This is a genomic window from Gardnerella sp. KA00127 (genome assembly GCF_049244125.1).
In the GTDB taxonomy this organism is placed as follows: Bacteria; Actinomycetota; Actinomycetes; order Actinomycetales; family Bifidobacteriaceae; genus Bifidobacterium; species Bifidobacterium swidsinskii.
The window spans coordinates 173,015-288,357 of record NZ_CP058377.1 but is presented as its reverse complement, the minus strand read 5'-3'; the positions used below and the strand labels follow the sequence as shown (position 1 = coordinate 288,357).

Here is a 115,343-nt window from a genome sequence, read left to right as displayed (position 1 = left end):
GATTGCGCCGGCATCAGTTGGGTCGGCTTCGTTCGCATCGTCAGCATCAGTAGTTTCATCAGCATCGCTAGTTTCGCCAGTTTCGTTAGAAGTATCAGCAGCACCGTCAGCAGCAGCTGCACCATCAGCTACATCAGCTTCAACATCAGCAGATTCCTCAGCCACATCAGCTTCAACGGACTCGCTAGAAGCAGCAACTTCATTATTCACAGCTGATTCGTTTGCTTCGTCAGCATCATGAGAAGCAAAAGCCTCATCAGCTTCACTTGCTTCTTCGAAATTGAATTCATCAGTCATCTTGCATACACCTTCAAAATTTCAACTCAGCCAATTTCAACTCAGCCGAACAGCCACATTACGGACTTACCCAAACCGAAGTCCATGCAGGTGACGAAAGCCATCAAAAATACAACAAATATGAAAACTGCAGACGACCAAGCAAACAACTCTTTGCCATGAGGTGCAATAACCTTGCGCGTCTCGTCAATAGTTTGCTTAACGAACATGCCAATACGCACGAACAAGTTATGCTTTACTGCTTTCTTAGTACTGCGTGCCTGCGCCATGCTTGAATCCTTCGTGTAAAAACTTGAACAAAAAACTGGCAGGGACGGCGGGACTCGAACCCACAACCTACGGTTTTGGAGACCGTTGCGCTACCAATTGCGCCACATCCCTAAGGTGAACTCGCTCATCATACCCCAAAAGGAACGAAATAGCAAACCGCCAGATAGACATACTATCTCATGGGCATGATTTCGTTATATCGTCGCACAAAAAGCGAGTGTCGCATTGTGCAACGGCAAGCAAGTTCTTATTTTGCAATACATACTTGCTTAAGCTTCAACCCACTTCTTCATGCGACGCATGCCCTCAGCAAGCTGGTCGTCAGCAAGAGCGCAAGAGAATCGCAAATAGCCAGGAGCACCAAAAGCTTCTCCCGGAACCGCAGCAACATGCGCTTCGTCAAGCAACATTTCAGCAAATCGAGAAGAAGTATGCGGCAGTTCGCGCTTCTCGCCAAGCGGACGCTCAAGCAACGCCTCAATGTTAGCAAACGCATAAAAAGCGCCGTGAGGAAGAGGGCAAGTAACGCCGTCAATATTGTTCAACGCTTCCACAATTGCTTTGCGTCTAGCATCAAAAGCCTCACGCATAGTGGCGACCACATCCAGCGAACCGCCGACTGCAGCAATTGCTGCGCGCTGTGAAATATTAGAAACATTAGAAGTCATATGGCTTTGAAGCTTAATTGCAGCTTTAGCAACATCTTCCGGCGCCACCATCCAGCCAACACGCCAGCCAGGCATTGCGTAAGTTTTAGCAACACCATTCAAAATCAGCAGCTGCTCGCGAATTTCCGGCACCTCGACGCCAATATACGAAGTCGAAATGCCGTCGTAATGCAAGTGCTCGTAAATCTCATCAGAAATAACCCAAATATGGTGTTTTACAGCCCACTCGCCGATTGCGCGAATAGTTTGCGCGCTCCAAATAGCACCTGTAGGATTCGAAGGCGAAGTTACGATAATTGCGCGCGTGCGTGAAGTGCGAGCGGACTCAATTGTCTCAACATCTGGCTCAAAACCGCGATCTGCACCTGCCAAAACCGGCACAGGCACGCCGCCTGCAAGCTTTACTGCTTCCGGATAACTCGTCCAATACGGAGCTGGAATAATAACTTCGTCGCCATCATTTAAAAGAATTTGGCAAGCTTCGTACACAGCTTGCTTTCCGCCGTTTGTAACTACGACTTGATTTGAGGAAACTTCGTATCCGGAATCTCGCTGCACTTTACGAGCAATTGCTTCTCTAAGCTCAGATAAACCTGCAGTAGCAGTATAACGATAGTTGCGCGGATCTTTACACGCTTGTGTTGCAGCATCAACAATGTAAGAAGGAGTAGGAAAATCTGGCTCTCCTGCACCAAAGCTTACGACGTCAATTCCGTCAGCTTTCATAGCTTTTGCCTTGCCGTCTACTGCCAAAGTTGCGCTCGGAGCGACTCGGTTAATACGCTCGCTTAATACGCGCCAATTTTCTGAGGATGAAGTTTCTGCAATATTCTCTGCCATGATTTACAGTGTAACCTTAAGCCGCGAAACGGGCGAAACAAGCGAAACTGTCGAAAACACCAAACCAACCGATGAAATCGACAAAACACAAGCCGCTAGCAATTACACAAGCACGAGATTATCGCGATGAACCACCGGATGCGCATACTGACGGCCGAGTGATTCTTCAAGCTCATCGCTCGTACGCCCCATAATCTCCGGAATTTCCTCCGCGTCAAAAGCCACTAAACCCTTAGCCAAATGGTTACCCTGCTCATCGTCAATCCACACAGGATCCGTCGCCGAAAACTCGCCGCGCACACCAACAATACCAGCCGCAAGAAGGCTCGCACGTCCGCCGCGCACAGCTTTAGCAGCACCAGAATCAACCACCAAAGTTCCGTGCGGATTAGACGCAAACCCAATCCAAAGTCGCCTAGAAGAATCGCGCGTATGCACCGGCGCAAACACAGTGCCAACAGCATCTCCAGCCAGTGCCGGACCAGCATTTCCAGCGCAAGTAAGCACGGTTGGAATACCCGAAACTGCCGCCACATGCGCGGCTTCCAGCTTCGTCACCATACCCCCAGTACCTACACCCGAAACGCTTGCGCCAACTTTCACTTCTTCTAAAGCACGCGTCACATCTGGCACAAAGCTCACTCGTTTTGCGCCAGGTTCGCTAGGCGGCGCAGTATAAAGCGAATCCACATCTGTAAGCAGCACAAGCGCTTCTGCACGCACAATATTCGCAACTAATGCTGCAAGTCTGTCGTTGTCACCGAATCGAATTTCGTTGCTAGAAAGCGCATCATTTTCGTTTACGATTGGAATTACGCCAAGTTCAAGAAGCCGCAGCATTGTGCGCTGAGCGTTACGGTAGCGAGACGGCGAAATAGTAACGTCCGCAGTAAGAAGCATTTGCCCGACTCTGAAACCAAATTGCGAAAATGCTGCTTCGTATTGAGCCATAAGCAATCCTTGACCAACTGAAGCTGTTGCCTGCTGAGTTGGCACATCTTTAGGACGCTCATTAAAGCCGAGCAAACCAAATCCAGCTGCAATTGCACCAGAAGACACAAGCACAATGCGAGCACCTTGCATTTGCGCGTGACTTATTGCAGTCACAAGAGCGCGCAACTTTTGCACATCCAGCTGCCCAGACGCGCTCGTAAGTGAGCTTGAGCCAACTTTTACAACGATTGTGCGCGCCTCACGAATTGAACACCGAACCCCATCTTCGGTAAGCTCAATTTCTGGATTATTCATAAGATTCCCCTTGACCTTGATTTTTCTAGTTTTTCTGCTCTTCTCCACGACCAAACAAACTATTTTCATCATGGCGATCGTCATCCACAGAAGGATCCGCCCAGTGACCCGACTTTCGCTCAGCCATCATCGCGTCTCGAACTGCGCTCTTTGCATCCATCATGCTGTGATAATCTCGTCTACGCTCAGCATTCGTGCGCCTTGCTCCGCGAGGATCGTTCGCTTCGATTCGCAAATCCTTGCCACGCGCACCCAAGTTAGCGCCGTCCAATCCTTCTGCACCGGCAGCGATACTTGGATCCCAGTCGAAGCAAACCATATGATTCCCAGTGCCAATACGAATTTCGTCTCCTGGACGCGCGCCCTTCTTGCGCAATTCATCCTCAACGCCAAGCTTTGCCAAGCGATCCGCCAAATAACCAACGGCTTCGTCGTTGTCGAAATTCGTTTGTATAACCCAGCGCTCAGGTTTTGCGCCAGTAACAGTGAACCAAAAATCACCATTTCTGTCTTCCTCGCGCTTAATTTCAAAGTCTGCACTATTTCCACGTCCATCATCGCGGCGACGACGCAAAGCTGAAGTCTGCTGCTCAAGAGGCTGGATGACAACACGCTCTTCTTCTCGTGCTGCTTCCTCGGCAGCGAGCTTCTCGCGCATCTTTTCAACCAATCGTCCAAGCGCAAAACCGAGCTCTTTCAAGCCTTCGTGAGACGCGGTAGAAATCTCAAATACAGTCAATCCCATTTTCTCAAATTCACCGCGTACAAAATCAGCCAATTCTTTAGCTTCAGGCACATCGACTTTATTTAGCACAATAATGCGCGGACGCTCTGGAATTGGGATTGCACCCAACGGAAGCTCAAGCTTATCAGCGTATTGCGCAAGCTCATGCTCAAGAGCGTGGTAATCGCTAATTGGATCGCGATTTGGCTCCAGCGTTGCGCAATCGATTACATGCGCAATAATTTCTGTGCGCTCAATATGACGCAAAAACTCAAGACCTAAGCCTTTTCCTTCGGAAGCTCCTGGAATTAAGCCTGGAACGTCTGCAATTGTGTAGCGATAGTTGCCGAAGCTTACAACACCTAGGTTTGGCACCAAAGTAGTAAACGGATAGTCAGCAATTTTCGGCTTAGCTGCACTAATTGAAGCAACTAAGCTTGATTTTCCTGCAGAAGGGAATCCAACTAAAGCTACGTCTGCGATAGACTTGAGTTCCAAAATTACATCGCGTTCTTCGCCAGGCTCGCCTAAAAGCGCGAATCCTGGGGCACGACGAGTTTTGTTTGCGAGTGCTGCGTTGCCAAGACCGCCGGCACCCCCCTGCGCCACAACGAATTTGTCTCCAACATGTTGCAAATCCGCCAAAACTTCGCCAGGTCGCTTTTGAGAGCCTGCGACACCGCGTGCTGTAAAAACAACAGTTCCAACAGGCACCGGAAGCACTAAGTCTGCACCTTTTGAACCGTCTTTAGTGTCACCTAAGCCCATCGTACCGTTTTCTGCAGTGCGGTGAGGCATGAAGCGGTAGTCAAGTAAGCTGTTTGCGTTACGATCAGCTACAAAAATAACGGAACCACCGTCACCGCCATTACCGCCATTTGGACCCGCTAATGGCTTGTACTTTTCGCGACGAACTCCGGCAGATCCGTTTCCACCATCTCCGCCTTTTACATGCACTGTTACGCGGTCTACAAAATCACTCATACTGCTACCTTACTCGAAGATAAACACTTAAATTCTCGGGAACATGCGAGAACAAAAAAGCCGCACCGAACGGGGGTGCGGCTTAAACGTTTTATTGTCGACTTATTGTCGAATCTGTTTAGGCTTAGCTAAGATTCAGGCGGTAACAACGTCAACAACCTTGCGGTCGCGACGAATACCGAACTTCACATTGCCGTCCACCAAAGCGTACAGCGTGTGATCCTTGCCCAAAGCAACGTTCTGACCTGCGTGGAACTTAGTGCCGCGCTGACGAACGATAATGTTGCCAGCCACTACAGCTTCACCGCCAAACTTCTTAACACCAAGATATTGCGCTTGTGAGTCGCGACCGTTGCGCGAGCTAGACGCACCCTTCTTATGTGCCATCTCACTGTCCTTTCAGGTTTATAACACCGTCAATCAGGCGATGGCCGTGATCTTGACGAGAGTCAACTTCTGACGATGACCCTTGCGACGAGCCACACCAGTCTTGTTCTTATACTTCATAATGCTAATCTTTGGACCTTTGGCTTCGTCGTTCAAGACTTCTGCCTTCACCGTGATCTTAGCAAGATCCTTGGCACTCAAGGTTACCTTAGCACCGTCAACAACGAGCGCGACCGGGAATTCCACGGTATCGCCCTTCTTTGCATCGAGACGGTTCACGAGAATGGCGTCGCCAACCTCGACCTTCTCTTGATGGCCACCGGCCTTCACAATCGCGTACATAATTCGTTCCTTAGCTCAATTGAAAGCTTACTTTTGCCTTGCGCACAGCAAAACACGCGCGGCAAGACACCGACTATCAAAAATACACCTACCCATGTACTAACGTCAAGTCGCTAGATTCATGAGTCAATGCAGACAATATTCAATATTGTACTCAAGGCATATACTTAGTCACTATTCAGAGGCTCAATCATCACTTTCTGTAGTTTCTTGCATAATTTCCTGCGTATTATCTTGCGCAGTTTCCTGCATAGTTTCTTGCGTAGGTTGCTCCGCAGTATACTCAGCAATCTCTTGCGTAGTATCCTCTAAATTATTTTCAACTAATTCTTCAGAAGTTTTATCCACTTCACTAGTTTCCGCGGTTTCGCCAGCATCCACAACTTCGCTAGTTTCATCCGCCTTAGAAGATACAGACTCTTCATCAGAATTCAAAAAATTGCTATACTGCGTTTCTTCTTCAGATTTATGAGCTGCGTCAGTAATTACAGACGCGGCAGCTATACGCGCTAACTTAGCTCTCACTTCCGCACTAGAACCCTGCTGCTTAACAGGCGCAGGCTGTTCCGTTGCGCTTCCGTGACCATACTTGTTTGTTTTAACAAAAGGATCTCCGCCCTTAAGCGCGTAAGGATCTGCATATTCCGAAGAAACAGTAGGCTCATCGTGCAAAATAAACCCACGTCCCTTGCACGTTGGACACTCTTCAGAGAACGCTTCAACTAAGCCTTGACCAACGCGTTTACGCGTCATTTGCACAAGACCAAGAGACGTAACTTCAGCAACTTGATGCTTCGTGCGATCCCTAGCCAAGCATTCCAAAAGCCTACGCAAAACTAAATCGCGGTTCGCTGGCATAACCATATCGACATAATCGATCATGACCATGCCACCAATATCGCGCAAACGAAGCTGGCGCGCAATCTCTTCAGAAGCCTCCAAATTACAACGAGTAACCGTTTCTTCCAAAGACTTACCACGCCCAATAAATCGTCCAGTATTCACATCGATCGTAGTCATTGCTTCCGTACGGTCAATCACGATAGAGCCACCAGCCGGCAAATAAACCTGACGCTCCATACCCTTACGAAGTTGACTATCAATCTGCCACTTATCGAAAACGTCCTTGCCTTCATGCTCAGCAGGATCCCAATATTCAACCTTGCTGCGCAAATCTGGAGCCATCATCTCAAGATATTCATCAATTCGCTGACGCACTCCCTCGCCTTCAACAATAAGCTTTTGGAAGTCATCGTTGAAAATATCGCGCACAACACGAATTGCCACATCAGGCTCACCCTGTAACAGCTTAGGGCGCTTTCCATGCAAGTATTCTTCGCGCTTAGCTTCAATGCGCTCCCACTGCTTAACAAGCGAATCTAAATCTTTTTCAATCGACTCCTCGCTTGCGCCGTCAGCAGCAGTACGAATAATAACGCCCATATCTTTTGGTGCAATCTTCGACACAATAGCACGCAAACGCGAGCGCTCTCGATCCGAAAGCTTGCGACTCACACCGGTCATGCCGCCAGATGGCACAAGCACTAAGAAACGCCCTGCAAGAGTTACTTGCGAAGTCAATCGAGCACCCTTATGCCCAATTGGATCCTTAGTAACCTGCACAAGCACAGGATCACCAGACTTAAACGCAAGCTCAATCCTACGAGGCTGACCTTCAAGACGAGCCATATCCCAATTAACTTCGCCTGCATAAAGCACGCCATTCCTGGCTTGACCAATATCTACGAATGCCGCTTCCATGCTTGGAAGCACGTTTTGAATGCGCCCAAGATAAATATTTCCAACAGTAGCAACTTCTTGAATATCAGAAACATAATGTTCTACAAGAATATTGTCTTCAATAACGGAAATTTGCGTGTGGCGATCGCGCTCACGAACAACCATTAATCGTTCAACATTTTCGCGACGAGCAAGGAAATCTTGCTCCATAAGAAGGTTCTGACGGCTACGCTCACGTCTATTATCTCTACGTCGTTGGCGCTTTGCCTCAAGTCGCGTAGAGCCTTCAATATCCGTAATTTCGTCTATATACTGCTGCTTGCGCGAGCGGCGAGAAGTTAAGTCATCCTCGTTCGCATTAGTGTAGTCGGATGACTCTTCCTGAGAAGACGCGGAATTTGCGTCATCGGAGGATTTAGAACGGCGGCGACGACGGCGACGCGTATAAAGAGTTTCTTCCTCATCTTGCTCACGAAGTTCTTCTGGATCTGGAATTAAATCGCGATCTTCTTGAGAAACTTCATCTATTCTTGCGCGTTTTGTGCGAGAATTCGCGTCATCGTCAAGATCGTTAGAAATATCGATGTCAAAATCGCGACTTTCGTTGCGACTTTCATTTCGATCAGTGCGAGAGCTACGACGGCGACGACGGCGACGCGTAATCATTATTTCATCGTCATCGTTGCCATTATTTGCATTATAATCGTCGTTTATACCTCTGTTCTCGCCTTCGTCACTGCTATTGCGGCTATCTCTGTTATCTCTGCTATTGCTACCGCCTCTGCTGTCTACTGCACCATTTTCATTTCGAACGTCATCATCATTAGAAATGTTATTCGACATATTGCGACGATTAGAACGCCTATTTGAAGTATTTTCCGCAGATAAAATATCGCTAACATCAAGAGTTTCATCGATGCGCGTATCAATGGGAGCATAAACAATATTGTCGTATGCAAGATCCTCTTCAATTTGCTCAACTTCAGCTGCAGCACGTCGCTCAACAGCATTCAATCTGCGAGAACGGCGAGAACGCTGGCTTTTGCGAGTTTTTTCATCGCGATCATCTTGCGAATCCTGAAAATTCTTAGCGTACTCAGAATCTTGAGAATACATAGAATGACTTGTTTCACGCGATGTTTCACGACTATTCCCTCTGCCACTATCACGCTTTATTTCGCTTGAATTCTCACGTCTTTCAGAACGTGACTTGCGTTCGCTACTATCACGGCTATCATGACTATCGCGACTATCACGGCTATCGCGGCCGTTGCGGCTGTTGCGCCTTCCGCGAGAAATATCACGTAAATCATCACGCAAATCATCATTCAAGACATCACGCGAGTTGTCACGCAAGTCATTACGAGAACTGCTGCTTTCTTCACTACGATTGTTCACTACCTTAGGAAGAACTGGCTCCTGGAATAGGAGCGAAGTTATCGGGCGCGATTTAACAACATGCGGCTCAGAATCCTTCGTACTAGAATCCTCAACTTTTAGTTCCATTGCTTCTCCAGCCGCACCGGCACCACGAGTAACTCGTCGACCGCGACGGCGACGCGTAACGCCAGAGCTTTGCTGCAAAGTATCGCCGGCAGCTATATTACTTTTCGCAAAATCTGTAGATTGCATTATTCCGGACATTTCCGCAGAAGTAGCGGTTTTAGACACAGTTCTACTATTTTCAGCTTCAAATTCATTGAAGCGTTCTCTTATTATTCTGGGCACTATGCTCCTCACGAGACGCTGCATCGTCTCGCATCCCTGGCTTTAAGTTGAGCACGCACGTGCGCGAGCCACCCCAAAGCTCTTTACAAAGTCTAGCTGCGCGACAGCGGACGCCAGCCTCGGAAAACGCTCACGAGGGGATCGACGCCATCGATTGCCTGGCGGCTTGCAGTGCCACCGCTCTCTAGTATGCCATATTGCCGAGTCAAATATATGACTCGTTGAATATTAAAATTTGCATCGCTGTTTTAAGCCAATTAGCAGTTACTAAAAATTCCAATAATTTCAAACTCATCCATAACGCACATAAAAGTTGCGTATCTCTCCTATAGTTACAACATAGGTTCGCACGCATGCAATTTGCGTGCAATTAACGAATTTTGGAGGCAAGAAATGGGCTTAATCAGCGCAATGCAAGGCTTTTGCGTAATTGGCATTGTTATTGCTGCAGGCTACGTTACTGCTCGCATGCGCGTTGGCGGTTCACAGGCTCAAATGGTCCTAAATCGCGTAAGTTTTTTCGTTTCCAGCCCTTGCTTAATGTTTGCAATACTTTCTAAAGAGCCTATTTTTGAGATTTTTCACTCTTCGATTTTTGTTGCATTCTTTTCTGCAATGATTGTTGGAGTTGCGTTCGTGCTGCTTAATCGCTTTTGCTTCCATCTTCCTGCAGCCGACTGCACTATAGGTGCTCTCAATTCTCTTTATTTAAATTCAAACAATATTGGCTTGCCGGTTGCGACTTATATTTTGGGAAATCCTGCGCTTGTTGCTCCGATTTTAGTTATGCAACAGGCTGTATTTACTCCTGTTGGTTTGACGGTTCTCGACATTACAACTACTGGAAAATGTTCGCTTAAACGCATCGCTCAGCAGCCTTTAAAACAGCCACTTTTAATTGGTTCGCTTGGTGGAATTATTATTTCTGCAATTTCCGCAAAAGTTGGCTACTTCCCTGTTCCTAATTTTCTTTACGATCCAATTAAGATGATTGGCGATTCTGCAGTTCCAATGATTTTAATGGCTTTTGGAATGTCGCTTTACGGAAGCAAACCTTTACGAAAAGATTCCAATCGCGCTGCTATTGCCACGGTTGCTGTGCTAAAAAATCTTATTATGCCTGCAATTGCATTTTTGCTAGCTTATTTTGTTATGGGTTTTCGCGGGGCAACTTTGTACGCGTGCGTTGTGCTGGCTGCGCTTCCAACCGGTCAAAACGTTTACAATTATGCTGCGCGCTACAACGTCGGCTTAAGTTTTGCGCGCGACGGCATACTGTTTTCTACTGTCACTAGCCCAATTTGCATAGCAGTAATCGCCGCTATTTTGGGGTGATTAATCCGCGCGCAATCGTAGAACTTTGTAATCACAACACTTTGTAATCATCTTGCTTTTTGAGCAAGAAGCAGTTTGCATGCTTCGCGCACAACGTCCCCAATCTTCACACCCTGCTTATCTGCAGAAGCCTTTAGAGCATCAGCATCTTCAGCAGATATACGAAAAGTTATAGGCAACATAGCTTCTTTGTAAAGAGGCGGTCTGCCGAGCGGCTTTTTAATACGCAAATTACCAGCTTTACCGTGATATTTGCCTTTTTCAGCATCACTTTCCCATTTATCAAGCATTTCATCAGTGACATCAACGCCACCTTCACCACGAAAATTAGCCATAATCACTCCTACCTATCTTCTACCAAAAATTTGTCTAATTTCTTCTTGACTAAATCCCATTTCAGCAAGAAACTTTTTAGTTGCAGGCACTACATGAAAAATAATCCATTCCCCATCTTCGCCCTTATATGCAATAAGTTCCGTAATAACTCCGCGAGAATCCCAAGCAAGTGAAAGCATCTGACTAGGCTCATATTCACCTTGCCTGGGAAGCTCGAAGATTCTCATTGTCAATAAAAGCGGAAAGAGCTCATATTCACCTTGCCTGGGAAGCTCTCTACAAGATGAGTTCCACATATTTATTACTTCAGTTTCGCTGAACCAAGGTCGTTTTCGAATAACTCTAGGATGCACTAAAACCTTCATAAATATTATCTCCCAACTCTCAATACTTTCGTATACGAAATATTATCACATTGTGCCAGAGATTATCAAAATATGGCTAATCGAACTAATAAAAGCATGCAAAAAGCCTAATGCAAATTGGCAAAAGTTGGAAGTCTGCTCTCAGATTCCGCAAAACTAACTCATACTTGGAAGTCTACTTCCAAATTGAAGCTACCTTTGCGCAGCTATCTTTGCACAGCTAACGAGTCGAGGCAAGAGAATCAAGACACGCGCGGAAACTGTACTGCACACGTACCAGAAGACGAGGTAAATATCAGCATTAAGTGCAGAATTAAAAAGTGATTAAACTCAACTTTTTAACACGGAATCCAAACTCTTTATTCCAGGATTATTCAAATTCTCAAGAGATAAAATCTGCGCTCGCGCCAAATTTCTAAGTTCCACCATTCGATCTTCCTGTGGTAAACCCTTAGAAATCAAAACAGCATTATAGCTTTCCATATTCGCCAATACCAGAAGTTCATTAATACTCGCCTCGTCTCGAATGTTTCCTTTTGACTTAGGATTTGCGTCTCTCCATTGCTTAGCAGTCTTATTAAACAATGCAACATTTAACAAATCTGCTTCATTTGCATACTTATACATCAACTGCTCAGAAGTCAAATCCTTCAACAAATATTCTTTAATAGCATCCGTATGAATCTTGTAATTAATCTTCGAAATCTCACGGTTCAAATTCCAATTCAACGAAAGCCTGGAACCCTCATCAGATTTAAGTCTTTGATAATCTTTGATAATATATAGTTCAAATTCTGCTGAGATCCAAGCCGCAAACTTAAATGCTATATCTTTATGAGCGTAAGTTCCGCCATTCTTACCAGATTTGGAAACTATGCCAATAGCATTTGTTGATTCTACCCATCTTTTAGAAGATAAAGTAAAAGCATTAGAACCAGCCTCATTCTTAAAGGAGTCGAATTCGACCCCTTTAAAATTAGGATTGTTAATACTCTCCCACAATCCCAAGAACTCAATAGTATTCTTCACTCTCAGCCAGTTTTTAACAACATCTTTAGGCTCTTCTTTGTTTTTATATCTCGCAATATCGGTTAAACTAACGTAATCATTCCTAAAATCTTCCGTATAAACCTGAATTGTAAAGCCTTTTGCTGTAATAATATCTTTTTTAATATTTGATGCATTAGACATAATTGCCCCGTAATATTTACGCAAATTTACGCAATTAGTTGCTTTATTTGATTTGTTTACTTTATTTCTATGCGCTTAACACAAAACCCATGAATCACAAGCAAAATTACAAAATCAAGCACAAGCCACAAAACATCTAACAACTAGCAGAAAACTAGCATGCACCAGCGCATAAGTAGTATTTTATAAGATTTCATAGATTAAAAGCAACGCAAACACGTAGATAAAATAAAAAAGTTAAGTCCCAAAACAATACTCTAAATAAAATTTCGCAAGTTGGAAGTCTACTTCCAAGTTTAGTGCAAAATGGCAAAAGTTGGAAGTCTACTTCCAAATTCCGCAAAACTAACTCATACTTAGAAGTCTACTTCCAAATTGAAGCTATCTTTGCGCACTTACCTTTGCGCAACTAGCGAATCGAGGCAAGAGAATCGAGACGAGCGCGGAACGACGGCCAATCAGTGCGCATTGCCGTAAGCAGCTTCAGCTTAGGCACGTCGTCAATCGGCACCCACTTAATTTCCATACTCTCGTCGTCGTGCGCGCAAGGATCCACACTATGCCCCGGCTTTTCAAACGCAAAAACCGTTGTATAACACCAATTTCCATGATCTTCGCGGTAAGCTCCAACAACTTCAATATCTCCCGAAGTGATATTTGCTTCCTCGAAAGACTCACGCAACGCGCCCTCAATCGCGCTTTCTCCGTCGGAAATTGCGCCACCAGGGATGCCCCAAGTGCCACCTTCAGCGCTCCAAAGAGCACGATGTTGCATCACAACGTGCGTCACGCGACCAGTTTCAGCATCTCGCCTAGCAAGCAGCACTCCAGCAGCTCCGTTATGACCCCAATGTCTGCGGCCACAATCGCAATGCACCCAGCCATCTCCCGGCTGATGCACATTTTCTTTAGGCACTTCCGTGGAAGTCGGATTATTCTTTTCGCCAGTTTCTTCCAAGCTTTCCTTATTCCACAAATCCGGCCAAGCGTATCCAAGCTCCGAAACCATTTGTCTCAGCAGCGGCAAGCTGATTCCAAGAACACCGTGAGGATCTCCATTAATGCTTTCAATAAAAGCTCCGCCAAAACCTTCTAGCGTAAAGGATCCTGCCACTTCCAGAGGCTCACCAGTTGCTACATACGCGCGAATTTCCGCGTCATTCATTTGCGCAAAAGTTACGCTTGCATGACTTGTTTTGCAAATAGTTTTGCCGGTTTTTGCGTCGATTAAGCAGTGACCAGTCCACAATTGTCCTGTTTTTCCGCTCATCTGCTTGATTCTCTCAAATGCCACTTCAGGAGTATGCGGCTTTCCGTAGCACTCACCATCGAGTAAGAACATGGAATCGCAGCCAACAATCAGCACACCGCTACAATCATGAGAAGATTTATTTGTATATGCAAAATCGTGAATATCGAAAGTTTTTGTAGGAACAGTAACGCCTGAAAAATCGCGAGTTTGCGCCGTATCTACGTTATGCGTTACGTCTGATTGCGAATCGCTTGCTAAAGCATTATCAGCAGATTCAGAAGATTCAGATCCCGCAGGTTCAGCTTCCAGCGGATACCCCACAACTAAATCGCCACTAGCCGAAGCAGCCGCATCCGCCACACACTTCCACGCATGGTACACAGCTTGAGCTTTTGCGCGAGCCAAAATAGAAACTCGCTGCTCAACGTTCAACTGCTCAACGCTCGTACCTCGCTCACTAGCGGCATCACGCAAAGCCGCCGGCTCATCCACTTCGCTTACGTGAATTACCGGAATCACGCCAGCTGCCGCCAAAACCGCTCTACGCGAAGGAGACTGCGAGGCCAAAATCAACGAAACTGTCATACCTTACCCTTCCCTTTTACAACTTCACATAGGTTATTCGCGAGTTATTGCAACGCCAGTAGAATCAACAGACACGTGCAAAACACGCCAGCCAGCACGCGAAAGCCACGGCTCAGCAATCGCGTCGATTTTTTGAACCGCACTCTTATTGTACTCAGCGTCTCCTGCATAAAATACAGCAACGCACGATCCTGCTCCCGAAATCGCTGCAGCAAAACCATGCTCGCGCAACGTTTCCACTAGCTTCCATGAATCTTTCATAAGATTTGCACGATACAGTTGATGAAGAGCATCTTGAGTTGCTGCAAAAAGTAGCGCATTTCGCGAAATATCAGATTTTACTGTGCCTAATTTACTTTCAGAATCGCTATTTAACTCACCAAAAGCAACCGGAAGCATTGCAGCTCGCGACACGTTAAATATTGCGTCACCATACGGCACTTTTGCTGGAAGCGCGCGTCTAGCAAGCTCTGTAGAAAGCTCGAAATCAGGAACGAATACCGACACAGAAATATCTTGCGAAACTTTGTATCGCACAGTATGAAAACCGGTAGAAAGCGGAGCTTCGCAATCTCCAGCCACGCGCACAGAACCTTTGCCTTCCCCAGCATCAAGCTTCCAGCTCATCGTCAAACCGCCAAAAACTGCAGGAGCAACATTGTCTGGATGACCTTCAATTGCGGCCGCGATTTCGAAAATTGCTTCGCGATTAAGCTCACCTTCGTGAGCAAAAGCCCAAGCAGCAGCAACAGCAGCAACAATCGCTTCTGCAGAAGAGCCCATACCGCGCGCTTGCGGAATCCGATTATGCGCTTCTAACGTAAATCGCAAGTTTGGCAGACCAAATATTTTGCAAGCTTTGCGAAAAGTCGCTACAACTAGATGCGTTTCATCTTTTGGAAGCGTATCCTCGCCTTCGCCGTGAATAATTACGCGCACGTTTCCAGCATAATCGAGCGAATCAAGCGAATTTTTAGAATGATTATCATCCAGAGTAAAAACTAAAGAATCCGCATAATCAAGCGCAATACCGGCTGTATCAAACCCAGAACCAAGGTTTGCGCTAGTCGCTGGCACGCGCACGGAAACACTGTTACACACTGGCTTCATACGATCACCTGCAGCTTTTCACTTTATAACGTGCAAAACTAGCGGCTTTCCGCACACAACGTCCAACTTCTGCAAATCCTCGCAAATAGCTTGAACCGCAGCTTCCGAACATTCGCGCACAAGCACGCGCACACTGCCAGGTCCACCAAGACCGCACTGTGGGCAATCCGAATCAGCTTCAGTTTGCGCATACTTAGCTTGGCACGCCGAAGCCAAACGTTCAGCTGCAACGCCATGATCTACAAAAACATCCATAACTTCGCTGCACAAAGCCAAAGAAGTATCTTCCATATTGCAACGAATCACAAAATCCGCTCTAGTCTGCTCGCTAGAAGCCGGCACATACTTGTTATACATTGGCACGCCAAAACCTGCGCATCCACGCACAAGATTTCGAGCAGCACTAACAACATCTCCAACAACAGCACTTGCAGTTGGAGCGCCGCCGGCACCGCGTCCGTAGAACATCAAATCATCTGCAGCCTGCGCCTTCACAAACACAGCATTAAAACTGCCATGAACCGATGCCAAAGGATGCTCCGCGCTAACAAGCGCTGGATACACACTAACGCTTACGCCGCCATCCGAGTTAGACTCACTGTCGCAATGCCTTTCAACTGCTGCAAGTAGCTTAATTACACGCTTTTCCGCGCTCGCTGCAGCAATATCTTCAGCAGTAATCGCGCTAATTCCTTCAACAGAAACATCGTCAATACTTACCGGCATTTGGAATGCGAGAGTCGCAAGAATCGCAGCTTTATTTGCAGCATCGAAACCTTCAACATCTCCGGTTGGATCAGCCTCAGCATAACCCTTTTCTTGAGCTGCGCGTAAAGCCGAGTCAAAATCAAGTCCGCGCACAGTCATTTCGTCAAGAATATAGTTGGTAGTTCCGTTTACGATTCCAAAAATTTGCGTAATTTCGTCGCCAATAAGTGACTCTCGAAGCGGTCGAACAATAGGAATCGCTCCTGCTACAGCCGCCTCAAAGTACAAATCAACTCCGTGACTTTCTGCACACTCGTATAATTCCGGACCAAACTTCGCAAGCAACGCTTTATTTGCGGTAACAACAGATTTTCTGTGGCATAGCGCACTTTTTACAAAAGTATGAGCCGGCTCAAGTCCGCCAATAAGCTCGATTACAATATCAACGTCTTCGCGAGTGCACAAAGAGGCAGTGTCTGTAGTTAGCAAATCACGCTTAATCCAAGAAGCGTCAACTTCTTCCGGATGCAAGCACGCAACTCCTGCAAGCTCAATATTTGCGCCAATTCGCTTCTTAAGCTCATTGAACTGTTCAACTATTAGTCGCGCTGTTTGAGACCCGACAGTTCCAGCCCCAAGTAGGCCTACGCGAATAGTTTTAGTCGACTGATTGCTTTGCATAACTTTCGCCTCCTTCGTTGATTTATTTTATATTTTATTTTTATGCGATTATTTTTTACTCGCTTTTACACAAATAACATTAGCAAATTAAGAAGTATTGAAATAATCAAAAATGCTATTACTCCAACAGTTCCGTACAATGCTTTGTTGCCAGCTTTATTCGGAAGTTCTTGCGGAGCATTGAAGAATACAAGATACTTGCGGCGGCGAACTAGCAAAACCACGCCTACTATAAGCATGGCAATCATAAACATCCCATAAATTCCAGCTAGAATAAAACCGGTTGGCAGTCTAGTTAATTCCTGACGAGACATCTTTTCTACGTTAATCATATTTCCGCTTGCATCAACCAGCTGCTTTTCCAACCACATTGCAACTATGCTTCCTTGGAAATTCACAATCATATGAAGAAATATGCTGTAGCTCAACTTGGACGTACGAATATAAATGTAGCCAAAAACAAGTCCAAGTCCAAATGCGTAGAAGAATTGGAAAATGTTCATATGGAAAAGCGCGAAAGCAAGTGCAGAAAATACAATAGCTCGCTTTTCTCCGTACGCGCGCAAACGAGAAAGCAGCTGTTTTCTAAAAAGCCATTCTTCCACAATTGGCGCAAGAATTACCACGAATATGAAGGTTTCCCACATATTTCCCGCTGCAATAGTGTCTGATACGCGATTTTCTGCTTTGCCACCGCTAAGAACTGTTGCTAGGAAAACGCCAACTATATTACCAATGTACATAATCGGTATGCACACAGCAAAGAATCCGCCAAATTGGCTAAATTTCATAGAGAATTGTCGGGTTTTTGCCGCAGGAACAGTGCGCATAATAAGCATTGCGATTGGCAAAGCGACTAAATACTGCGAAATATCCGACACAAGTAATGTGTTAAGAGAGTCGCTTAGCATGCTCTTAGGCACAAACTGTGAAGAAAGGACTCCAAGAACATAGGCAACAGCAATCCAAACTACGAGGAATACGCATAAAGACATGCCAATAGTTCCTTGACGTTTGCGCGCTAACAAATAAGTGTCGTCGCGCCATGAATTTTGCAAATCTTGCATACTTATTCCTTTTTATTGCTGCTTTTGCTGCTGATTTAATTGCTGCTTTTTGTTTCTGCTTTACAGTTGATTAAATTATTTCAAAACGCCTTCAATAAGCTTTGTGATTAAATCGCTGTAGCTTATTCCAGTTGCTTCCCAAGCTTTTGGATACATGGAGATTGGCGTAAATCCAGGCATCGTGTTGATTTCGTTAAGAATTACGCGACCATCTTTAGTTACAAAAGAATCTACGCGACTTAGTCCCCGTCCATCTGCCGCTTTGAACGCTGCAAGCGCCGTTTTGCGAACGCGCTCTAAAGTTTCCGCTGGCAAGTTTGCTGGAACTTCAACGTGCGAAGCTGCGGAATCCATGTATTTGCTGTCAAAATCGTAGAACTGGTCTTCACCAGCCTCGCGCTTGTCTAGCACAACTTCTCCAGGCCAGCTTGCTTTCGGTTCTTCGCCGTCGCGAGCTGCAAGAACCGCGCACTCAATTTCTCGAGCGTCAATTCCCTGCTCTACTAACACTCGCCAATCGTGCTCTGAAGCCTCAAAAATAGCTTCTGCTAAGGCTTTAGCATCGCGCGATTCAACTTTTGTAACTCCAAAGCTAGATCCTGCGCGGCTTGGCTTTACAAAAAGCGGATACTCGAGTTTTGCTGCTTCAACTTGAGCAAGAATTTCTTCTGCGTATGCATCAAAGCGATTTTCCGCGTCGCTTGCAAACTTGCGCGCATCAAGTGCAATTCCAGGAGCAACATCAATTCCGGCAGCTTTAAACAGTTGCTTTGCATAGTATTTATCCATGCACGCAGCCGAAGCCAACACTCCACAACCAACGTATGGAACTTGCATCATTTCTAGCAAGCCTTGCAAAGTGCCATCTTCACCGTTTGGACCGTGAAGAACTGGGAAAACTGCGTCAATATGACCCAAACTTGTAAGTGTACCGTCATTTTCGCGGGCTAAAAATCCGTCTGCGCCTTTGGCAGGGTCAAGCACAACATCGCGCGTTCCAGCGGTTTTTGTGATTACTGGCAACTCACCCTCTTCCATGTGGAAGTTACGAGGATCTTCACCACCAACAATCCATTCGCCTTGTTTTGTGATTGCGATCCGCACAATGTCAAAACGATTTTCGTCTACAGCACTGAGCACTCCAGCAGCGGATATGCAAGAAATCGAATGTTCGTCTGCCTTACCGCCATACAAGAACACTACACGCTTTTTCGTCATTTTTTTCCTTTATATATTTTGAATTATTCTAATTATTTTGGACTAGTTTTGATTATTTTCGCAAACGCTACTTACTCTTCGCAAACGTCGTCGTCGAAAAGCATTGCGAGCATTTCTTGGCAGGAGATTCCTTCTTCAAGCACGCGAGCCATTGCACTTGCGAGCGGAGTCGCAACACCCAAACGCTTGCCCATTGCAACTACTGCGCTTGTAGTTGGCACGCCTTCTGCAACACCATTGCTCACAGCTGTTGCTTCTTCAACGCTCATGCCTTTACCAAGATTTGACCCAAAAGTGTAATTTCGGCTTAGAGGAGATCCACAAGTTGCAACTAAATCACCAAAGCCAGCAAGACCTGCAAAAGTGCGCGAATCTGCGCCTTCTGCAACGCCCAATGCCGTCAATTCTGCCAAACCGCGCGTTTCAATCATAGCCGCCGTGTTTTCACCGTATCCCGCGCCTCGAGCCATGCCAACTGCGAGCGCAACCACGTTTTTAAGCGATCCGCACATTTCTACACCGATTACGTCTGTTGACACAAATGCTTTAAAGTAGCTGTTTGAGCATGCTTTTGCAACTACTTCTGCCTGAGACTTTTCTGCGCAAGCAACTACTGCTGCAGCCGGGTGGCGAGATGCAACTTCCTTGCTCAAGTTTGGTCCAGAAAGTGCAGCAAAACGGTTACGCGGCAAGTTCAATGCTTCGCACACGACTTCATCCATGCGCTTTCCGGTTGTGCGCTCAATGCCTTTCATAAGCGAAACAACAATCGCATTTTGCGGAATCAGCCCCACAAATTCTGCTAACGCAACGCGAGCAAACTGTGCCGCAATAGCCACAACTACAATATCCGCATTCGCAACAGCCTCCGCTCGATCCCCAGTTGCAGTCATGTTTTCTGGAAGTTTTTCTACGCTAGGCAGACGCACGCCATTATGATGATGATCGCGAATTCCTTCAACAATTTCCGGCTCTATTGCCCACATTGTCACTTGATTTCCTGCATCCGCAAGTACTTGTCCAAACGCAGTTCCCCAAGCACCAGCACCCAACACCGTAACGTTCATGTTTTACGTCCTGCCTTTCGGTTGTGAGTTTTATAAGCTACTGTATAGCTATTTATTTGTAATCACACTATTACATAATTCTACACATGCCGCTTTACGGGATTTATAAAAGATACTTTATTTTATTCTTCTGTATATTTTTTATTCTTCCGTAACGCGTTTCATCTGCCTGTAATCGAAGTATCCTGCAGGAGATTTTTCTCCACGAATTTCTTCCATAATCTGCGTCATACGCACACGCACGCGACGAGCCAACTCTTCAGCAGATTCAAGAGGAGGTAGCTCTCCCCAATTTTCGCTTCCCTGCAGCAAGTCGGAATAATCGAGTTGGGTATCGTAGCACATTACAACATTTTTCTTTGGCCACGGCCACCAGTGGTTAATGCTTGCCGCGCCCCATGTAACCGCGCAAAATAGCGGAATCTGATGTCCGAGTCTACGCGATGCTTCGAGAGCGATTATTCCAACTCCGGGCTTCATGCTCATCGGCCATTTTTTAGGATCGCGCGTAACTGTTCCTTCAGGCCATACACTTAAAGGTCTGCCATTGGTGAGGATTTTAATAGATTCTTCTTCTATTTCTCGCGCTTTTCCGCTTCTGCGAGGAACCGACTGCATGCCTACAAGCTGAAACCATTTGCCTAAGATTGGCCAGTGAGCGAGTTCCGCTTTTGCCATGTAGCGCGGACGACGACCTTGGTGGAATAGTGCAGTCATAGGTATGAAAACGTCAAACATCGTCACATGCGTGCAAGCTGTAATAAACACGCCTTCTTCTGGCACGTTTTCCAATCCCCACGCGCGTACTTTGCAGCGCGAACGCAATACGCGCGACGTTCCTTCTAACAATCTTTCAGCAGCCTTAGGATTTTGCGCGTCAATTTCTGCCTGATTTGGCTTACGTTTTCCTGTTGGATAGTAATACGTTGGATCAACTAAATTGTGTTTACTTGCTAAAAGCTTTACTTGCTCATCACTGAGTGGTTTTACTGCACTTCTTGGCGAAGGTTTTCCTTTTGATACCATACGTCTATTGTGCCGCACGCTATAAACCTACGCTACGACCCACTTTTGCAATCAACCCATGTTTAGGAGAGCACACCCAAGCGAGCACGAATAAAGCGGTTGCTACGAGCACAATTGTTCCGCCTGTTGCTGTATCAAAGCTCCACGAAATATACATTCCAACAATCGAAGAAACGCACCCAATAACAGGAGCTAAAATCATCATTCTTGGCAGCCTATCCGTAAGCAGTCGCGCAGTTGCAGCAGGAGTCACAAGCAGAGCAAGCACAAGCACGTTTCCAATAATTTGCACGGAAACAACTACAGCGATAGCCACTAACACGTACAACATTCCATCTAACCATGCAACTGGCAATCCCATTGCGCGCGAAGTTTCTCGATCCATCGATACGCACACAAGCTCTTTGTGGAACATGCATAATATAGCCAAAATAATCAAACCAGTAAAAGCAACAACAGCAATATCTGAATCAGGAATACCTGTAATCGAGCCAAACAAGAAGGATTCCAAAGAGCCGGCGTAGCCAGATGCTTTAGAAATAATCACAATTCCAAGAGCGAAAGCAGATACGAAAAATACGCCAATAAATGAGTCTTCGCGAAGCCTGCGATTTTGGCTAAAAATAGATACGATTAGCGCAGTTGCAACTCCTGCGAGTGCTCCTCCAAATAGCAGATTTCCTTGCAATACGAAGGCTATAGCAAGTCCTGGGAATACTGAGTGAGCTACAGCATCTCCAATAAACGCCATTCCTCTAAGTACTACGTAGCATCCAACTACACCGCAAATTACGCTAGAAAGGCACGCTACAATAAGCGCTTTTAGCAAAAACCAAAGGTCTGGATTTGTTAAATCTTGTATAAATTCTATTGGAGATAACATTACTCTTTCACCACACTTTCCTTACCAATTACGCGCTCAACTGCTTTAATAAGCGGATTTTGCGGAGCTACGTGGAAGGTTCGTACCCACTGTTCTGTTTGCAAATGTTGCGGCTCATCGTCGCCCACAATAGTGCCATCAAATAGCATTATTCTCGAGCATGAGTTAATTGAACCAATAATATCGTGCGAGCTCATGAGAATTGCTTCACCAGAAGCAGACAATTTTAAGAACAAATCGGTAAGCAGCTCCTGAGTAGGCATATCAAGTCCAGTAAACGGTTCGTCTAGCAAAAGTAAACGCGGCTCTCCAGCCAATGCTCGCGCAACAAGAACGCGTTGCCGCTGACCTCCAGAAAGTTCACCAATCGTGCGATCTTGGAAATCAGCCATTCCTGTGCGTTCAAGCGAGTTTAATGCGATCTCGTAATCTTCTTTTTTAGCGCGACGAACGTAACCAATATGACGAATCCTACCCATCATCACTACATCTAAAACAGAAAGTGGGAAATCCCACGCAATATCGTGACGTTGAGGCACGTATCCAACGTAAGATACGCGAGAATTAAGTTTCGCACCTTCCATATGAGGAGCACGCACTTCGAGTTTTCCAGTATGCGGAATCAAACCCATAATTGCACGAAATAGCGTTGTTTTACCGGCACCGTTTGCGCCAAGTAATCCCACGAATTCGCCACTATTAATGGTAAAAGAAACATCTTTTACAACAGCGCGATTCCCGTACGAAATATTCAAATTTTGTGCGCAAATTACTGCATTTTCTTCCATATTTATTACCTTTAACACTTTCACTTCAAACATTTCGCTAAAGAATCCGCGTTAGCTCGCATCATATCCGCGTAAGTTCGCACATTCGCGTCGAAAGCGTCACCATAAATTGGACAAACTTTCACATGTGCTTCAGACGCAAGCTCTTTAAGCACAGACGAGCGAGAAATCAAATTCGGCTCCAAAAACACTGCAGGGATTTCCAAGTCGCGTAAAATTTGCGAAAGTCTGCGCCTATCTTGCACGCTCGGTTCGCTTGAAGGATTGATTGTTACAAATCCCGCAATATTTACGCCATAAGCTTTACCTAAGTATGCAAAAGCGTCATGCGTTGTAACCAAGTTGCGACGCTCTTTTGGAATTGACGCAACTTTTTTACGCATATAAGCGTCTACGTCGAGAAGTTTATTAATATATCGATCCGCATTTGCGCGATATTTGCGAGCATTTTTAGGATCGACTTCGCACAAGCGGTCAGCTATTGTGCGCACATAAGCAATTCCGTTTTTCACTGACTGCCATAAATGCGGATCAATATCTCCATGAACATGTTTTCCAAGAACAGCTTGAGGAAGTTGATAAATTTTCTGCCTTGCAAATCCAAGGAATCTATAGCCTTGTTCAGCTGGAATTTCTTTTAAAGCATTAGTCGGCACTTCTACTACTACGTCTCGCGGCTCATAGTATACGCGCTTTGGCGCAACTGACCGCTTTTCTTGCAAAGTGTCAACTCTGTACAAAAATCCGCGTTTAGCTAAATCGTAAGCCAAATCTGCATGGCCTTGATTCAAAACTACGCTAGCTCCACGCTTTTTCGCTAATTTCTGCGCGTTAATGCCAACAGCAAAACGCATAGTTGCGTTTCCTAAACTTGCAACTCTTTCGTTTTGAGCATTGAGCATATCTGCATGAAAGTCGAGAGTGTATTCTCCTGGCTTACTAAAAGCCCAACTTAAATGCGTGTGCGCGTCCGCAGGCAAATCTACATGATCTTCATCGTTAATTCCGTTTGCTGAATTAACGTAAGTTTCTACACTTCCAAAAGTGCCAGTAAGGTAAGCGAAAAGCGAACCAGGACCAGTTACTTTAGTTGCAGTCAAGCGGATCCTGTCCGAACGCTTCATGTTGTATGCTTTTGGCTTTATTACAGTAGCGCGTCCTTCTTTCGTTACAGTGGAAGGCGCGTTTGATTGCGAAGATTGAGAAACCTGAGAAGACTGCGACTTATCAGGTTTCTCTTGAGATTTTTGTTGCTCTTTAGCATCTTTAGCTTCCTCAACCGTCTGCGAAGTTTGGCGTTCTGTAGCAAGACCAAGCCAAATAGTGTCCAACGACACATCTTCGACCATTGGAATAATATCCGCCGCATGTTTCACGCTTTCTTCAGCAAGTTGCACATTTGGCACGCCTTTTCGCAAATTTGCGTCTAAAGCAGTAATAACACCATGCTCCTCAAGCATCATGTAATTACTAAAAGCCACATCCGCATACACAACGTCTCGAATTGAACGCAATCGTGGCTCGTAAGAGTGCGGATCTGCATTATCAGGTACGATTGAACTCACATTTGCAGCATCCCCTGCTACATTCGCCACCATATCACGCAAAACGCCTGTAGTTGTAACTACATTAATGCGACCATCGCGATGTCCTGCACGATTCCCGTTAACACTACCACAAGCAGAAAGCGGCAAAATAAGCGCGACGACTGCAATTGCACCAATCGAAGAAAACAAAGTTTGCTTTACTCTTCTGGGCCTATGAATCACCCTCACACACTCCTACTACTAATAGCGCAACAGCCAGTTGAAGTTAATAAGTCCGCGATTGTAGAGATACCAAATCCCTGCACCCAAAACGCCAAGCACAGCAATAATTCCACCAGCAAGAAGCGAATAAGCAAGTAAAGGATTTCGCTTAAATAATCCTGTTACACCTTTTGCTTCAGACTTCGCAACATCGTCATTATCGTTCAATTTCTGTCGGTACAAACTTTTAGCGAGCCTCTTGTTACTAATTTTTGAAACAAGACCTTTATGCTTTTTAGCTTTTCTTGGCAATTGTTTTCCAGAGTGTGAATTGTTCAATCCTAAACCAAAAGGATTTCCGCCAAAACGAGACAAATTAGCAGGTTTTGGTGGATTATAAGGTACAAAAGGATCACCTTTTCTGCCTCGTGGATCCTTTTTTACATTATCTTCGCGGCCGCCAGCATACCCCATTGGCGTTTCTTGTGGATCAACACCAACAGCAACATGAATATTGCGAGTTACTGTAGAATTTCCGTCAGAAGCTTGGAATTGCAATGTGTAATATCCCGGTTCGTCGAAATCCCAATTCGCATGAGCATGCGTATTTGCAGGTATCGTATAATCTGTTGCTCCTTGAGTGGAGAAAATCTCTTGATCTCCAACGCCCAAGCCGCCGAACATCCAAACGCGTACGTTTCCAGGACCTTCAACTCCCGTTAGGCTCAATTGAGTTGGCTTATGCGGATTCATAGACTGATTATTCCAACCCATCCATGGCACACCATCAATTTGTGTTTGCGGTATACGATACACGCCCTTAGTTTTACCAGCATCACCAACTGCGAATACAACTGTGTCTGTGTCTCTAAAGACGTGGCTTCCTGTCACATCTTCTTGCACAGCCATATCAACTTTATTCGAATCGCCAGTATATACAGCGATATCAACGTGACCGTGGTCTATAACAAGCTTGTCGCCCTTGATGTCTTTGAACTTTGTCACAGCAGATTGCTGACTTTGAGAAACTTGCTTTCCGCTTTTAGCGTTATGTTCCCCATGAATAAGACCACCATTATTACTTCCAAAAAGTCCTTTATTACTTCCAAGAAGTCCTTGTTGTTGCATTTTTGCTCCAGACCATGGAGTCACATACACAGTGTTGTTGTTACCGTTAATGAAGAAAGATCCGTTACTTTGTTGCACATTAATGCTGTGATCATCACTTTGAGAATCATCATCATCTGAATCTTCTTCGTCGTCTTCGCCATCTTCGTCACCGTCAAAAGATGCGCCATCATAATCAGCAAAATCGCCATCTGTTACATCATGATTAGTTACATGGAACGTATAAGTCTGCTCAGAACTTTGCTCATTGCCACCAACGGTAGCAGTAGCCTTCATTTTTAACTTGTACACACCAGGACGGTTAAAAGACCAATACATGTGCGAATGCTTTCCGCCAGTCTCAGTAATATCAACATCTTTCGGCCAGTTTTCAGCAGAACCGAGCATTTTCTCATAATCGCTACCGCTGCGAATGTACATAAAAACTTCGCCGTTGTGAGGTGCTTCGATACCAGTTAGCGACAATTTAACTGTCGGATTAACCTTTGTAGAACCAGCTCCCTCATATAACGGTCTAGTATCTAAACCAGGCCATAATGCACCAGTATTTCCAGCTCCAGATTGATCAAAGAACCAGACTACACCTTCGCGAGTTGTTGCGTAGATTTCTTTTATTATCGGATCGTTCTCATCTTTGGAAAACTGCATGATATTTTTAGAGCCGACTTCAAAAATAAGTCGATTCGTATCATACCGAGTGCCATTATGATCTTCACTTTCAAACGCATCGCCCAAGGTACCTAATACCGTGCGCTTGCTTGTAGCATCAAAGAAAGTTGCAAAAACGTCAGTATGACCTTTATACGCGTGGCACATTGTAGCTTTACTATCAGCCGCAGGTTGTGAAGCAGTTTTATCTAATCTAGCAGCAGTACACGCTGCAAAATTGGCTTTTTTTATGGCAGTAAAATCTTTAGAAGATTTCTTTCCGCTTACAACAGTTGCGTCACTGCCATTGTCAGCAAAAGCCGTGGGAGTTCCCATCATCATGCCACACAAGCACACGCCCACCAACAAAGCGCGAGATAATTTCTTTATACTATTACGAACCATTTTCGTCACACCATTATTTCCACTGAGTGCCATCAGATTGCACATTGTCTGATTGAGAATATTGAGAATTATTAATTGGTGACATTACTGTCGTTTCTTGATCACGCACTAGATTTGGCAAGGTATTGTCACCATTTGCATTATTCACAGAATTTGCATTATTTGCATACTGTTGATTAGCTTGTGCAGAAACTTGCTTAGCAAGCGCAAGATTTCGTGCTTTCTTGCTTTTAACTACAGCTATTAGTACAAAAATCACAATAATTACGGCAATAATAGCCACAAAAATACCTACAATTTGAAGAACTAAAGCTGTATCGTCACTTTTTTCAGATACTTTGTGAGAATGCTTATGCTTGTTGTGAAGGAGTTCGTGATGATGATTAGCTTCATCTTTTTCGGATTCATCGTTATCTTCTTCATCTTGACCCTCTTCGTCGCCCTCGTTGCCACTTGCTCCAGCAGCACCCGCACCTAAAGCAGCATTAGGATCGGTATTATCTCCAACCGCAAAATTAAGAACACGCGTATCGCTTACTGCGCGTCCATTTTTAAGCTTTCCTGAAAAAGTAAGCTTCACATGATAAATTCCAGGCTTAGAAAACACCCAATTCACGTGAGTATGAGCGTTGGCTTCAATCCAGCTGTTTTGCGGATATCCTTTAGTACTATCCCAAAGTTGCTGTGGATTGTTGTTGCCATTTTCTAAGTAAACATGCAGTTTACCCGGGCCGCTTACTCCTTCAAGAGAAAGGTTTGCACCGCGATCGAGCTCGTTAAGCACGCCACCTTCCTGCGTATTCCAACCAAGCCACGGCACATCAGGATTTTGAGTTTGTGGAATTACGTAAAGCTTGGTTCCAGGCTTTTCGCCAATAAAACTGTAGGCAGCATCATCAGGCATAGGAATTATTGAATTGCCACCTAATTTAAATACCACATTTTCTGGGTCTCGCCACACTGGTTCGTCACCAGTATCATCACGAATCTTCAATTTCCATTTGCCGTCGATTAGCGTTGGTCCAAAATCAGCATGACCTGCTTGAATCATAACTGGCTGATTGCCTTCATTAGCATAAGCAGTTTCCTGCATTGGATTTGGTGCACATAAAGATGCAACCAAAGTTACTAAAGAAAATATGAGCGCAAGCAGCGCAGTAGAATATACATGCTTTCGTTTTACTTGCAATGTTTCATTTTGTTTGTAATTCATTATTTAAACTTTCTAGTAATAATACGAATACCATTTACAACAATTTCAATTTAGAACGTATCAATGCTCCGCATGCGCCAGTTATTGTGCATAAGCCGACGCTCGCACCTGAAGCTGCAACCGCAACCCACTTAGTCGAGGAACCATCACCTTTTGTATCATCTGAATCATCTTCATACGCTTCATCAGATTCTTCGTTGTATTGCCTTGCACCTTGCAAAGCATGACGTTCAGTATTCTTAACAAAATCAGAGTTATTGACAGAACTATTTTTAGACTTATTGCCAGAATTATTATCTGTTCTTACGAAATTACGAATAGTCTGTCCACTTTTCTTAGAGCTCTTGTTCTTAGTATGAGTTCCGCCAGAAGTTCGTCGCGATGAATTATGTAACGATGTTCCGCTTGAATTTTCTGTTCTTGTAAAAGAACTAGAACCAGAACTAGCACCACTTTGCGTATTATTTTTAGAATTATTCTTACGATTAGTGCGGTTAGTCTTATTGCGATTCTTCTTTGTGCGCTTGAATTTTCTGTTGGATTTCTTAAAGAAATTAGATTCGAATTGGAATCCACCATTAGAACTAGATCCAAATAGTCCCGAATTTGCAGTGCCGCCGAATACACCTTTCAAAAAGTTCTTTCCACCAACAAAATGCTTAGTCTTATTTTTGCGCTTATTACGACGCTTCTCATGGTGCTTTTTCCCGTGAGAGTTCTCATCATCTTCAGAATCAGAACCACTTTGATCATCATCGCCATCATGGTTATGAGAGTGAGGAACACCTTTCATCTCAATAACATAATCGCAAAACTCATCAAACATTTTATTACGGTAAAGTTCACCGTTCTTTAAAACTAAGGAAGGACGAATCGTTGCACCTTGCATTGACGCATCAAGTTTTAGCTCCAACTTGCTGTTCACGGCACCAGGAATGCGCTTAAATTCGCTTTCTCCTTCCTTTTTTATCAACCAAACATAATCTTTGACTATGGAAGTTACTGGACTTGTCGGATCGTCAATTGGCACACCGGTAACACCGTCGGTTGCAACATGAGGGTTAAGCAATACTGTTTTCGCGTGTAAAGTATCCCCTGGTTTGAAACGCTTATAAGGAGCAATTGCTTTTACTACAGGATGTCCGTCAGCACCGTGATCTTCAACGGCGATGGTTGCAGACGCAGTATCTTTGCCAACTTGCGTTTCACCTTCAGTTGCGTGAGCATACACTTTCATCTTGTTCATTGCAGGCTCAGCTGGAAGCTGCAATCTCTCAGCAAAAAGAGTGGTTCCATACGCGTCAGGACCTTCGTCAGCACGCACATATCTCCACTCAATACGAGCACCCTTTGGTTTGTTAACTACTTTTAAGTCTAAACCACCATAACCTTCGTATGAATGATAATGCGGATGAGGTCCGGAATCACGAATATTGCCGATGCGCATATCGCCGCCATCGTCTTTATCCGTGTCTTTATGATCTTTGGAAGCTTCGTGTGCTTCTTCATCATCGTCAGGATTAATAGAATCACCGCGACGGTGCAAATCAAGCGTTTCCGTAATGCCAGCAGGTACTTCGCCTGAATATGTATCTTCTACTTCAAAAGTGTATTCTGCAGGTTCGGTTGTAATCTGCTTCTTAGTGTTCTTATTTGTAATAGTTGCTGCTACTTTTAGTTTGTAAACGCCAGGCTGCGTAAATCCCCAGTTTGCATGCACGTGGCCAGCAGTATGTTGGTGAATTACGCCAGGTAGCATAAATCGACTGCCATCAGTATCAGGTTCGTCGTCTAAATCGTTCTCTTCAAACGATAATTTCTTCGAATTTTTACCAGCACCATCGGTAGTCCAAAGCAGAATGCGCCCGTTCATTGGTCCAGTAACTTGCTGAATTGCAATATCTGCTGTTGCGTCATCTGCGTGAGGTGCGCCAACTAAAGTTGCAGCATAACCTGTGTCCCAACCCGGGAAGAGGGGGTTTCCTTTTTGATTTCCGGAACCATCGAGATAGTAGTATTCAGTAGCGAGCGCAGGAAGCTGCGATTTTGTAGTATACGTGTTTTTTGCTACACGCAAAGTAGTGTTTTCAGGCTTTAAGAAAGTGGCACCGTCTTTTTCGACGGCCATAATGAATTTACCGTTGTATTGAATTGGGTAAAATACGTCCGTATGGCCGTGACTTAGCACTTCCTTTTTTGTAGGATCGTATTTTTCGCCAGGATTACTATTTTCTAATGCAACTGCCGGTAAAGCTGCACTAAATCCTGATGCGAGCACGGCAATGGCAAGTATTGCAACACTTGCCATTGCAAAAGCACGTTTCACAATATCCCTAATGACCTGAGTCATAATTACTATTTCGCTCTCTACACTTCATCTTCTTATCGTTATATGCGCTCTTCTTTTCGCAAATAATTATGGAAGATTTTTAACAACGTCTATTAATAATAATAATGATTCTCATTAATAGCAAGTCGACACTCCGAATAAACAAAAACGCTGGTAGCTTAAAGCAACCAGCGTCTATTATTCTCAATAACTATTGAATACTTATTTAAATATTTTTAGCTAAAATTCTCAGCCTTCTACAATATCCGCATTAAGGCAAGTCTTAAAGTGGCGCAAAGCCCATTCGTGACCTTGCGGATCAAAGCTTGCGACTGCATCTTTGTGAACTACGATTTTGAAGCCAAGATTATACGCATCAACAGCAGTGTGAAGCACGCAAATATCCGTGCAAACACCCACCAAGTGCAACTCCTCAATATGACGTTCGCGCAGCTTAATCAGCAAATCCGTGCCATTAAACGACGAGTAGCGAGTTTTATGAATGTAATACACATTGCTTTTATCTTTATTTTCCTCGTAAAAATCACCAAGCGCGCCGTACAGCTTCTGACCGTGAGTTCCGGCGATATTGTGAGGTGGGAAAAGTTTAGTTTCAGGATGATACGGATCGTTCAAATGATGCGTATCAATCGCAAAAACCACGAACTCTCCAGCGTCAAGAAATTCCTGCGAAATCTCAGTAATACGCTTCTCAAGCTTTTGCGCAGGCTCACCTACAGTCAGAGAGCCATCGCTTGCCACAAAATCATTCGTATAATCAATGTTAATAAGGGCTTTATTCATACCTACTCCTTGTATGAAATTTACAGAATAATCGCAAATAGCATTACTGCTAACAGCATTATTGCAAATAGCTCTACTGCAATAGCATAATCGCTTTAGTTACAATATTCCGCATTCTTAATTGCTTGATTTTATTTCAATTGATAGCCCAATTATCAACTCAATTGCTGGCCCAATTGCAATCGGCGCAATACCTTAATATTCAAAGAATACTCAAAGCTCACTTGCTTCTGCACCGACTATCATCATTTAATCACTACCTTGCGGCAAATGATGCTACAAAACGTTTGCCGGGGATTTTTCGTTACTGGTGCAGTACGGTTTCTGCGCGCATGTCTCTGTTGTCTGTTTTTAACTACATTTGACGTAAGTTTTCCTCGCGTTTGCGCGACGACCTGCTTGAGCGCAGCATTGCGCGCGCGAAAGCAATTCGGAGCGTGAGCTTGCTCAGCAGTGAGCGCTTATAGCGCGAGCGTTGTCCAGAGTTTGGAGGATTACAAAAACAGTAGTATACGAAAATAAAAAAGCGGGGAGTGAAAACTCCCCGCTAGAAAAATAATGCGGCAGCGTGCTAGTCTCCCACACCCTATCGAGTGCAGTACCCTCGCCGTGTCAGGCCTTAGCTTCCGGGTTCGGAATGGGACCGGGCGTCTCACCTGAGCCATGACCACCGCAAAACTAGATTATACACTCAAAACCATTGAGTGGCAACACGTGGCGGTTAGGGAACCGGACATGAACGCGAATAAAAACTCTCTTACCAACTGATCGTTAAGCAAAACATTCAGTACTCATTAACGCTAGAAGAATAATACTCACAGAAACTCACCCTCCCCACTCACAAAAGTGAGGAAGAATGTCACCATCGCCCGTTAGTACTAGTCAGCTCCACCCCTTACAGGGCTTCCACATCTAGCCTATCAACCACGTGTTCTACATGGGGGCTCACACACTAAAGTGCAAGGAATGCTTATCTTGGAGCAGGCTTCCCGCTTAGATGCTTTCAGCGGTTATCCCTTCCGAACGTAGCTAACCGGCAGCGCCACTGGCGTGACGACCGGCATACCAGAGGTTCGTCCACCCAGGTCCTCTCGTACTATGGGCAGGTCTCCTCAACATTCCAACGAGCGCAGAGGATAGAGACCAAACTGTCTCACGACGTTCTGAACCCAGCTCGCGTGCCGCTTTAATCGGCGAACAGCCGAACCCTTGGGACCTGCTCCAGCCCCAGGATGCGACGAGCCGACATCGAGGTGCCAAACCATCCCGTCGATATGGACTCTTGGGAATGATCAGCCTGTTATCCCCGGGGTACCTTTTATCCGTTGAGCGATGCCACGTCCGTACGCCGGCACCGGATCACTATCTCCGACTTTCGTCCCTGCTCGACCCGTCAGTCTCACAGTCAAGCCCGCTTGTGCGATTACACTCAACACCCGATTGCCAACCGGGCTGAGCGGACCATTGAGCGCCTCCGTTACTCTTTAGGAGGCAACCGCCCCAGTTAAACTACCCGCCAGGCACTGTCCCTGACACGGATAACGTGTCGAGGTTAGACGCCAGATATGGAAAGAGCGGTATTTCACCTGTCGACTCCACGCAAGCTAGCGCCCACGCTTCACAGCCTCCCGCCTATGCTACACGATCCACACCTAACGACAATACCAAGGTATAGTAAAGGTCCCGGGGTCTTTTCGTCCTTCTGCGCTTAACGAGCATCTTTACTCGTACTGCAATTTCGCCGGGCTCCTGGCCGAGACAGTGGGGAAGTCGTTACGCCATTCGTGCAGGTCGGAACTTACCCGACAAGGAATTTCGCTACCTTAGGATGGTTATAGTTACCACCGCCGTTTACCGGGGCTTAAATTCACCGCTTCACCGAAGCTAACGGATCCTCTTAACCTTCCGGCACCGGGCAGGCGTCAGAGCGTATACAGCGGCTTACGCCTTCGCACGCTCCTGTGTTTTTGGTAAACAGTCGCTACCCCCTAGCTTGTGCCACCCCCAACAGCTCAACAGTGTAAAACCATATCACCATCAGGGGTCTCCCTTATGCCGAAGGCACGGGAGTAATTTGCCGAGTTCCTTGGCCAGGATTCGCCCGATCGCTTCGGTATACTCTACCAGACCACCAGTGTCGGTTTAGGGTACGAGCGGAATCACACCTCACGTTGAAGCTTTTCTTGGCAAGCAGGATCACCGGAATCAGCCTTACAGCCTACCCATCACGCCTCAGCTTTAACATCCCCCGGATTTACCTAGGAGACAGCCCACACGCTTAGCCACGGAAAACCACCTCCGCAGCCGGCTACCTACCCGCGTCACTCCCACGCTAACCTACTACCGATACAGTCCCAACACAAACCAGCCAACAACCCCGAAAGGCAATCAACCAGCAAATGAAGGTTAGTACTCTCAGATTCAGTTCGAACGGTGTAACACCGGTACGGGAATATCAACCCGTTCATCCATTCGACTACGCCTGTCGGCCTCGCCTTAGGACTCGACTCACCCGGGGACGACGAACGTGGCCCCGGAACCCTTAGTCATTCAGCGGACGGGATTCACACCCGTCTCTCGCTACTCATGTCTGCATTCTCACTCCTGTAAAGTCCACGACAAGTTCACACTGCCGCTTCACCCCATACAGGACGCTCTCCTACCCCGCATGAAACAAATCATGCAGCCGCGTCTTCGGTGGCGTGCTTAAGCCCCGCTACATTGTCGGCGCGGAACCACTAGACCAGTGAGCTGTTACGCACTCTTTCAAGGATGGCTGCTTCTGAGCCAACCTCCTGGCTGTCTATGCGACTCCACATCCTTTCCCACTTAGCACGCGCTTCGGGACCTTAGACGACGATCAGGGCTGTTTCCCTTTTGACGACGGAGCTTATCCCCCGCCGACTCACTGCCGTGATAAACCTAACAGGTATTCGGAGTTTGGCTGCTATTGGTACCCGGTATGGGCCCGCAAGCATCCAGTAGCTCTACCCCCTGTAAGCAATAACACGACGCTGCACCTAAATGCATTTCGGAGAGAACCAGCTATCACGGAATTTGATTGGCCTTTCACCCCTAACCCCAAGTCATCCCCCCAGTTTTCAACCTAGGTGGGTTCGGTCCTCCACACGGTCTTACCCGCGCTTCAACCTGCTCAGGGCTAGATCATCCCGCTTCGGGTCCAGGACATGCGACTCAAACGCCTTTTAAAACTCGCTTTCGCTACGGCTCCCCCACCCGGGTTAGCCTCGCCACATACCACTGACTCGCAGACTCATTTTTCGATAGGCACGCCGTCACCCCACAAAGAAGGCTCCGACGGATTGTAAGCGCACGGTTTCAGGAACTATTTCACTCCCCTCCCGGGGTGCTTTTCACCTTTCCCTCACGGTACTAGTACACTATCGGTCAGACAGGAATACTTAGGCTTACCCAACGGTCTGGGCAGATTCACGCGGGATTCCACGAGTCCCGCGCTACTTGGGAATAAACATAAAGAGACATCGCACGACAAGCTACGGGGCCATCACCCTCTACGGCTGGGAATTCAATCCCATTCACCTAGCACGACATTTTATCACTCTCCTCAACCCCGTCAGAGGCTGAACAGTCCATCCCACGACCCCGAATGCGCAACACCTGACGGCTATCACACGCACCCGGTTTAGCCTGATCCGCTTTCGCTCGCCACTACTCACGGAGTATCCTTTCCTGCAGGTACTGAGATGTTTCACTTCCCTGCGTACCCCCCACAAAAACTGTGGTGACCACTCATAACAGTGGCCGGGTCTCCCCATTCGGAAATCCTCGGATCAAAGCCCACTCGGCAGCTCCCCGAGGCATATCGCAGCCCGTCACGTCCTTCATCGGTCCTGTCTACCAAGGCATCCACCATACGCCCTTACCAGTGACAAACACTAAAGTAAGAACCCATCAGCAAAATTCTCTAGACAAAAAATCATCACACTAAACGATCACAAAACGATCAAGCGACTCCAACAAAAGGAGCCGGTTGAAATTGATAAAAGCAAAAAAATCGAAACAAAAAAGTTTCGCATTTTACTCGCGTCCACTATCCAGTTCTCAAACCACCACAACACCACAAAACCCAAGCCAAACACTCAAAAGCATCAACCTGAAATCCTGTGAGTCAAGGACCGCAACCCCAAACAAAAAGGGGGGTGGCAATCCGGGAACCCAAAAGCATGCCCAACAAACTCATCTAAAAACGTCAACTATTGTTTTCCACACCAGTAACCACACTCAAACCGAGCGTGCACAAAAACTCCGTAGAAAGGAGGTGATCCAGCCGCACCTTCCGGTACGGCTACCTTGTTACGACTTAGTCCCAATCACGAGCCTCACCTTAGACGGCTCCATCCCAAAAGGGTTAGGCCACCGGCTTCGGGTGCTGCCCACTTTCATGACTTGACGGGCGGTGTGTACAAGGCCCGGGAACGCATTCACCGCGACGTTGCTGATTCGCGATTACTAGCGACTCCGCCTTCACGTAGTCGAGTTGCAGACTACGATCCGAACTGAGACCGGTTTTAAGGGATCCGCTCCATGTCACCATGTCGCATCCCGTTGTACCGGCCATTGTAGCATGCGTGAAGCCCTGGACGTAAGGGGCATGATGATCTGACGTCATCCCCACCTTCCTCCGAGTTAACCCCGGCGGTCCCCCGTGAGTTCCCGGCATAACCCGCTGGCAACACAGGGCGAGGGTTGCGCTCGTTGCGGGACTTAACCCAACATCTCACGACACGAGCTGACGACGACCATGCACCACCTGTGAACCTGCCCCGAAGGGAAACCACATCTCTGCAGTCGACAGGCACATGTCAAGCCCAGGTAAGGTTCTTCGCGTTGCATCGAATTAATCCGCATGCTCCGCCGCTTGTGCGGGCCCCCGTCAATTTCTTTGAGTTTTAGCCTTGCGGCCGTACTCCCCAGGCGGGACGCTTAACGCGTTAGCTCCGACACGGAACCCGTGGAATGGGCCCCACATCCAGCGTCCACCGTTTACGGCGTGGACTACCAGGGTATCTAATCCTGTTCGCTCCCCACGCTTTCGCTTCTCAGCGTCAGTAACAGCCCAGAGACCTGCCTTCGCCATTGGTGTTCTTCCCGATATCTACACATTCCACCGTTACACCGGGAATTCCAGTCTCCCCTACTGCACTCTAGCCCGCCCGTACCCGGCGCAGACCCACCGTTAAGCGATGGGCTTTCACACCAGACGCGACGAACCGCCTACAAGCTCTTTACGCCCAATAATTCCGGATAACGCTTGCGCCCTACGTATTACCGCGGCTGCTGGCACGTAGTTAGCCGGCGCTTATTCGAAAGGTACACTCACCCGAAAGCTTGCTCCCAATCAAAAGCGGTTTACAACCCGAAGGCCTTCATCCCGCACGCGGCGTCGCTGCGTCAGGGTTTCCCCCATTGCGCAATATTCCCCACTGCTGCCTCCCGTAGGAGTCTGGGCCGTATCTCAGTCCCAATGTGGCCGTCCGCCCTCTCAGGCCGGCTACCCGTCGAAGCCTAGGTGGGCCATTACCCCGCCTACAAGCTGATAGGACGCGACCCCATCCCATGCCACTAAACACTTTCCCAACAAGACATGCGTCAAGTTGGAGCATCCAGCATTACCACCCGTTTCCAAGAGCTATTCTGGAGCATGGGGCAGGTTGGTCACGCATTACTCACCCGTTCGCCACTCTCACCAACCAGCAAGCTGGTCAGATCCCGTTCGACTTGCATGTGTTAAGCACGCCGCCAGCGTTCATCCTGAGCCAGAATCGAACCCTCCACGAAAAAACTTCAATGAAGAGCCAACAAAAGGCTCCAATATTAAAAAGAAAAAGACGAGACATTCTTTAAGGAAAGAACATCCCAACAAAAACCTCACCACCATTTAACCATCTCTCAGGCACCCTGCAATCTGCAAGGCAGGCAATGAACTGGCAATAATTAACTAATAAGTAGTACAGACACGCTCTTGAGTTCTCAAACCACCACCACACCAGCCGGCTCATCAACCTCAACCGAGGAGAACCAGCCGCGCTGAGCAGCAAGAGATAAACTTACACCAACCCACGCTAAAACGCAAACCCACCAAAAACAAACACCCCAAAAACATTGAAAACAAGCCAAAACACCGGCGTGTTGAAAATCGCGAAAAAACACCAAAAAAGCATGCTATCTGATATTGAATCTATAAAAACTTTTTAAAAAATAATAGATTTCTTAAAAAATACACAAAAATAGGATAAAAATACGCAAAAAATCAATAACGCTCACGCATCAACACGCATATTAAAGATTTCTGCCAGACCTGCAATATCTGGCTCACCATATTTCGCAACCAATTGCATCCAACGATTAGCATTGTCTTCGCCAAATCGCGCAGCCTTGCGACGATAAGAATCGACTGTCAAAAAACGAGGAGGTATCGATTTGCTGTTATATTTATCCGCAACCATAACAATTTCTTGCTCAACTGTTTGCGGAATATAGTCTTCAGCAGGAAGAGACAAATTTTGCGCAATAACTTGCTCTCGAGTTAAGCCAACTCCAGTATGATTGCGCGCAAATTGCGCAGCATCCTCACTAAAACCATTATCAATTAAATATTTATATCCGCGCAAGCCATGCAAAATATAATTCGGACCATCAAAGCGCAATATACCACCAGCGTTGCTACTGCCATCACTTTCAAGCACAAAATACGTGCCAATATCGTGCAACAATCCACCTATTAAAGCTGCGTATTCATCAATATACTGTTTTGGAGCTAAGCCACCACTAAGCGCAGGTAATATTGCATAACTATCTCCGACAAGCTCCTGAAGGCAATTTTTTGCTATTTCATCACGCTTACGCAAAGTTTCACTCATTTGAGCAGCACGATTTTCAGCGGACAAAAGCATATTGCAATGATGAGCAATTTGCCAAGCAATTGTTGAGATTACAACACAATGACCGTGAATAAGCTCATAAGCAGCAGAAGATGGTGCAGTTGCACTATGCAATTTCTCTACTTCACCAAAATCAGGTAAATCAGCGAGTTTTATCGAGTTGCAATTAAGTATACTTTCTGCACCATTTTCCATTTTAAGGCTCTTCCTTAAGATTCTTACTTAAGATTATTTTTTGCACTCTTTTCAGTTGCTGCACTCTTTTCAGATTTCACACTATTCGCATCATTGGCACGAGCAGCATCCTCCACAGCCTGCACAACAGCATGCGTTACATTCGCTGCATCGATATTTGCTCCATCTTTATTAGGCTTCTTCACGCTAACTTTTTTTGTCTCTTTAATTGGAACTGGGCTAATTTTCCCAGTATTGGCAAGTTTTTCGTTAGCAAACATCACATTAGCAGCAGCAATATCTCGTGCGTTCATAACAGCAGTCTGCTCCGCATCAGTAGGTCTGATATCTTTCACAACGTGAATATTAGTTTCAAGCGCTGAGGCACCTTGCAAAGATTGAACTGCTCGCTGAGAACAGTCTTCACGCTTCAAACGCGGAGGTCTGCGAGTAGAAATAAACAACGGCTGCACTTCAACAACTGGATTGTAAGGAGCCAAACCAAACCATTTAACAGGCGTACCAGCAACATGTCTAATTGCATATTTCATCTTTAAAGATAACGCTCCACGCACAGAAATATTAGATTCCGGCATCAACGCTTTGTGCAACAGAACATATCGAATTGGTCCAATATCTGGATCTGCATCAACCTTCGGATACACGGATTTTTGCTGAGGAAGTTCGCCCGTGTGCGACAAGTCATGCATAATTTGGTGAAGATACGCTGGTATAGAAGGCGACACTTTAAATCCGAGTTTAATTTTTACGCGGAATAAGTAGTCCGTACCGAAATTCTCTACACAATACTCACGAGTAAACGGAGCGTCATCTGTTTCTACAGAAACAGCCCACCAAGCTCTAGCACGCTTTGGATGGTCGGCAAAAATAGAGAAGAAGATTCCAGTATCGAGACGCTTCATTTCACAATCGGAAGTCAAATACACAATATTGTCAGCGAAATACGGAATACGGAAATCTCCGTGCAACTTATCTAGCACAGGTAGGAAATCTTTCGGTTTCATGTGCAAACGTTGCGAACGCTCAATTTTAGTTCCATCTTTCCAAGTGACCATAATGATCAAAATTGAAACACCGAGCAGCATAGTAAACCAGCCACCGTGCATGAATTTCGCCATGGAAGCCACAAAGAACATCATCTCAATCATGAGGAATACGATTGCAAATATGAAGGCACCAAATCGCTTCTTCTGATACCACATGTGCACTGTAAGCAAAATAGTCGTAGCAAGCATAGTTAGAGTTAAAGCTAAACCGTATGCGCCAGAGATATGTTCAGAATCGCGGAATACTGCAAGAACCGTAATAGTGGCAACACACAGCACAACATTCACAACTGGAATATACAGCTGTCCACGAGTTCTAGCAGGATATCGCACTTGCAAATGTGGCATCCAATTTAGGCTTGTTGCCTCAGAAACCATTGTGTATGCGCCTGTAATCAGTGCTTGAGAAGCAATAATGCCAGCAGTAACCGAAAGAATAACGGCAACATATCGCACATTCGGTTCAAGCATTTGGAAGAACGGGTTCAAACCTTCTATTGACCATAATGCTTTATCGTTTTGATTTTTCAACATCCAAGCGCCTTGCCCAAAGTAATTCAGCAGCAAAGCAATTTTAATAAACGGCCAGGTTGCGTACACATTGCCTCTACCAACATGACCCATATCAGAATATAACGCTTCAGCACCGGTAGTAGAAAGGAAGATCACACCCATAACCGCTAATCCCTGCACATTATGCGTGCTAAACAGGAATTTTATGCCATAAATCGGGTTAAGTGCTTCAAAAATAGTCCAATCTTGGCCAATGTTCATGACACCAACCAGCGCAAGGAAAGCAAACCAAAGCATCACAACAATGCCAAATACTTTGCCAATTCGCTCGGTTCCGCGTTGCTGTACAGAGAAAAGTATGACGATTATAATAACCGTAATCATCATCGACAAATTCTCATTTTCTAAGAATATTGGCTTAAACACTGCAATAGTGCGCAAACCTTCAACTGCTGAAGAGATGGAGACTGCAGGAGTCAGCACAGAATCTGCCAAAAACGCGGCTCCACCAATCATTGCCGGTATTGCAAGCCACGCGCCTTTTTTACGTAGAAGCGAATATAAAGCAAAAATGCCACCTTCGCCTTTGTTGTCTGTTCTCATTGCAACAAATACGTATTTTACGGTTGTAATTAATGTGATTGACCAGAACAGTAGCGAAAGCATTCCGTAGATAGTCGCGCGATTTATGTTTTGCAAGCCGCCTTGACCTGCTAAAAATGTTTGCGCAGTATAAAGCGGAGAAGTACCAATATCGCCATAAACAACGCCAAGAGCAACAATTGCCATTCCCAATGTAAAACGATCGGAACTGGTTTGCAATTTTGCCCACCATCTACCTAACGGACCTCGTACTGCACTAGCAACAAGCTTTTCTGCTTCTTTTACCTCTTGCGCTTGCTGCTGAGCTATTACTTTGCGCTCTTCGCGTGTTGTCGTTTTTTTTGACACCTGAGGAGCCTTAGTAAACGAGGCAGCTCGCAATATAGCATCCTTAGTACCTTTTAAGGATTTAGTGCTTTTCTCGGAATCTTTCGCGCCGTTGCGAGGATCCTTTGTACTATCGTTTGATGGTACAGCAGTGCGTGACTTAGTCATGCTTAATTGTTCCTCCATATATGATCTTCTTGATGCCAACAAGAAGTCGCATAAACCTCACACCTCACAGTTTTATTTCCGTACTTGGATATTGTATACAACAATAGTGCATCGCGCAAAAAATATTAAAAAATCCTTGAAAATTAAGGATTTTATATTCCTAAAATTCGTAAATTTTTCGCGTATTTTCGCGTGTAACTTTCGCTGCTTGCAATAACGATATATTTAGAACTTCAGAAAGTGTTTCTAGCGTATAAGGAACCATATAAGGCGCGTTTGGCCGTCCACGATACGGCATTGGCGTTAAATAAGGCGCATCCGTTTCAACAGTTATATGGTCTTTGCCAATAATTCGCGCAGATTCGCGTAATTCATCATTGCCTTTGTAACTTATAGTTCCAGAAAAACTTGCGTACCAACCGTGCTCTTTCAATATTTCGGCTAAATCCACACCACCAGCATAACTGTGAAATACTGTTCGCTCAGGAGCGCCATCTTTTAGTAAGACTTTTACTACGTCTTCGTGAGCGTCACGATCGTGAATTTGCAAAGGCAAGTTTAATTCTTTTGCGAGCGCAATGTGGTCGCGGAAAGCCTCTATTTGTGCTTCTCGCGCAGGCTCTCCCGTACGAAAGTAGTCTAAACCGGTTTCACCTATTGCCACTACTTCTTTTGGATGAGCAATTACTAGCGAGCGCAAATGTTGCATAGCTTCGTCAAATGGAATATCGTGATACGGCTTGTAAACTATTGGCAATCCGTCAGGACCTTTAGCTCCTTTGTGACCGTGTAATACTGCTTCGTTTGGGTGTATTGCTATTGCTGCGCGAACTGAATTTTCATGCGTTTGAGCAAACTTAATCGTCGGCTCCCAATCTGGATATTCACATCCGACTTCTAGCATGTGCGAAACACCTGATGATTTTGCTTGAGCAACTAAGTCGTCTACAGTAGGTTCCGCTATTACATCGCGGCCTTTTTCTGCTAATTCTTGATTTAGATTATGCGCAAAATCCACAACGCTAAGCATGTGCGTATGATCGTCTGCAATTGTTATTCCTTCTTGTAGCAGATTTTCCCATACTGCAGATTGCGTTGCTAAAGCCGGCGCCCAATTATGTTCGCGATGATGTTTACTCATATTTTTAAGTCTACTCGCAAACTCAACTGTCAATTTTTATTGAATGATAAGTATTTATAAAACTGCTTTGCGAATTGCATCATATTGCGATTTTACAAGACGATAATACGCTCCTCTTGCCTCCATAAGCTCGTTATGAGTGCCTTTTTCAACAATTTCTCCATGATCGATTACACAAATCAAATCCGCATTCTCAATCGTCGAAAGCCTATGCGCTATTACAAAAGATGTGCGATTTTTAAGTAATTGAGCTAATCCTGCTTGTAATGCTTCTTCTGTACGAGTATCAATATTACTTGTTGCCTCATCTAGAATAAGAATTCGCGGATTCGCAAGCAATACTCGCGCAAACGATATAAGCTGACGCTGACCTGCAGAAAGAGTGGCTCCGCGCTCTTCAATTTCAGTATCGTATCCGTTCGGTAATCCTTCAATAAATTCGTGAGCATGAACTGCACGCGCTGCAATCTCAATTTCTTCATCAGTGGCATCGAGCTTTCCATAACGGATGTTCTCGCGTACGGTTCCACTGAAAATAAAACTATCTTGCAACATTACGCCCATTTGTTTTCTAAGAGATGCGAGCGTTACTGAACGTACATCGTACCCGTCTATAGTAATCGAGCCTTCTGAAACGTCGTAGAATCTAGAAAGAAGACTTACGAGAGTTGTTTTTCCTGCACCAGTAGGTCCCACAAGAGCTACAGTAGTGCCAGGATTAACATGCAAATCAACCAAGTTTAATATTGGCCTTCCATCTTCTTCGTAACGGAAAACAACGTCGTTTACGTCTACTTTTCCTTCGATTTGAGGCAATTGAATAGCATCTGGCTTATCTACGATATTTGGCTTAATTCGTAGAGTTTCAAAAATTCGTTCCAAATAAACTGAGCACGTTACAAGTTGCGTATAGAAGTTTCCAATATTTACTACTGGATCCCAGAAAGTAGTCGAATACCAAACAAATGCTATAAGTGTTCCCGTGCTCACGTTCATTGCACCTAAGTTTGCTATGCCAGAGTAATACAAAAGCGCTATTGCTGCAGTCTCAATAATTGAAGCACCAGGCCAAAGTAACATTTGCACTCTAACGTTTCGCATCCAAGCACTTCTTACTTCTGCTTGTTGCTCTTGGAAAGTAGCGTATGCTGTAGCTTCTCGCGCAAAAGTTTGCGTTGTTTTTACTCCTGCGATTGATTCGTGCAAATACGCATTTAAATTACTTTGTTTATTTGATAATTTTTTAGACGCTTTTCTTTGCAAAATTTGTAAAGTTCGCGTCCAAATTATAAATATTGGGAATAGCGCTAAGCTCCACAAAGCCATTCGCCAATCTATAACAAACATTGTTATTAATGTAATAATAAGCACAAAAACGTCGGAAAATACGTTAATTAAACCAGACGAAAGCGTGTCAGAAAGCGTATTGATGTAGTTTACGATGCGAATCAGAATTTTCCCATGCGGACGCGAATCAAAATAATCAAAAGATAATGATTGAACATGCGTAAAAATATCGCGTCGCATGTCTTTGATTATCATCTGGCCGATGCGCGTAATTGCTAAAGTTCTGTACGCTAAACCAAGCTCATACAATATAATGAGCAGTGCGAATACGGCAATAATTGTATATAAATAATTGACGTTTTTCTGAGACAATACAACGTCGATTAGCGTTTTCGTAATCATTGGCATCGCTGTCATAATGATGCTGCCGCTAATAACTACCATAATTACGAATAGAAGTTTAGTAGCATACGGCTTCATATATTTTCTAACGCGCATAAGTTCGTGCACGTTTATGTGTTCTTCTTGACCTTCGTCTTCACGATAAGTATTACGTTGTGCCATTTCTACTCCCCCTTCGTTTCGAATCCTGCAGACCTGCCAGTTTTAAAGCCAAGTTGCTTTCTATAGATCTCCCAATACCTCCCGTGCGCTGCAACAAGCTGAGCATGCGTGCCGCGTTCAATAATTTTCCCGTGATCTAGCACAACAATCATGTCTGCATCTTTAACGGATGAGATTCTGTGCGCAATAGTGATTATTGTGCGCGTGCCATCAAGCTTTTTCAGCTCCTGCTGAATATGCTCTTCCGTTTCCATATCTACAGCAGAAGTTGTATCGTCCATAATCAAGATTGCAGGATTATTTGCCAACGCTCTAGCTAAGCTCAAACGCTGCTTTTGCCCACCAGAAAGACCTACCCCACGCTCGCCTACTACTGTTTCATAGCCTTCTGGCATATCCATAATAAAATCGTCTGCTGCAGCAATTGTTGCCATCGTGCGAATGGTATTATCTAATTCCTTACAATTTTCTTTAGTTTGAGGTAATCCAAAACTAATATTTCCTGCAATAGTGTCCGAAAATAGGAATGTTTCCTGCGCAACTATGCTAACTTGGTTACGAACAGTTTCTAACGGCCATTCGCGCACGTCTTTTCCGTCAATTAAAACACGACCACGCGTAGGATCATAGAATCTTGCTATAAGACTTACGAGAGTTGATTTGCCGGAACCAGTTTCACCAAGAATACCCAGTTTGCTTCCAGCAGGAACGTCTAAATCAATATCTTTTAAGATTGGAGAGTCTTGATCGTCTGGGAATGAAAAATCAACATGCTCAAAAGTAATTTTACCTCTAATTTTAACGGTTTCGTCCGCTTCTTTTGGATGTCTAATATGCGATTCTTGCGTAAGAAGTTTGCGAATATTCACGCATCCTGCGTTAAAACGCTGCCAATCATTAATAAGCCAGCCCACCATTCGTACAGGCATGTGTAGCATCCAAAGGAAGCTATTAAAAGTGACGAATGCACCTAAAGTCATGTTGCCATTCAAAACAAGCCATCCGCCGAAACCAACTGTTATAAGCTCAAGCACAAAACCCATGCCATCGAGCCAAGGCATGTATTTTTGAGTATTTTTTGCAAGCGTAATATTGCAATTAAAGTAGTCTTCGTTGCACTTATCGAATTTCTTAGTTTCGTAATCCTCACGCACGAAAGCTTTTACTACGCGATTCCCCTCGATATTTTCTTCCACCATTGAATTCATGCGCGCAAAGGATTCACGAATTGCAAGGAATTTCGGTCTAGCTTTTTTGCCCATAATTTTTGCGAGCAGAAACAAAAATGGCGTAATTGACATAAGTGCTAAAGCGAGCTTCCACTGAATTGAAAACATTATAACCAGCGCTAACACGAACATTACTACACAATCTAACGCCATATACGAAACCCAACTTAAAATATGACGAATCGCGTCAGTATCCGATGTCATACGACTCATAATGTCGCCTGTGCGCGTGTGATTAAAGTACGTAAAATCGAGAGAATGAAGCTTTTCGTACTCGTCGCTCACCAGGCGATACACGGCATTTTGACCAAACTTTTCCATTAAAAGCTGGTAAATATACCTTGAGCCAACGCGAACAATCATCATTGCTACCATCAAAACGCATACGCTTATAAGCAAATTATGCTGTTTGCCAATAATGATTTTGTCTACAATAAAGCCCGAAAGCAACGGCATTGTCATTGCCATCGTGTCATTGATAATAAATAGAAAAATAGCAAGCCAAACTTTCCACATGTCCGGCTTACAGTATTGCAATACCCAGCGCACGTTACTCGCATCTTTGCGTTTATTCGGATTGACGTACATGCGCCAGCTTCTCCTTTGTTTCCGATTTTGCTTTTTGAGACTTAATTTTAAATTTATACTATTTTCTCACATTAGCATACACAAAAAGATGTGGCGTGTAGCCAAAAGACTACACGCCACATGCTATAAGTTAAGCAATCAGCTTAGTAAACTTGCGCGAATTATCGCTACAAATTTACTTACTTCTGCCAGCCCATATCCTCTGGGTAGGTGCTTGCGTAACCAGCAGGGCCGTTGTTAGCAAAGCCCTTCTTGAACACCTGGTAAATAGGAGGAGCAGAAACTGGAAGAGTTCCGTAGAGTGCGAGAGCTGCAGACTCTGCCTTGTTTGCATAATCAGTCTGTTCCTTGTAATCGTAGGTCTTGCCAATCTTGTTGAGCATAGCATCAATCTTCTTATTGCCAACGAGACCGAGGTTGGAATCGCTATCAGACTTGTAAACCTGGCTTGCTGCAGACAAGAAGCTCAATGGAGATGTGGACTGCCATGCCAATGGAAGCACCTGGTACTCGTGCGAAGCAACAACCTCGGAGAACTTAGCAACAGCATGGTTCACAGTCTTGCACTTAATTCCAGCCTTCTTCATCATGGCCTGGAATGCGTTAGCAAGAGCTGCCTGAGTAGAATCATCGCCGAAGAAGGTGAAGGAAATCTCAAGAGTCTTGCCATTCTTGGCGTAGTAGCCATCCTTGCCCATCTTGTAACCAGCAGCTTCAAGGGTCTTCTTAGCGTTTTCGGTGTTGTACTTGCCGTCAGCAGGAAGATTGTTCTTGTAGCCAGCCTGGAACATGGAGAGAAGCTCAGAACCTGGCTGCTCGCTCTTCCAGTTCATGCCCTGGAACTGAATCTTGTTGTAGGTAGCAACGTCGAATGCCTGAACAACAGCCTTACGAACTGCAAGTTCGTTAAGTGGCTTGGACTTAGCGTTGAAGTTAAGCACGCGAACCTTGGTGCTGTAGCCGTAACGCAGCTGAGCACCCTTAACGCTACGAGCAGACTTGATTGCGTCCTTAGAAGAAATGGTATCGGTTACAGCATCGATTTCACCGTTCTGGAAAGCGTTCAAAGCTGCAGTATCTTCCATACGCTTTACAACAACCTTATCGAGCTTTGCCTTCTTACCCCACCACTTTGGATTGCGGGTGAAAACAACCTGATTTTCGGTTGCGGATTCAATCTGGAATGGACCTGCACCCCACTCGTTGTGAGGATTGTTTACCCAACCCTGGTTGAAGGTCTTAACGTCACCGGCCTTTGGATGAACCAGTGGAGCGAAAAGCATTTCCCATGTTGCGCATGGCTTCTCATAAGTCACTATAACCTGCTTTGGAGTGGAACCTTGTTCAACACTCTTGATGCAGTCATAGCCTTCAGTACTTGGGACGGAGTAATCCTTGTTCTTTCCGTTCAAAGCCTGCCAAGTAGCCTTAAATGCGGTGTAATCAATATCAGTGCCGTCATTCCACTTGGCCTTTGGGTTCAAGTTGTACTGAACAACGAGTGGCTTATCGCTAACCTTCTTGACGGAAGTGATGTAGTCAGGGTTGTACTTAAGCTTTTCACCCTTAACGGTGTCATAAGCCATAAGATTTGGCTGGTAGAAGCCCCACAAAGTATTCATGTAACCAGAGTTACCATCGTTGGAAGCGTAGTTCCAGTTTGGACCGAGAACAGGAAGAGCAACGGTGTAAGTGCCGCCGTCCTTAACGTTGTCACGTGACTGTGGATTATCGTAACGCTTGTTGACATCTGGCATTGGAAGTTCGCCAGTGTAAGAAGTGTCAACACCAGCAGCTGGCTCTTCAGTCATACCTGCTTTACCAGCATTGTTAGTAGCACCGCCGCAAGCGCCGAGCAGCATTGCAACAGAAAGTGCAGCTGCGGCAAATACAGTCAGTTTACCTGCATTTGTATTTTTCATGATTCCTCTCATTCCCCGGATGATGTCCGTCTTCCGGTATGTTGTATGAGTATATACAACTCTATGACATTCGACAAATCGTTTTCACAAAATATTGATTTTTTTCTTTTCAACTTTATGAAAATTAGGCAAAAAAGAATAATTTATTATCTATAATGAGCAAAACAGAAAATTTTTTAGTTTATTTTGGCTAAAAAACAAAATATATTACGTTTTTTAAATTTATGTTACACAATAAAAAATCGCGCATGTTGTAATAAACATGCGCGACTAAGTAATTTATTCAGATTGATGAAGATTAACTAAAATCAACAAGTCATGAATTACCTAACATCGTCAAAATTATCTTCTTCAGAAAGAATAATACGCTTACGGTTCTTCTCAATTGTAGGATCCGGAATTGGCACAGCGCTAATCAAAGCCTGAGTGTAAGGGTGCTTTGGATTATCAAACACCTCATCCGTTTCACCAGATTCAACAATTCGACCGTGATACATAACAGCAATACGGCTAGAAATGTGACGAACCACAGCCATGTTGTGAGCCACGAACAAGTAAGCAACACCCAACTTGTCTTGCAAATCTTCAAGCAAGTTAATAATTCCAGCCTGAATAGAAACATCCAAAGCCGAAACTGGCTCATCAAGAAGCAAAAGCTTAGGATTCACAGCCAAAGCGCGAGCAATAGCGATACGCTGACGCTGACCGCCGGAGAACTGCGTTGGGAAGCGATCAACTTGATCAGGATTCAACTCAACCAATTGCATAAGCTCAGCAATACGCTGGCGAATTTCTTCCTTCGACTTCTTTTGCACGAGCAAAGGCTCGGCCAAAATATCGTAAACAAGCATACGAGGATCAAGCGAGCTCATTGGGTCCTGGAACACGTACTGAATCTTAGAACGAAGTTCGCGACGCTGCTCACGAGTCAACTTATCGTTCAACTCAGTACCAAAAACTGTAATAGAACCAGACTCAGGCTTCTTCAAGCCCATAATCTCCATCAAAGTCGTGGACTTACCAGAACCAGACTCGCCAACCAAAGCCACAGTTTCGCCTTCACGAACCTCAATACTCACACCATCAACCGCGCGAACTTCGCCAACCTTGCGTCGCAAGAAGCCACCGCTAGTAATTGGGAATGTTTTAACCAAGTTCTTAACATCCAAAACAACTTTTCGTTGTTCACGAGGAATGCCTTCAAACATTGGCTTAATTGGCTTTTCGGTTTCCGCATGAAGCAACGAGCGAACAGTTTCGCTTTCAGCTTCAAGACCCATCATTGTGCTGTCGTCGCCGCTTTCTTCTTCAGCCATAAGCATATCCATAGTCGGCTTAGAAATTGGAGTCAAACGACGAGTGCGCTTTTGATCAACGCGAGGAACAGCACCCAACAAGCCAATAGTGTACGGCTGAGTTGGGTGAGCAAAAATCTCTTCAACGCTATTATGCTCAACCAAATGACCCGCATACATAACAATAACTTCGTCTGCAACGCCAGCAATTACGCCCAAATCGTGAGTAATAAAAATCATTGCAGCGCCGGTTTCGCGCTGAGCTTTCTTCAAAACTTCCAAAACCTGAGCCTGAATAGTCACATCCAAAGCGGTAGTAGGCTCGTCGGCAATAATAATGTCAGGATTATTGGCAATAGCCATAGCAATCATCACGCGCTGGCGCATACCACCAGAAAACTCGTGAGGGAAAGCCTTCAAACGCTCAGCCGGCTTAGTAATACCAACCAAATCAAGCAATTCAATAGAACGCTCGCGAATCTGCTCTTCAGTCATGTCAGGATTATGAATAACCAAAGCTTCCTTAAGCTGATCACCAATAGAGAAAACTGGAGTTAAAGCAGAAAGAGGATCCTGGAACACCATAGCAATATTCTTGCCACGAATCTTACTCATTTCTGCATCAGACTTAGTTAAAAGCTCCTCGCCCTTATACTTTACAGAGCCTTTAACGCTAGCGTTTTTATCCAGCAAGCCCATAACAGCCAAGGACGTAACCGACTTACCAGAACCAGATTCGCCAACGATACCAATAGTCTTTCCGCGGTACAAATCAAAATTCATTCCGCGCACAGCATGCACAGTACCAGCTTCAGAAGCGAAGCTAATTTGCAAGTCGCGTACTGAAAGCAACGGTTCGTTGTTTTGATCTTCCATCGTGGTTTCTTCCTTAATAGCGTTATTTGCAATATCAGTCATGTTTATCACTCCAAACGCTCGTTAGTCGGCCTTACCAACAGACCTAGAATATGGATCAATGGCATCACGCAAACCGTCACCAATAAGCTGCACGGAGAAGGTTAGCAAAACAAGCACTGCAGACGGCACCAAAAGCACCCACGGAGAAGTCTGCACAACGCTTTGGCCAGCATTAAGCAAAGTACCAAGAGAAGTATCCGGAGCCTTAATACCAAGGCCCAAGAAGCTCAAAGCAGTTTCGCCGTTAATCGCACCAATAACACCAAGAACCGTGTTAATAATCAATACAGAACCCAAGTTTGGAACCAAGTGGCGCACAATAATGCGGAACGAAGAAACGCCCTCGAACTTAGCTGCACGAACATACTCACGTTCGCGCAAGCTCAAAGTCAACGTACGAAGAGTACGAGCGTAACCAATCCAACCAAAAGCTGTTAAGCCAAATGCCAACCACAGCCAATCGCTACCACCACTAGAAGCACTAATGATTAAAGCAATCAGCAGGAAGGAAGGAACAATCAGCAGCATGTCCAAAAGCCACATACCAACCTGCTCAAACCATCCTTCGAAGTAAGAAATAGCAGTACCAACCAAAGCAGCAATAACTGTAATGGTAATAGAGCTAACAATACCAATGGAAAGTGAACGACCAAGTCCGCGCACAACCATTGCGTACATGTCTGAACCGCCTGGCGTAGTTCCCAGCCAATGCTCTGCAGAAGGAGGAGTTGCTAGAGAAGAAAAGTCTGGTTCGTCGTAGCTCCACTTTGAAATCTTTGAGCCAAACAAAGCAAAAAGAATCAAAATTACGAACATAACCAAGCCCACAACTGCAGACGGGCGACGGAAGAATCGACGCGTATAAAGCGTCATCTTACCAGTGCGCTTAAAGTTGCCCCAGGCACCAGCAGTAGCTTTTCTATCTGCAGCAGATTCTTGAGGTTTTGAAGATACATCTTTTTTATTCATATCAAATTCACCTACACTGTTCTGCTAGTTCAAACGAATACGTGGGTCGAGCCAAGCAGAGAAGATATCTGCAAGCAGAGCACCAACTAAGGTACATACAGCACCAAACGCTGCAATAGCAACAGAACCGTTAATATCGTTCTGCATAATGGTCTGAACGAAGTAGCTACCAAGGCCGTTAATAGCAAACACGGTTTCAGTAATCACAGCACCCGTAAACACGCCTGCAATAGAGAAGGCGACGTCAACAGCTGTTGGAATCAAAGAAGTACGCAAAGCGTGGCGGCGAATAGCCAAATTCAAAGGTAAGCCCTTAGCGCGAGCCGTACGAACGTAATCAGCATTCATAGTATCGAGAAGATACGTGCGCTGCGTTAAATGATACCCAACCATGCCAGGAATTGTCATAACAATCGTCGGCAAAATCAAATGCTGAAGGAAGTCAAGAAGGAACATGAACGGGTCAGAACCTTGGTAAGAGTGCAAACCAGTAACGTAGAAAAGTCGCACGCCTGTTGCGTGGTTAATGCTAATAGCAGCAAGCACAACCATCAAACCCAAAACTGCTGCAGGAACAACCAACAGGAAGGTTGCGGTGGAATTAAGAACTCTATCTTGCCACTTGTACTGACGGATAGCAGTGTAAACACCAACGCTAACACCGAGAACAATGCCAAGAATTGTAGCGCCAGTAACCAGCTGAACAGATGCGCCAATACGAGACATAATTGCCGGGCCAACTGGAGCCTGATCTGGGCTCAATCCCCAATCCCACTTAGTAAAAATGTTGTAAATCCAACGGCAATAACGAGTAAACACTGGAGTCTGGTCGTTAATATTTGCCAAATCCAAAGAACGGTTGATTGATGCAATAGGTGGATGCGGATGCCTAGACATGTAGTTCGAACGCGGTCTCATAAAAGCACTTGTCAAGAAATATGTCATGGATACGGCAACAAACAACATCACCACATAATTCAGGCATCGTTTAACGATGTATCGTATCATTGTGACTCTTTTCTACGACTAGCCATTTTTTACCTCCATTCGGCATCCATAAATCTTGTGATTTACAGTATTGCCGATCTAACACTCGACCTTGAAAAGGGCGTGTTTGAATCGACCCTTGTCAATCCGGGACACATAATTAGTATATTTTTAGCCAAGCTATGTACAAAGAGACAAACAGAAAATATTTTTACACAACACTTTTCTCAATACCCAAGGGAAAAATTTCGTATATATAAGTTACATTATACATATCTAAACATGCAAAAAAGCGCAAAATATCAATGATTTCTAGCTATATTTTTACACAAAGATATGTATTTTAAAATCAAAAAAGTATTTTTATACATACAAAATACGTTTTATAAGCAAATATAATAAATTCAAAATTTAATTACAAAAACTGAATATTTACCGAAAAAATTGTAGTTTTACTAAAATAATTAATAGTATTCAAGCAAATGCCGAAAATAGGCATAGACAAGAAACACACGCGAGACATTGAGCAGTATACAATATTTTTTATTCGTACTTTCAACTCTAAAAGGAGAATGAATAAGCTCATGGCTGAAAACATCAAAGCCGTAACTCTGGAACATGTAAAAAATTATTCCAAACATTTCAACGAACAGCGCGCAAATCTTCTCGCAGCAAATGCAGCAGTAACAAATGGTGTGCTTAAAGCCGCAACAAGCTACCAAGGCAAGCGTGCTCTTCCTCGCGAATTCTCAATAGAATTAAAACAAGGCAGCATTACCAATCAGAAGCGCTCCGGACGCTGCTGGATGTTCGCCTCACTTAATACTTTGCGATACGAAGTAATGCATAAGTGGAATTTAGACGACTTTGAGTTTTCAGAAAGCTACCTATTCTTCTGGGACAAGATTGAAAAAGCAAACGCTTATTTGGAAAATGTGCTTTCAACACTTGATGAAGATGTTAATAGCCGACTTTTTGAGAGCATTAACTATGGTCCAATCGATGACGGCGGCTGGTGGCAAATGTTCGTCAACTTGGTAAACAAGTACGGACTTGTGCCAAAGAGTGCATATCCAGATTCACAGAACTCAGTCGACTCTGATGCATTCGTACAATACATCAATACCAAGTTGCGCGAGTTTGCATACGAATTGCGTGAAGCTCATAAGAACGGAACTTCTTTGGAAGAATTGCGCGAAATGAAAGTTCGCGATTTGGAAACCGTTTATCGCATGACAACTATTGCCCTGGGTGAACCACCTGCACAGTTTGACTTCTTCGCACGAACTAAAGATGACGATGACGATAAGAAGGACGGCGAAAAAGACGAAACCAAGAAAGATGGCGAGAAAACCGGCAAAGCTGACAAGTCAAAAACCGGCAAAGATGAGCGTCCAATGATTTGTGAATACGGAATTACTCCACTTGAGTTCGCAAAGAAGTACGTTCCAGTTGACGTAAACGACTTCGTAACAATATGCAACGCGCCTATGGAACGCACACCATTCAACAAGCTCTACCAATTTAAGTACAGCACCAACGTAGCTGAAACAAAGGAAATGGAATTTGTTAATGTGCCTCTCGATGTATTCAAAAAAGCAGCTGTAGACCAATTAAAAGATGGTCATCCAATCTGGTTTGCATGCGATTGCACGCAGTTCTCCTTGCGTGACAGTGGCTTCTTCGATCCTGCAGTTGTGCGCGTAGATGAATTGTTTGATGTGAAGTTTACATTCGATAAAGCTCACGGCTTGGAATATATGGATTGCCCAGGAAATCACGCAATGACATTCACTGGCGTGAATCTTAACAAAGATGGCGAGCCAGATCGCTGGAAGATTGAGAACAGCTGGGGCAAGGATGCTGGCGAAGACGGCTATTATGTTGGCTCAGCAGAGTGGTTCGATCGTTATGTGAACGAAATAATCATCAACAAAAAGTACCTTGACAAAGAAACTTTAGCTGTATTGGATCAAGAACCAGTAATGCTTGAACCGTGGGCGCCACTTTCGAAGCGTTGCCGTTAAATCGTTACCATTAAAATTAAGTTTGGTAACTATGTGAGCGCAGATTGCTTTTGCAGTTTGCGCTTTTATTTTTTGTTTTACTTTTTTTCACAAATTAAAAAGAAGCCCGGCGGGAAGAGAAACCCGCCGGGGCAGAGAGAAAGAGAGAAGAAGGTTTCAATTATGGGGTTCGAAAACGAACCTCGCTAATGGCGAACCATTAACATATGTTAGTATAGCTAAACATTCGTCCAAAGAAAAGAGTTTTTCCTTAAAATTTCCTTAAAATATTTTCTTTTAGAGAACCATTTGCTATGTTCTTTAATTTTACAATTTATTTATTGAGAATTTCAACCTATTTCTCACTATTTTCCAAAGATTTTTTTGCTGCAGCAAGTCTTTCCGCTTCGACACGCTGACGCTCGGACAAAGCAGATGCAAAACGCTCAAGCTCCTCCTCAACTGCTTCTTTTGAAATCTTGGCAAAAATAGGACTTGGCTTAGGCACAGGCGTACCTGCTACCAACTCCTCACTCTCCCAAGGATGAACAGTTTCCCCCAAGCGATAATCGCCCGTAATAATCGGATACTTGAAGTCTGGATTATCCAAATCTTCAACTTCTTCAATATGAGGCAAAGGCGAGAATACGCCAGTGCCACCAAGTGCTTCCCAAACTTTTTGAGCTGCATGAGGCAAGAATGGCGCAAGCAGATGATTAGCATCCGAAACAGCCTGAGCTGCAACATGCAACACAGTACCAAGGCGAGCCTCATCATCTTTAATTTTCCAAGGCTCAGTTGCAGAAATATATTTATTAATATCCGCAACTACTCGCATTGCTTCAGTAAGAGCATTCTTCTGACGATGACGCTCAATCAAACTACCAACCAAAGCAAAAGCATCAGAAGTTTGATCGAGAAGAGCGCGATCCATTGCAGTCATAGAATCTTCATCAAGAGGAGGAATTACACCAAAGTTCTTATTAATAAGATTTGCCACACGATTGACAAGATTACCCCAGCTTGCAGCAAGTTCTTCGTTATTGTGACGAGCAAACTCAGCCCAAGTAAAATCAGCATCAGAATTTTCTGGACCCGCAATAGAAATGTAGTAACGCACAGCATCTACAGGGTAACGTGCCAAAATATCCTTCACATAAATCACGATTCCGCGCGAAGAGCTGAACTTCTTGCCTTCCATAGTCATGAACTCAGAAGCAACAACCTGTTCAGGCATGTTCAATGGGCCATAAATGCCAGCCTCACCACCTTTAGAACCAGCACCGTTGTAGGCAAGCATTTCCGAAGGCCAAATCTGAGAATGGAAAGTAATGTTATCTTTGCCCATGAAGTAGTATCCAGGAGACTTAGGATCACACCACCAATCACGCCAAGCCTCTGGCTTGCCTTGTCGACGAGCCCATTCAATAGATGCAGACAAGTAGCCAATAACAGCATCAAACCAAACATATAAACGCTTATTTGGATTATCAATCCATCCTTCAACAGGAACAGGAATGCCCCAATCAATATCGCGCGTAATAGCTCGCGGCTTTACTTCATTAAATAATCCAAGCGAGAAATTAATAACATTCGTGCGCCAACCTTCGCGAGAATGAAGCCAGTTAACATTCGCTTCAGCCAAAGCAGGCAAATCTAGGAAATAATGTTCAGTTTCTTCAAAGCGCGGAGTTTCACCATTAATTTTAGAAACTGGATTAATAAGCTCATCCGGATCAAGCTCGTTTCCACAAGCATCACATTGATCGCCACGAGCACCATCTGCGCCACACAATGGGCATGTGCCTTCAATATAACGATCTGGCAAAGTACGACCAGTGGAAGGAGAAATAGCAACCTTCTGAGTGCCCTTGTAAATATAGCCGTTCTTTAAGCACTGACGGAACATTTCTTGCACAACATGCTCGTGATTTGCAGTGGTAGTACGCGTGAACAAATCGTAGCTCAAACCTAAATCGCACAAATCCTTAGTAATCACACGATTATAACGATTAGCAAGCTCTTGTGCAGAAACACCTTCCTTATCTGCTTCAACCAAAATAGGTGTACCGTGCTCATCCGTGCCAGACACCATTAATACGTCATTACCTTTCATGCGCTCGTAACGCGCATATACGTCTGATGGGACCCCGAAGCCTGCGACGTGACCAATATGACGAGGGCCGTTAGCATACGGCCAAGCAACATTCACCAAAATATGACTCATAGACAATTATTATCTTGTTCAACGCGGACAGTACATAAGAACATTGCAAAAAGAATCCCAAATATACGAGAAAAACACGCTGGATAACAAGCCTCACACGAGTTCATCCACATATCCACAAGTTATAAAACCAGCCTGGAATTGAAGCAAATATAAACATAATCTCAACTTATGCACTACGAAACTAATGCACTAGAAAACATGCACTAAAAAAACAACAATATGCACAATACGAATCGTAAATAATCGCGCTGAAAAATAAATATGCAAAAAGAAAGGATTAAAGAAAATTGAAAAACCAACAAAATATGCGCAATTTATTGGATATTTGCGAAGAAACACAAACGCAATTCCCAGAATTACTTGACGACAACCATTTACCAGGTCCAATGTGCATGAAAAAACTTTCTCAAATTGGTGTATTCAATAGGCTTGATTTAAATGCAGGATATTCAAATAAGGCAGCTATTTCCACTCAAGGAAGAAGCAATATTGTGAGCAATCTTATGCCTACAGAAAGCATAGCCTGTTTATTTACTGCAGCATGGGTTTGGATAGGAGGTCATTTTCCTGAAAATATAGATGTTATTGATTATGGGCACAGAAGAAAAAAGCCGCACGGTCATGCGATTCGCGCATTTCGAAGACACTTAAACAATGAAGAATACGTAATACTTGGAAAAATTAGAATAACAACGCCAGAACGAACAATTTGCGATTTAGCGTACACTCCAAGCGAAAACGAAGAGCACGAACCTTATAGAAAAGATATTGCTCACCTATTGATATCTAAATACAGCATTGACTTGCGAAAATGCAAACGTACTATTGACGGAAACCCATATTTCCCAGGCTCAATACATGCAAGAAATTGGATACGAAACATTGCGAAAGAAGCAAACAAACCATGGAAATGAAGAACTCTTATGCAACTAAAACAAACAGCCCTCCAAAACCACCTATAATACTCACGCCATCTGTTGCTATCGACCCTGCAACAAAAACGGAAGTGCTATGGTACATCGCGCAAAAAATACCGGAACTTCGAAAATGGATTATTGCAAACCCTTCAGCAGACGCGCAAATTTTAGAATATATTTCTCAACAAGGTGGACCTGACGTTCGTTACAGTTTTGAAGTGCTATTTTCTGCGTATGACAGCAATGAATAGAAAGCAAAAAATAGTAGCAAAAGCAGAAATCTTATTTCTGATTAGGTTTATGCTCAAGACAAGACGCATAAACTTGCTTACGATTAGCAAAAGATCCGTCAGCAAACGGATGCTCTTTTACTACTTTTGTAATTGCTTCTTTTATGCGCAAACCTTCGGATTCTGCACATTCAAGCGAAAGCTTTGCAAGAGCATCAATGCTTAAATCTGTGCTTTCAGACTGTACTTCTTCGTCACTTGCACCACCGATAACTAAAACTATTTCACCTCGAGGAGGATCCGCTAAAACACCATCGTGAATACTTTGCACAGTTCCACGACGAATTTCCTCAAAATCTTTTGTAAGTTCACGGCATAACGCCATTGGACGATTAGAACCAAGCACTGCCAATATGTCTTCCATTGCTTCTGCAATACGATGTGGAGCCTCATAAAATACTATTGTTCGTCGCTCGGCTTTAAGTGAGCGCAAATGCTGTTGACGCTCACCAGATTTACGAGGCAAAAAGCCTTCATAACAGAAGCGATCAGTCGGCAATCCAGAAAGAGCAAGCGCATCTAAAACTGCACTAGGACCAGGCGCGCAAGTAACAGGCAAATCTCGCTCTATTGCACGTCGAACAACAGCAAGACCCGGGTCGTTAATGGTAGGCATACCTGCGTCTGAAACAACAAGAACAGTGCTACCCTGCTCAACTTTGTCTAGCAAACCATCTGCCTTATTTCGCTCATTATGATCGTGATATGCGATTACGCTACCAGAAACATGTACACCAAGGCGATTCGCTAAATCATAAAGCCTACGCGTGTCTTCAGCAGCAACAATATCAGCAGTTTCAAGAAGATTAATTAATCGTGCAGAAGCGTCTGCCATATTCCCGATAGGCGTAGCAGCTAAAACAACTTTACCTAAACTATCTTCTTCGTTACACATCTTGAATCTCCTTATAAAACTTCTTAAAACTCTACACGAATTTATAAAAGAACGCACTTACAAAGCGAGGTATTTGATTAGAATTATGCTTAGTGTAATTGCAATATAAGCGAAACGAAAAGAGACACTATGAAGATTATAAATCAGAAAATAAAAAGTATAGATGGAAGCGATGCGCAGCTTATTGGGTATATTTTAGACGATAATTTAGATAGCAAAGGCTTGCAAAACCGTCCTGCAATTCTAATTTTGCCAGGCGGTGGCTTCTTGCGCGTATCGAATCGTGAGGCAGAGCCTGTTGCCATGAAGTTTGCTGCAGAAGGATTCCACACTTTTGTGTTGCGATACTCGCTTACTCCAAGCACATACCCAACTCAGCTTTTAGAAGCAGCAGAAGCGATGAGCTTAATTCGCAAAAACGCAAAAGAATGGCACGTAGATGCGCAAAAAGTTGCAATTATTGGATTCTCCGCTGGAGGGCATGTGGCTGCAAACCTTGCAACTAGCGTTAGCGACGAAGTTGAGGAAGCAAACGGGTATGCTGCTGATGACGTGCGACCAAATGCTCTTATGCTCGCATATCCTGTTATTTCTGCTGGGAAATATGCGCATAAGCCAACGTTCGATCGTCTATTTGGAGAAGTTAGCAACGACGAAGAGCGAACTGAACTTGTCAATAAACTTTCGCTGGAAAATCACGTGGATCGTAAAACTCCACCTGTATTTGTATGGCAAACCATTACTGATCAAACAGTTCCAGTAGAAAATTCAATAATGTTTGTGAACGCTTGCGTTGAAGCTGGAGTAAGTGTTGAAGCGCACCTGTTCCCTAAAGGACCTCACGGCTTAGCTTTGGCAGTTAAAGAAACAGCAAAACGCGACGAAAACGGAAATGTGCTTACTGAATTTGTTCAGCCAGAAGTTCAGCAGTGGGTTAAGCTTGCTTGCGATTGGTTGCATCGCACTTTTGCGTAATTTAACTTCAACTCTCCCGCGTTTGTTCCCTTTTTAACCCATTTGGTAAACAAAGCAAAAACAAAACGTCGCCCACACACCATGATTGATATGTCGACGACGTTTTGTTACTTGCTATTAATAAGTAATTTTAATTAATCTCAATATTTAAGAGAAAATCACACTATTAATATTTCACACTATTTTTGGCATTGGAGTAGTTAGTGAAGATGTGAGATTTACTTGCACAACTCCAGCTCCAGCGTGAACTTCCACTTTCTTCAATGTCACAGTGCGAGAATCTTCAGGTGCATGATCATCGTCAGTCATAGTTGCTGGCGACTTTACAGCAACAAGCGCGAGGTCATCGAAAACAACTCCAGAATTTGCACACAAATTCTGCGCTTCTTTCAATGAATCAGCAAAACCTGCTTTATCGATCACACGCTCAGTAGGAACACCGTAAGCTTCTGCGCACAGCAAGTTAATTCGCTCCCTAAGCGTCTTTCCACGCCTACTTTCTGGAACTTTCGTTTCAACATCATCAGTTATTGCAGACACAAAATCGTCCAGCTGATTTGCCAAACCATCGCCACCATCGCGGAATAAATTGCCAACAATCGGCTTTCTGAATCCTAAAGACTTAGCTTGTTCCAACAATTCAGGAACTTGATTATCTTCACCTTCCCACAAATTAATCAACGGGAACGTAGGGATATTAAGAGATTCCAAACGAGAAACATGGAATGGGTAACGCCAAGCCAAAGTTTCGTCATCTCGCCAAGTAGTTGCGCGAGTAACTACAACTGCAGCAGCAGGCCACTTTGCACCAAACTCGCGAGCAGCAATATCTAACCACTTTTGAGCACCAGCATCCGTACCATAACCTGCTTCTACAACCACAACATCATGCTCAGCGCAAGCCATTTCAACACTTACAAGGCTTGGAATACCAAGCGAAACGTTCGCAAACGGGCCACAATGAACGTAAATTGGAGAACCATTAATCGTCTCAGTTTTAGCAGGCTTTACAGCGTCGGCAAGAATATTGGTGATTCGCCACAAATCCACAAACTCGCCAAACTGAACAGACTTACCGTCTTTTGTGCCAGCAATCATTGAAGAAACACGATGAGAAATCTCGTCCATACTGCGCGACAACACTACGATTTGCATGAGCTCGCAAGTTGGCGTCAAAACGACGCGCTCAGGAACAGTCCCCTTGCCAAAATCAACAGCAATGCTTCGCAAAGATCGCGAAGGAACTTCGCTAACTCGAGGAACTAAAATAGTATCAAGGGCACCCTCGTCGACTGCTTTTTCCGCAAACGACACAAGCAAATTCTGCGCGCAAGCAATAGCAGCCATTTCACCACACAAACCCCAGTCAATCAACTCAGGGTGAGAAAGCGAAGACTTACCGCCACCACTTGCACCACCTTTAGAACCAGCAGCTGTAATGCCCATGCTTGGCTGACGAAGAACTGCAGCTGCGTCCACACCTCGCTCACGCAAAGCATCAACCAACGCAATAGTTGTAGTCGTTTTACCTTCTCCGCGAGAAGCTTTCAAAGGAGTATCAGCAGTAACAAGCAGAACTTTACCGCGCTTCCTAGGCTCCTCTGGATGTTGCTTTAAATAATCCAAGTACCCAAAGGCATCAATTTTTTTAACCAAACCGAATGTTGTAGTGTATGAATCAAGAATGCTCATGTACCCCTCTTTCATAGGCATATTGGCACAACTATGCATGCGGATAATGTTAATTACATGATTCATACTATACGATTGTTTGTTCGCAGCATAGGCACCACACGCAATATCTATACGCGCTATTAGCAACGTCTATAGCAAAATAACAAAAGATAACAAAAATGCCTTCCACATGAAATAAAAAGTTCATTTCTTAGGAAGGCATCTGAGTTATTAAATTATTTTCGTAAGTTTTTCCATATCAATTACGAGAAAACTTATTTAATTGCATTTCAGTGATCAGAACGATTAAAACCATTCTTCATACGCATGCTAGTGATGTACAGCACCGTGTCAAGCAAAGAATCGGTTTCTTTCTTCAACTTTGCCGCCATATCGTCATTTGCTTCAGCCAAAGCCTCACGCACTTTATCGTTGCGAAGCTCGGCAATAATAGCTTCGGGATCGCGAACTAAATCATCGTAATCTTCGCCTTCATCACCTTCACGTTCTGGCTCGTAATCAGCCAAATCAACGCCAAGAATATCTGCCACGGCAGCATCCGTAGACTTGACCATTGCGTGACCAAGGGAACCGACAACTTCTTGGTAGCGCTCAATCGCGTTTGCAGTGTCGTTAAATGCGGCATCCGCAAGAGCAGCAATAATGCGATTCTCCCAATAGAAGTTTTCGCTTGTTACGCGAGTAGTCGTATCTTCCAAATACTTTGGAGTGCGATTTACGTTTGGATAGAACGGAATCAAAGAATTGAAAGGATTAGAACCGTAAGTAATCCACTGAATTGCACGCATTGCTTCCGGCATGTAAGGGCGGATTTGCATTACAGCAAGCTCGCTTTGACGGTTAATGCCGATTGGACGCAGCATATGACGAGTATACTCATCTCCAAGCTTGCCGTAAGGATCATACTCAGTACCCTGATAGTGAGAGCTCAAAACGTACTTAACGTCTTCAATTGTTACCTTGCGCTCAGGCTGGCGAGCCCAAGGAATATCGTTGCTGTCCGGACGATGATCAGCGTCTTTACCATCCCACACTTCGTCATACGGATTCAAGAAGCGCTCCATGAACCATGCGCGAGGAGTGTTGTACACGTGGTCAGCATCCGAATGAGAGCCAAAAGCATCACGAGGGTTAAACGGAGAAGCGTTTTCCACCGACAAATCCAAGTGATTTTCTTCAATAAATTCAAGCAAATCAGCCGAGCACATATGCTCTTCTTGAAGATCAAAAGCATCATCTAAATCGAACTCGTCAATTCCAAGCTGGTTTGGCATAACAACATAAGCTTCATCCGGCACACGCTTAGCAATCCAATGATGACCACCGACAGTTTCAAACCACCAAATCTCGTTCACATCCGAAAATGCAACGCCATTCATCTCATAAGTGCCGTACTTTTCAAGCAATGCGCCCAAACGCTCAACACCTTCGCGAGCGCTACGAATATAAGGCAAAACAAGCGTTAAGAAGTCTTCTTCACCAATTCCACCCGGCACTTCCGGCTTATAGTCAGCATCCCCAACTTTGCCTTGCGCTTTTTGAAGCTCAACCATTGAATCTGCGCCTAACACACGCTCGTTGGATGTAAGCGTTTCAGTTGCGCTCATTGCAACGTTTGCTTCGTTAACGCCAGCTTCTCCCCAAATTCCTTCGCGCAAGTCTGCGTTTGGCACGCTTGTGTATTGCATTGGATTATCCGGCAACTCAACTGTTACGTGGCTAAGAACAGACTTATAAACGCGAGGTTGATCTTCCGGCTTTACTACCACTAAGCGCTTTGGATTAAATTCGCCATTTGCGGAGTCTTCGTTACGCGCAATAAGCGTAGATCCGTCGTAGCTTGCTTTTCGACCAACAAGAATTGTTGTGCATGCCATATTTGCATCCTCTGTTTTTAGATTTTATATTTTATTTTTAGATTTATTACTGTTTGATTCTAACGCTTAGGCGTTAACTGCTGACCTAATTGGTTGCCCTCGTGCTTGCGTTTAGGCTTTACCAGTAAGGAACATGCCATCAGCATCTACACCTGAAGTTACGTTTCTTACTTCACGCAACAATTCATTCATATAGAATCCCGGTTTAAGGTTTGGCAAAGGCTTTTCTGTACCAAAAACTTCAAACATGTATTCGTGATCTTTATCAGGAGGCTGCGGGCCGTTGTAACGCATAGTAATTGCTGGATCAGTGCAACCAATAAATCTGCTAGCTTGCGAGTTACGTCCTTGAAGCGCTTCTGGAATCATAGAAGTCATCGTGCGAGAAAAATCTTCCGGTATTTGCAAAGCGTGAGAATCGTTAAAATCAAACATTAACGCTTCAACAGGCACGTTTGCAGCAGTCCAGTGAATCCACTCAAAACCGCATACCGGTATTGCGTCGTCGTCAACAAAACGCCAATGCAAATAATGCACGAAAGATGGCAATTTATCTATATAAAATGGAAACGAAACTACTGGAATTCCATTGATTTTATTCTGCTCCGGCGCAGCTTTAGAATAATCGTCTGGAACAGTAGTGAAATCTGTAGAAATATTCATAATTTAAGTATCTACCATTACACAACACTAATCAACTGCGCGAGTAACAAATAAACGCAAACGTTCACGTAATTTAATTGTTCAAGCAGATTGTGACGCTCAAGCAAAAAACACTACAGAAACAACGCTAACTGCATAATTTGACGGTCAATATAAAACGTGCGCCCAGAAAAATCTAAACTGGGCGCATTAACTAAAATGTAATTTTTTACCGTACTCTATTTATTTTGTAACAGCCTCCTCATGAGTTTCAGCAGCCTTAGCTGCCATAGCTGCTTTCTTAGCAGCACGCTCTTGCTTCTTAATTTCTTCAATGAACTCAGCATGCTTTACTGCAGGAAGCCAGCCAGTGTTAACAACCTTAACCTGCCATACCCAAGCCAAGGCAAACAGAATAACAGCAACAATAATCAAGCTTATAGCACCAACGCCAGCACCGAGGTGAGCGAAGTTACCCACAACAGTACCAATCCAACCAAAGTCAGCATCGCCGAAGGTGGAGTTTGCCAAGCCGAAGGAACCCATAACAGTAAGCAATACTGCTGGAAGGAATGTAATAATTAAACCGTTAATAAAACCACCGAGAATAGCACCACGACGACCACCGGTTGCATTACCAAACACGCCTGCACCACCACCATCGAAGAAGTGAGGCACCATTCCTGGGAGAATCAATGCCAATCCCCAAGCTGGACCCATCCAAATTGCAATAAGTCCGAGAGCTACAAGACCTCCAACGAAGGAAGACAAGAAGCCAATAAGAGAAGCATTAGCACCGTATGGGAATACGATTGGAATATCCAATGCTGGACGAGCGCCTGGAACGACCTTGTTAGCAATACCCTGGAATGCAGGAACCAATTCACCTAAAATAATACGAACGCCGTAGAGGATGACACTAACACCAATTCCAAATTGCAAAGCCTGAGCAAAAGCCGCCATGTAGAAGGCACTATAGTCCGTAGGATGAGACGCGAAAATCTTGAAGAGTTCCTTTACTGGCAACACAACCGAAGCCCACACTGCGAATACCAAATACAGCACAACCATCAACAAAGTCGTGGAGACCATTGAATCACGCAAGAAGCTCAATCCCTTAGGGAAGTTGATATCTTCAGTAGACTTAGACTTCTTACCAACAGCAGCACCAACAGCACCAGAAACAATGTAACTTAAGGAGTTAAAGTGACCAATCGAGAGCTTATCGCTACCAGTAATACGGTTCATAAAAGGCTGCGCAAAAGCTGGTAGAACAACCATAACCGTTGCCATAATGACAGAGCCGACAATAACAATAAGCAACTGGTTGCTTGCGCCAAAACCAACGGAAAGAACTAGAGCCAAAAGCATAGACATGAACACCATGTGGTGACCAGTCAAGAATATGTACTTCAGAGGAGTAAAGCGTGCAGCAAGAAGCATAAGAACGAAGCTGAGCACAATAATGTACGCAGAAGTAGCACCGTACTGACCTGCAGCCTGAGCAGTAATAACCTCATTTGTAGGTACAACACCATGAGCACCAGTAGACTTCAAAACCAAGTCACCAAATGGAGCAAGAGCGCCAACAACAACGCCAGCACCTGCACCCAAAATGAGGTAACCCATAGCAGCCTTTAAGCCGCCTGCAATCACCTGTCCTGCACTACGCTTGAGTGCGATAAGACCGATTGCTGCAATAATACCAATCAAATAAGCCGGCACATTCAAAATCTGCTGACTTATGAAATTTAAAACCTGAACTACAATGTTCATCTTATTTCCTTCTTTTTATTTAGAAAAAGCGAATAGCGCATGAAATAACAGTATGACTATGCCAAAGCAGTAAGCACGTAATCAGCATAATCAAACGTTTATTTGTTACACATAATTTATGCGTAACGCTCAAGCACACCCTTCACCTCTTCAACATCCATGAAATTTTCAATTGTTTCTACAGGAGTGGTAGTGCCCTCAAGCTCTGGAGCAAGCTGAGGAGAAGTGAGCACAAGATCATTCATATTGGCAGTACCTTTTGCACTTCCAGCATCGGAAGTAGTAACTGTAACATCAAGACCTAAGTCTGCTGCCGCAGCCTCAACATTGATTTTTAAAAGTACAGACGTGCCAATGCCGTTTCCGCATACACATAGAATATTCATAGATAACCTCTTTCGTTGAGTTGTATTTTTTTAATTTTGCAAAATTAGCTAATTCTTTAGTATTTAACTTTTAAGAATTGCGCGAATTTCTTTAGCGTTTTTTGCTTGCGCAAGTTCTCTAGTCTTCACAGGATTAGACAAAGCTGCAGCAACCGCGGACATAACGCCAATATGCTCATTTTCATCGTGACCTGCAAGACCAATTACTAAAGAGACCGGATCGTTGGCAGTGTTACCAAATTTAACGGGCGTACTTAAACGAATCCAGCTCAAACCACTTTTTAACACTGCTTCCGACGGGCGCGAATGCGCCAAAGCCAAGCCTGGGGCAATAACAATATACGGACCCATTTTTTCAACTGTTTCAATCATCTGATCCGTATATTCATCAGTAGTAAAGCCAGACTCCTTCAAAGCATTGCCCGCAAGACAAATAGCATCACGCCAATCTTTCGCCGCAATATCAAGGTTTACTGCAGAATCCGGGAGAAGCTCATCAATATCAGCACTCATATTTTCTCTTTTCTAAGCATGTTAATTATTCTTGATTATTTCTGATTGGTAATCGAATTTTTAATGTTCTTCGTAACGATCATATTTTGAATTACTCCCTTGGCTTATTCTTGCATGATTGAGTGGTAGAACTTTCCAGCTAAAGCCTCATGAGCTTTAGCTTTAGCTTCATCAAATGTAGTTTGAGCAAGTTCTGCTCGAACATCGTCCAAAGCAACTGACGTCATAGAAAGCGAGTTAATACCGAGACCTGTAAGAACAATCGCTAAGTCTGGATCTGCTGCAGCTTCTCCACACACTCCGACTGGCATACCATGTGCGTTACCAGCGTCTGCAATCATTTTGATCGCGCGCAACACTGCAGGGTGCCAAGCAGTTTGATAATTAGAAACAGACCCAAGGGTTCTATCTGCTGCAAGAGTGTATTGCGTCAAATCATTCGTTCCGATAGATACAAAATCAGCAACTTGAGCAACCTCCTCGGCAACAAGAGCGATAGAAGGCACCTCTGCCATAATGCCAACCTTTTTAAGACCTTTAGATTTACCAAGTTTTACAAAATATGCTGCTTCATGTTCGTCTGAAACCATTGGAGCCATCACCCATAAGTCAGCATTCGTCACAGCATCAGCACGAGATAATGCCTCCAGCTGACCATCTAGAACATCCATATGCTGTCTTAGAGTACGCAAACCTCGAAGTCCGAGGGCAGGATTTGGTTCATCTTCAGGAGTCAAGAATGGTAACGGTTTATCTGCTCCAGCATCAAGCAATCGAATAACAACTTTCTTGCCTTCAAACTGAGATAGTAACTCTGTATAAGATTCTGTTTGTTCTTCTATACTAGGCGGTTGCTCGTTACCAATAAACAGAAATTCCGTTCGGAATAGACCTACTCCTTCTGCTCCATACTCATGAGCAGTTACGGCATCTGAGGGCTTTCCTACATTTGCCAAAAGAGGAATCAAATGACCATCTTTTGTACTTCCAGGCAATCCACGCAATTCACGAGCGCGGCTTAAACGCTCACGAGACTCTTTAACATGCGCGATCTCTTCTTCACTAGGACTGCTTATAACATGACCATTAACGGCATCTACTACAACAATTTGATGATTCTTCAGCTGAGAGGCATCGTGTGCTCCAACAACAGCAACAATTCCACGAGCACGAGCAAGAATAGCAGTGTGACTTGTAGGACCACCATCAAGAGTGACAATTGCCTGAACCTTGCTTAAATCAAGTGAAGCTGTATCAGCAGGTGAAAGATCCCTAGCAACCAGCACAAAAGGCGAATCACTTTCCGGCACCCCAGGAGCTTCAACACCAATCAAAGATGCAATAACACGCTGGCCAACATCATGCAAATCTCCTGCACGCTCAGCCATGTAACCACCAAGATTACGCAACATGTCTTCAAATTGTGCGAACCCTTCCCAAGTGGCACGTTCCGCTGTTTTCCCCTTATCAATACCAGATTCAATTGCACTTATTAACGCTGGATCCGATGCCATCTGTGCAAGAGCTTGCATAATTGGTGCTGCTTTTCGAGTCCCCTCATCCTTTGCTTCAAGAGCCTCACTTGCACGATGGTTTAGGTCTTTATTTACTTCATTTAAAGCATTTTTAACAGCCTTTTTTGCATCCTCAGCCAACACACTAACAGCACGAGGAGAATCCTCTGGCTCATGCAAAGCAGGTGCCATACACAATACTTCACCATATGCCATCGAGCGCCCAATGCCAACACCAGTGATTACCATACTTAAAACCCTCCTTTAGGTTTAGAAACTTTATTACGGCCGCAACGCCGCATAAGCATTTCTTGTAGGTAAACGTTTCTTACTAATGAAACTATACACCATTAAAAACGTTGTTACAACAAGTGAAAACGTTTTCTGTATTTTTCAATTAATTATGCTACACTTAATGTTGAAAATAGCAAACAAAAAAACCTTAAGAAAAAAATATGGTTTGCTTTTATATGAAAAATAAAAATAAAAGCAGAATTTGTTAATTATTATTCAAAGGAGAAAAAATGGCAATTGCAACTCGTACTGTTACTATTGAAGACTCAGTTGGAATACATGCTCGCCCAGCGTCAGAATTTTCTCAAGCCGCGATGTCCTCAAATTGCATTGTAACGATTGCGAAAGGCGAAGGTACCCCTGTAAGTGCGAATAGCATTCTTTCAATTATGGGATTGGGTATTACTAAAGGAGATTCAATCACAATTACCGTTGATGGTGAAGACGCTGAAAATGTAGCTAACAATCTTGTCGATGTAGTCACGAAAGGCGAATAATATAAATAAATAAGTGTACATAAACTGACAAATAAATAATATTCAATTTGCGGTGCTGTTTACCAATAATTACAGCACCGCACTTATTCGGGGGCAAATATGACAAATCAAACTAATCAAAACGCCTCCATAACTCATGTAGCAGCTCTTGCAAAAGTTTCAATTGCAACAGTATCTCGTGTACTTTCTGGTAGACGAGCCAAAGATGACGATATTGCAAAACGCGTAAGAAAAGCTGCAGAGCAGCTTAATTATTCAGTAAATTATGCAGCAAGCGCATTAAGAAGTGACACAACTAATACAATCGGCGTAGTAATAGGCACAAGCAACGTAGATGATTCATTCAGTGTAAATATGCTTTCTGCATTGGATGAAGCAGCTCATGAAATAGATAAAATACTTCTTGTTGGAACTGGAAAAGACGCAGAAGCTCAAGAAGAACGCATAGAAGAGCTTATCGGTCATAATGTTGACAGTCTTATTGTCATGCCATCTAACAATAGTGATTTAACAAAAACACTTGAAAACTACGTTGACAATCTTCCCATTGTGCAAATTGGTGGCACTGCTACTTCATTCCACGTCAATTGGGTTGGCATGGATCAAGAATCAATGATGGAAGCTGCTTTAATACATCTTTCGCATCACGATGCCCATAATATTGCTTATTTAAGTGGAAATGTTGACTCCACACAAAGCGCAAACCTATTTGCCAATTTTCAGACTGCTGCAAGCCGATTAAGTTTACTTTCTGAGCCAGATTGGACAACTTTTGGAGAACTTACTTATCAACGTGGATTCAAGGATACAATGCAGCTTTTTTCTGATTCTACCGCTAAGCAATCTCGCAAACCAGACGCTGTTATTTGCGCAAATGACGCTGTCGCACTTGGAGCACTTCTAGCTTTAGATGAGCTTTCTTTGCAAGTTCCGCAGGATGTTCTCGTAATAGGTTACGGAGATAGCAGACAGGCAGAAATATCTGAACCAAAACTTTCTTCAATCCGTCCTCCGTACCAGCAAATTGCACGCGAAGCAATCCGCCTAACCGCTGTCAACAAATCAGAGCAACATTGGTTACCTGCACATATGGAGTTTAGACCAGAAATCATGCGACGCGAATCAACAAATTCACCAAGAATAGGCACAAGCGATATGTCACTTCCGTGGAGGATATGATACTTTTGCATTTTATTGACTTTGCAAAAGTGAGCAAAATAGCGCTTCAAAAACAAGAGTTGCGTTACCATTTCTCGAAAGCCGACGACGAGCAGTAGCAATACTGTCAACGCAATCCAAGGCTCTACTTGCTGTCATGCTTTGTGCCAACTGGACAATTCTAGACTTGTATTCCTGATTTATAATTGGCGAAGACTTTTGCGCGTCGTTAATAACAACTAAAACGTCTCTATACACGCTATCGATTGCGTCAAGAGAACGGCATAACACGTCACGGCTTACACGAGTTACTTTACGTTTTACATCATCCTTTTTTCCAATTGCATTGTAGTTTGCGCGCAATTTGGGCGGAATGCGATCCTCATCGCCTAATCCGTTAATTCTGCGAAATTCTTTTTGTTGATCCTCAACATTTCGCTGAACCTCATCTTCTGCTTGTGCTTTTGCATCGTCAATAAGCATTGCAGCAAGCATAATTGCGTCGGCAGCATCATGCATACGAAGCAATCCTGCAACAAGCTCATCTCGCCTACTTAAAGCACGCTCATCGCTTGCGTAAATAAAAGCAGTTGCTATATTTCCTTGAGAAAGCCTGGCTGCACGACTCGCTAGCTTATTATCCGCATCCGTTTTTTTAGTAAGATATTCTGCTATAGACTGCTCGTTTGGAGTAGCTAATTGCACAAGTTGTGTACGCGAACGAATTGTTGGAAGCACATCCATAACACTTGAAGCGCATAAAAGCCAAATCGTATGCTCACTTGGCTCTTCAATCTCTTTAAGAAGAACGTTCGTGCTACGTTCCAACATTCGGTCAACATCTTCAATAATTATGATTCGCCAAGGAGCAGTGCTAGGCATCTGCTCAGAAATCCCAATTGCCTCACGCACATCGTCAATGCTAAGAGTTACGCCTTTTGTTGCAAGCGTATGCACATCAGGATGCGATCCTGCTAAAACTTCTTTGGCAGTTTTACTAAGCTCACCTTCGCCACTAATTCCATCACTGCCTTCTCCATGATCCGGACTTTCGAGAGCTGCAGCGAAAGCGCGCGCAACTTGCGCACTACCGAAGCCAGCAGATCCGCAAATCAGCCAAGATTGCGCTATTTTGCTAGCGTCCGCACAAGCAATGTTTCGCAATCGCGAAACTACCTGTTCTTGCCCAATAACGCTATCCCACACACTCATCGCTTCACCCCCTGCATAGCTTCTCTACTTCTTCACTTTATAAAGTTCGCCATTTTATTTAGTTTCAATTTCTTCAATTAAGTTATGTACGTCTTGCACAATAAGTTCAAATAATGATTTCGCCGAGAACGTTGCGTCTAATACGCGATAACGATCTGCAGACTCCTGCGCTAAATCTAAAAATGCTTCTCTAGTGCGACGAGCGAAATCTATTCCAGCTGATTCCATGCGATCTTGCTCGCGATGCAAACGCTTAAAAGCATCTTCCGGTTGCATATCTAGCAAATAAGTGCGATTAGGCCATAGCGAATCCGTTGCCCACTCACTTAAAGTTCGCACATCATCCTTAGTCAATTCGCGACCGCCTGCTTGGTAAGCAAGCGAAGAATCAATATAACGATCCGTTATTACTACTGCACCACGGCTAAGTGCCGGGCGAATCACTTGCGCAACATGCTGTGCACGATCCGCAGCAAAAAGCAAAGCTTCTGTTCTGGCAGATACACTCGTGCCATGCAACAGTATTTCGCGCAAAGTTTTACCCAACTGCGTACCGCCAGGCTCACGCGTCACTACAACTTCTCGCCCCAAAGATTGCAAATGATCTTTAAGAGCCTCAACTTGCGTAGTTTTGCCAACGCCATCAATGCCCTCGAAAGAAATAAATAAACCTTTATTTGCATAAGATTGCTCACTTCTGCAGCCGCAGTTTCCTCCGCAAGCGCAGCCACCAGAAAAATCGTCATTCTTAGATGCCATATTTTTTGACTCCATATGCAAGGTCTATTTAATCTTTAGATTTTATTCTATGCTTTTTTAGCGGTAGATTTCTTTGAAGTAGTCTTCTTTGTAGAAGTTTTCTTTGCGATAGATTTTTTCGCAGTAGACTTCTTTTCAGAAGATTTTGCAGTGCTCTTAGTCGCGCGCTTTTTGCGTTTTACGGGACCTGCGGCGCGCTTTTGCGCCAAAAGTGCAAACGCATCCTGCGGATCAATCGATTCAGGCGTATACTGCTTTGGCAAAGTGCGATTCGTTTCACCATCAGTAATATAAGCTCCGTAGAAACCATCCTTAATCACTACTGGCTTTCCAGTTTCAGGATCTGCGCCAAGCTCACGAAGAGGCGGCTTGGCGGCACCACGAGTACGCTTAACGTACTTTGGTTGCGCAAATAAATCTTTCGCTTCTTGCAAAGTAACAGTAAAAATAGCATCTTCACTAGAAAGGGATCGCGTATCCGGCTTAGATTCCACAGTTTCTCCAGCAGAAGTATCTACAGCAGAATATGTTTTAGTTAAATATGGACCGTAACGACCATTATTTGCTTCGATACGAGCTAGTTTTACAACGCCTTCGGCATCAACTTCTTCATACTCACCAACCAAACGTGGCAAATTCAAGAGTTGCAACGCTTCTTGCAAAGTCAAAGTCGCTGGATCCATGGTTTTAAACAAAGAAGCCATTTTTGGACGAGCTTTAGAAGCCTTAGAAGACTTAGAATCTTCCGCGTTATCCTGCTCTTCTACCAGTGCCACGTACGGACCAAAACGACCATTGCGCACTTCTACGTTCCCACCCGTTTCTGGATCTACTCCAAGCACACGTGGACCTTCAGCATTATTCTCAAGCAATTCTCGAGCAGCATCAACAGTTAACTCATCTGGAGCTAAAGTTTCTGGCAAAGAAGCATGACGAGGGTTGCCTTCAGCATCAAGATTCTTAATGTCTTCCAAGTACGGACCATAGCGTCCAATACGCACATGCAAACCATCGCCAATGTCTATGGTATTTATTTCACGCGCATCAATTTCACCAAGCTCTGCAACCTGCTGTTGCAAACCAATATGAGCTTCATCAGCAGAATTAGCAGCACCCTCACCGGAACCGAAATAGAATCTAGTTAGCCAATCGCGACCGGTTTCTTCACCATGCGCAATTCTGTCCAAACCATTTTCCATATCAGCAGTAAACGCGTAATCAACATACTTTGGGAAATTCGCTTCCAAAAGTTTAATTACAGCAAAAGCAAGCCAAGAAGGAATTAACGCACGTCCACGCTCATACACGTATCCGCGATCAATAATTGTAGAAATAATCGTTGCGTAAGTAGAAGGGCGTCCTATTTCCTTAGCTTCCAAAGTTTTAACTAAAGAAGCTTCAGTATATCTTGCAGGAGACTGAGTTTCGTGAGAATCCGCACTAACACTTTTAGCTTCAAGAACATCCCCAGCTTGCATTTGAGGAAGTGCCTTATCGCTTTCACCTTCAGTTGCATGAGCATTGCCAAAAACCTTCATAAAACCAGCAAAAGTAATTACTGTTCCAGAAGCTTGGAACAAAGCTTCTCCATATTCTCCAGCAGAAGCATTTAACTTAACAGTTGCTGTAAAACCTGTAGCATCAGCCATTTGTGACGCAAGGGTTCGTTGCCAAATAAGCGTATACAATTTTAGCTGATCCGCAGGTAATTTATCTGCAAGCTCGTCCGGGCTTAAGAAACGCGCTCCAGCAGGGCGAATACATTCATGAGCTTCCTGCGCTCCTGCAGACGTAGTTGCGTACTGCTTAGGAGATTGCGAAACATATTCGTCGCCAAATGCTGCACGAGCAGCACTACGCGCAGCTTCGATAGCTTCTTTGGAAAGCGTTACGGAATCCGTACGCATGTAAGTGATATAGCCGTTTTCGTATAGAGATTGTGCAGCTCGCATAGTTTGGCGAGAGCTCATTGAAAGTCGGTTTCCAGCAGTTTGCTGCAAAGTTGATGTAGTAAAAGGTGGCAAAGGACGACGACGATACGGCTTCGTTTCCATAGAGTCAACTACAAAATCTGAATTCTCAAGAGCTTTAGAAAGCTTAGATGCAAAATCAGCATCAACATGCAAAGCTTTTTGTGATTCATCTTTTGTAGAGACCAACTCACCTTTTGAATTGAAATCTTTAGAACCAGCCAAACGACGACCAGAAAGCTCGCTCATGCGCGCTTCAAAATCAACATTTTCGCCATCTGAGCCTTTAGAACTTAAAACCGCGCTAATATCCCAGTAAGACGCCTTAGTAAACGCCATACGCTCGCGTTCGCGCTCAACAATCAACCTAGTAGCAACAGACTGCACGCGTCCAGCAGAAAGACCAGGACCAACTTTCCTCCACAAAACAGGAGAAAGCTCATATCCATACAAACGGTCTAACACACGACGAGTTTCTTGCGCATCAACCATATTGTCGTCAACATTTCGAGTATTACTAAGCGAGGCTTGAATTGCATCCTTAGTAATCTCATGAAACACCATACGCTTTACTGGCACAGTTGGCTTCAACGCTTCTACCAAGTGCCACGCAATAGCTTCACCTTCGCGATCCTCATCAGTTGCCAGATATAATTCGTCAGCTTTTGCGAGCGCAGACTTTAAATCGGAAACAGTTTTCTTTTTATCTGAGCCAACTACGTAATATGGCGCAAAACCATGATCGACATCTACACCAAACTTGCCAAACGCTGCTTTGCGTGAGGCTGGAACTTGGCTTGGCTGAGCGAGATCGCGAATATGCCCAACTGAAGCCATGACGGTGTAGCCATTTCCTAAATACCCGCCAATTTTTCGCGCTTTCGTGGGAGACTCCACAATGACTAGCTTATTCTGTGCTGCCATATTCGCTCCTTTCCTAACACAATCGAACATATAATTCCGAACTATATGTTTCACGCTAACTGTATCGCAACTTAAGTTATACGTCTATTACATTCCACCTCGGTGGATAAAAGCAGATAGAGTAGACAATATTACTTAGAAGCAGATGGCGGCGTCGGCGGAGCGCCTACTAATCCAAGCCTACTCAACGGCGAAGCTGTAGAGTGACGCATTACCATAATTACGCCAAAAACAAGCAAAGACACGCCTATAATCAGCCAATAAGTTGCTACATAAGATACGCTTGCAGCCCATTGAGCAAAAATATCAACACCAGGAAGAATTTGCCATATTAAATAAAGTGCATACAAACACGCCAACACACCAATCGTAATCATAGAGCTTCCTACAATTTGAACGCTAATTGAGGAACGTCGATAAGCTGGCATATCCATTCCACTACTGCGAGTGCATGCGAGCATAATAAGCGTTACAGCACCAACGATAAGTAATGACATAAGAACGTCAGAAACTCTATGCCAATGCGCTGCAACCAACGAAAGTTCCACAAGAACGCTTATAAAAGCTGCAGCTACCGCTGCCCATGCGCGCCAAACACGCGAAACTGCGCAAATAAGCAACGCACATGATGCAGTAATAAGTAAGGTATGACCTGAAGGTGCTGAATTTGCAGACAAATATTCAATACTTATAAGCATTGGGCGCGGAAGAATTTTTTTCAATGGTTCAGCAGCAGCCGAAAGAATAATAATTCCAGCACATTGACCAAGAAGCCACCAACGTTTACGAATACAAACTACTATGAGTGAAACAAGAGCAATTATTATGCTAGTAACTATAACAACCATAGAAACGCTTATAGGTCGCAAGCAAAATGCAAGCCAAGATGGCGTACCATGAGAACCAAATCCATCAATTACCATTTCTTCATAGCTTTGACCAAGTACTGTTTGCACACTAATAAACCATATGAACGCAGCAGAAGCCAAGAAAACAATTGCAATAGCAACACACCACAATATGGTAGATATTCTAGGACGCTTTACAAGCTGACCAAGCTGATCAATATCATCTGCATCTGATAGAGAATCTTTAGAAGATAACTGATTAGTCGAATACGACAAATCGGACGAGCCAGACAAATCAGACAAATCAGATTGACGCTTAGTTTGTTTCACAAACTGTTTTACAGACTGTTTAGAAGATTTTTCTTCATTATTTTCTGGAAATAAAGGCGATATTTTTTCGTCATTATCTTCAGATGAGATTGGAGAAAATGGCGTAATAGTATTAATCGAATCCAAAGGATGCGAATAGTCACCACCTTCACTGTTGCGATTAACATCTTGCGAAGTTCCACCTACCGGCAGCGCATCATTTTTCTCAGCAGAATCATCATGCTGATTGTCAATGCTATTGGATTGAATTCCTGCAAATTCTTCACTCATACTTTAGACTTTACGACAGTATTTACGACCGCGCTAGTTTTACGCATAATAAAACCTCCGCGCACCCACCAGAGGCCACTTACCCTTGCTGCATTTCTGCCCTGGGGGGATTGGGTGACTTAGTGCCACACGGAGGCTCTATCTATATTACACGATTTTCGCTACATGTCGAGTAGTAATAAATTATGCGCGCCACACGCTCTTGCCGTGCTCTTTTGCAAATTCAGTATCTTCATCAAGCTGAGACTCGTTAGCTTCAACATCACCAGCAATATAGCGTTCAACTAATTGACGAGCTTCACTATCTTCATGCTGAACTGCAGGAGACTTCATAAAATATGAACTTGGAGCCAAAACCGGACCAGAAAGCTTGCGATCCAAAGCAATTTTTGCGGCTCGAACAGCATCGATAACAATTCCGGCAGAATTTGGAGAATCCCAAACCTCAAGCTTGTACTCCAAATTCAAAGGAACATCACCAAAAGTAGTACCTTCCAAACGCACGAAAGCAAACTTGCGATCATCCAACCAAGCTACGTAGTCAGAAGGCCCAATATGAACATTATGCTCATCCATTTCATGAGGCACGATTGAAGTTACTGCACGAGTCTTAGAAATCTTTTTGGACTCAAGTCTTGAACGCTGAAGCATGTTCATAAAGTCCATGTTTCCACCAACATTCAGCTGATACGTGCGATCCAAGCGCACACCGCGATCCTCAAAAAGTCGAGCCATAACGCGGTGAGTAATAGTTGCACCTACCTGACTTTTAATGTCATCGCCAATAATAGGAACTCCAGCATCACGGAATTTTTGCGCCCACTCAGGATCAGAAGCAATGAAGACTGGCAGACAGTTTACAAATGCGCATCCAGCTTCCATTGCAGCAGTTGCATAAGCTTTATCGGCTTGCTCAGATCCTACTGGAAGATAAGAAACAAGCACATCCACATGCTTATCTCGCAAAACTTGAGCAACGTCAACAGGTTCAGCTTCGGACTCATCGATCATTTCACGGTAATAATCACCTAAGCCGTCATAAGTTGGACCACGCAATACTTCTACACCCAAATTTGGTACATCAGCAAAACGAATTGTGTTATTTTGTGAAGCGCCAATTGCTTCACTTAAATCATGCCCAACCTTTAGAGAATCAACATCAAACGCCGTAACAAACTCAATATCGCGCACACGATACTGACCAAATACAGCGTGCATCAACCCTGGAATTTTCTCACCGTCATCAGCGTTTTTGTAATATTCAACGCCCTGAACCAGCGACGAAGCACAATTGCCGACACCGGCAATGGCAACGCGGATGCTCATATAGACTCCTTGCCCTGCAAAATAAGCGACATTACATTATGCCGCACCATACACATTTCATAATACTATTGCTTTAACAAATATGTACTAATATTCAATATTTTTAATCTTTTCTAAACAAAAACATGCTGTTTTGTAGAAAAATTCAACACCGGACGCTACGGTGGAATGTATGGTTGCACGTAAAGATGGAAGACGAGCGTCTACTTCGCATGAGAAAGCTACTCGAAGCGTATCGTCACAATCACAAAAAAATACGAATATGCCTTCATCTGTCCCACCACGCGGACAAGAATCATATCGTCCAAATTCGTATTCTTTTGAATCAAACAAAAGCAGCCGTAATTCAAGATTCGAACGTTCTCGCGCAGCAACACGCAGAAGGCGTCGTAGAACTTGGCGAGGCAGACATCCTATTATTTTTTGGGCGCTTATCGTTATTTTTGTGCCAATTTTGCTAGGCACAATTGTTTTTGCTTATCTGTATGCAACTACAGACATACCGGCACCAGACAAAGTTGCTATGGCAGATAAGACGAAAGTGTATTATTCAGATGGCAAAACTGAATTAGGTTCGTTCGCTGAGCAAAATCGCGAAATTATCAATTGTTCAGTACTACCTAAATATGTTGGTAAAGCAATAGTTGCTTCAGAAAATCGTTCCTTCTACCACGATGGCGGAATAGATTTTAAAGGAATTGGACGCGCACTACTTCATAACATCACAAAGCACGGGCGTTGGGGCGGCTCAACTATTACGCAACAATATGCGGAAAGATATTATCTCGGTGAAACAAAAACTTATTTTGGAAAACTAAAAGAAGCTATTTTAGCTTTGAAAATTGCGCAAACTCAAGATAAAAATACAGTACTTTGCAATTATATGAATACTATTTACTTGGGTAGAGGAGCATACGGAATTCAAGCTGCAGCCAAAGCATATTTCGGCATAGAAGCAAAAGATTTGTCACTTTCGCAAGCTGCACTTTTAGCAGGTATTATTCCAGCACCAAGTAGCTGGGATCCTGCAATTGGTCCAAAAGAAGCAGGCATTCGTTTTAAGCGCGTGTTACGCATTATGAAAGAAGATGGCTACATTACAGCCTCTCAGGCAGCGCAAGCAAAAATGCCTAAAACTATTACTCAGACGACTCAAAACATTTACGCAGGTCAACAAGGTTACTTATTGCATATGGTTCGCGATGAGTTAACTAGGAATGGCGCTTTTACACAGGAAGATCTCGACAGTGGTGGATATCGCATTATTACTACTATCGATAAAGCTAAGCAAGATTTAATGTTCAAAGTTGCAAGTCCTTCTCAAGATGGACGAGGAATTGTGCCAGAAGGACTGCAAGTTGGCGGAATTTCAATAAATGCAAAAGATGGTTCAATCATTTCCGTTTACGCAGGAGACGATTATCTAAAGAAACAGCTTAATAACGCCACACAGGCACTTTATGAGCCAGGCTCTACTATGAAGCCTTTTGCACTTATGGGAGCAATTCAGGCTGGCACTAGCTTGGATACGATGTTCAATGGCAATTCTCCACGCAAGTTTGATGGGATCGATAAACCTGTTGGAAACTTTGCAAACATGAGCTATGGCACCATTAACTTATACAATGCAACTGCAAATTCTGTGAACACAGTGTATATGGATTTGCAAAGTAAACTTGGCGCTAAAAAAGTTGCTCATACCGCAGTTATGGCAGGCTTAAATCCTGAACGAGTCAATGGTAAGAATCCGTTTACTGTGCTCGGAAACGATTCTGTACATGTAAGCGAAATTGCGCGCGCATATGCAACATTTGCAAACCAAGGAAGACGCCCAGATTTGCATATTGTTGCCAGCGTAAAAAATCCTGACGGTAAAGAGTTCTACCGTGCACCAACAGCTGGAAAGCAAGTATTCTCACCAGCCGATGCCGCTCTAGCTACAAAAGCAATGATTGGCGTAGTGCAACATGGTACAGCAACTGAAGCTCGCGCTGTAGGTAGAGAAATTGCAGGAAAGTCTGGAACAGCAAACGATGAAACTGCTGGTAGCTTTGTAGGATTTACGCCAAATATTGTTACCGCATTTGCCATATGGAATCCAGACGCAAAAGGTAGCCCACAAGTAATTAAACCGTTCCACGGATATCTTGGCGGAAGCGCCTACCCTGTGCACTTGTTTACAAGATACATGCGTCAAGCGGTAATAGGAACCCCGAATACTAAATTCCCTGAAGCAAAAGACACAGGCAAAATTGGCGGACCTGATGGAAAATGGGGATTAGGCGAACAACACACATTCACGCACGCAAAAACTGAGAATGAAGATAAGGATAAAAACAAGGACAAAGATAAAGACAAGGACAACGACAACGATTTAGACCTTGATAGCCAGCTGTATGGTCGTGACGATTCATCATCGGGCGGCGTTGGCAGCTACGATAATAATTCTGGCGGTCATGGTTATGACAATAACTATGACACAACTGGAGGAAACTAGTAAATCAACTGTAGCTAATTTACAAACAGATATGCGAATAGCTATCTAAATAAATAACTAAATAGTTTATTAATTAGTTTTGCTAGTTTGTTAATTAGTTTCGACTCAAAACAATGTTCTCAAGCATTTTAGCAGTCACATTTTCATAACCGTTAAGTTCTGCGTGATGCTTGCTTTCAGATATGTTTGCGCGCGAAAAACCTGTTTGTGCAATTACAGTTGCTCCGGAATTAATTGCGGCAGTAAGACCAGATAGAGAATCTTCTATGGCAATGCAATTAGCCATCTGCTTCGCAACTTCCTCGTCCGTACCCTCAATGCCAACCATTTTTCCTGCAGCAAGATATGGCTCAGCACTAGGCTTTGGTTTAAATCCATCATCTCCACACACATACCCAGCGAAAGCGCCTTCTGGAGCGTGATTCACAATATTTTCAACCAAACAACGCGGCGAATTACTCACCAAAATTGAAGGAATGCCAGCATCCGTAAGGCTTTTAAGTACGTCTAAAACTCCTGGAACCCATGGCACGGATTCAGCTTCACGAGCAGCAACGTAATCAACCATACCTTTGCCGATTTCTTCTACAGTAAGTTTTGTACCGCTTGGAATCATTTTATTGGCAACAGTTTCAAGGGATCCGCCGGAACATTCCCAAGCTAAATCTTCATCCCAGTAACCACCGTATTTTTTTACTAAATAAAATTCCGACTCATGCCAATACGGCTCGGAATCTATAAGAGTGCCATCCATGTCCCAAAAAACTGCACGCAACACATGTTTTTCTTCACTAGAGTTAAGAGTACTTACACACACATTCGTCGTCTGTTCAGCCATTCACAATCCTTTATATTGCATATATTTGCTTTAGCTTTTGTAGCGCATTATTTCGCACTAATTTTGTATTACTTTTCGCACTATTAATTCTTCTCGCTAATTTCTCACTTAAGCACAATAAGTAGCCATGCCTACGTTACTATATGCTCCACGCTCTCCACAACACCACAGATTTTTCATCCAAAGACTTTCGATTTTTATAATTACTGTTATAGCTTTCTGAAGAATACGACGAAGGTAACGCTCGTCTCTCTGCAAGAATATCCCGCCTCCAGCGACGCGCATTGCGAGAACGCTGCATTTCCACAATGTCACCATCTGCATTTGCAGCAAAAATATTGCGCTCTGAAGACTCTGCAGAATCTAACAAATGCCTTACTTGTCTTTTAAGCTGTCGATTTTCTTCTTGCAAATCAAGTATTTGCATGATGCCAGCAAGATTAATGCCTTCATTTTGGCTTAAATGCTGAGTTTGCACAATCCTGTCTATATCTCGCAAAGAATAACGGCGAGCGCCGCCTTCAGTTCTATTCGGCATTATTAAATGAAGCCGATCATACTGTCGTAAAGTTTGCGGGTGCGTATTGGTTAGGCGTGCCACATGGCTTACGGTAAATATTGGCAAATCAAGAACAAATCCTACTTCATCTGCCCCGTCAAGCGTTGCAGTACCACGCACTAAAGCAACTGCACACATTTCATACAGTGCTTTAGTTTCACGCGTTATTGGTGTCATAGCACGCCTTCCTTTGCCCTTTTAGTATGTTTAAAGCACTGTTACAAGCAATTCAACAGTGTTCAACCTACTAAATTATTGTTAACTTAGTTTTGTCTTAATTTTTTAATTTCTTCAGCATAAGTTTCGCCAGCAGTTTTATCAAATTCTTTTGCAACGCGTCTAAGAGACATACTTGAACGCTTTGGCAAACGAATCTGCACAACGCCAACAAAATCGCCATTTTCCCCCGGCACTCCAGCACCTTCTATACGAACTTCATCGCCGCTTGAAACACAAGCTGGAACTTTGAAAGTAACAGGGTTGCCGTCTAGGTCGTTTATACTAACTTTTGCACCATGCACTGCTTCACTTAACGTTAGCGGCAATGTAGAAATCAAATCGTCGCCTCGCAAAGTAAATTTATCTGATGCTTCTACTTGAACATGCAAGTACAAGTCACCTGCAGCACCACCGAACTTGCCTGGCTTGCCTTTTCCTTTCAAACGAATTTTCTGTCCGGTTTTTACACCAGCTGGAATATGCGTTTTAAAAGTTTCACCAGCCGCACGCAACGATACTGTAGCGCCTTTAAAAGCTTGCTTAAATGTGAGCTTTATATCGGTTGTTATATCTTCGCCAACTTCAGGCACATTAGCTTCCTGCGGTTGAGAATACCTCTCACCACCAAAGCCACTCGTACCCTGGAATCCTGCTGAATCTTGAGAGCGCTGACCTCCACCAAACATAGAGAAAATGTCGCTCATATTTGGTCCAGCACCGTTGGATGTAAAGCGAATGCGCGAACCGTTTCCGCCCATGCCACCCATGCTGCCCATGCCAGAGCCGCCGTTGAACATAGAGAAAATGTCCGAGAAGCTCGACGCATCGAAACCGCCAGCACCACCTGCTCCTCCAGCGAAACGAGCACCACCAGCACCAAATTGGCGGATAGCATCGTAACGTTGGCGAGTTTGACTATCTTTTAGTACGTCGTAAGCTTCAGAAACATCCTTAAATTTTTCTTCAGCTTCTTTTGTTTTGTTTAAATCAGGGTGATATTTACGAGCAAGTTTGCGATACGCTTTGGTAATCGTTGCCTCATCTGCGTCTTTGGAGACACCGAGAACCTTATAAAAATCCTTAGCTAACCATTCATTTTCAGCCATTTGTGCCTCCTTTCTTCACAAGCACATTGGCTATTTCGCTTTTGACCAAATATAGTCTGCTCGTGCTAACTCTTATGAGTCAGCACGAGCAAGTTATGCAATAAAGTCACGACTAAGAGTTTCGTTAGTCATTACTTGGCGAAGAAACGACCACACGAGCGGCGCGAATAACGCGATCTCCTATTCGATATCCTGCTTCAACTACAGCATCAACAGTTTCTTTTGTAGCGTCTGGATCTGGCCTGTGCAAAATTGCATCATGCTTGGTCGGGTCAAAATCTTCGCCCTTCTCACCAAACTTTTCCACACCAAACTTTTCAAAAGCTTTATCTATCTTAGTTGCAACAGCCTTGAATGAATCATCCATTTCGCTATGCTCGCGAATGCGGTCAATGTCATCCAATGCCGGAAGCAATGCTGTCAGCACGTCAATAATTCCATGCTGTCTGAAACGATCCTGCTCTTTGGCAGAACGATTTCTGAAGTTTATAAACTCAGCACGCTCTCGCTGTAACGCTTCCAAGTACTCTGCAGCTTCTTTCTTAGCTTTACCTAAGGGAGTTAAACTGCCGCTATCCGCGTCTTGGCTGTCTTTCGATTCTGAGGATTCAGTGGAATTCGCTGTATCCTCAGAATTTGCGGAATCCGCAGAAACGTTAGCATCAGCTTGTGCATCAGCTTTCGTTTCTGCAGGATTTGCATCTTCAGCAGCTTTCGATGAAGATTGCGCAGACGATTTCGCAGAATCACCTGTAGCTTTTACACCCAGCGAGTCAGCATCTTCCATATCTTGCAAATATTCGTTGGCGTTAAAGTCGGACATTACTTATTGTCCTTATCGTCCTTGTCGTCGTCCACCACTTCGGCGTCAACTACATCATCATCCTTAGCTGCAGAGCCAGCCTGAGCGCCAGCAGCAGACTGAGCGCCAGCTTCGGCACCAGCAGCACCCTGCTGAGCGTAAAGCTGCTGACCGATCTTCTGAGCAGAAGTCATCAACTCGCTTTGAGCAGACTTAATCTTCTCAACGTCGTCACCCTTCAAAGCTTCCTTCAAAGCATTAACCTTGTCGGTAACTTCCTTAGAGATTTCATCGGAAAGCTTGTCTTTATTGTCGTTCACAAGCTTTTCAGTCTGGTAAGCAAAGGCTTCTGCTTGGTTGCGAACTTCAGCTTCTTCCTTACGCTTCTTATCTTCAGCTTCGTGAGCTTCAGCTTCCTTCACCATGCGGTCAATTTCGTCCTTTGGCAAACCAGAACCACCGGTAATAGTCATGGACTGTTCCTTACCAGTGCCCTTATCCTTAGCGGAAACGTGCACAATGCCGTTAGCATCAATATCGAAAGTGACTTCAATCTGCGGAACGCCACGAGGAGCTGGAGCAATTCCAGTCAACTCAAAAGTGCCAAGAGGCTTGTTATCGCGAGCAAACTCACGTTCGCCCTGGTAAACCTGAATCAACACGGATGGCTGATTGTCTTCAGCAGTAGAGAATACTTCCGAGCGCTTAGTTGGAATTGCGGTATTACGCTCAATAAGCTTTGTCATAATTCCACCCTTGGTTTCAATACCCAAGGAAAGTGGAGTTACATCAATAAGCAGAACGTCTTTGCGATCTCCCTTAATAACGCCCGACTGCACGGCTGCACCAACGGCCACGACTTCATCTGGGTTCACGGACTGGTTAGCTTCCTTACCGCCAGTAAGTTTCTTCACCAAATCCTTCACAGCTGGCATACGAGTAGAGCCACCAACAAGAACCACGTGATCAATCTGGCTTACTGAAATTCCAGCGTCAGAAAGAACGTTGTTAAATGGCGTACGGCAGCGGCCGAGCAAGTCGGAAGTCATTTCCTCAAAGTGAGCACGAGTCAAAGTCTCATCCAAATGCACTGGAGTGCCGTCAGGAGTCATTGCCAAGTACTGCATAGAAATTGAGGTGGAAGTAGAAGAGCTAAGCTCCTTCTTTGCCTGCTCAGCAGCTTCCTTCAAGCGCTGCAAAGCAATCTTATCCTTGCTCAAATCAACGCCATACTTGTTCTTAACCTCGCCAACAAGCCAGTCGATAATCTTCTGATCCCAGTCGTCGCCACCCAAGTGGTTATCGCCATTAGTTGCTTGCACCTGAATTGTGGAGAATCCGTCATCATCCTTACCAATTTCAAGCAAGGACACATCGAAAGTACCGCCACCCAAGTCGAATACCAAAATGCGCTCGTCTTCCTTGCCCTTTTCGAGGCCGTAAGCCAAAGCTGCAGCAGTTGGTTCGTTAATAATACGAAGCACGTTCAAGCCTGCAATCTTACCTGCATCCTTAGTTGCCTGACGCTGAGCATCGTTGAAGTAAGCTGGGCATGTAATAACGGCATCGGTTACCGGCTCGCCCAAGTAAGCTTCAGCATCGCGCTTCAACTTCATTAAAACCTGTGCAGAAATCTCTTGTGGAGTCCACTTCTTGCCGTCGATATCAACAGTCCAATCAGTGCCCATATGACGCTTTACTGAGCTAATCGTGCGATCAACGTTTGTTACAGCCTGACGCTTAGCAACTTCACCAACCAAGATTTCGCCAGACTTGCTGAATGCCACAACAGATGGCGTGGTACGTGCGCCTTCAGCGTTTACAATAACTGTTGGGCTGCCACCTTCAAGAGTAGCAATGCAAGAGTTGGTTGTTCCCAAATCAATACCTACTGCGCGTCCCATAATTTCTCCTTAACTAGGTATTGCACCTTTTGTGCAATTACGCTTTCCTTCAAGTTTTGTAGTTACGTAAGCTGAACCTTATTTAGATTCCTTGTTGGAAACTAGGTAAATCACCAGCTTTTTTACTTTCCAAAACTTGAGCCTACTACACTCAACTTATAAAAGTCAACTTTTATTCCCAAAAATTACAAAAAACTTTATACAACTAGACTCAAGTTTTGCAATTTAAGCAAAATTAAGGGGAAATTCTGCAAAATTCAATGAGATTCAGTAGCATTCACACGCTGAACTTAAAACGACGCAAAGAATTATCCAGAGCATTGTAGCGCGCCAAAACACCAATAAGCGGCGTGCCAATACCGGTTATGAGTTTGATTGCTTCAGTTGCCATCATTGCACCAACAATAGCCGCAGTCGCGCCCAATACTGCCGATTTTGGCACTTTTTCTTTAGGCGGAGGACAAGGGTACAAGTCGCGCAATCCTGGTCCCTCCCCAGGCATAAAAACGCTTACTTGACCTTCATAATAAAGCACCGATCCGTAAACTTCCGGCGTACCAGCGCTCCAAGCAGCATCCGCAATCAAAAAGCGAGTAGCAAAATTATCGCAACCATCAATTATTAAGTCGTGACTTTCTACAAGTTGCTTTGCGTTGTCTTCATTAAATCTATCTACAAGGTTGATTTTTAAACCCGGAGATAACGCTTGCAGACGCTTAGCCGCAAGTTGCACTTTAGATTTGCCACACTGATCGACAGTATATAAAGTCTGCCTTTGCAAATTAGAAAGCTCAACAACGTCGTCATCACAAATCGTAATTTCGCCAACTCCTGCTGCAGCAAGCGAAAGCAAGCATGGCGAACCAAGTCCACCTGCTCCGACCATGCAGATTTTCGCATCGCGAAGTAACTGCTGATGTTCATGCGTAAAGCCCGGCAGGAGCAAGTGGCGGCTAGTGCGTTCCACCTCAAGCTCCTGCAGGTTGTCGTAAATTTTATTAATCGTCATGTTGAATAATATGCCGAAAAATTACAGTACAAAATTTACAGCACAGAATCAGCCCAAGCGCGGCCCTCAACAGGCGAGGAAGCGAGAGCATGATTTCGCATTGGAATACGTCCAGCGTCGTGAGCAAGCTTTCCAGCAGTTACAGCAGCAGCCATTGCGCGGCCCATCTTCACTGGATCTGGGCAACGAGTTACAGCACTTGCAAGAAGCACGCCGGAGCAGCCGATTTCAAAAGCCTTAACAACGTCGGAAGCAGTGCCAACGCCAGCATCCAAAATCACAGGAACGCCAGCTTCCTTGCATTCTTGGACAATCAGCTCAATATTTTGAGGATTCAAAATACCAAGACCAGTTCCAATTGGAGCACCACCAGGCATAACAGCCTTCACACCAAGCGAAACCAAGCGACGAGCCACAATCGGGTCGTCATTCGTGTAGCAAAGAACGCTAAAGCCTTCTTCAATAAGCTTTTCTGCAGCAAGTAATACTTCACGAGTATCTGGAAGTAAAGTATCGTCGTCTGCAATTACTTCGAGCTTAATCCAGTCAGTTCCAAGCGACTCACGAGCCATTTTTGCTGTAAGCACAGCGTCATGCGCAGTTTTGCAGCCTGCAGTATTTGGCAAAACGTTAATATTGTGACGCTGCAACATGCCGTAAATATCCACGCCTGTTTTTGCGTGACGGCGCATTGCAACCGTAGCCACTTCCGCACCTGAAGCTACAAGTGACTTTTCCATAATGTCAATGCTCGTCATGCCGCCAGTGCCAAGCAAAAGCCTTGAATGTAAAGTCTTACCGCAAAACTGCCAAGTATCGGCACTTTCTTCTGTATTATTTTCTGTCATTTTAAGCCTTTTATTTAAATTTTTTTGAAACTATACTCAAATTATTTGAAATCAGCCGCCTTGAACTGCGCTAAGAATCTCGATTTGATTACCATCACATATGACGGCTGATTCCCATTGTGCGCGAGAAAGCACATCGTCGCCAATTGCGACCGCTATACCAAGTCCTGCATCCGAACCATAACGTTGCGCAATAAGCTGAGCAACAGTTAATCCGTCTTGCGCTTCAACAATTTCACCATTGACTACGATTTGCATAATCTAACCTTTACTAACTAAAAGCTGAATTACTAAAAGTACTTTCTGCATCACACTTACGTCTATATTTGAACGCTTCACACAATTCGCAGCGGAATATAACGAATTCACTGGAATTAGCGATTAAAAGCGAGCAGGATTGCAGCTTTCCAAGAAGCCCTTTTCCTTCTCGGTCAATTCTTGCTCAAGCACAAGCTTTGTAGTCAAAGAAGAACCCAAAGCGGTGAGCAAAATGCCGTGACGGAAGTAACCAGTGGAAATCGTGGTATGCGTCTTAGGATCAATACCAATGAATGGCAAATCGTCCGGAGTTCCAGGGCGGCCGCCAGCGGTAACCTCAGTAATCGAGCATTCCTGAATGCCAGGAAGCACGCTTGCAGCATCGCGAAGTAAGTCGAGTACGCCACCAACCTTTGGAATATCGCGGTCATCTTCGCGAGAAGTAGCGCCAAGCACAAGCTCGCCTGTTTCCTTAGCGCGAGGAACCAAATAAACTGGACGATCATGCACAAATCCACGAACCACAGAGCTCAAAATTGGGCGCAAAGGCTCTGGAATAGTCATACGAATCATATCGCCCCACACAGCGCGAAGCTTAAGCTGAGGAAGCATATCCTTAGCACCCAAGCCGGATGCCAAAACTGTGTCTGGACCCAAATCGTCTGGAGTGCTTGCGCGACGCTCAATAACAACACCGCGCTTTTCGAGTGCATCAATCATTGCTGCAGTGAAAAGACGAGGGTTGATTTGATGGTCGTCCGGCACGCTTACAGCGCCAGCAATAGTTGGCGAAAGAGCAGGCTCAATCTCACGAAGCTTACTCACAGAAATATGCTCAGCTCTACGGCCGTAACGATGCTGCAAGTTTAGCAACTCGTTTACGTGCTCGTTATCTGCAGCGTCACCGCCAATTACGTAAGAGCCGCACTCTAAGTAGCCAGTTGGCTTATCGGTGTACTTTGCAACCGAATCAACCAATTCCTTATACATAGTTGCAGACTCAAACATAAGAGGATACAACGCTTCTTGCTGATATTGCATTTCTGCGGTAGGAGCTAACATGCCAGCAGCATGGTGAGAAGCGCCCGAGACTGGATCTGGATCAATTATGCTAACTTTTACGCCAGCTTCCGTAAGTCTCCACGCTGTTGCTAAACCAATAATACCTGCACCAATAATACGAATATTTCGCATAATACTCCTTCCCTACGGCGGCATTACCCGCATCAGGTTTACGGTCGGCTTTCGCCCTCTCAGCCTGTATAGAACAAGCTCCCGCGTTTCGTAGCTTTGACTTTCAAAACTGCGATTGTAAAGCTGTAATATTGCCAACTTTAGCGATATTACAAACGCTACAGATAGACGCAACGAAAATATGTGATTTTCGTCACACTACCGTGCAGTATTCTAGCACTTCTGTGAAAAATTGGTTAATTGAGATGGCATGTCAAATCGCAAAACTAAGCAATTTCGTTACTGACGCAGTACGGTTTCTGCGCGAGTAACGTATAACTCCGTTTTTTCGTTACTGGCGCAGACAGCGCTCGCGCGGATTACGCTCGCGCGCGAAACTCGCGTTGGAAGTCCACTGGACTTCCAACTTAAGCGAGTTTCCGCTCCGAGTTGCCTTCGCGCGCTACGCTCTATGCGCTCAGGCAGGTCGTCGCGCTCGCGCTGACGGAATTACTCAACCGAGCGCAGCAAAATCTCCTCAAGCGCGTGCTTTACCGAAACAGGCAGTGTGCAACGCCATTGCTCCCACTTAACTACGGAAGGCTGGTCGGTTGCGTAAGCGTTAAGCATATCAACGCTGTTGCGATACTTTTCTGCTTCCGATTCGTTCTCGTATTCAAGAGTTGAGATTTCAGCAATAGCACTTGCACTTCCGCCAGAATCTCGCACTGCATCAAAAGCCATTTCCTTGCCTCTGTACGGCACTTGCGCTTGAAGCAGGAATCGGTAAGCGTCGCCAACTTTAGGGTCGGCAGCGATTTGCAATCCACCGTCAACAATTACGCGAACTTCCGAACGAGCTGGCACGTCTTTCACAGAAACCGACAAGCTCAAAGTCACCTCTTCGCCTTCGTAAGAAACCGCAAACTCGCTTGCGTTAAGCTCTCGGCTCCCAACAAACACGCGCACGTGAGCAAAATCTGCGCAAGCAACTCCTCTAAATACAACGTTCCAGTTGCGTTTTTGCGGCACAGATTCTACGGCAGCATCACATCCTGCAACACCGGAAATAATAAATTGCGAAGAACCATTGCCGTCTCGCCACACAAAATTCATACGTGTATTAGCAGTATTTCCAGCAGACGCGGCAGCAAAATCGCCGTTATCTTCTCGCATCACAAATTCGCCGTCAGCTCCAGGGAATGCAAGAACTCGCAAAGCCCGCGGATTTTCAATGCTATTAACAGATTCAGCGGCCTCAGCACTACGCTCGCAATCTGCAACTTCCGGCAAAACTTGCAGAGGTACAATCGCTCCAGCGCGCGCAAAAGCCGGCACGCGGTCAAGTGAACGCCACGCTTCAAATCTGCGGCCATTCCAGCAGCGAGACACATACCTGCGTCCGTCAAACAAATCGTACCAATCGCCTTCCGGCAACCAAACTCCAGCACATCCGCGCAAAGCAGCCGCATCGTTAGACGAAACAATCGGTGCTACTATAAGCTCGCTTCCAAAACGGTATTCGTTAGGAATTTCGTAAGCCATGCCAACTTCCGGCGACTGCCAGTACATTGGCTCAATAATCGGCCTGCCTTCAAAAGCTGCACGATAATTCATCGTATAAACGTATGGCAAGAGTTCCGCGCGCAATCGAAGCATTTTCACCATTGCTTCGCGAGTTTCCTGAGGGAAATTCCACGGCTCTTTTCCAGCAAACGGTGAGCAAGTCGAGTGCAAACGATTAATAGGACTAAACGCGCCGAAAGCGTACCATCGCGCTTCCAACTCGTTATTTCTAACGCCAAGCATGTGTCCGCCAATATCGTGACTCCACCATCCGTAGCCAATATTTGAAGCTGTAGAAGTGAAGTACGTTTGGAAAGCAAGGGAATCCCAAGTAGTAACGGTATCTCCCGAGAATCCAACTGGGTAGCGATGCGAACCAGGGCCAGCATAACGAGAGAACGTAATAGGCCAGCGACCTTCGCGCGCAGCGTCCTCATAATGCATGTGGTTCAGCATCCAAAGAGGATCCAAGCCAGGCTCGCGCGTCACTCCCCCCTGCTGCCAGTCAATCCACCAAAATCGCACACCTTCATCTTCCATACGATGATGCATGTTGAAGTAAGCCTTCACAAACTGCGGGTTCGTTAAATCAAATTCCACAGCTTTGCCGCTTGCCGGATCAATGCCAGCATCTTGCGCAACTTGCGGATAATCTTTTTCAAACGCACGCACGCCGTCGCGCGGATGCAAGTTCAAAGTTGGAGACAATCCAGCAGCGTTAAGTTTACGCAAAAAAGCACGATGATCCGGGAAAAGTTCCTCGTTCCACGTATAGCCCGTCCAACCGGATCCATACTTCGGATCAACATCAGTCACATGCCAATCCATGTCAATAACAGCCGTGCTAAAAGGTATGCCTTCGCGCTTAAAACGATTATGCAATTGCAAATATTCGTCTTGACGGTAGCGATAGTAGCGGCTCCACCAATTGCTTAGCGCAAAACGTGGCAGCAGCGGCTGAGCGCCCGTAAGCTTATAAAAGTCTTGAATTGCTTGAATATAGCGGTGTCCATAACCGAAGAAATACAAGTCCTTGTATCTGCCTGATTGCTCGCTAACTTTTTGCGCACGCGACTTAACCCAAGCCCCATACGGGTTTGGTTTGCCATTTATTTCCTCAGCCGGAGCAATTTCGCAAGTTGCAGAATCGTCTAAAATAGACCATCCGTCGCGCGAAAGTATTCCTTTACCAAGTTTTACCGGGCCATTCGCCTGATCCAAAGTTCTAAAAGTTCCAAGAAGATTTCCCGGGCACGCGTCGCCGTAATGCCACGTATTAAACTGCGTGCACGGCACTCCGCGCACAACAATACTTAAACCTTCTTTGCTAAAAGCTTCGCAATTATAAGTAAGGTGAAGCTTTTCAGTTTCGACTTCCAGCCATTCATTTTCGTTTGTGCGCGCACTAAATTGCGGCTGAGCGTCCACGCTCTTCTGAGCAAAATTGCGACAAATCACAGTTTGCGTAGGATTGTCAACAAACTTTCCATCATCGCTCCATTCAAGACGAATAAGAGAATCCGTAATAACCGTAATTCGCCACTTTTCGCCCTTAATTACCTGACTATCCTGCGCCTTTGCGTACTGCGAATTTGCAACGTCAGCAAAAATTTGAGATTGCGAATCCGAATACGCCACAGCTTCACCGATAATTTGTGATTTATCTTGCTTGCTCATATTTACTACACTCATAGCAGCACCTTTACTCAGTACGCAATGCCATACTGCAACATTTGTCACACAACACTTGTCATACCACACTTTCGCGCACAACACTTACGTATCTTCTTCACTTATGCGTGTTACTTACCGCTACCAGTGGAAATACCGGCAATAAACTGCTTTTGGAAAATTACGTACACTATAATAACTGGCACAATCGCCAAAGAAGTCGCTGCAAACAAGCCACCATAATCAGTGCCATATCGCCCACTAAATACCTTCAAGCCCACCGCGAGCAGCTGCTTCTTCTCGTCCGAAATCATCAAGAACGGCCACAGATAGTCTTCCCAGTTCCACAAGAAAGTAAAGATGGCAAGCGCCGCAATCGTGTTATGGCTCATAGGAAGGATAATACTGTGGAAAATACGAAAATCAGATGCTCCGTCGAGTTTCGCAGCTTCAATGAGTTCGTCAGAAATGCCTGTTATTGACTGGCGGAAGAGGAAAATACCAAAAGCACTAATTAATCCTGGAACGATTAAGGCTCGGTACGTATCTTGCCAACCGAAACTTGTCATCATATCGTACTGCGGAATAATAGTTACAGCCCACGGAACCATCATGGTACTCATCACTATACCAAAAAGCAAATTACGGCAACGGAAACGCATTTTTGCAAATACATATCCCAACACTGCGCTGGTATAAATGGCAATTACCGTTTTTGCTACAGCAACAAACAACGAGTTGCAGAATAATCTCAAGAAATCAAATTTTTCCTGAATACCAACGTAGTTATCAAACGTACTAGGCATAGGGAATAGTCCACCATCGACGCGAACAATATCACTATTTGGTGCAAATGAAGAAATGAACATCCATACAAATGGAATAATTGTTAGCGCAGAAAGCAGAAAAAGAAAAATAGTAAGAGACCAACTCAACACAGCATGACGAGTGCTGTTTCTTGCGCGGTTACGTAATTTTTTCACAATACCCCCATTAGGCTGCGCCGTAACAACAACTTCCGCCGTTTCCGTTTTATTACTCATACCAACTCACCGTCCTCAGAAGCTTTGAACATGATTATCGTGAGTACGCCAGTAAAGATAAAAAGCACTACGCTCATGGCTGACGCAATACCAAAGTTATACTTTTGGAAGGCTTGATCAAAGATCAAGTAGCTAATAGTGTAAGTTGCTGTTCCTGGGCCACCGTTAGTCATAACCAAAATCTGCACGTAGGCTTGCAGGTAAGCAATCATTGACGTAATCACAATAAATAACGTTGTCGGTTTGAGTAGCGGCAAAGTAATGCGGAAGAATTTTTGCACACTGTTAGCACCATCAATATCGGCTGCTTCATACACGTCTTTGGGAAGGTTCATTAAGCCTGCCAAATATAGCACGGTTGCGTAGCCAAAATCTTTCCAAATGGTCATGATAATAATTGCCGGCATAGCCCAAGTAGAACTGTGCAACCAATTAATATTCAATCCAGTGACTTTATCAATCATGCCAAACTGCGGATCAAACATCCACATCCACACGAAGCTTACTGCCACAAGTGGCGTAATCGTTGGCATATAAAATAGGCCACGCAGCGAATCTTTGCAATGCACGAGCTTGGAGCTGAGCAACATTGCCAAACCCAAACCGAGAACAATGCGGAAAATCACGGATATTGCCATGAAAACAGCTGTATTCCCGATTGACTTCCAGAATAAACCGTCGGTTAAAATCTGCTTGAAATTATCGAACCCAACCCAGTTGTACGTTCCAACCAACGGATTCCACTCGTGGAAGCTGCCGGCAAACGCTTTATAAATAGGATAGGCAAGGAAAATCGCGAAATAAGCAACCAGAAATGTCACTGCCACATTGCGAAAGGAGAAGGTTCGAGACAACGCAGCGGTTACTTTTGCTATACCACCAAATTTTTTCCTCAGAGGAGTTGAATGAGATTTCTGATCTACTTGTTCCATGATTTCCCTTGCCTTACTTGAAAGAACACACTTCAGTTTATGAATCTTTACTTGTGTTCTTTGAAGAATTCATACTTGCTTTCTGCAGACTTAAAGTTGGAATTCTTCATGTCTTTTACCATGGTCGCCTGTGCTTCTTTTACTGCGGAATCAATAGATTGACCATTTTGCATAACGTTTTGGAACGCTGCCTTGCTGCTGGTTTCCACCGTAGAAGGAGTGATGCCTGGCCAAATCAACCTATTCACGCGAGGCTGAATAGCCGCCATTACCGGGGCCTTGAGAATCTCTGGATCGTTCTGTAGCGATTTCTTCGCTGGGAACGAGTTCAGATGTTTCACTGCAGAGCGAATAAAAGCGTCGTTAGCGAGAATGAACTTGATAAAATCTTGTGCCACGGCTTGCTGTTCTTTGCTTTGGTGAGCGTTGATTCCTGGAGTAGATTCGCCGTTGTAGCGATCATAAGCGAATGGCGTTTCTTTCGTGAATGTTGGAGTTGGGAAAATACCGTATTCTACATTCGGATATTTTTCTTTCAGTAGGCCTTCAAGCCAGCCCCAAGCGTATACCATTCCGGATTGTCCGTTGCCAAAACTTTGCGTGTAATCAGTACCGAAGTCTGTTGCAATAACTTTGTCTTTGTCGTACAAATTCTTTAGGAATTGCATGTTTTCGCGCGTAATTTTGTTGTCAAAGTTAGGCTTTTTGCCACTTTTATCGAACGCAAGTTCGCCACGTTGATAGTTCAAGCCTTGGTTGATTGCAGCGTATGCGTCACCATTAACGTTGAAACCGGCTTGTACCATCTTAGAACCGTTCCACTTGGTGAGTTTCTTTGCCACCTCGCGTAACTCCTCCCAAGTCGTAGGAATATCTGCTTCTGTTAAACCGGCTTCTTTCCAAAGCTTTTTATTGTAGTAAATATTGCCGGTATTGATAACCGAGTCAATATACTTTACTTTTCCGTTGGCATCTTCGTGTGCAACAGAGGAGCTGTAGTCAGCTTCCATTGCTGCCTTGTCAACGTTGTAGTCGGCAGAGTATGGGCGTATAAGCTCATCCTTGGAATTGTGAATATTGAACAGAGCCGGACCGCTTTTACCTTTGAGTACTAACGGCAGTTTCGTCCAATAATCGTCCCAAGCAACGTTCTTTGTTTTGAACGTTACGTTAGGGTAGATTTTCGTGTACTGCTTGATCATATCGTAGATTGGGTCGGTACTACTGTCTCCCCAGCTCCAATATTCCAAAGCAATTGGCTTGCCTTGATTAACAAGGTGGTTGGGATCATATTTCAATGCCTCGCCCATTACCGGCAAACCTTTGTCTTTTTTCGTGTCGGTGACACCGGCAGAATTGCTGCCGCATGCGCTAACACTAGCAAGCATGCCTAAAACGGCGACACATGAAATAAACATTTTTCTGATATTCATTGTTACTCCACTTCTTCGTGAAATTAATGGGTAAAATCTATGATATTGCGAAAAGTTTTTACTGGTCAAACAGAAAAAATGTGAATGTAAAGGTTTTCATTTCAAATCCGTTAAACTGCACTATTTTTGCAAAAATAAATACTTTTTTACCCGCGTGTCTAAAAATGTAAACCTTTACATTTATTGTATTTACATAACACTTATATGTTCTTTTTGAAGCGTATATATAACACTCTTCATATTTGAGCAAAAACAAAAGAAACAGAAAGAACAGAAGAAATAAAATGTCAAAAAACAGTATTAGCGATGTAGCTACGCTAGCAGGAGTTTCCATAGCCACTGTCTCTAGAACTTTTGCCCACCCAGACAAAGTAACGCCAGCAACACGAGCAAAAGTTAGGCAAGCAGCAGAACAACTCGACTTTACCGTATCAAGAACCGCAGGATTACTGAAATCAGGTAAATCATACCGCATAGCACTACTCATTGGTAGCAGTCGCATAGAATGGTTTAGCGCTTCTATTATTGAAGGATTAAACGCTACGTTGCACGCAGCCGGATACGATCTAGTAATTTATTCAGTAGATGGTATCGAACAGCGTAAAACTTTCTTCAAAGAACTACCTTTACGCGGTAATACTGATGCCGTAATCGTATCTTCTTTCGATATCAGCAACAATGAGGCAGAGCAGCTTCAACGCATAAAAGTACCTATTGTGGGCATTAATTGTGTAGCGTCTAAAATTCTTTCTGCAGCAATCAGCATTGACGATGCTGCAGGAATTAAACTTGCAGTGCGCCATCTTACTACTTTAGGACACAAAAAAATACTGTATGTTTACGAACATTTTAAGTCACCACTTCGCTTCAGCTCTTCAAGGCGAATCACCAGCTTTGAAACAATATGCAACGATACACCCGGAGTCCAAGGGAAAATCTTACCAATTGACTTTGGAGACAACCCCTTAGATGCCACTATTTCAGAACTATTTTCAAGCAGCAACCCTCCTACTGCACTGTGCTTTCACCAAGATTCCACAGCTATACCATTCCTGTTTCGTTTACAAAAACTAGGCATACGAGTGCCAGAAGATTTGTCTATTATTGGTTTTGACAATAGTACTTTTGCAGAAGCATTAGGCTTAACTACCATTCGACAAAATCCATGTCTGATGGCTCAGCAAGCCGCAAATATTGCTTTAGCACTTATTAACGAGCAGCCAATCACAAGACGCCATATTACAGCTCCGCTTCAGCTTCTAATCCGAAACTCAACTGGTCCTGCCCCAGACATTACATCTGCAAACTGATTAGCGAATCAGATTAGCGAATCAGATTAGAAAACTAGGTTCAAACGCTATGCAAGGCGTAGTACCAAACTCGCTTTATAGCAAACCCTGATTTGCGGTAAAACTCGCCTTACAAACAAATCCAAAAACTGCTACGAAATGTTTTCAACGCAAGAATACTGCAAATAATGCGGCAATGATCAACATCAGCGGATACCACGCATACATAACACAACGGAACGTCGTCGAGTTTTTAGGACCATCACCATAAGGGCTACGATAATGCAACACAGCTACACCAATACCAGGTGTAAGCATCGACATAGCGCCGAACATTCCTGCAGTCATCTCCATAGTAATTTCGCGCTTTTTTAATAATTCAAAAAGAAGTACGAAAATAAGCAAAGTTACGCCGCCGAAGAAAATTCCATGCTGCACAAAAACTTTTCCTATCAAATTCCAAAGAAGACCCGCAATGATAAGCACGGTAATAGCAAAACCTTTACTAAATCCGCTTAAACGTTCCCTAATTGTATCTATACTCGAAAGTACGAATAGGGAAACAACCATTGCAAATACAGGATTTTGCGAACGCATGTCGAACAAACATTTTGAATTCACCAAATCGTATGGAACTTCGCAAACCACTGCTAAAATCAGCAATCTCAACATGTAAAGATTCAAATTATGCGTGTTATGGTATCCGCGTACTAGTATCCACGCATACCATGGCACTGCAGTCCAGCTTATAAATTCACAAACTAATATGACTGTCAATGCAAACATATTATTGGTTACTGTTCCGCCGAACATTCGTGCAATTACTGTGTTACTAAATGCACCTAGCATAAGCATAAAAGCGCCGAGCATTTTGAGTTTATTGAGCGTGATTCCAGTTTTTATGTTACGGTCAGCGCGAATTGGTTTGCCGTTTGCATCAAGCATTTCCTTATTCGCGTTACCGCTATCACGCATTATTGCTTTACCACTATTAATACTCATTGCACGTCCTTGTTTATTTGCGCATACCTAGTTTATATAAATTTTATCCGTAGTCGCGTATCTAACTAACCTGTAATTTACATTCCAAACACTGCAAAACTTTGAGCGCCGAGTGTTAAGCAATCACCATCAACTGATATTTCTCCAATTTTCAGTAATGGATTGTAAGCAGATTCTTGCGTAAGATTCGCTAATGCTTCTAATGAAACTGTTTCACTATTTACACCTGGGTTCATAACCACAATGCTTCGTTCCACAGCTGATTCTCCTGCGTCACCTTTTGCGCAACGCTCGTAAGCAAAGCCGCGCCCGTCAACAGGAGCATACAGCACTCTCCAAGAAGCGTCAGCTTGCAAAGATTTGCGGCTATGACGAAGCGCAATAAGCGAGCGCACCCACGAAAGGAAGGAATCTTCGCAATTAATTTGCGCAGAAACAGTTGGAATTTCACCACTTCCCACTGCTTGTTTTCGAGAATTTGCGCAAGTTCTTCCGTCTGCTCGCGCTTCAACAGGCAAGTATAATTTAGATTTTGCAGCCATTGAGAAGCCAAAATTCTTTGCATCGTCCCATTGCATTGGCGTACGAGTGCCCGTACGAGCGTAGCCGCCTTCTTTTGTTGGGATATCGCGATATTTCATGCCAATTTCGTCGCCATAGTACACGAATGGCACGCCTGGCATAGTGAGTATCATGCCGAAAGCCACGCGACGCTCACGATCGTCAAGACGCGGAGCAAGACGCGGCGTATCGTGATTGCATGTGATGAAACTAAAGTAGCCTTGATTACAGGTTGATTCATACTGCGGGCAGTAGTCGTCCAAGAATGGGCAAATGCTTCCGCCACCGTGCGCATTAAAGTAGCTGTGATCGCGCTCAGAATTGTTATCTAAAGCGTTATCAACGTCACGAAGTAAACGCGCATAACCATTAGGATTGCCATCCCAGCGCCAATTCAAATAGAAGTCCATGTCGAATCCTGCAGTAAGAGCCTGACGCGGTCTGCCCCATTCGGACACAAAAGCAGCCTGCGGATACTCTTCTTTTACAGTGCCAAGCATTTCCTGCCATGCGCGAATTGTATTGTCTTTTCCAAGGCTTCCTTCGCCATTATTGTCATCGTTTTTTACAAGCGAATCAGCCATATCGACTCGGAAGCCATCCGCACCAAGCGAAAGCCAAAATCGCATAATATCAACTATTGCAGCGCGAGTTTTTGCCGCTTCTTTGGAATCTGGAGCGGATTGCCAAGCTCGATCCCTATGTGCAAAACCGTAGTTTAATGCAGGCTGACATTTGAAGAAGTTTAGAATATAAGTGGCGTCACGCTCAGTTTCACCGCCAATAAACGGCATAGAATAGCCGCTAAACGCACTGTCTGTCCAAATATATCGCTTGCTAAACTCGTTTTCTTCAGCTTTCGAACTTTCGCGGAACCATTCATGTTCTTCACTAGTGTGACCTGGCACTAAATCAAGCAATATGCGGATTCCTTGATTGTGAGCTTCACTAAAAAGCTGCTTTAAATCTTCGTTCGTTCCGTAACGCGCAGCTACTTTTTTGTAGTCGCGCACGTCATAGCCCGCATCTTTAAAAGGCGAGTCATAGCAAGGATTAAGCCAAATTGCGTTGCAACCAAGCGATTTTACATAGTCTAACTTTTCGATAATTCCTTGAATATCGCCTATGCCATCGCCATTGGAATCACAAAAACTTTGCGGATAGATTTCGTAAAAAACCGCGTCTTTAAGCCACTGAGCATGATCGTATAATGCCATTATTTCACCCTTCTAGCGTTGTGCTACTTAGTTTACACGCAACCACTTGAAAAAATTTATAGGGTTAAATATACAGATTAACCCGCCACTCATTTGCAAACGACACGATATCCGTGTATACTACACAGTGCTTACGAACGGATTTGTGAGACTTGTGACGCTGCTCTACGCAGCAATCGCGATGTTGCACCACAACGGAGTCCGTTACTACGCCACCAAATGATATGCCAATTTTTGGCATGATATAGGAGGTCAAGGATGACGAATATTAAGAAGATGCTGGGTGCAGGTCTTGCAGTTGCTACTTTGTTTGGATTTGCAGCTTGCGGTTCAAGCACTAACAATAGCACTAAGAAAGCTGCTGATTCAGCACCTGTTCAGCTCACCGTTTGGGGTTCTGCTGACGATCAGAAAGATGGCGGCTGGATTAAGACTGTTGAAGCAGAATTCAAGAAGGAAAATCCAAACGTTACTTTCAAGAACGCTGTTGTTGAACCACCAGACGCTGCTAAGGCTGTTAAGCAGGATGCTAAGGCTGCTGCTGATGTGTTCCTCTTCCCTAACGATCAGCTCGGCGACTTGGTAAAGGCTGGAGCAATCGGCGAATTAAGCGATGACGCCACAAAGCAAGTTAAGGAACAGAACGAAGATACTTTGATTAAGTCTGTTACCGCTCAGGACGGTAAACTTTACGGCGTTCCTTACACCGGCAACACTTGGTTCATGTACTACAACAAGTCCAAGTTCTCCGCTGATGACGTTAAGTCCCTCGACAAGATGCTTGAAAAGGGCAAGGTTTCATTCGATCTTGCTAATGCTTGGTATCTCCCAGGCTTCTACCTCGATGGCAATAGACGCTCTTCGGCGAAAATGGAAACGATGCTAAGGCTGGCATGAAGCTCAGTGATAAGGCTGCTGAAGTTACCAAGTACATTGCAACAAAGCTCGTTGGAAACGAAAAGCACTTCGTACTTGATGGAAATGGTCGCGGCTTGGCTGGCTTGAAGGACGGCTCCGTTGATGCAATGTTCTCCGGTTCTTGGGATGCAGCCAAGGTTAAGGACGCCTTGAAGGATAACTATGCTGCAGCTGCTCTTCCAACCTTCAAGACTGAGTCTGGCGAGCACCAGATGAAGTCCTTCGCTGGTTCTAAGGCTGTTGCTTACAACACCAACACCAAGTCTCCAGAGATGGCTGCTAAGTTCGCTGCATTCTTGGGCTCCAAGAAGTCCCAGCAGATTGCTTTCGAAAAGGAAGGTGCAATTCCTTCTGACAAGTCCCTTGCTGACAGCGTAAAGGCAGAGCCAGCTGCTGTTGCTCAGATGGAAACCATTGCTAAGACTTCTGTCTTGCAGCCAGCAATTCCTGAAATGGGTAAGTTCTGGGATCCAGTTCAAGCATTCGGCACTTCTATCTCCACCGGTAAGATTACTGGCGATAATGCTGCCGCGCAGACCGCAGAATTTGCTAAGGGCTTAGAGAAGTAAGTAAACAAAACTTACTCTAGCCAACAAATCTAAATAGATGCATAAGCAGTGTTTTATGCACTTTGAGTAAAACAATGCGCCCCAGCCCCCGCTCCGGCAAGGGGTGGGGCGCATTGTTTATCTTCTACAAAATAATTTTGTTTACATGAAAGGCATGTCATGACTGGCACGACATCCACAAAGCGAGAAAGACGCCAGAAGAAGACGTCAACTGCAGAACGCTTTGCTCCTTCACCTTATTCACTGAAAGAGGCTGCAAAACATGCGGACATTCTTTCATGGATTTCTGTTGTCATATTTGGCTTTGGCAATTTTGTCCGCAAGCAATACATCAAAGGCGTTATATTCTTAGCGTGCGAAGCAACTTTATTCGTATTCTTATTTACAATTGGATTGGATTATCTTCCAAAACTCAACACTCTTGGCACAGTAGAACAGGGCAGAGTTAAAGTCAACGGATTCTGGCGATACAGTGCAGGCGATAATTCTGTAGAAATTTTACTGTATGGAGTTATGTCGATATTAGCGATTGTATTGCTTGTATATCTGGCAACTCTCGCTCTTCGCAGCGCGTACAAAGCGCAATCTGTAATGGCAGACGGCAAGAAGCCACTTAATTTCATTGATGATGCTAAGACTCTTCTTGACGAAAAAGCACACGTCGGTTTTATGACTCTTCCAACTGCTGGCATTGTGTTATTCACAATTTTGCCATTGTTCTTCATGATTTCTATGGCTTTCACAAGCTATGACGAGAATCATCAACAAAAATTCAGCTGGATTGGGTTAGACGTTTTTTCTCAATTCTTAACCGGAAAAAGTGATTTAATTAAAGCTGACGTATTCTTTGACGTATTAATCTGGACTCTTGTTTGGGCATTCCTTGCAACCTTCCTGAACTTCTTCCTCGGCATGTTCATTGCAATGATAATCAATAGAAAGTCCACTCGTCTTAAGGGATTGTGGCGAACTTGCTTCTCCCTTACAATTGCAGTTCCACAGTTTGTTTCATTGCTTATTATGAACAATATGCTTAGCCAGAACGGTGTTATTAACATTGTCTTTAAGCAAAACGGTTGGATACATCAGGAACTTCCTTTCCTTACGGATGTAACTTGGGCTCGAGTGACGGTAATTCTTATCAATCTTTGGGTTGGTATTCCATTCACCATCATGCAGATTACAGGTATCTTGCAAAACGTTCCTGCAGAACTTTACGAAGCTGCAGAGCTCGATGGCGCAGGTTGGTGGCAACGTTTCATGAACGTCACAATGCCGTACATCATCTTTGTTATGACTCCATATTTGATTACTACCTTTACTGGCAACATCAATAACTTCAACGTTATTTACCTCTTAACAAAAGGTGGTCCAGCAAGTAGCAAAGTCAACAGTGCAGGCGGCACCGACTTGCTTATCACATGGCTCTACAAGTTGACTGTTGACCAGCAAAACTACAACGCAGGTGCAGTAATTGGTATTTTGACATTCATGGTGCTTGCTGTCGTAGCACTGATTACGTATCGCAACTCTGGATCTTACAAGAATGAGGAGGGATTCCGGTGAGTGATAAAACTACAACTAAGAACGAAGAAGCTGTTGTAAAGAGCACTCGTAGTGTTTCTTTCCTTAAAGATCAACATGTCAGAAGAGTAATTGGAGATACTTTCTCACATTTGTTCTTGCTGGTGTTGTCAGTTATTTGGCTGATTCCAATCTTGTGGGTTTTGTTAGAAAGCTTCAACAAGAACACTGGTTCCTATCAGAAAACCTTCTTCCCAACTGAATACTCACTAAATAACTATATAAAGTTATTTACCGATACCGATGACATTAATTTCCCACGAATGTTCCTCAACACTTTGATCGTGTCAATTTTCGTGTGCATTATTTCTTTGGTGTTTGTGTTAGCAGTGTCCTTCTGCATGTCTCGTCTCCGTTTCAAAGGGCGCAAGACATTCATGAATCTTGCTCTGATTCTTGGTATGTTCCCAGGTATCATGGCTGTTATTGCTATCTACTTCATTTTGAAGGCTCTTGGTTTAACAAAAGGTTCGATTGTATTAATCGCACTTATTATCGTTTATTCTGCAGGTAGCGGTGCTGGCTTCTACATTATGAAGGGCTACATGGATACTATTCCAAAGTCTTTGGATGAAGCTGCATACTTGGATGGATGCACAAAGTGGCAAGTATTCTGGAAGATTATTGTTCCAATCTGCAAGCCTATGATTGTATTCCAAGCAATTACTGGATTCTTGGGACCATGGCTAGACTTCGTTATGGTGAAGACAGTAGTGAGAGACAATAAGGAAAACTACACAGTTGCTTACGGATTAATGGAGATGCTTACCAAAAAGTATCTACCTGATTGGTACGCTGCATTCGCGGCAGGTGCTGTGTGCATTTCCATACCAATCGTAATCCTGTTCATTATTATGCAGCGCTTCTACGAAGAGTCCATGTCTGGCTCCGTTAAAGGCTGATAATTTACAGGATATAAATCTACTGAAGGCTGAGACGCTTTCGAGCGTTTCAGCCTTCTCTTTCGCTAGACAACACGAACACATAAAAAATAAAAAATAACTTAACACACTCGCCGTTTGACTTAATACGATAATGGCTATCGCATAAACCCTACCGTGTTTAGCCAAATAGTGCCGCAAAACATAAAAAACTTGATAACAGAACAATAAGTAAATAATAAAATTTAAAAACTGTATAATTACTAATACGATTAAATAATTTAGAAAATTTAGACAATTCGCAAAATAGCGAAGGAAGAAGGATACCCTATATGACGACTCCATCTTCGGCAACATGGCCTGTATACGAAGGACCTCTTGGATTTACTTTAAACGCTAAATCTACAACATTTACTGTATGGGCACCAACTGCACAGAATGTGACGTTAAGACTTTTTGAAACCGGAAACAACAGTGAGCCAATTCAAACACACGAATTGAAACCGTTGCATGACGGAGCTTGGCGGATTAATTTCCGTAAGCGTTTAGACGGCATATACTACGATTATCTTGTTACTTTCCAAGATGGCACAGTAAATCGAACTAGTGACCCTTGGGGTGTAGCAAGCGGTGTAAATGGTGAGCGCAGCCTTGTCATAGACGATGAGCGAGTGTCTCCTGCCAATTGGCATAAAGATAAGTCTCCTAAGTTTGTGCGTCATGCAATGGTTGTGTGGGAAACGCATGTTGCAGATTTCAGCAGCAATCCTAATGGCGGCTTTAAGCCAGAGCATAGAGGCCAATATCTCGCTTTTACTGATGAACATACATCTTTGCAAAATCCAGATTCTTCTGAATGCAACTTCCCTACTGGCTTGGATTATTTAAAGCAGCTTGGCATTACTCATGTGCAACTCGAACCTATTTACGATTTTGCAACAGTTGACGAATCCGCAATCGACAATGCGCGCAAAAACGGTGCTTCAGCAGAAGAATTAGATTCTCTATACAACTGGGGTTATGATCCTCACGCTTACAACGTTCCTGAAGGTGCTTATTCTAGCAATCCTTACGACGGCACTGCGCGAATTCGCGAATGCAAAGCAATGATTGCGGCATTACATGCTAATGGCCAACGCGTAATTATGGATGTTGTTTATAATCACATGTACAAGTCTGCAGAAAACGCTTTCGAATGCATGGCTCCTGGGTATTTCTGCAGGCGAGACTCTGACGGATCTTTTGCTAACGGCTCTGGCTGTGGAAATGAAATGGCTTCTGAACATCCTATGTTCCGCAGGTTTATTATTGAATCTTTGCTGCATTGGGCACGCTGCTATCACATTGATGGCTTCCGTTTTGATCTTATGGGATTGACTGATACTGAAACCTTAAATCAGGCACGAGCTGCATTAGATGAGCTTCCTGGCGGTAAAGATATTGTTATGTATGGAGAACCGTGGAGTGCTTCGGACCCTGCTGTTGATGAAAAAGTTCCGATGGGAGATAAAGACGGCAGAAGCACTCTTAACGAGCGCATAGGCTGGTTTAGTGACGAGTCTCGCGATTCCCTCAAAGGCAACGTCATGAACCATCTCGACCGCGGGTATGTAAATGGCAATGAGCTCTGGTGCTCAGATGCGGCTCGCCAAACTCTTAATGCATGGCGTGATACTCCTTCTGCAGGTAAAGAAGTTGGACAGATTGTTCAATATACTTCTGCTCACGACGATTTGACTTTCTGGGATAAGCTTTGTATCTCTATGCGCGAGAATGCTAGCGATTTTGAGTTTGACGCTCAAGATGCACAACAAGTTGCGGATATTTTGAACGCTAATATGTTTGCAGCTGGAATTGTTTTGTGCTCTGCAGGCACGCCGTTTATGCTAAGCGGAGAAGAGTTTGGACGTACTAAGCACGGTTGCGATAATTCTTATAATCGCGGTGTACTAATGAACCAGCTTGACTGGGCGCGCGCTGAACGTTTCAATCCGCTTGTTCAATGGTATCGTGCACTTATAAAGCTTCGCGCTGAATATAGCTCATTGTATGATGGCAAACGCAAACAACTTGAAACGTCTAACCATACTGTTTTGGCTACGCGCATTGGCAATAATTTAATTGTTTGCGCAAATCCTATGTATCATGAAGATGCAACTATTCAGCTACCTGCTATTCATAGCGCAAAGGCTCAAGAGTGGCATTGCGTACTTAATTCAAGTGATTATTTTGCTAAGTGGACTGGAAAACAACCTGACACCGCGGTAAATATTACAACTGAAAAAAGCGCTGCTACCCTACACTTGCCTATCAGAACTTTTGTTGTGCTTAGCAACAAGTAATTGCGTTTTAGTAAGTAAAAAAATAATAAACTGTCAGACGATTGCAACTAAACATGAGTAATCACAACACTTGTGTTTAGTTGCAATTACTTATAAAAACTAGCAAATATGTCGCAACGCTAATTTGCAAACGATGTCAGGTATTTATATAATTGACAGGCAGGGTGTATTTCAATCCAGAGATGTATTGATTTACACGCTATCGCCATAGTTGCACATTTGGCACGCTTACGACGATGTTAGGAATGTGCCAAATCATAAAGTAGAAGGAGCACCATGACAACAACAGCTACTGGCAAAGCTGATGCTGATAAGCCTATGGAAGAAAGCGCAGAACGTCTTGCACGTCCACTTATTAAGCTTGCTAAGGCGTGCGGCGTTGCCACTTTTTATATTGATCAGCAAGGAAGCTACACCGAAATTACAGATGAAGCATTAGTTGGAGTACTTGATGCATTAGGCATGCCTGCCGACACTCAAGACAATATTGCAATTTCATACGAGAAGGTTCAGCGCAAACGCTCTAGCGAGTTATTGCCACCAACTGTCGTTTCGTTTAATGGCGCAAAAACTTGCGTACCAATTCACGCAGGAGATGCCAAAAAAGAGCAAATTCACATTTCTCTTACACTCGAAGATGGAACAGATTATGAAGACTCGTTAGGCGATATTCAATCCGAAGACGATGGAGACTTGTTCATTGAACTTCCGGATGATTTGCCAATGGGCTACCACACTTTGCATGCCAAAGTAATCAGCGCGAATGGCGAGACGGCTCAACATGCTGATGTCACATTGATTGCCGCACCTGCGCGTATTCCATTGCCTGAAAGCGTTAAGCAAAAGCACCGTTGGGGATTCATGACGCAAATGTATTCTGTGCGTTCAAAAGATTCTTGGGGAATTGGCGATTATGGCGATTTGCGTCGCCTACTTAAGGATGCTGGAGAAATCGGCAAGGCTGATTTTATGCTGATTAATCCAATTCATGCGTGCGCTCCAGTAACACCTCTTGAGCCTTCACCGTACTTACCTGAGTCTCGTAGGTTCTTGAATGTCACTTATATTCGTCCGCAAGATATTCCGGAATATGCTGAATTAAGTGGTGAAGATCTTGCTAAAGTAGAGCAATTGCATGAGTCTATTGCTCCTCAAAACAATAATCCAAATCCTATAGATATCAACGCTGCATGGGATGCCAAGCTTCCTGCGTTGCGTATTATTTTCAAGCAACCTCGTTCTACCGAGCGCGAGCGCGAGTTTAGTGAGTTTAAGCATCGTTCTGGTGAAGATCTTGACGCCTTTGCAACTTGGTGTGTTGCGTTTGAGGTTTGGGGTGCTCCTTGGGGCGAGAATTTGTGGTTTGACACTACAGGCAAAGGCACTCCGCAAATTGAGCGACTTAAGCGCGAACATGCTGACTTGTTTGAGTTCCATCGTTGGCTTCAGTGGATTGCTGATGAGCAAGTTGCTACAGCTCACGCTGAAGCTAAAGCTGCTGGTATGGCAATTGGTCTTATGCAAGACATGGCAGTTGGCGTACACGGCTACGGTGCTGACGTTTGGTGGAGTCCGGAACGATTTGCTAATGGTGTAAGCGTTGGTGCTCCTCCTGATTTCTATAACCAGCAAGGTCAGGATTGGGGTCAACCTCCATTCGATCCAAATTATTTGGATGAAACTGGCTATATTGCTTACCGAGACATGGTTCATAACGTGTTCTTGCATGCAGGAGCTGCTCGTATTGATCACGTTCTTGGATTGTTCCGCTTGTGGTGGATTCCACAAGGACAGGGTGCTAGAAACGGCGCGTATGTGTACTACAATGTAGATGCAATGCTCGCAGTTCTCACTATTGAAGCAACTCGCGCAGGCGGTGTTGTTATTGGCGAAGATTTGGGCACTGTGCCGAAGTATGTTTCTAAGGTTCTTGCATCTCATGGCGTGCTTGGCACTGTTGTTGAGTGGTTCACCCACGACGACGAAGCTGAAGCCGCTACTAAGAAGGCTGGAAAGAAGCAAATTATTTTTGCTAATCCGTCTACATATCGAGAGTATGCTCTTGCTTCCGTTACTACGCACGATATGCCACCTACAGCTGGTTATCTTGCCTTTGAGCATGTCAAGCTTCGCGAGCAACTTCATCTGCTTACAGACTCCGTAGAAACGTTCCAGGAGGCTGCTCAAGCTGAACGCGATGCAATGATGAAGATGCTTCTTGAGAACGGTTGGATTAGCAAAGATGCTGCTGAGGATGTTGAAGGTCATGCACAAGAAATTGTGGAAGCTATGCATGCAATTATGCTCACTTCCCCATCTTTGCTTTTGCAAGTAGCTTTGGTTGATGCTGTCGGCGAGAAGCGTTCACAGAATCAGCCTGGAACTAGTACAGAGTATCCAAACTGGCGTATTCCACTTGCTGATGCTGATGGTCGTGTAGTTCACACCGATGAAGTATTTAAGTCACCACGAGTGCTATCTATGACGGCAGTTATGCGCGGCGAAAATACACGGAAGCATGTATAATTTAATAGTTGGTTTACCGATGAACTGACTCTATTCCCCCCCTCGTAAGGAATATGATTTGCATAGTAGCAAATCAAAATATTTCTTACATGATGTCCTATGTGAGGCGAGCATCTATAATAGTGCTCGCCTCATTAATTATGGGGTTATGGGGGTTATGGAGTAAGAAGCAAACCCCCTGTCTCAACACCGTTACTCGCGCAGTACGTAATCTGCGTCAATAACACAAATAAGCAGCAACACTCGCGCGCTAAATCGCAGCGCTCAAGCAGGTCATCAGCGCACACCAGTCACAACCTAATTTCTAAAGCACAGCCACACAAACCTGCCCTGCCTTCGTCTTTATTGACGAAGGCAGACCCCGCTTGCGTTGAAAGCACACCGTGCTTTCAACCCTAAGCAAGCTCGGCACTCCGAGTTGCTTTCGCGCGCACAATGCTGCGCTCAAGCAGGTCGTCACGCCATAACGCAGAAATTACTTCTTAATATACTTTGCAAATACACGCTCTAAAATCGGAGTATGCAGCATAATAAGCGATCCCCAACCAATGAATACCAACAAAGGCAAACCCTGCGGCAAATATACGATTGATGCAAATATTAACACAATAAACACTATATCTAGCAGTGTCATTATAAGAGTTTCTTTCCAATACGAAATACCAAAAATAAGAGAATTAACCACTGTTTTATCAATTGAATTTTTAAAACGCGCTTGTAGTGCAAACACCCATTCGGCAACAATAACCCACAATATGCTTAGAATAAATTTAATAATTAAAAGTGGAGTAGACCACACGCAAAGCCATAGCCAAATAATAGCAAGCAAAACTGGTCCCATTACAGCCCAAATAATAGTAGATTCCAGAAAATTGCTAGCAAACGCGCGAAAATAAGCTGCAGTAATATGTCCTTCACCTTGCTCTGTACGTCTTGCAGCATCATGACCAGCACAAAGAGAAGCGCCGATAGTAATTAAAGGAAAGCTTGTTAAAATCATCAATATTGTAAGCCACACGGCATCAGCAAATGTTTCCATGCTTTGCGCAAACTTTGAATCTGGGCTTCCAAACGAGAAAATCATTCTATACTATCTCCTGGTTTTATGACGCAATTCCTATGCTTTACTATCTATAGATACTCTAATAACGAACTCTACCACCTAATTACAAACTAACGTAACTATTAAAAATAATGGCGGCGTGCACAAACGTAATAGTATGCACACACCGCCGCTTTCACTGCCACCTGAATTTTGGAGGAGAATTAATTTATCCCTTTACTGCACCAGACATAACACCTTTAATAATGTACTTCTGGCAGATGAGGTAGAAGATTATGATTGGAACAATTGCCATAACCAAGCAGCCCATCATTGCGCCCATCTCGACAGATCCATAGCCGCCCTTCAAATACTGAACAGCTATAGAAATAGTCTTATACTTGTTGAGATCGAGCGTCAAGAATGGAAGCAGGAAGTCATTCCAAATCCACATTGCCTGCAAGATTGAAACCGAAATAATAGCAGGTCGCATAATCGGCACAATAATCTGGAAGAATATACGTGGTACAGAAGCACCATCAATCATTGCAGACTCTTCGAGTTCTTGCGGAATACCCTTAATCACACCAGTGAAAATAAACACTGCAAGTCCTGCACCAAAGCCTAAGTAAATAATCCACAATCCCCATGGAGTATTCAACTTTAAAGTGTTCGTAATGTAAGCAAGGGTGTACATAACCATCTGGAATGGCACAATCATGTTAAACAGGAACAAAACGTATAGAAGTTTTGCTGCCCAATTGTTCACACGAACAATCCACCATGCACACATTGACGTGCACAGAAGAATGAGAATCACAGAACCAACAGTTACAACAATGGTCCAGAGGAAACTCATCGGAAAATCAGTACGATTTGAGCCTAATACGTAGTTAGACATTCCAACAAACGATTTTGAACTAAAAGTAAAAGGATTGCTGGCAATATCAACCTTAGACTTGAAAGAATTCAGCACTACTAAAGCTATAGGAAAAATCCATAACAAGCTTATAAGAGTGAACAGCACCGTCCATAACGCAGGATGCTTTGTTTTCTCGTTCATGCCGCTACCTCCTTTGACCTAGTGAGCATATTCTGAACCATAGCAATAACAGCCACAACAATGAAGAACATGACTGCCTGAGCCTGGCCAACGCCTTCACATCTTGGAGTAGTGAAAGTTCTATAAATATTAAGAGCTAACATCTCTGTTTTCCTTGACGGACCACCGTTAGTTAATGCGAAGTTCTGATCGAAAAGCTTGAAGCCGTTGGTAATTGTTAAGAATGTGCAAACAGTAATAGAAGGCATCATCAATGGAATAGTAATCTTGAATAAAGTCTGCCTTGGGCTTGCACCATCGACAGCAGCTGCTTCCATAACATCTCCTGGAAGAGCCTGCATTCCTGCGATATAAATAATCATCATATAGCCAATTTGCTGCCAGCAAACAACAATCACAAGACCCCAGAAACCGAATACTTCAGAGAACGTAATCGTACGATTGAAGTAGCCGAGTATACCATTTAACAAGAGCTGCCAAATATAGCTTAAAACGATACCGCCAATAAGATTTGGCATAAAGAACACGGCTCTGAATATCGTCGTGCCCTTGAACTTCTTAGTAAGCATGTACGCAATTGCAAAAGCAATAACATTAATAATTATTGTTGTAATAACTGCAAAAAGCGTTGTGAACAAAAACGAATAAACAAGATGCGGATCTTTTAAAGCTCTATAGTAGTTACGAAAACCCACAAACTTACCATCAGTCACAGTAGTGAATTTTCTAAAGCTCAAGTACACACCCATAATAAATGGCACTAAGAAGCCAACAATAAACGCAGCAAACGTTGGCAGCGCAAATAACCACCACCATTTACGTATTGCTTTTCCGCTCATACTAATCATGACTCGTCACTTTCTCCTCCTTGAGCGCGACATCCACGTAGACATCGCTGTCCCGAACCAATAACTTCATTCTACTACATGAATTAGCTATGTCAAACGTTGTCATTTTCGATATGTCACTTCAAACAAATATCAGAATTTAGTTTTAAAAAAATTGCTTATTATCGTTGGCATTCCAGCAAAATTTGCTAGAATAGAAATGTCTGCAAACGTTTGTTTGTTTCGAACTATAAAAGTTCGCACTAAACAATTAAACACAAGGCTGTGCTACACGTTTGTTATACGCGAATAAAGGAGTTCACATGTCGGCAAATATTCAAGATGTAGCGAATAAAGCTCATGTGTCAGTTTCTACTGTGTCGCGTTCATTTACACGACCAAACTTAGTATCTGCATCCACTCGCAATAAAGTATTGGCCATTGCTGAACAATTGAATTTTTCTATTTCGAAATCTGCAGCAGCACTAAAATCTGGTAAAACCTTGCGCATCGCTTTATTGATTAGCGATCAAATTCGTCTATGGTTTTCTGCATCTATTATTCAAGGATTGAATCAAGTATTCCACACAGCTGGATACGATTTGTCAATTTTTCAGATTTCCAGCAGCAAAGAGCGTAGCGAATTTTTCACAATGCTCCCAACTAGACGTAATGCTGACGCTGTTGTTGTGTGCTCCTTTGACGTAAATACCGATGAAATCGCACAACTTAAATCAACAGGTGTGCCAATTGTTGGCATAAACTGCTTATATCCACAAAAATGCGATTTTGACGCGACTATCAATATTGACGATGACCAAGGTGCAAGACTTATGGCACGCCACTTAATCGGTTTAGGGCATCGCAATATTGCATATGTACGCACAACTCGTGACGTTTCACTACATTTCAGCGTATTGCAGCGTTACCATTCTTTTATTGATGAATGCCAAAATAGCGGAATCACACCTACAGAAATTGTGGCACCTGCTAATTCTGATCGCATAAGCGCCATAGTTTCTATGCTTCTTGGAAGTTCAATTATGCCAACAGCAATTGCATGCCAAGAAGATGGTATTGCAATACCGCTTATGTTTCAGCTTGCACGCAGCGGGTATTCTACTCCAAAAGATGTGTCAATTATTGGTTTTGACGATAGTTTTTACGCGCATGAAACTGGCTTAACTACTATTAGACAGGATCCAGTTGATATTGCTTCTACTGCGGCAAATATCACGCTTGCGCTTATAAACGCAGAGGAAGTTGAAGATCCATATCGCATTGTTCCAGCGCAACTTATTGTGCGTTCGAGCACAGCTGCATTATTAAAAGAGTAGACCTTTTATAGTTTTCTAGAAAATATCGAAATAACAAAATATCGAAATAACAAAATCCGCTAGGACTTAGCACTATGATGTGCCAGTATCCTAGCGGATTTGCTTACGTCACCTTTGCTTGCTTACGTCAGCAGGTATAACGTCTGTTTGTTTATTAATGGATCAGTTGTCATCTTCGTGAGCCTGAGAATATTCCTTAGCCCAACCATCCACGAATGCTGTCTTGACCTTATCCCACTTGCCGGTGCCCTGAGCGTACTCAAGCAAAGCGGAGCCAAGGTCGTTCTTCCAGTTATCAGATGGCATTACGGTGAAGTTCCAGCTTACTGGAGTCTTACCAGACTTAGCATCTTCAACGGCTGCTTGAGTCAATGGGTTGTCGGACTTGATATCTGCGAAGCTCTTGAATGGAGTAGTGAAGCCCATCTTCTTAGACAAAGCATCCTTACCAGCATCGGAAGTAAGCAACCACTTCAAGAAGTCCTTAGTTGCCTTCTTGTTAGCATCAGACGTCTTCTCATTTATGCACCAATAGTTCTCAGAACCAGTTGCCAAGCCTTGCTTCTCTTCGCCCTTAGCACCAATATAAATTGGAAGCATACCAAGGTCTTCAGCCTTCATACCAGCCTTGGAGAGGTCACCCCAAGCCCAAGTACCATTCTGGTAGAACACAGCTTTACCCTGGGAGAACTCAGCATTAGCATCTTCACCAGTCTTGGAACCAATCTTTGTTGCTGGTGTAGTGGAATCAGTAATGTAAAGATCGAAAATCTTCTTATAACCGTCAAGGAAGCTACCCTTTACCTTTGCAGGCTGCTTGGTAACATGATCTTCCTTGAACTCATAGTACAAAGGAAGATTTGCAAGGTGGGTCTTAAAACGCCAATCAGAGCTGGAATCAAAACCAGCAGAAGTAAAGGCGCCTTCAACGCCAAGATCTGACTTGTGCTTTTGAATATCATCTGCAACAGCCTTCAACTTATCGAAGGAGTTGATTTCTTCAGCAGACTTTACCTTAGCATCCTTAAGCTCGGTGTACTTCTTAAGCAAAGCCTTGTTGTAAATCAAGCCGTAGGTTTCCATTGCATATGGAATACCAACAACCTTATCTCCATCCTTCAAAGCAATATCCTTGTTCTGAAGTTGGCTATAAAGCTCAGTATCCTTCAAATCAGCAGTGTAATCCTTCCAGCTTGCGTAACCAACTGGACCGTTGATCTGGAAGAGTGTAGGAGCTTCATTACCCTTGCTGATTTCACTCTTCAAAGACTGCTCATAAGTTCCGGAAGCAGCAGTTTGAACCTTAACCTCAACACCTGTTTTCTTGGTGTATGCCTTAGCTACTTCCTTCCACTGATCTGCAGCTTCTGGCTTAAAGTTCAAGAAGTAAACCTTACCTTTAGCAGAGCTGTCACTTGAGGAGGATCCGCAAGCTGCAAGCGCGCCAAAAGCCATTGCCGAGCAAGCTACCAGTGCAATTGTTGATTTAATTGTACGATTCATCATCGAACCTTTCTCCTATGCCGACAATCCCGTCATTGGACTGCCACACCTCTCGGTGTCCTTATCGACAATATTTATTATGCCTCAACTGCTGCAATATTGCAAACGATAGCATAAGTAAATTGACGCGTGTCATTATAAAAACACTACCCACTAATATATTCGATAAAATTAGCACGTATTTTTGGCAATAATTAAAGGGATTGCACAACAATTTAGCAAACGATTGTGCAACCCCTTGAGGATTATAGTTCAAAACAAATTATTTAATTAAGCTAACTCTGCCCATGAGCAATCTTATATTCCTTAGCCCAGCCGTCAACAAACGCGGATTTAAGAGTAGTCCATGCCTTATTAGCGCCAATAGAAGTCATACCGTCTTTTGTTGCTTGAGCGTATGTAAGCAAATCAGAGCCAACATCGTCTTTCCAACCGTTAGATGGCATAGTAACAAACACCCACTTAACAGGCAATTTGCCAGGCTTAGCAGTGTAATCAACAGCAGCCTGAACTAGAGGATTTTCTGCTTTAGGGAAACCTTTGAAAGGAGTAGCAAAGCCCATTTTATTAGCCAAAGCATCCTTACCATAATTTGTAGTAAGTAACCAATTAAGGAAGGCATTAGTTGCTTCCTGATTCCGCCTTGAAGCCTTTTTATTAATGCACCAATAATTTTCCGAACCGGTAGCCATGCCTTGTTTCTCTTCGCCCTTAGCACCAATATAAATTGGTAGCATGCCAACATCGTCAGGCTTTATGCCAGCTTTTGAAAGATCACCCCAAGCCCAAGTACCATTCTGGTAGAACACAGCTTTACCAAGAGCAAACTCATAAACAGCATCCTCGCCAGTTTTAGTACTTAACTGGCTTACAGGAGTTGTGGAATCAGAAATATAAAGGTCAAAAATCTTCCTGAAATTATCAACATAGTCGTAATTAATTGACTGAGGCTGACCATTAACGTTATTCTTAACGAATTGATAATACAAAGGCATATTTGCAAGATGCGTCTTAAAACGCCAGTCGGAGCTTAAATCAAAACCTGCGGACGCAAAAGCACCGTCAATACCAAGCTCATCCTTGCGCTTTTGCAAATCGTCTGCAACAGCCTTCAACGTAGCGAAATTAGTTATTTGATCTTCAAAAGATTTGCCGTTTTCTTCTGGTTGCAACTTTGCATCTTTAAGATCCGCATACCTAGCAAGCAAAGCCTTGTTGTAAATCAAGCCGTAATTTTCAGTAACATATGGCACAGCAACCGGCTTACCGTTATCCATAAAAGCAAGATTTTTATTGCTAAGTTGCGTATAAAGAGGGGAATTAGTTAAATCAGCAGTGTAATCCTTCCAGTTAGCGTAGCCAACAGGACCGTTAATCTGGAATAACGTAGGCATGCTATCTGGATTATCTTTATATTTCTCAACTTCGGTTTTAAGTCTCTTTTCATACTGACCGCCAGTTGGTGTAACTATGCTTACTGTAACACCAGTCTGTTTTGTGTATTCTTTAGCAACTTCTTCCCACATAGCAGTAGCTTCAGGCTTCAAGTTGAAGAAAATAACCTTCCCATTAGCAGACCTATCGGCATTTGCGCCAAAAGACTGAGAAAAACCAAAAGCAGTAAACGCACAAGCCGCCAAAACAGCGCAAACTACTAGCGCAATAATCGACTTAACCGAACGACTCATCATCGAACCTTTCCATATACTGCTAATCTCTTACGAACTAAC

At 44.1% G+C, this 115,343-nt stretch carries 83 protein-coding genes, 1 tRNA gene, 3 rRNA genes, 1 other RNA gene and 1 pseudogene (1 of these 89 cut by a window edge); 15 read left to right on the top strand and 74 right to left on the bottom strand.

Features of this window, described 5'->3' with window-relative positions:
* From nusG to HXT48_RS01110, 9 genes are all read right to left on the bottom strand, one after another.
* A protein-coding gene (gene nusG, locus HXT48_RS01150; protein WP_076003074.1) for a transcription termination/antitermination protein NusG crosses the window boundary here: on the bottom strand, positions 1 to 297 show its 5' end (the start). It extends 603 nt beyond the left edge of the window; only the first 297 of its 900 coding nucleotides appear in the window; the start codon lies at positions 295 to 297; its stop codon lies beyond the left edge, outside the window.
* A 41-nt stretch (positions 298 to 338) separates the two neighbouring features.
* Positions 339 to 566, bottom strand: coding sequence for a preprotein translocase subunit SecE (gene secE, locus HXT48_RS01145; RefSeq protein ID WP_004106254.1), 228 nt, complete (start codon positions 564 to 566; stop codon positions 339 to 341).
* 36 nt (positions 567 to 602) lie between these two features.
* Positions 603 to 678 (bottom strand) — tRNA-Trp (locus HXT48_RS01140).
* Positions 679 to 836: 158 nt separating this feature from the next.
* Positions 837 to 2,075, bottom strand: coding sequence for a pyridoxal phosphate-dependent aminotransferase (locus HXT48_RS01135; RefSeq protein ID WP_076003075.1), 1,239 nt, complete (start codon positions 2,073 to 2,075; stop codon positions 837 to 839).
* 102 nt (positions 2,076 to 2,177) lie between these two features.
* Positions 2,178 to 3,323 carry a glutamate 5-kinase gene (proB, locus tag HXT48_RS01130; RefSeq protein ID WP_004109151.1) on the bottom strand — a complete coding sequence of 382 codons (1,146 nt, stop codon included), beginning with the start codon at positions 3,321 to 3,323 and terminating at the stop codon, positions 2,178 to 2,180.
* Positions 3,324 to 3,348: 25 nt separating this feature from the next.
* Entirely contained in the window at positions 3,349 to 5,031 is a 1,683-nt protein-coding gene (gene obgE, locus HXT48_RS01125; protein WP_012914482.1) for a GTPase ObgE, read from the bottom strand.
* A gap of 135 nt (positions 5,032 to 5,166) precedes the next feature.
* Positions 5,167 to 5,418 (bottom strand): 50S ribosomal protein L27, encoded by a 252-nt coding sequence (rpmA, locus tag HXT48_RS01120; protein WP_004106248.1) that lies wholly within the window; start codon positions 5,416 to 5,418, stop codon positions 5,167 to 5,169.
* A gap of 33 nt (positions 5,419 to 5,451) precedes the next feature.
* On the bottom strand, positions 5,452 to 5,760 hold the full coding sequence (gene rplU, locus HXT48_RS01115) for a 50S ribosomal protein L21 (protein ID WP_004111933.1): 309 nt from the start codon (positions 5,758 to 5,760) through the stop codon (positions 5,452 to 5,454).
* Positions 5,761 to 5,946: 186 nt separating this feature from the next.
* Positions 5,947 to 9,228 carry an Rne/Rng family ribonuclease gene (locus tag HXT48_RS01110; protein WP_076003076.1) on the bottom strand — a complete coding sequence of 1,094 codons (3,282 nt, stop codon included), beginning with the start codon at positions 9,226 to 9,228 and terminating at the stop codon, positions 5,947 to 5,949.
* A gap of 393 nt (positions 9,229 to 9,621) precedes the next feature.
* Here HXT48_RS01110 and HXT48_RS01105 point away from each other — a divergent pair, with 393 nt between their 5' ends.
* Positions 9,622 to 10,563 (top strand): AEC family transporter, encoded by a 942-nt coding sequence (locus tag HXT48_RS01105; protein WP_076003077.1) that lies wholly within the window; start codon positions 9,622 to 9,624, stop codon positions 10,561 to 10,563.
* Between the two features lie 47 nt (positions 10,564 to 10,610).
* Here the strand turns inward: HXT48_RS01105 and HXT48_RS01100 are convergent, their stop codons facing one another.
* From HXT48_RS01100 to HXT48_RS00955, 30 genes are all read right to left on the bottom strand, one after another.
* Positions 10,611 to 10,898 carry a hypothetical protein gene (locus HXT48_RS01100; RefSeq protein WP_004109139.1) on the bottom strand — a complete coding sequence of 96 codons (288 nt, stop codon included), beginning with the start codon at positions 10,896 to 10,898 and terminating at the stop codon, positions 10,611 to 10,613.
* A gap of 12 nt (positions 10,899 to 10,910) precedes the next feature.
* Positions 10,911 to 11,264 (bottom strand): hypothetical protein, encoded by a 354-nt coding sequence (locus HXT48_RS01095; RefSeq protein WP_033888492.1) that lies wholly within the window; start codon positions 11,262 to 11,264, stop codon positions 10,911 to 10,913.
* A gap of 330 nt (positions 11,265 to 11,594) precedes the next feature.
* Positions 11,595 to 12,455 carry a KilA-N domain-containing protein gene (locus HXT48_RS01090; RefSeq protein ID WP_421793098.1) on the bottom strand — a complete coding sequence of 287 codons (861 nt, stop codon included), beginning with the start codon at positions 12,453 to 12,455 and terminating at the stop codon, positions 11,595 to 11,597.
* Positions 12,456 to 12,864: 409 nt separating this feature from the next.
* Complete coding sequence (locus tag HXT48_RS01085; RefSeq protein WP_421793097.1) at positions 12,865 to 14,292, bottom strand: Maf family nucleotide pyrophosphatase; 1,428 nt, start codon at positions 14,290 to 14,292, stop codon at positions 12,865 to 12,867.
* A 33-nt stretch (positions 14,293 to 14,325) separates the two neighbouring features.
* Positions 14,326 to 15,402: a homoserine kinase gene (gene thrB / locus HXT48_RS01080; RefSeq protein WP_421793096.1), complete on the bottom strand. Its 1,077-nt coding sequence runs from the start codon at positions 15,400 to 15,402 to the stop codon at positions 14,326 to 14,328.
* Between the two features lie 18 nt (positions 15,403 to 15,420).
* On the bottom strand, positions 15,421 to 16,791 hold the full coding sequence (locus HXT48_RS01075) for a homoserine dehydrogenase (protein ID WP_421793095.1): 1,371 nt from the start codon (positions 16,789 to 16,791) through the stop codon (positions 15,421 to 15,423).
* 65 nt (positions 16,792 to 16,856) lie between these two features.
* The gene (locus HXT48_RS01070; protein ID WP_102155603.1) at positions 16,857 to 17,858 is read right to left on the bottom strand and encodes a CPBP family intramembrane glutamic endopeptidase; all 1,002 of its coding nucleotides are present in this window, start codon (positions 17,856 to 17,858) and stop codon (positions 16,857 to 16,859) included.
* Positions 17,859 to 17,933: 75 nt separating this feature from the next.
* Entirely contained in the window at positions 17,934 to 19,076 is a 1,143-nt protein-coding gene (locus HXT48_RS01065) for a D-alanine--D-alanine ligase family protein (RefSeq protein ID WP_012914489.1), read from the bottom strand.
* Positions 19,077 to 19,147: 71 nt separating this feature from the next.
* On the bottom strand, positions 19,148 to 20,143 hold the full coding sequence (locus tag HXT48_RS01060; protein ID WP_004109110.1) for an NAD(P)H-dependent glycerol-3-phosphate dehydrogenase: 996 nt from the start codon (positions 20,141 to 20,143) through the stop codon (positions 19,148 to 19,150).
* 141 nt (positions 20,144 to 20,284) lie between these two features.
* On the bottom strand, positions 20,285 to 21,169 hold the full coding sequence (locus HXT48_RS01055; RefSeq protein WP_421793094.1) for a lysophospholipid acyltransferase family protein: 885 nt from the start codon (positions 21,167 to 21,169) through the stop codon (positions 20,285 to 20,287).
* A 19-nt stretch (positions 21,170 to 21,188) separates the two neighbouring features.
* Positions 21,189 to 22,052: an anchored repeat-type ABC transporter permease subunit gene (locus HXT48_RS01050; protein ID WP_004109107.1), complete on the bottom strand. Its 864-nt coding sequence runs from the start codon at positions 22,050 to 22,052 to the stop codon at positions 21,189 to 21,191.
* Positions 22,052 to 22,840, bottom strand: coding sequence for an anchored repeat-type ABC transporter ATP-binding subunit (locus HXT48_RS01045; RefSeq protein WP_012914491.1), 789 nt, complete (start codon positions 22,838 to 22,840; stop codon positions 22,052 to 22,054). Before HXT48_RS01045 ends, HXT48_RS01050 begins: the two co-directional genes overlap by 1 nt.
* A 20-nt stretch (positions 22,841 to 22,860) precedes the next feature.
* Positions 22,861 to 24,576, bottom strand: coding sequence for an anchored repeat ABC transporter, substrate-binding protein (locus tag HXT48_RS01040; protein ID WP_231875275.1), 1,716 nt, complete (start codon positions 24,574 to 24,576; stop codon positions 22,861 to 22,863).
* A 51-nt stretch (positions 24,577 to 24,627) separates the two neighbouring features.
* Positions 24,628 to 26,769: a choice-of-anchor M domain-containing protein gene (locus HXT48_RS01035; protein ID WP_421793188.1), complete on the bottom strand. Its 2,142-nt coding sequence runs from the start codon at positions 26,767 to 26,769 to the stop codon at positions 24,628 to 24,630.
* 13 nt (positions 26,770 to 26,782) lie between these two features.
* Complete coding sequence (locus HXT48_RS01030; RefSeq protein WP_004109103.1) at positions 26,783 to 27,982, bottom strand: choice-of-anchor M domain-containing protein; 1,200 nt, start codon at positions 27,980 to 27,982, stop codon at positions 26,783 to 26,785.
* A gap of 34 nt (positions 27,983 to 28,016) precedes the next feature.
* On the bottom strand, positions 28,017 to 30,332 hold the full coding sequence (locus tag HXT48_RS01025; protein WP_421793093.1) for a choice-of-anchor M domain-containing protein: 2,316 nt from the start codon (positions 30,330 to 30,332) through the stop codon (positions 28,017 to 28,019).
* Positions 30,333 to 30,560: 228 nt separating this feature from the next.
* A complete protein-coding gene (locus HXT48_RS01020) occupies positions 30,561 to 31,115 on the bottom strand; it encodes a cysteine hydrolase family protein (protein WP_012914495.1) in 555 nt (184 codons plus the stop codon).
* Between the two features lie 558 nt (positions 31,116 to 31,673).
* Positions 31,674 to 31,790 (bottom strand): 5S ribosomal RNA (gene rrf, locus HXT48_RS01015).
* A 178-nt stretch (positions 31,791 to 31,968) separates the two neighbouring features.
* Positions 31,969 to 35,030 (bottom strand): 23S ribosomal RNA (locus HXT48_RS01010).
* A 378-nt stretch (positions 35,031 to 35,408) separates the two neighbouring features.
* Positions 35,409 to 36,935: ribosomal RNA gene (locus HXT48_RS01005) — 16S ribosomal RNA — on the bottom strand.
* The 16S, 23S and 5S rRNA genes sit together here, the layout of an rRNA operon.
* A gap of 192 nt (positions 36,936 to 37,127) precedes the next feature.
* On the bottom strand, positions 37,128 to 37,274 hold the full coding sequence (locus tag HXT48_RS01000; RefSeq protein ID WP_415687988.1) for a hypothetical protein: 147 nt from the start codon (positions 37,272 to 37,274) through the stop codon (positions 37,128 to 37,130).
* A 143-nt stretch (positions 37,275 to 37,417) separates the two neighbouring features.
* Positions 37,418 to 38,233 (bottom strand): HD domain-containing protein, encoded by an 816-nt coding sequence (locus HXT48_RS00995; protein WP_421793092.1) that lies wholly within the window; start codon positions 38,231 to 38,233, stop codon positions 37,418 to 37,420.
* Positions 38,234 to 38,256: 23 nt separating this feature from the next.
* Entirely contained in the window at positions 38,257 to 40,890 is a 2,634-nt protein-coding gene (locus HXT48_RS00990; RefSeq protein WP_102155833.1) for a KUP/HAK/KT family potassium transporter, read from the bottom strand.
* Positions 40,891 to 41,050: 160 nt separating this feature from the next.
* Complete coding sequence (locus HXT48_RS00985; protein WP_174182783.1) at positions 41,051 to 42,031, bottom strand: TatD family hydrolase; 981 nt, start codon at positions 42,029 to 42,031, stop codon at positions 41,051 to 41,053.
* Between the two features lie 54 nt (positions 42,032 to 42,085).
* Positions 42,086 to 43,882 (bottom strand): ABC transporter ATP-binding protein, encoded by a 1,797-nt coding sequence (locus HXT48_RS00980; RefSeq protein ID WP_004107992.1) that lies wholly within the window; start codon positions 43,880 to 43,882, stop codon positions 42,086 to 42,088.
* A 2-nt stretch (positions 43,883 to 43,884) separates the two neighbouring features.
* Entirely contained in the window at positions 43,885 to 45,699 is a 1,815-nt protein-coding gene (locus HXT48_RS00975) for an ABC transporter ATP-binding protein (RefSeq protein ID WP_033888404.1), read from the bottom strand.
* A gap of 179 nt (positions 45,700 to 45,878) precedes the next feature.
* Positions 45,879 to 47,621, bottom strand: coding sequence for an ABC transporter family substrate-binding protein (locus HXT48_RS00970; RefSeq protein ID WP_004107996.1), 1,743 nt, complete (start codon positions 47,619 to 47,621; stop codon positions 45,879 to 45,881).
* 323 nt (positions 47,622 to 47,944) lie between these two features.
* Positions 47,945 to 49,834, bottom strand: a complete 1,890-nt coding sequence (locus HXT48_RS00965) for an ABC transporter ATP-binding protein (protein WP_064621661.1) — start codon at positions 49,832 to 49,834, stop codon at positions 47,945 to 47,947.
* A 21-nt stretch (positions 49,835 to 49,855) separates the two neighbouring features.
* Positions 49,856 to 50,803: an ABC transporter permease gene (locus HXT48_RS00960; RefSeq protein WP_064621662.1), complete on the bottom strand. Its 948-nt coding sequence runs from the start codon at positions 50,801 to 50,803 to the stop codon at positions 49,856 to 49,858.
* A gap of 24 nt (positions 50,804 to 50,827) precedes the next feature.
* Positions 50,828 to 51,811 carry an ABC transporter permease gene (locus HXT48_RS00955; RefSeq protein ID WP_033888405.1) on the bottom strand — a complete coding sequence of 328 codons (984 nt, stop codon included), beginning with the start codon at positions 51,809 to 51,811 and terminating at the stop codon, positions 50,828 to 50,830.
* A 563-nt stretch (positions 51,812 to 52,374) separates the two neighbouring features.
* On the opposite strand from HXT48_RS00955, the gene HXT48_RS00950 reads away from it, so the two are divergent.
* A complete protein-coding gene (locus HXT48_RS00950; RefSeq protein WP_421793091.1) occupies positions 52,375 to 53,817 on the top strand; it encodes an aminopeptidase C in 1,443 nt (480 codons plus the stop codon).
* 334 nt (positions 53,818 to 54,151) lie between these two features.
* Here HXT48_RS00950 and metG read toward each other — a convergent pair whose 3' ends face one another.
* A complete protein-coding gene (gene metG / locus HXT48_RS00945) occupies positions 54,152 to 56,023 on the bottom strand; it encodes a methionine--tRNA ligase (RefSeq protein ID WP_041160534.1) in 1,872 nt (623 codons plus the stop codon).
* Between the two features lie 290 nt (positions 56,024 to 56,313).
* Between metG and HXT48_RS00940 the strand changes: the two genes are divergently transcribed.
* Positions 56,314 to 56,940, top strand: coding sequence for a hypothetical protein (locus tag HXT48_RS00940; protein ID WP_012914503.1), 627 nt, complete (start codon positions 56,314 to 56,316; stop codon positions 56,938 to 56,940).
* Positions 56,931 to 57,194 (top strand): hypothetical protein, encoded by a 264-nt coding sequence (locus tag HXT48_RS00935; protein ID WP_012914504.1) that lies wholly within the window; start codon positions 56,931 to 56,933, stop codon positions 57,192 to 57,194. Before HXT48_RS00940 ends, HXT48_RS00935 begins: the two co-directional genes overlap by 10 nt.
* A 31-nt stretch (positions 57,195 to 57,225) precedes the next feature.
* Here HXT48_RS00935 and rsmI read toward each other — a convergent pair whose 3' ends face one another.
* Entirely contained in the window at positions 57,226 to 58,128 is a 903-nt protein-coding gene (gene rsmI, locus HXT48_RS00930; protein WP_012914505.1) for a 16S rRNA (cytidine(1402)-2'-O)-methyltransferase, read from the bottom strand.
* Between the two features lie 129 nt (positions 58,129 to 58,257).
* Between rsmI and HXT48_RS00925 the strand changes: the two genes are divergently transcribed.
* Positions 58,258 to 59,103: an alpha/beta hydrolase gene (locus HXT48_RS00925; RefSeq protein WP_064621577.1), complete on the top strand. Its 846-nt coding sequence runs from the start codon at positions 58,258 to 58,260 to the stop codon at positions 59,101 to 59,103.
* Positions 59,104 to 59,277: 174 nt separating this feature from the next.
* Here the strand turns inward: HXT48_RS00925 and HXT48_RS00920 are convergent, their stop codons facing one another.
* From HXT48_RS00920 to ptsP, 7 genes are all read right to left on the bottom strand, one after another.
* Positions 59,278 to 60,795 (bottom strand): formate--tetrahydrofolate ligase, encoded by a 1,518-nt coding sequence (locus tag HXT48_RS00920; protein ID WP_004108022.1) that lies wholly within the window; start codon positions 60,793 to 60,795, stop codon positions 59,278 to 59,280.
* 272 nt (positions 60,796 to 61,067) lie between these two features.
* Positions 61,068 to 62,675: a C69 family dipeptidase gene (locus tag HXT48_RS00915; RefSeq protein WP_064621578.1), complete on the bottom strand. Its 1,608-nt coding sequence runs from the start codon at positions 62,673 to 62,675 to the stop codon at positions 61,068 to 61,070.
* Between the two features lie 111 nt (positions 62,676 to 62,786).
* Positions 62,787 to 63,338 carry a YbhB/YbcL family Raf kinase inhibitor-like protein gene (locus HXT48_RS00910; protein ID WP_004108030.1) on the bottom strand — a complete coding sequence of 184 codons (552 nt, stop codon included), beginning with the start codon at positions 63,336 to 63,338 and terminating at the stop codon, positions 62,787 to 62,789.
* A gap of 222 nt (positions 63,339 to 63,560) precedes the next feature.
* Positions 63,561 to 65,093, bottom strand: a complete 1,533-nt coding sequence (locus HXT48_RS00905; RefSeq protein ID WP_012914509.1) for a PTS ascorbate transporter subunit IIC — start codon at positions 65,091 to 65,093, stop codon at positions 63,561 to 63,563.
* A gap of 116 nt (positions 65,094 to 65,209) precedes the next feature.
* Positions 65,210 to 65,479 carry a PTS sugar transporter subunit IIB gene (locus tag HXT48_RS00900; RefSeq protein ID WP_004104746.1) on the bottom strand — a complete coding sequence of 90 codons (270 nt, stop codon included), beginning with the start codon at positions 65,477 to 65,479 and terminating at the stop codon, positions 65,210 to 65,212.
* A 63-nt stretch (positions 65,480 to 65,542) separates the two neighbouring features.
* A complete protein-coding gene (locus tag HXT48_RS00895) occupies positions 65,543 to 65,992 on the bottom strand; it encodes a PTS sugar transporter subunit IIA (RefSeq protein ID WP_004108034.1) in 450 nt (149 codons plus the stop codon).
* Positions 65,993 to 66,096: 104 nt separating this feature from the next.
* Entirely contained in the window at positions 66,097 to 67,755 is a 1,659-nt protein-coding gene (ptsP, locus tag HXT48_RS00890) for a phosphoenolpyruvate--protein phosphotransferase (protein WP_064621580.1), read from the bottom strand.
* Between the two features lie 275 nt (positions 67,756 to 68,030).
* Between ptsP and HXT48_RS00885 the strand changes: the two genes are divergently transcribed.
* Positions 68,031 to 68,297, top strand: coding sequence for an HPr family phosphocarrier protein (locus HXT48_RS00885; protein ID WP_102155823.1), 267 nt, complete (start codon positions 68,031 to 68,033; stop codon positions 68,295 to 68,297).
* A 99-nt stretch (positions 68,298 to 68,396) separates the two neighbouring features.
* On the top strand, positions 68,397 to 69,476 hold the full coding sequence (locus HXT48_RS00880) for a LacI family DNA-binding transcriptional regulator (RefSeq protein WP_288231320.1): 1,080 nt from the start codon (positions 68,397 to 68,399) through the stop codon (positions 69,474 to 69,476).
* A gap of 12 nt (positions 69,477 to 69,488) precedes the next feature.
* Here the strand turns inward: HXT48_RS00880 and HXT48_RS00875 are convergent, their stop codons facing one another.
* From HXT48_RS00875 to HXT48_RS00850, 6 genes are all read right to left on the bottom strand, one after another.
* The gene (locus tag HXT48_RS00875) at positions 69,489 to 70,667 is read right to left on the bottom strand and encodes a DNA polymerase III subunit delta' (protein ID WP_064621982.1); all 1,179 of its coding nucleotides are present in this window, start codon (positions 70,665 to 70,667) and stop codon (positions 69,489 to 69,491) included.
* Positions 70,668 to 70,721: 54 nt separating this feature from the next.
* The gene (tmk, locus tag HXT48_RS00870; RefSeq protein WP_064621984.1) at positions 70,722 to 71,426 is read right to left on the bottom strand and encodes a dTMP kinase; all 705 of its coding nucleotides are present in this window, start codon (positions 71,424 to 71,426) and stop codon (positions 70,722 to 70,724) included.
* 47 nt (positions 71,427 to 71,473) lie between these two features.
* Complete coding sequence (gene topA, locus HXT48_RS00865) at positions 71,474 to 74,320, bottom strand: type I DNA topoisomerase (RefSeq protein WP_033888407.1); 2,847 nt, start codon at positions 74,318 to 74,320, stop codon at positions 71,474 to 71,476.
* Between the two features lie 131 nt (positions 74,321 to 74,451).
* Positions 74,452 to 75,768, bottom strand: a complete 1,317-nt coding sequence (locus HXT48_RS00860; RefSeq protein ID WP_076003094.1) for a phosphatase PAP2 family protein — start codon at positions 75,766 to 75,768, stop codon at positions 74,452 to 74,454.
* 45 nt (positions 75,769 to 75,813) lie between these two features.
* Positions 75,814 to 75,910, bottom strand: an RNA gene (gene ffs, locus HXT48_RS00855) — signal recognition particle sRNA small type.
* A 41-nt stretch (positions 75,911 to 75,951) separates the two neighbouring features.
* Positions 75,952 to 77,094 (bottom strand): inositol-3-phosphate synthase, encoded by a 1,143-nt coding sequence (locus tag HXT48_RS00850; RefSeq protein WP_033888408.1) that lies wholly within the window; start codon positions 77,092 to 77,094, stop codon positions 75,952 to 75,954.
* Positions 77,095 to 77,266: 172 nt separating this feature from the next.
* Here HXT48_RS00850 and HXT48_RS00845 point away from each other — a divergent pair, with 172 nt between their 5' ends.
* The gene (locus HXT48_RS00845) at positions 77,267 to 79,591 is read left to right on the top strand and encodes a transglycosylase domain-containing protein (protein WP_421793090.1); all 2,325 of its coding nucleotides are present in this window, start codon (positions 77,267 to 77,269) and stop codon (positions 79,589 to 79,591) included.
* Between the two features lie 94 nt (positions 79,592 to 79,685).
* On the opposite strand, the gene HXT48_RS00840 is transcribed toward HXT48_RS00845, so the two are convergent.
* From HXT48_RS00840 to HXT48_RS00780, 13 genes are all read right to left on the bottom strand, one after another.
* Positions 79,686 to 80,429 carry an HAD family hydrolase gene (locus HXT48_RS00840; RefSeq protein ID WP_004108086.1) on the bottom strand — a complete coding sequence of 248 codons (744 nt, stop codon included), beginning with the start codon at positions 80,427 to 80,429 and terminating at the stop codon, positions 79,686 to 79,688.
* A 139-nt stretch (positions 80,430 to 80,568) separates the two neighbouring features.
* Complete coding sequence (locus HXT48_RS00835; protein WP_421793089.1) at positions 80,569 to 81,165, bottom strand: heat shock protein transcriptional repressor HspR; 597 nt, start codon at positions 81,163 to 81,165, stop codon at positions 80,569 to 80,571.
* Between the two features lie 86 nt (positions 81,166 to 81,251).
* The gene (locus tag HXT48_RS00830) at positions 81,252 to 82,313 is read right to left on the bottom strand and encodes a DnaJ C-terminal domain-containing protein (RefSeq protein WP_012914518.1); all 1,062 of its coding nucleotides are present in this window, start codon (positions 82,311 to 82,313) and stop codon (positions 81,252 to 81,254) included.
* A gap of 124 nt (positions 82,314 to 82,437) precedes the next feature.
* Positions 82,438 to 83,136, bottom strand: a complete 699-nt coding sequence (grpE, locus tag HXT48_RS00825) for a nucleotide exchange factor GrpE (protein ID WP_012914519.1) — start codon at positions 83,134 to 83,136, stop codon at positions 82,438 to 82,440.
* Positions 83,136 to 85,019 carry a molecular chaperone DnaK gene (gene dnaK, locus HXT48_RS00820; protein ID WP_421793088.1) on the bottom strand — a complete coding sequence of 628 codons (1,884 nt, stop codon included), beginning with the start codon at positions 85,017 to 85,019 and terminating at the stop codon, positions 83,136 to 83,138. The genes grpE and dnaK overlap by 1 nt, the downstream gene beginning before the upstream one ends.
* Positions 85,020 to 85,296: 277 nt before the next feature.
* On the bottom strand, positions 85,297 to 86,028 hold the full coding sequence (locus HXT48_RS00815; protein ID WP_012914521.1) for a HesA/MoeB/ThiF family protein: 732 nt from the start codon (positions 86,026 to 86,028) through the stop codon (positions 85,297 to 85,299).
* A gap of 35 nt (positions 86,029 to 86,063) precedes the next feature.
* The gene (locus tag HXT48_RS00810; protein WP_012914522.1) at positions 86,064 to 86,876 is read right to left on the bottom strand and encodes a thiazole synthase; all 813 of its coding nucleotides are present in this window, start codon (positions 86,874 to 86,876) and stop codon (positions 86,064 to 86,066) included.
* A 51-nt stretch (positions 86,877 to 86,927) separates the two neighbouring features.
* The gene (thiS, locus tag HXT48_RS00805; RefSeq protein WP_004108127.1) at positions 86,928 to 87,134 is read right to left on the bottom strand and encodes a sulfur carrier protein ThiS; all 207 of its coding nucleotides are present in this window, start codon (positions 87,132 to 87,134) and stop codon (positions 86,928 to 86,930) included.
* A gap of 123 nt (positions 87,135 to 87,257) precedes the next feature.
* Positions 87,258 to 88,328 (bottom strand): glycine oxidase ThiO, encoded by a 1,071-nt coding sequence (thiO, locus tag HXT48_RS00800; RefSeq protein WP_004104781.1) that lies wholly within the window; start codon positions 88,326 to 88,328, stop codon positions 87,258 to 87,260.
* 489 nt (positions 88,329 to 88,817) lie between these two features.
* The gene (locus tag HXT48_RS00795; protein ID WP_421793187.1) at positions 88,818 to 91,550 is read right to left on the bottom strand and encodes a TIM-barrel domain-containing protein; all 2,733 of its coding nucleotides are present in this window, start codon (positions 91,548 to 91,550) and stop codon (positions 88,818 to 88,820) included.
* 125 nt (positions 91,551 to 91,675) lie between these two features.
* Positions 91,676 to 92,587, bottom strand: coding sequence for a carbohydrate ABC transporter permease (locus HXT48_RS00790; RefSeq protein WP_012914524.1), 912 nt, complete (start codon positions 92,585 to 92,587; stop codon positions 91,676 to 91,678).
* On the bottom strand, positions 92,584 to 93,519 hold the full coding sequence (locus tag HXT48_RS00785) for a carbohydrate ABC transporter permease (RefSeq protein ID WP_012914525.1): 936 nt from the start codon (positions 93,517 to 93,519) through the stop codon (positions 92,584 to 92,586). Before HXT48_RS00785 ends, HXT48_RS00790 begins: the two co-directional genes overlap by 4 nt.
* 47 nt (positions 93,520 to 93,566) lie before the next feature.
* The gene (locus HXT48_RS00780; protein WP_012914526.1) at positions 93,567 to 94,952 is read right to left on the bottom strand and encodes an extracellular solute-binding protein; all 1,386 of its coding nucleotides are present in this window, start codon (positions 94,950 to 94,952) and stop codon (positions 93,567 to 93,569) included.
* A gap of 284 nt (positions 94,953 to 95,236) precedes the next feature.
* Here HXT48_RS00780 and HXT48_RS00775 point away from each other — a divergent pair, with 284 nt between their 5' ends.
* Positions 95,237 to 96,262 carry a LacI family DNA-binding transcriptional regulator gene (locus HXT48_RS00775; protein ID WP_012914527.1) on the top strand — a complete coding sequence of 342 codons (1,026 nt, stop codon included), beginning with the start codon at positions 95,237 to 95,239 and terminating at the stop codon, positions 96,260 to 96,262.
* A 144-nt stretch (positions 96,263 to 96,406) separates the two neighbouring features.
* Here the strand turns inward: HXT48_RS00775 and HXT48_RS00770 are convergent, their stop codons facing one another.
* Positions 96,407 to 97,243 (bottom strand): TraX family protein, encoded by an 837-nt coding sequence (locus HXT48_RS00770; protein WP_012914528.1) that lies wholly within the window; start codon positions 97,241 to 97,243, stop codon positions 96,407 to 96,409.
* Between the two features lie 77 nt (positions 97,244 to 97,320).
* Complete coding sequence (locus HXT48_RS00765; protein ID WP_421793087.1) at positions 97,321 to 99,021, bottom strand: alpha-amylase family glycosyl hydrolase; 1,701 nt, start codon at positions 99,019 to 99,021, stop codon at positions 97,321 to 97,323.
* 258 nt (positions 99,022 to 99,279) lie between these two features.
* Here HXT48_RS00765 and HXT48_RS00760 point away from each other — a divergent pair.
* From HXT48_RS00760 to malQ, 5 genes and pseudogenes are all read left to right on the top strand, one after another.
* A pseudogene (locus HXT48_RS00760) lies at positions 99,280 to 100,508 on the top strand (extracellular solute-binding protein).
* Between the two features lie 159 nt (positions 100,509 to 100,667).
* Positions 100,668 to 102,074 carry a carbohydrate ABC transporter permease gene (locus tag HXT48_RS00755; protein ID WP_064621646.1) on the top strand — a complete coding sequence of 469 codons (1,407 nt, stop codon included), beginning with the start codon at positions 100,668 to 100,670 and terminating at the stop codon, positions 102,072 to 102,074.
* Complete coding sequence (locus HXT48_RS00750) at positions 102,071 to 102,994, top strand: sugar ABC transporter permease (RefSeq protein WP_004104797.1); 924 nt, start codon at positions 102,071 to 102,073, stop codon at positions 102,992 to 102,994. The genes HXT48_RS00755 and HXT48_RS00750 overlap by 4 nt, the downstream gene beginning before the upstream one ends.
* A gap of 311 nt (positions 102,995 to 103,305) precedes the next feature.
* Positions 103,306 to 105,315, top strand: a complete 2,010-nt coding sequence (pulA, locus tag HXT48_RS00745) for a type I pullulanase (RefSeq protein ID WP_004108138.1) — start codon at positions 103,306 to 103,308, stop codon at positions 105,313 to 105,315.
* A 276-nt stretch (positions 105,316 to 105,591) separates the two neighbouring features.
* Complete coding sequence (gene malQ, locus HXT48_RS00740) at positions 105,592 to 107,841, top strand: 4-alpha-glucanotransferase (protein ID WP_004108143.1); 2,250 nt, start codon at positions 105,592 to 105,594, stop codon at positions 107,839 to 107,841.
* Between the two features lie 475 nt (positions 107,842 to 108,316).
* Here the strand turns inward: malQ and HXT48_RS00735 are convergent, their stop codons facing one another.
* From HXT48_RS00735 to HXT48_RS00725, 3 genes are all read right to left on the bottom strand, one after another.
* Positions 108,317 to 108,925 carry a DUF624 domain-containing protein gene (locus HXT48_RS00735; RefSeq protein WP_119522954.1) on the bottom strand — a complete coding sequence of 203 codons (609 nt, stop codon included), beginning with the start codon at positions 108,923 to 108,925 and terminating at the stop codon, positions 108,317 to 108,319.
* Between the two features lie 187 nt (positions 108,926 to 109,112).
* Positions 109,113 to 109,946 (bottom strand): carbohydrate ABC transporter permease, encoded by an 834-nt coding sequence (locus HXT48_RS00730; protein ID WP_004104804.1) that lies wholly within the window; start codon positions 109,944 to 109,946, stop codon positions 109,113 to 109,115.
* A complete protein-coding gene (locus HXT48_RS00725; RefSeq protein ID WP_004108156.1) occupies positions 109,943 to 110,794 on the bottom strand; it encodes a carbohydrate ABC transporter permease in 852 nt (283 codons plus the stop codon). The genes HXT48_RS00730 and HXT48_RS00725 overlap by 4 nt, the downstream gene beginning before the upstream one ends.
* 302 nt (positions 110,795 to 111,096) lie before the next feature.
* Here HXT48_RS00725 and HXT48_RS00720 point away from each other — a divergent pair, with 302 nt between their 5' ends.
* Entirely contained in the window at positions 111,097 to 112,110 is a 1,014-nt protein-coding gene (locus HXT48_RS00720) for a LacI family DNA-binding transcriptional regulator (RefSeq protein WP_012914534.1), read from the top strand.
* Positions 112,111 to 112,272: 162 nt separating this feature from the next.
* Here HXT48_RS00720 and HXT48_RS00715 read toward each other — a convergent pair whose 3' ends face one another.
* Positions 112,273 to 113,616, bottom strand: coding sequence for an ABC transporter substrate-binding protein (locus HXT48_RS00715; RefSeq protein ID WP_012914535.1), 1,344 nt, complete (start codon positions 113,614 to 113,616; stop codon positions 112,273 to 112,275).
* Positions 113,617 to 113,888: 272 nt separating this feature from the next.
* On the bottom strand, positions 113,889 to 115,304 hold the full coding sequence (locus tag HXT48_RS00710; protein WP_119522953.1) for an ABC transporter substrate-binding protein: 1,416 nt from the start codon (positions 115,302 to 115,304) through the stop codon (positions 113,889 to 113,891).
* Positions 115,305 to 115,343 lie beyond the last annotated feature (39 nt).

Coding starts and splice junctions, on each gene's coding strand:
- secE (WP_004106254.1), bottom strand. CDS start 566: ATGGCGCAGGCACGCAGTACTAAGAAAGCAGTAAAGCATAACTTGTTC.
- HXT48_RS01135 (WP_076003075.1), bottom strand. CDS start 2,075: ATGGCAGAGAATATTGCAGAAACTTCATCCTCAGAAAATTGGCGCGTA.
- proB (WP_004109151.1), bottom strand. CDS start 3,323: ATGAATAATCCAGAAATTGAGCTTACCGAAGATGGGGTTCGGTGTTCA.
- obgE (WP_012914482.1), bottom strand. CDS start 5,031: ATGAGTGATTTTGTAGACCGCGTAACAGTGCATGTAAAAGGCGGAGAT.
- rpmA (WP_004106248.1), bottom strand. CDS start 5,418: ATGGCACATAAGAAGGGTGCGTCTAGCTCGCGCAACGGTCGCGACTCA.
- rplU (WP_004111933.1), bottom strand. CDS start 5,760: ATGTACGCGATTGTGAAGGCCGGTGGCCATCAAGAGAAGGTCGAGGTT.
- HXT48_RS01105 (WP_076003077.1), top strand. CDS start 9,622: ATGGGCTTAATCAGCGCAATGCAAGGCTTTTGCGTAATTGGCATTGTT.
- HXT48_RS01100 (WP_004109139.1), bottom strand. CDS start 10,898: ATGGCTAATTTTCGTGGTGAAGGTGGCGTTGATGTCACTGATGAAATG.
- HXT48_RS01095 (WP_033888492.1), bottom strand. CDS start 11,264: ATGAAGGTTTTAGTGCATCCTAGAGTTATTCGAAAACGACCTTGGTTC.
- HXT48_RS01090 (WP_421793098.1), bottom strand. CDS start 12,455: ATGTCTAATGCATCAAATATTAAAAAAGATATTATTACAGCAAAAGGC.
- HXT48_RS01085 (WP_421793097.1), bottom strand. CDS start 14,292: ATGACAGTTTCGTTGATTTTGGCCTCGCAGTCTCCTTCGCGTAGAGCG.
- thrB (WP_421793096.1), bottom strand. CDS start 15,402: ATGAAGCCAGTGTGTAACAGTGTTTCCGTGCGCGTGCCAGCGACTAGC.
- HXT48_RS01075 (WP_421793095.1), bottom strand. CDS start 16,791: ATGCAAAGCAATCAGTCGACTAAAACTATTCGCGTAGGCCTACTTGGG.
- HXT48_RS01070 (WP_102155603.1), bottom strand. CDS start 17,858: ATGCAAGATTTGCAAAATTCATGGCGCGACGACACTTATTTGTTAGCG.
- HXT48_RS01065 (WP_012914489.1), bottom strand. CDS start 19,076: ATGACGAAAAAGCGTGTAGTGTTCTTGTATGGCGGTAAGGCAGACGAA.
- HXT48_RS01060 (WP_004109110.1), bottom strand. CDS start 20,143: ATGAACGTTACGGTGTTGGGTGCTGGTGCTTGGGGAACTGCGTTTGGA.
- HXT48_RS01055 (WP_421793094.1), bottom strand. CDS start 21,169: ATGGTATCAAAAGGAAAACCTTCGCCAAGAAGTGCAGTAAAACCACTC.
- HXT48_RS01050 (WP_004109107.1), bottom strand. CDS start 22,052: ATGTTATCTCCAATAGAATTTATACAAGATTTAACAAATCCAGACCTT.
- HXT48_RS01045 (WP_012914491.1), bottom strand. CDS start 22,840: ATGGAAGAAAATGCAGTAATTTGCGCACAAAATTTGAATATTTCGTAC.
- HXT48_RS01035 (WP_421793188.1), bottom strand. CDS start 26,769: ATGGTTCGTAATAGTATAAAGAAATTATCTCGCGCTTTGTTGGTGGGC.
- HXT48_RS01030 (WP_004109103.1), bottom strand. CDS start 27,982: ATGAATTACAAACAAAATGAAACATTGCAAGTAAAACGAAAGCATGTA.
- HXT48_RS01025 (WP_421793093.1), bottom strand. CDS start 30,332: ATGACTCAGGTCATTAGGGATATTGTGAAACGTGCTTTTGCAATGGCA.
- HXT48_RS01020 (WP_012914495.1), bottom strand. CDS start 31,115: ATGAATAAAGCCCTTATTAACATTGATTATACGAATGATTTTGTGGCA.
- HXT48_RS00995 (WP_421793092.1), bottom strand. CDS start 38,233: ATGGAAAATGGTGCAGAAAGTATACTTAATTGCAACTCGATAAAACTC.
- HXT48_RS00990 (WP_102155833.1), bottom strand. CDS start 40,890: ATGACTAAGTCACGCACTGCTGTACCATCAAACGATAGTACAAAGGAT.
- HXT48_RS00985 (WP_174182783.1), bottom strand. CDS start 42,031: ATGAGTAAACATCATCGCGAACATAATTGGGCGCCGGCTTTAGCAACG.
- HXT48_RS00980 (WP_004107992.1), bottom strand. CDS start 43,882: ATGGCACAACGTAATACTTATCGTGAAGACGAAGGTCAAGAAGAACAC.
- HXT48_RS00975 (WP_033888404.1), bottom strand. CDS start 45,699: ATGTACGTCAATCCGAATAAACGCAAAGATGCGAGTAACGTGCGCTGG.
- HXT48_RS00970 (WP_004107996.1), bottom strand. CDS start 47,621: ATGAAAAATACAAATGCAGGTAAACTGACTGTATTTGCCGCAGCTGCA.
- HXT48_RS00965 (WP_064621661.1), bottom strand. CDS start 49,834: ATGACTGATATTGCAAATAACGCTATTAAGGAAGAAACCACGATGGAA.
- HXT48_RS00960 (WP_064621662.1), bottom strand. CDS start 50,803: ATGAATAAAAAAGATGTATCTTCAAAACCTCAAGAATCTGCTGCAGAT.
- HXT48_RS00955 (WP_033888405.1), bottom strand. CDS start 51,811: ATGATACGATACATCGTTAAACGATGCCTGAATTATGTGGTGATGTTG.
- HXT48_RS00950 (WP_421793091.1), top strand. CDS start 52,375: ATGGCTGAAAACATCAAAGCCGTAACTCTGGAACATGTAAAAAATTAT.
- metG (WP_041160534.1), bottom strand. CDS start 56,023: ATGAGTCATATTTTGGTGAATGTTGCTTGGCCGTATGCTAACGGCCCT.
- HXT48_RS00935 (WP_012914504.1), top strand. CDS start 56,931: ATGGAAATGAAGAACTCTTATGCAACTAAAACAAACAGCCCTCCAAAA.
- rsmI (WP_012914505.1), bottom strand. CDS start 58,128: ATGTGTAACGAAGAAGATAGTTTAGGTAAAGTTGTTTTAGCTGCTACG.
- HXT48_RS00925 (WP_064621577.1), top strand. CDS start 58,258: ATGAAGATTATAAATCAGAAAATAAAAAGTATAGATGGAAGCGATGCG.
- HXT48_RS00920 (WP_004108022.1), bottom strand. CDS start 60,795: ATGAGCATTCTTGATTCATACACTACAACATTCGGTTTGGTTAAAAAA.
- HXT48_RS00915 (WP_064621578.1), bottom strand. CDS start 62,675: ATGGCATGCACAACAATTCTTGTTGGTCGAAAAGCAAGCTACGACGGA.
- HXT48_RS00910 (WP_004108030.1), bottom strand. CDS start 63,338: ATGAATATTTCTACAGATTTCACTACTGTTCCAGACGATTATTCTAAA.
- HXT48_RS00905 (WP_012914509.1), bottom strand. CDS start 65,093: ATGAACATTGTAGTTCAGGTTTTAAATTTCATAAGTCAGCAGATTTTG.
- HXT48_RS00900 (WP_004104746.1), bottom strand. CDS start 65,479: ATGAATATTCTATGTGTATGCGGAAACGGCATTGGCACGTCTGTACTT.
- HXT48_RS00895 (WP_004108034.1), bottom strand. CDS start 65,992: ATGAGTGCTGATATTGATGAGCTTCTCCCGGATTCTGCAGTAAACCTT.
- ptsP (WP_064621580.1), bottom strand. CDS start 67,755: ATGGTAATCACTGGTGTTGGCATTGGGCGCTCGATGGCATATGGTGAA.
- HXT48_RS00885 (WP_102155823.1), top strand. CDS start 68,031: ATGGCAATTGCAACTCGTACTGTTACTATTGAAGACTCAGTTGGAATA.
- HXT48_RS00880 (WP_288231320.1), top strand. CDS start 68,397: ATGACAAATCAAACTAATCAAAACGCCTCCATAACTCATGTAGCAGCT.
- HXT48_RS00875 (WP_064621982.1), bottom strand. CDS start 70,667: ATGAGTGTGTGGGATAGCGTTATTGGGCAAGAACAGGTAGTTTCGCGA.
- tmk (WP_064621984.1), bottom strand. CDS start 71,426: ATGGCATCTAAGAATGACGATTTTTCTGGTGGCTGCGCTTGCGGAGGA.
- topA (WP_033888407.1), bottom strand. CDS start 74,320: ATGGCAGCACAGAATAAGCTAGTCATTGTGGAGTCTCCCACGAAAGCG.
- HXT48_RS00860 (WP_076003094.1), bottom strand. CDS start 75,768: ATGAGTGAAGAATTTGCAGGAATTCAATCCAATAGCATTGACAATCAG.
- HXT48_RS00850 (WP_033888408.1), bottom strand. CDS start 77,094: ATGAGCATCCGCGTTGCCATTGCCGGTGTCGGCAATTGTGCTTCGTCG.
- HXT48_RS00845 (WP_421793090.1), top strand. CDS start 77,267: ATGGTTGCACGTAAAGATGGAAGACGAGCGTCTACTTCGCATGAGAAA.
- HXT48_RS00840 (WP_004108086.1), bottom strand. CDS start 80,429: ATGGCTGAACAGACGACGAATGTGTGTGTAAGTACTCTTAACTCTAGT.
- HXT48_RS00835 (WP_421793089.1), bottom strand. CDS start 81,165: ATGACACCAATAACGCGTGAAACTAAAGCACTGTATGAAATGTGTGCA.
- HXT48_RS00830 (WP_012914518.1), bottom strand. CDS start 82,313: ATGGCTGAAAATGAATGGTTAGCTAAGGATTTTTATAAGGTTCTCGGT.
- grpE (WP_012914519.1), bottom strand. CDS start 83,136: ATGTCCGACTTTAACGCCAACGAATATTTGCAAGATATGGAAGATGCT.
- dnaK (WP_421793088.1), bottom strand. CDS start 85,019: ATGGGACGCGCAGTAGGTATTGATTTGGGAACAACCAACTCTTGCATT.
- HXT48_RS00815 (WP_012914521.1), bottom strand. CDS start 86,028: ATGACGATTAATAAAATTTACGACAACCTGCAGGAGCTTGAGGTGGAA.
- HXT48_RS00810 (WP_012914522.1), bottom strand. CDS start 86,876: ATGACAGAAAATAATACAGAAGAAAGTGCCGATACTTGGCAGTTTTGC.
- thiS (WP_004108127.1), bottom strand. CDS start 87,134: ATGCAAATCGTAGTCAATGGTGAAATTGTTGAAGCGCAAGACGGATTA.
- thiO (WP_004104781.1), bottom strand. CDS start 88,328: ATGCGAAATATTCGTATTATTGGTGCAGGTATTATTGGTTTAGCAACA.
- HXT48_RS00795 (WP_421793187.1), bottom strand. CDS start 91,550: ATGAGCAAGCAAGATAAATCACAAATTATCGGTGAAGCTGTGGCGTAT.
- HXT48_RS00790 (WP_012914524.1), bottom strand. CDS start 92,587: ATGAGTAATAAAACGGAAACGGCGGAAGTTGTTGTTACGGCGCAGCCT.
- HXT48_RS00785 (WP_012914525.1), bottom strand. CDS start 93,519: ATGGAACAAGTAGATCAGAAATCTCATTCAACTCCTCTGAGGAAAAAA.
- HXT48_RS00780 (WP_012914526.1), bottom strand. CDS start 94,952: ATGAATATCAGAAAAATGTTTATTTCATGTGTCGCCGTTTTAGGCATG.
- HXT48_RS00775 (WP_012914527.1), top strand. CDS start 95,237: ATGTCAAAAAACAGTATTAGCGATGTAGCTACGCTAGCAGGAGTTTCC.
- HXT48_RS00770 (WP_012914528.1), bottom strand. CDS start 97,243: ATGAGTATTAATAGTGGTAAAGCAATAATGCGTGATAGCGGTAACGCG.
- HXT48_RS00765 (WP_421793087.1), bottom strand. CDS start 99,021: ATGGCATTATACGATCATGCTCAGTGGCTTAAAGACGCGGTTTTTTAC.
- HXT48_RS00755 (WP_064621646.1), top strand. CDS start 100,668: ATGACTGGCACGACATCCACAAAGCGAGAAAGACGCCAGAAGAAGACG.
- pulA (WP_004108138.1), top strand. CDS start 103,306: ATGACGACTCCATCTTCGGCAACATGGCCTGTATACGAAGGACCTCTT.
- malQ (WP_004108143.1), top strand. CDS start 105,592: ATGACAACAACAGCTACTGGCAAAGCTGATGCTGATAAGCCTATGGAA.
- HXT48_RS00735 (WP_119522954.1), bottom strand. CDS start 108,925: ATGATTTTCTCGTTTGGAAGCCCAGATTCAAAGTTTGCGCAAAGCATG.
- HXT48_RS00730 (WP_004104804.1), bottom strand. CDS start 109,946: ATGAACGAGAAAACAAAGCATCCTGCGTTATGGACGGTGCTGTTCACT.
- HXT48_RS00725 (WP_004108156.1), bottom strand. CDS start 110,794: ATGATTAGTATGAGCGGAAAAGCAATACGTAAATGGTGGTGGTTATTT.
- HXT48_RS00720 (WP_012914534.1), top strand. CDS start 111,097: ATGTCGGCAAATATTCAAGATGTAGCGAATAAAGCTCATGTGTCAGTT.
- HXT48_RS00715 (WP_012914535.1), bottom strand. CDS start 113,616: ATGATGAATCGTACAATTAAATCAACAATTGCACTGGTAGCTTGCTCG.
- HXT48_RS00710 (WP_119522953.1), bottom strand. CDS start 115,304: ATGATGAGTCGTTCGGTTAAGTCGATTATTGCGCTAGTAGTTTGCGCT.